Genomic DNA, 113898 nt, shown 5'->3' on the forward strand with positions numbered 1-113898 from the left:
ATAGTGTCTAGTGAATTTTTGTTTTTTCACTGTCTACTATATGGGGAGTATATCATTGATGAAGCTGAGAGATTTATGATATCATCACCTATTTTCGCTAAAAAATAATAGAAATAACTTGACGAGCGACTACTTTTTTTGATATGATTATAAGCGGTATTGTTTACCCCATTTGTAAGGCCCCGGAACCTTTCAAATAACTCGTGGAGAGGAACATCCACATCTTGTAAACAAAAACGAATTCGTATAGGAGAAATCATGAACAAAACAACATTCATGGCTAAGCCAGGTCAAGTTGAGCGCAAATGGTATGTCGTTGACGCAACTGATGTACCTCTTGGACGTCTTTCTGCAGTAGTTGCTAGCGTACTTCGCGGAAAAAACAAACCAACTTTCACACCTCATACTGATACAGGTGACTTTGTTATCGTTATCAATGCTGAAAAAGTTAAATTAACTGGTAAAAAAGCAACTGATAAGATTTACTACACTCACTCAATGTATCCAGGTGGATTGAAGCAAATCTCTGCTGGTGAGTTGCGTTCTAAAAACGCTGTTCGCTTGATTGAAAAATCAGTAAAAGGCATGCTTCCACACAACACTCTTGGACGTGCACAAGGTATGAAATTGAAAGTATTTGTCGGTGGTGAGCACACACATGCTGCGCAACAACCAGAAGTACTTGACATCAAGGGACTTATCTAAGAGAGAAAGGAGCATCTAGTAAATGGCACAAGCACAATACACAGGTACTGGTCGTCGTAAAAACGCTGTTGCACGCGTTCGTTTGGTACCAGGTACAGGAAAAATCACTGTAAACAAAAAAGATGTAGAAGAGTACATCCCACACGCTGATCTTCGTTTGGTTATTAACCAACCATTTGCAGTTACATCAACTGTTGGTTCATACGATGTATTTGTCAACGTTATCGGTGGTGGTTATGCAGGTCAATCAGGCGCTATCCGTCATGGTATCGCACGTGCGCTTCTTCAAGTTGACCCAGATTTCCGCGATTCACTCAAACGCGCTGGTCTCCTTACACGTGACGCACGTATGGTTGAACGTAAAAAACCAGGTCTTAAGAAAGCTCGTAAAGCTAGCCAGTTCTCAAAACGTTAATCAAAACCTTATTATACCAACGATTATGGCACCTTTTTGGTGTCAGTTGGTGTTAATTATGTTGATAAATCGTTTAAGAGACTTAAAGCATCAGCATCTTGCTGGTGCTTTTTTTCTGGCATCAGTTCAAGATAATAGTTTTGAGTAGTCAGGATTGAATTGTGTCCTAACCTACGAGAAATATAGTCCAGGCTAATATCTTTTGAAAAGAGGAAAGAAGCGTGAGTGTCACGCAAGCCGTGAAAGGTTGTTTTTCTCAAGCCTAATTTTTTCAAAAGTCGCTGGAGTTGGTTTGCTTGTCTAAATCCGTTCCAATCGAAAATATAATCATCTTTTTTATTGGCTAAAGAGATTAGAGCAGAGTAAACATCTTGGTTGATAGAAATATCTCGTTTAGAGTGTTTTGTTTTTAGTTGAGTATCATCACTAATAGGGCTAATTGACCTGCGTATATTGATACCATGCTCAAAAATATCTTCCTTCTTCAATCCAAGTAGTTCTCCACGCCGTGCACCAGTTTCTAGGGCAAGAAGAACAAGTATATTAAATTCATCATCTTTTTGGTGGTCAAGGCAATATGTTCGGAGTGTCTTAAACTCTGTTACAGATAAGGGAACATTTCGCTTGGGTTGTTCTTGTCCTCTCGCTTTTAAGAGTGAGCCAAAGTCATTTGTAATCAATCCTTTGGCATAGGCATATTTGAGTGAACCTCTGATTTTTAAGACAAGTTCTTTGGTTGTCTTTTTGGAGTGAGTTTCAGCGTATTTATCAAGCCTCTTTTGCATGACTAAATCATCTAAGTGTTTTAGGCACATTCCCTCAAACAGTTCATCTACGATTACAAGAGTTCGCTTATAATTGACAAAAGTCGCTTCACGAACCTCATTCTGTTTTACAGAGTTAACCCAGTTACGATAAAAGTCAGTAAATAGGGTAGAGCGTTTAGCAATATCTTTCCCTCGTCCTTTTTCTAGCTCCATTTCAAGAGCCCATAGTTCAGCATCTTGTTTGTTAGAGAAAGTCTTGGTTTCTCTTTTGTATTGTCCTTTCTTGTAGAGTGATACAGTTGCACGGAAAGAATTTCCACGTTTAGTAATTGTTGCCATTTTATCAGCCTTTCTATAAAAAATGATTGATAAAATAGACTAGTCACATATAGGATATATGAAAAATCGGATTTTATCAATCATTGATAGTTATACGCAGTGATTTTCAATGAATGTGATTAAATAGGTTTTCAGGTAACGTTCATGTTTACCAACCATAAAACACTGAAAATCTGGATGGTTTCTGATGTATTTATCAAATGACTTAGGGTCAATTCCGAGGAAATCAGATGCTTGTTGCCGTGTAAGTAGTAGGGGTGTATCATTCATAATCTTCTCCCTCCATCTCATGCGCTTCTTTTTGTTGTTGATGACGGTTTGGATTAAACCGTCGAGAATCCAGATATTTGGCGAAGAAATAGGTGCGTTTGATAATGAGTTCTAGTAGATTGGTGTTGTTTGCTCGTGCATACCAGACTAACTCTTCAAATTCGGTAAAGTCTTTTTCTTCGATAATATCAACGACTTCATGAATAAAATCTGAGGGATTCATATCCATCAAAAATTTTTCTAAATTAAAGCCACAACCGACTTCAATATCCTCAATATTGTAGGGGGTCTTATCTGGATTTTCTGCGTGTGTAAAGTAGTCAAATAAACCAGTAGGAGACATAACCACTTCCACACGCTCTGGACCGTTTAACTTATCGTTGACGATATTTGACACTTGAGAATAACTTTTCAGTGAATCAAAGAAGAAAGCACCGTGCTTGTGCGACTTTTTGAACTCTCCTGTTTGTTTATCAATGTCCTTATCATGCCAAGGACTAAGAATAAAAGGAATATGGAGTTCTTCTAAGATATTCAAGTAGTCCTCTGGTTTGCTTTCCTCATAGATGAGAAATGACCATTTGTTTGAACGTTGTTCTTTTGCCATAGGCATTTACCTCATTTCTTTTGCTTATATTACTGAGGAGAAATGATAGGGGAAATGCAAAGTTTTTTTGAAAAAATCTACTTTTTATGATTGTTGATTATTGACCTACTGGGGGTCGTAGTAACCCCAGTAGGTCATGATTGATATTCACATAAAAAGGGGGGCTGTGGCTTTTGCTTAACGCAAGCCACAGCCCCCACCGGATTAACGTTTTTGACCAGTGAACCATAATTGGTTACGAACTCTAACAGGAGAAGAGAAATAATAGTCTGCGTGTTGGCTGGCAATCTCTTCTTTCAGTAGTGCTTCCATGTCTTTCAGGATTTTTTGCCCTTGTTGATCTCTAGGAACTTTTAGAAAGATAGTGATACCATCTTTTCGTATATCCACAATACATTTACGAACAGCACGGTTAAATCCATTATGGATTGGGTTAATTGTGGTAACGGTTTGATGTTCAAGGTTACTTATTTTCTGTACTCGTTCACGCTGGAAGAGGAAGCATCTTAATAAAAAAGTGTGATAGGTGGATAGAAAATAATTCCACATACTATCTGTTTTCAATCGTTGTATCATCTCTATCCCAACTAATAGTGAGGCAAGGAGAAGTGAAACAATAGTGAATCCGTGACAAAAGGAAATAATGGTATCAATAATTGTATTAACTGTATCTAGCTTGACAAATGAGATGTTGCTTAATTGAATAGAAAGAATATGGAGCAGCCAACTAAAGATAGAATTGATAGGAGTAAGAAGAAATAAGTAGAATATGGAATTGAAACTTTTCATGAAGTGGGTTTTAGTGGTCATAATATGCCTCGCTTAGTGTAGTAGGTTGGATAGAGTAAGGGCAGAACTTGGTAGGGGTGTTCGTTATCTATAGCTTGAATGATGCCTGTTCCGTGTCCTGTTGGAATAACAATCCCCTCTGGCTCAAGGTCTGGAAATAAAAATTGAGTAGTTTTCTGATTGATATTTCCAACTTGTAATAATACGTTAATCTGCTCCCTCACTGATATGGGGATAGTATTATGGTCAAAACGCTGACTTACTAAAAATAGGTGGATTTTTGTAGCGCGTCCTAGTAGTGCAATTTGTGAGAGTAGGGAGAAAAAGGCTTCTTTGATGTTCTTATTGACTCCCTCTGATAGAGCAAGGACTTCATCAATGACAATAGTTAGATGAGTAAATTTATGATTGGGATTATTGTATAAGATAGCCTGTCTCTTTTGGATAAGGGTTGAACACTGGCTTAATTGTTCATTTACTTGAGATACAAAGTCAGATTTCGAACGATTTTCGACAGGGTGAATAACTGAAATGTGATTTTCTCTTGCCCAACGACTTGGGGTATCAAATTTAGGGTCAATGATTATCAAGTCGGACATGTGCTTTAGGACACTCAAAAAGTACGTTAAAGCATAGCTTTTCCCAGAACCTGAATTTCCAGCAATAGCAATATGATTTACCTTGTCTAGGTTGAGTTCAAAGTTTTTCATGATAGGAATTTTCCCTTGCGGTAAGCTGGCTGAAAACTTATCCAAATTCGGAATCACCAGTCGTTCTGGAATTCCTTTTTTCCAAGGAAAGAATAAGCCACGTTGAATGTGTAAATCATCCGTTTCTAATGGGACAAAATAGGTGGCATTTTGTTTTAGTAGCGTGTACTGTGGGTATAATGATGCGTTAGCAATCAGAAAGATTTTCTTGTACAAGTCATCATCAAGGATATAAGCACATGGCAGGCGAGGGACAAATATAAAGCCATCTTCTTGGATAATAATATTAAAGGAGTTCGTATAGCTGGTTTCTCCCTGCATTAAAGCTCCCAGAGCCATATTGAGGCTCTGGAGCAAATAAGGTTGCAGGATAGAGTGGTTCAGCACATCACGAGATTGTGAAGTCATTACCGAACCTCCTTGATATTATCTGCTTTGAAGTAAATATTATACTTCACTTCACAGGCTTGTAGGGTGTCAAATTGAATTATGGATTGAAAAGCTGGAAGCTCAATCTTATTTCCAAATTTTACTTGGAAAGGATCTTGTCCTTCCTGTACAAACCATGCTTTGTAAGCTACGATTTCTCCTGTTGGTTTCCCATCCTCAAATCGTTGTTGTGGTTCAAGTTCGGTACTAAGTGAGTAAATCGGTTGTTTTTGGCTAATGATTTTGTCAGCCAGAATAGTTGTGTAACCACCTTTAGTGGATTTCATTTTGAATGCCATAGGGCAGTTCCTCCTTGTTTATATAAAATAACGTGAAAGCGATAGGCTCGGTTTTGGTCATGAGCTGGACTTGGTTCTTGGTTTGTTTACCACCTCCTTATTACTAAGGAGAAATAGAACCCAAAACGCAAAGTTTTAAAAAATCCAGTGATAAAAACCACTGGATTTAGGTATTAGCGATAGTCTTCTAATGAAATAGCTAATTTTTTAAGAGCTTTTAGATAATGGGATTTGACGGTCACATCACTCATTTTTTTGTAATGTTCAGAGATATAGCGGGAGGTTTCTTTATAGCTACATCCTTGTTCAGCTACCATTTCAACGATTTCGCAGTCAATTATCGTCAAGGCTTCTTTAGCTTTTTGAATATCTTGTTTTAATTCTTTAGCTTCTAAAGCCTTTTCTGGATTTAAATCAGGACTTGCGATTACCTCGTGGCGTTCACGTCGCTTACCGTCTCTACGAGAGGTATTTTCTTCGAGACTTCTTTTGTGGTGGTATCGATCACGACGTTCAGCGTTGCTTTCTTCTTGTTGGAGAAGACGACTTACTTCTTTCCAATTTTGAGCATTTACAGCTTCTCTTATTTTGCGCTCACGGCGTTCTATTACTTTATTTCCCATAGTGGTTTTATTCCTTTCTTGTCCTCGGACAGAAAGAAACAAGATGAGCAGTAATTGAATGCCGAAGGGTGTAAAAAGGGCACACCAAATAAACGGCGAAACAATTCAATGCAAGAGACGACTGTTGTTGTCGTATCAACATATCTGTTTCAATCCGTCCATTTAGTGCGCACTATTTAGGACTGTTAAATATTAACCAAGTATTTTCTCTTGGTATATACATGGTATAGCAGTTGAAGTACATAAACCATGACTTGCCAAGTCAATTAAAAAATCCCGAAATATAGGGACTTTTAGCAGTTGGAGACAAAGAATCACTGAGATAGTCCTTAAAAAAGTGACCTCTCAAGTCATTTTTTTATAAAAAATTTTTGATTTTATAACCCCTTTTTTGAGAAAATGATTTCATGATATAATAGTGGGGTAAATACTTGACAAGGAGTTTTGTGATGGTACAATCAATCAATCAATCAATCAATCAATCAATCAATCAATCAATCAATCAAGAGGTAGTTTATACCTTTTTTCAGCAAGCAAAAAAGCACCTTCTTTTTGTAAAGGAGGTGCTTTCTAATGTCTAAAGATTTTATTGAACGCCCTCGCAAGAACGAGAAAGATGGAGCTATCACCTATGTACAGGAACTTCTGAAACAGGCTCGTGAAGATAGACGAAATGAGGATGTTGATAAGCTGGAAAATCTTATCCGCTTGCTCAATACTAGGAAATATGGTTTGGTCTGGGAGGAACATGCCGAATTGGTCGAGGAGGAAATGAAAACAAAGATTCCAGTCTTCATTGAGGACGAGACCAAGAAAATTGTGGGGAATCCTGAATCGGAGGACTATAATTTCTTGCTTGAAGGGGATAACCTGCATAGTTTGCACCTCTTGAAGAAGACACACGCAGGAAAAATTGATGTCATTTATATTGACCCACCTTATAATAGGGGGAAGACAGATTTTAAATATAATGATTTATTTGTAGATAAATTAGATTCATTTAGACATAGTAAATGGTTATCATTTATGTCTTCTCGGTTAAGATTGGCACATGATTTGCTAAAAAAAGATGGCTTGATTTTTGTTTCAATTGATGATTATGAATTTTCTCAACTTAAATTATTGATAGATTCTATTTTTGGTGAAGAAAATTTTGTAAATACTTTTGTTTGGAAGAGAAACTCTAGCGGTAAAACTGAAAAAGATAAATTTACAGTTAATACTGAGTATGTACTTCTTTATTCAAAAACTAGAGATTTTACGTTGAATCCTGCTTATAAACCATTATCTGAAGCAACAATGAAATCATACAATAAGGATGACAAAGATGGGAGAGGAAGATATGCAAGTGTTAGCTTACAAAAACCTAGAGACCCAGGTCCTGAGACTTCATACGATTACGTAGACAATTCTGGAAAAATTTGGAAGTGTCCTGCTAAAGGTTGGAGAATGACATATGATAAGGTTAAAGCCTTAGAAAATGATAATCGACTCATTACATCAGGTAAAACATTACGTGTGAAAGATTATTGGAGTGAACGTCCATCTGAGGGGAAAAGAATTGATACCTTATGGTCAGATTTGCCAGAAAATACTACAGGGAGTAAAGAGCTGGATAACGCATTAGGGGAGAAAGGTAAATTCGACAATCCTAAACCAACAAAACTGATTGAAAGATGTTTGCAAATTAGTAGAAAGGAAGCAGTTGTACTAGACTTCTTCGCTGGCTCTGGTACAACAGGTCACGCAGTTGCCCAGCTAAATAAAGAAGATGGAGGTAATCGCAAATATATCCTATGTACTAATAATGAAAACAACATTTGTGAAGAGGTGACCTACAAGCGTCTATCTAATATTCAAGAGAAGCTTCCTCATAATCTCAAATACTTCAAAACTGATTTCGTAGTTAAGGAAGAATTTCCTGATGTAACTCTTGAATATGAGTTACTCAACTATATAACTCCTCTTGTAGAGTTGGAATTTGGAGTTGATATTTCAAATCCCAAAGTGCAGGTTGTCTTGTCAGAAGACCAGCTGGATGAGATGGCTGAGTCAGATTTCGTTGAAAATTCCACCTTATTCTTCCATCCTGAAATTTTCTTTGATGCGAAACAAGAAGGTATTTTTCGTGAGAAAAATATTAAAAAACAGGAGATTCCACACTATTACTTTGGAAAGGATATCTGGTCATGATTGAATTAAAAAATTTCCAACAAAAATTGGTTGATAAACTCTTGAAATTCACTGCTCCTGAATATACTGTTGATGAAATGGTTATTAAGTCTCCAACGGGTTCAGGCAAAACCATTACTCTCCTTGATTGGGTCAATACCTATATTTCAAGTACGCATGATAATGTAGCTTTTATATGGTTTACCCCTGGTTCAGGAGAACTTGAAGAACAGAGTCAAGATAAAGCTAGGCACTTTTCATCTCTTAAGGCCCAATCATTGTCAGATGCTTTGCTTCAAGGATTTGATAAAGATACTGCTACATTTATCAATTACGAGTCAGTGGTAGGAAAGAATAAAAAGGCAATGCTTTCTGATAGTGAGCGTGATAATCTTGAAGACAAGATTGACAAAGCTGTTGAAGAAGGCCGTCATTTCATTCTAGTCATTGATGAAGCACACCGTAACGATACTAAAAAGGCAAGAGATATTATTACACGCTTCAATGCTGCAAAAACAGTTAAGGTTTCTGCTACCATTGAAGACCCCAACATGCCTGACAAGGTAGAGTTCTATGAGGTGACGGAAGAAGAAGTTATTGCATCAGGGCTGATTACCAAATCAGTAGTCGTTAATGAGGGTCTAGAAAATTATCTTGATGAAAGTCAGGATATTGGTGAGGAATTTGAACTACTCTTTCAAAGTGCAGAACAGAAACGTAAAGAGATTGTTCAGAGTTATGCTGATGGTGGTGTAACAGGTGTCAATCCATTGGTGTTGGTTCAGTTACCTGATAAGTCGGATTCAGAACCTGAGTTAGTCAGTCGGATTGAAACCTATATCCAAGAAAAGCTACATAAAACCTATGAGGATGGAACACTTGGTATTTGGTTGGCTGACCAAAAACGAAACTATCTCAATGTCCAAGAACTGGGCAATGAAGTGCAATACCTCATTATCAAACAGGCGATTGCTACTGGGTGGGATGCCCCACGAGCGAAGATTCTCATTAAAATTCGTGAAAACATGGGAGAAGCCTTTACCATCCAAACTATCGGACGTATTCGTCGTATGCCTGAACCATTCAAAGGTCACTATGATGTGGATGTGTTGGATAACGCCTATCTCTATACTTTTGATGTGGATTTCCTGAATGGTGCATTTGCTCAAAAAGGGATAGGAGCACCAACGCCCCTTTTACATCGTAAGGATGTGGCAAAAGATTTCAAGTTAATTAGTGAACGAGTGCTTGATTTGCATGAGGGACAAAGTGAGAAAGCCATCCGTGAAAATCTCTATCAGGGTCTGATTCGTGAATGGAATCTGACAGAGAATGTTGAATCTAATAAGCAAACGCTAGAAAATCAAGGGCTTAAATTTGGAAGTTCCATTATTAACACCTATAAGCAAGGTCGCTTTGATACATTAGAGCATTCCGACCGTCTTCAAGATAGAGAAAGGCTAGTAAAAGCAGATTATCGTGCCAACCGTCTTGATTTACTTCATGCCTATCATGAACTTGACCGAGTTACGCACTTGAAGGTAAGTCAGGTAGAAGCTCTTTTGAAACGCTTCTTTATGGATGATAAGCGACCAAATAATCAAAAACTTTTGAAATTAGAGGCTAGTGAATGGACAGCCTTTATCTTGAATAATTGGCAAGCTCTTAGAGAAGTATTTAGACGAGTTGATATTCAGCCAACCATAAGTATGGGACTTGTAGTACCTCAAGAGAATGATTTCTATATCCCAATGACAGAACGCTATTCCTATAATCCGAAGTTGGAACACATTGCTACTAAAACCAATATCTATGAAGGTTATACAAATAGCGTTCTTAAAGGAAGTGAGGCCGAGCGTCTATTTGAAGAGTACATGGAATCTCATGAAGATGCTGTTGAATTTATTTATAAGAATGGTGATAAAGGTAGTCAGTATTTTTCACTTGTCTATCACACGGCAAGTTCTTCCCATCATTTTTATCCGGACTACATTGTTAAGATGAAGAATGGTGATGTATATATTGTAGAAACTAAGGGTGGAGAGAGTGCCACAGGTGAAGATAAGAATATTGACGAGTATGCTCCATTGAAATATGAAGCTTTGAAAGCTTATCTAAAAAAATATAATTTTAAAGGGGCATTTGTCCGTGATATTTCGGGAACTCTTCGCTATTTGAATGAAGGGGAGTGGAAAGACGATATGGTCGATTATCACCCAATTGATGAGTTGTTTGGATTTTAGGAGGAAACTTGATTTCTTTTACCAAATATATTGAGAAAACATTCTACAATGAAATTTATAAAGCTAGTGAAGATTACTTTCTTGACCACCTTGAAGAACTAGGCATTACTTATGATTGTGATGATGAAGTTGAAGTGACGGATATAGACTTTAAGTATGTTTACGCTGGATACCGTGGAGATGATGAGGTTGATATAGACATTTTGACAGATGTGTATGCTGTCATAACTGAACGTACCAATCATTATGAAAATATAAACGACAAGAATCGTTGGCTTCGCGTATCAGCGATTGGGAAACCAGATGCAGGAATCAAAAATTTCAGGATAGTTAAGGTTGATGCTTATGAGAAAGGGACATCCAATATCTTTGAACAACCTCTTTCTGATAAGCTCGTTCCCAAAATCTGGAAAGATGACTTGGATAAGGTGGCAGAAGCATTCTTGAAGAAGTACGACCCAAATACTTTGTTGACACCTACAAGGGTTGAACCCGAATATATTGTTCAACAAATGGGGCTTCAGTTAAGGTATGATTCCATAACTGAAGACACTTCAATTTTGGGGCAGATTTATTTTCAGGATAATCTTGAGAAGGGACTGCCCGCAGGAACAGTGGTCATTGAAGAAAAGCTTCCTCAGATACGAAGTTTGGGCGTTGAGAGAAATACAATTTTGCATGAGTGTGTCCATTGGGAATTGCATCGCTATGCCTTAGAATTGGCACGAACTGAGGAGGAGAAACTGTCGGTTCTTTCTATAACCAATGTCATTAAAAATGAAAATGCTTCTGATATGATTGATTGGATGGAATGGCATGCTGAAGCGATTGCTCCTAGAATATTGATGCCAAAAGAGATGTTCATTCAGGAAGCAAGTAGTAGACAGAAACGGTTACTAGAGTTGAGTCAAACCCAAGATATTCTTGATATTCTTGAAAAATGGATTGATGAATTAGCCCAGTTTTTCGGAGTTTCACGTCTATCTGCTAAAGTTCGTTTGGTAGAATGTGGTTTTGAAGAGGCCAAAGGTGCATTTATTTATTTAGATGGTTCCTATGTTCCAACTCATACATGGAAACAAGGATATTTAGAGAATAATCAAACTTTTTCATTAAATATGATTCAGCTAGGGCTTCAATTATTATCTCAGCCAAGCTTGAAAGAGCAAGTTGAGAAAAGTGAATTACTCTATGTAGAATCTCACCTATGTATTAATGATGCCAAGTATCTTACATATGATTTTTCAGGGAGACCATTCCTAACGCCTTATGCACGGCATCACATGGATGAATGCTGTGTTGTATTTGAAATTTGTTCTAAAACCCAAATAGGTCGCTCTACTGCTCTTACTTTTTTGCTAAATAGGGATGCTGATTCTGATGTTCAATTCACGATTAGTTATCCAAATGAGAAGAATGAGTGGCTTAAACAAGTTGATGTACATATAGGTGATATTATCGAAATTATGTCTAAGCTCAATGGAATGAGTAGTTTTGCACCAGCTTTAGTGGAGGTGATGAAATGGCGTGATATTAAAAATCAGGAATTAGCAGAAGAAAGTTATCTTGGAGAAAAAGCCATTTCAAACCTTAGGAATGACAAGACTCAACCAAAACTTGAAAGTGTAATTGCTATTTGTGTTGCAATGAAGTTACCGCCAATAGTTGGAAAAAAATTAGTTGAGCTATCAGGAAATATGTTGAGAACGGGGAATGAGAGAGATACTCTCTATGAATTTATACTATGTGGAACAGCAAGTTTAGATGTAGATATGTGTAATCAACTATTAGATAACCATGGTTATAATATACTGGTAGCTAATAGATACGCTCAGTAATAACGAAAGGCAGGTGCATTATACTGATACTCAAAAATTAGATTTTTCTTTCCAACTTTTGAGATGTAGTTGATGTGAACACCTGCCTTTTGGATTCCATTGCTCAATTGAAATGGTATTGTTATTTCGATAGTTTAGAGTAATAAAATTTGATAAAGTGACTAGTCTATTTTATGGTGTTAATTGGTGTCAATTTTATCCAAATTTATGGATTTTAGTCCATTTTCAAGGAAGTTTAATTTTCGGAAACGTTGATATAAAGGGATTTAGAAGTATGGAGTAGCTATAGTTTTCAATAGAGGAATTCTCAAAACGTTAAGAAACGGCTATATATCAGCTTTTATCAGCACTTCATGGTTCACACCATGGGGTGTTTTTTTAGTGATTTTTAGCAAAATTCACAGCACTTTTCACACCAAATTCACACCATTATTTTTTAAGGTTACGATACACCAGTCATCAAAACGTTAAGAAACAGCTATATATCAACTTTTAGCACCACCTTATGGTATAGAGCATGGGATGTTTTTATGTGATTGGCGTTAAGTTAATCGCTTACATATTTTTAATGTTTGTGTTATAATATTATTATCAATATATTAGTTCTATGATAAAGGAGATTATGATGAAAAAGAAATGGTTGGGGCTGTCTGTCCTGATGGTATCGCTTTTAGCTTTTGTTGTAGCTTGTGGGACGACAAAAGAAAGTCAGTCTATCAAAACGACAGTCGAGACAGACTACTATCAAACGATCAATCATAAGTGGTTGGAAAAGACGACGATTCCTGATGATAGCCCTGTCTATAATGTCTTTGGAGAGATACAAGATGAGATTGACAAGCAACTGAAAACAGACATCAAAGATATGGCAGCTGGCAAGCGTGATGTGACCAGTGATGATCAAAAGGAGTTGCTTAAGCTCTACAAGCAAGCTATGAATTTTGACCAACGTGATAAAGATGGTGTCAAAGAAGCCAAAGCTTATGTGACTGATCTTGCTAAAATCAGCTCTTTTAAAGAGCTAGCGACAGTGACAAAGGATTGGATCTTAGCAGGCAATGATCTTCCATTTGGTTTTACTATTGGTAATAACCCTGATAACACCAACGAAAAACAACTTGAGCTAGCAACCCCTTCTACTATCTTACCTGATGTAAGTTATTACGAAGATGCTACACAAAAAGAGCAACTGCTAAATTTCTATAAGTCCAGTGTCATGGATGTCTTAGCTTTATATGGCTATAAGGAAAAAGAGGCTGAGTCTATGGTTGAAAAAGCAATCGCCTTTGATGCCCTCCTTGTGCCTTATCTGCCGAGCTCAGAAGATGTCAGTGATATTAAAAAGGTGATTAACCTCAGAACTAAAGAAGAAATCAACGCTTACGCTCCTGAATTTGCTTTGGGGGATGTTTTATCTGACTTGGTTGGACAAGACGTTGCAACAGCAAATGTGTCTTGGCCTAAATATTTTGAAGCCTTGTCTCAAATCCTTGATGACAAACATTTTGACGATTATAAGGCATGGTTGAGTGTCAACACACTCTACGCTCAAGCTCCTTATTTGACTGAGGAATTGCGCCAGGCGGCAGGTCAGTATGCCTTAGCGCTCAACGGTCAAAAAGAGTTACCTTCTAAAGAAGATGCAGCCTATGATTTGGCTACTAGTTTATTTAGTGAGACGATGAGTGTCTATTACGTTGATCATTACTTTAGTGACAATGCTAAGGCACAGGTTACGGATATGGTAGCTAGTATCGTTGATGCCTATAAAGGACGCCTAACTGACAATGACTGGTTGACTGATAACACCAAGCAAGAAGCTATTACAAAGTTAGACAAGTTGCAGTATCATATCGGTGGCCCAAGCCAGATTAGTGACTACACTGCTGCGATTACAGTTGATGAGACAAAGACTCTTTATGCTAATCTTTTGGATATCTCAGAGCAAGCCTTGAAACGCTCTTTTGACGACTATAAGAAACCTGTGGATAAGACACTTTGGGCAATGCCATCTTATCAGGTCAATGCTTATTATGATCCTGCTAGCAACTCCATTTATTTACCAGCGGCGATTTTACAAGCTCCTTTTTATGATGAAAAGCAGAGCTTAGCAGCTAATTATGGTGGTATAGGGGCTGTTATTGGGCATGAGATTAGCCATGCGTTTGATAGTAATGGTTCTGAGTTTGATGCTTCTGGTAATCGCAGAGATTGGTGGACAGATGAGGATAAAGAGCGCTTTGAAGAAAAGACCAAAGCTATGGTGACACTATTTGACGGCATTCAAATAGATGGTGGCAAGGTCAATGGTGCCTTGACTGTTACTGAAAATACGGCAGATGCTGGTGGGCTTTCTGTGGCAGCCCAAGTCCTACAAGCTAAAGATAAGGATACTGATTTTAAACCTTTCTTTGAGAGTTGGGCAACTATCTGGCGTCAAGTAGCAACTCCACAAGTAGCACAACAATTATTGGTAGTTGACGTGCATGCACCAAATGCCTTACGTGTCAATGTGCAAGTGAAAAATATGGATCTCTTCTATGAGACTTACGATATTAAAGAAAGCGATCCTATGTATCTGGCACCTGATAAGCGTGTTCGTATCTGGTAATGATAGCTCCTCTAGTGAGGAGCTTTTTATGATATACGATGTATGATGACACAAACTTGACAGCAGAAGGTAAGGTTAGCTGGCCATGTGTCAAGAACGTTGACAATATAGAGCAACAAGAAGCTGACAAAGCTAGAGTGAGGGTCTTTTTCTGATATTGGATAAGAAGCTTCGTGTCAATGTGGTTGTCAATGTTGTAAAGAAAACTTGACAGAGTGATAGCGTGTTTAGTGGTTGACAGATTTTTGACGTGTTGTTAGATTAAGGTGATTTTCTTTTGAGAAATGATGACAGTAAGTGTCGCTTTATTTGTCAAAATGTGATACAATAAGCACCAAACTAAATTTTTGGAGTGACGAGTGAGTATAGATGATTATAGGCCGACCTTTATGGTCGAAGCAGTATATGATTTACGCGCAGAAGATTTATTAAAACACGGTATTCATGCGGTCTTGGTTGATTTAGACAATACGTTAATCGCGTGGGATAATCCTGATGGAACAGCAGAGGTACGTGCTTGGCTTGATGAGATGACGACAGCAGATATAGCCGTTGTTGTTGTTTCAAACAATAAAAAAGTACGTGTGGAGCGAGCGGTAGCGCTCTTTGGCGTGGATTATGTCAGCCGTGCGATGAAGCCGTTCACACGAGGGATCCGTATGGCGATGGAGCGCTATAACTTTTCATCAGATGAGGTGGTCATGGTGGGTGACCAACTGATGACAGATATTCGAGCTAGTCATCGAGCGGGTATCCGTTCAGTCTTAGTCAAGCCCTTGGTGACTTCAGATGCTTGGAATACCAAGTTTAACCGTTGGCGTGAGCGCCGTGTCTGGAAAAAACTAGAGGCGAAGTATGGTCCTATGACCTATCAAAAGGGAATTTAATCATGGAAACAAAGCTACATTGTATCGGCTGTGGTGCCGAGATACAAACAACAGATAAAGAACAGGCAGGCTATACACCTCAAGGGGCTCTAGAAAAAGGTCTTGAGACAGGTGAGCTTTACTGTCAGCGTTGCTTTAGATTGCGCCATTATAATGACATTACGGATGTCTCTATAAGCGACGATGAGTTTTTAAAGCTTTTACATGAGGTTGGCGATAGCGATGCTTTAGTGATCAATGTCATTGATATTTTTGATTTTAATGGTTCTATCATTCCAGGGCTTAGTCGCTTTACCTCAGGCAATGACTTACTTTTGGTGGGAAATAAAAAAGATATCCTACCCAAATCGCTAAAGGAGAGCAAACTAACACAGTGGCTAACTGAGCGTGCACACGAAGAAGGTCTGCGTCCTTTAGATGTGGTCTTGACAAGTGCTCAAAATCATCAGGCCATTAAAGAGCTGATTGAGCTGATTGAGCGATTGCGAAAAGGGCGTGATGTCTATGTCGTTGGAGTGACTAATGTCGGCAAGTCAACTTTAATCAACGCCATTATTCGTGAGTTGACTGGCAATCAAGATGTGATTACCACATCACGCTTTCCAGGGACAACTCTTGATAAGATTGAAATCCCACTGGAGGATGGTCATTATATTTTTGATACACCAGGGATTATCCATAGGCATCAGATGGCTCACTATTTATCAGCCAAGGACCTAAAGTATGTCAGCCCTAAAAAAGAGATCAAGCCTAAAACTTATCAGCTAAATCCTGATCAGACCCTATTTTTAGGAGGTTTGGCGCGCTTTGACTTTGTCAAAGGGGCTAAGCAAGGTTTTACGGCTTATGTGGATAATAATCTAGCCATTCATCGGACCAAGTTAGAAGGGGCATCAAGCTTTTATGAGAAGCACAAAGGCGGTCTTTTGACACCTCCTAGTGCCAAGGCAGCAGATAGTCTTCCTCGTCTGGTCAGACACGACTTTACCATCAAAGACAAGATGGACGTGGTTTACTCTGGACTTGGGTGGATTCGTGTTAAGGGCAGTAAGGACTCCCCAGTAGTGCTTTCGGCCTGGGCGCCAGAAGGTGTGGGTGTCATGCTACGTAAGGCAATTATCTAATGAGATAACTTGGTTAGTTGACCAAGTTATTTTTATGTGATAGAGCGTTTTGCGATTGCTATTTGAATTTAGGTTTACTTATATGATATAATGAGGTTTAGTAGATTAAGCATAGAAAGAGGAGTTATGGCTTTAACATCAAAACAACGTGCCTTCTTGAAATCTGAAGCGCACAGCTTAAAACCTATTGTACAGATTGGAAAAAATGGTCTCAATGATCAGATTAAAACAAGTGTTCGTCATGCGCTTGATGCTCGTGAATTGATTAAAGTGCAACTGCTTCAAAACACGGATGAAGACATTCATGATGTTGCTGCGATTTTAGAGGAAGAAATCGGTTGTGATACGGTCCTAAAAATTGGTCGTATTCTCATTTTGTACAAGCAATCTGCACGCAAGGACAATCGTAAATTATCAGTCAAAGTCAAGGCTATCTAAGGGTAGTTTTTTGAGGAGGAAAGCATGGCAATAGACTTATTGACCCCTTTTACTAAGGTAGAGCTAGAAGAAGAGAAAGTGATCAGCAATCGTCGTCAAGTTGGGCTTTTGGGTGGTAATTTTAACCCTGTTCACAACGCTCATCTCGCTATTGCGGATCAGGTTCGCCAGCAACTAGGGCTTGATGAAGTACTTCTCATGCCAGAGTATCAACCACCTCATGTGGATAAGAAGACAACTATTGATGAAAAGCATCGTCTTAAGATGTTAGAATTGGCGATTGAAGGAATGGATAGCTTGGGTATTGAGACTATTGAGCTTGAGCGAAAAGGGATTAGCTATACTTATGATACGATGAAGCTTTTGTGTGAAAAGCATCCCGATGTGGATTATTATTTTATCATTGGAGCAGACATGGTGGATTATCTCCCTAAGTGGCATCGTATTGATGAGTTGATAAAGATGGTGCAGTTTGTCGGTGTGCAACGTCCTAAATACAAGGCTGGAACGTCTTATCCTGTGATTTGGGTAGATGTGCCTTTGATGGACATCTCATCTAGCTTGATTCGTAAGCAAATCAAGAAAAATCACAAGCCCAATTTTTTGTTGCCTAAGCCAGTGCTTGATTACATTGAGAAGGAAGGTCTTTACCGATGACTTATGAAGCTTATGTCGGACTATCTCGGCAAGACTTGTTGGCTAAGATAGCTGGCGTCATGTCAGATAAGCGTTTTAAGCATGTATTAGGTGTTGAAAAAGCTGCTATAGCTTTAGCCAAGCGCTATGGTTATGACGAGGTCAAGGCGGGTCTTGCGGGCTTGCTACATGATTATGCCAAGGAATTGTCAGATGAAGCTTTTTTGTCATTGATTGATAGATATGAGCTTGATGACGGGCTCAAATCGTGGGGCAACAATATCTGGCATGGTCTTGTTGGACGCTATTACATCGAAGAAGAGCTGGGGCTCACAGATACTGAGATATTAGATGCCATAGCTTGCCATACTGTAGGCTCTAGTCAGATGAGTGTACTAGATAAGATTGTCTATGTGGCTGACTATATTGAAGAAGGACGAGATTTTCCTGGTGTTGATGAGGCAAGACACTTGGCTGAGTGCTCGCTAAATCAAGCTGTGGCTTACGAGACCGCTAGGACAGTAGCTTATTTAGCAAGTCAAGCGCAGCCCATTTACCCCAAGACCTTAGAGACTTACAATCACTATATCGCCTATCTCAGAGAAGACGGGCAGAAAAAGAAGGATAAATGATGACAGAACAAGAATTATTAACAGGTGTAATCAAAGCCGCTGATGAAAAGCGTGCTGAGGATATTGTTATTTTGGATGTGGCTAGCTTGACTAGTGTGACGGATTATTTTGTGATTATGGCAGCGACCAACAGCCGTCAGCTAGAAGCTATCGCTGACAACATCAGAGAAAAAGTCAAGGAAATGGGCGAGGATAGCACTCATCATGAAGGCGACAGTAAGACAGGCTGGGTCCTTCTGGATTTGAATAGTGTAGTCGTTCATATCTTTTCACAAGATGAGCGCGAGCACTACAATCTTGAGAAATTGTGGCACGAAGCGCCTATGCTTGATGTCGAGACTTTTCTTGCCAAATAATTGACAAGTAGCCTTTTTTAAGGCTCTTTTTTACAGAAAGCGTGTAACAAATGACAAATTATGCTAGTTTTGCAGCAGTGTATGATGCGATTATGGATCATGCCCTTTATGATGAATGGACAGCTTTTAGCCTCAGGCATTTTCCAAAAGGAAAGAAGAGACTCTTAGAGTTGGCTTGTGGGACAGGGATTCAGTCAGTTCGCTTTGCTCAAGCAGGTTATGACGTGACTGGTTTAGATCTTAGTGCTGATATGTTAGCTATTGCTAAGGCGCGTGCCCAAAAAGCTGGGCAACCTATCTCTTTTGTCGAAGGAAATATGCTCCACTTAGCCGATATAGGTGAGTATGAGCTTGTGACGTGTTATTCTGATTCGTTGTGCTATATGGAAGATGAGGTAGCTGTTGGTGATGTCTTTAGTCAGGTGTATAGTGTCTTAAAAGAAGATGGTGTCTTTATTTTTGATGTGCATTCGACGTATCAGACTGACGAGGTCTTTCCTGGCTATGCTTACCATGAAAATGCCGAAGATTTTGCTATGGTGTGGGATAGTTATCAAGATGAAGCGCCTCATTCGGTTGTACATGAGTTGACTTTTTTCTTAAAGGAAGAAGACGGACGCTTTAGCCGTCATGATGAGATACATGAAGAGCGGACGTATGAGCTGTTGACCTATGATGTTTTACTAGAGCAGGCAGGCTTTAGGCATGTCGAAGTCTATGCAGACTTTACCGATGAAGCTCCTAAAGAGGACTCTAGGCGTTGGTTTTTTGTAGCTAAGAAATAAGATGATGAATCATGTGACAGGAATTGTAGCAGAGTTTAACCCTTTTCACAATGGCCATAAGTACCTTTTAGAGCAGGCTAGTGGACTAAAGGTGATTGCCATGTCGGGAAACTTTGTCCAAAGAGGAGAGCCAGCTTTTGTTGATAAGTGGACGAGGACGCAGATGGCTCTAACTTGTGGTGCTGATATTGTGGTGGAGCTTCCTTTTTTAGTGTCCGTTCAAGCGGCAGATTATTTTGCTAAAGGAGCCATTGATATTTTAGCCAAGCTAGGCGTGACGCAGTTGTGTTTTGGTAGCGAGGAGCTAAGAGATTATAATGCTTTGGGTGATGTGTATCAGTCTCAAAAAGCGGAGATGACAGCTTTTATCAAGGGCTTGCCAGATAGTCTATCCTATCCACAAAAGACACAGATGATGTGGCAACACTTTACAAATATTCCTTTTTCAGGGGAGACACCTAATCATATTTTGGCACTTGCTTATGCTAAGGTAGCTAGAGGATATGGCATTAGTCTCTCTCCTATCAAAAGGCAGGGGGCAGGTTTTCACTCGACTGAGAAAGACGTAGCTTATGCTTCGGCGACAAGCCTTAGGCATCATGCGGCTGATAAGGCTTTTCTGCGACGCTTTATGCCTAATGCGGAGCTTTTAGAGGAGGCTATTTTAGTTGATTGGTCCCTGTACTTTCCGCTTCTACGTTATCAGATTATGACGCATCAAGACTTGACAGAGATTTATCAAGTCAATAGCGAGTTGTCTAATAGGCTTAAGTTGGCGATAAAAAGTAGTCATACGGTTGAAGAATTGGTGGCTAAGACAGCGACAAAACGCTATACCAAAGCTCGCATTAGACGTATCTTGACTTATATCTTAGTCAATGCAACAGAAAGGCCACTTCCAAAAGCTATTCATGTCCTAGGCTTTTCAGCCAAAGGCCAGTCCCATCTCAAAACGCTAAGAGATAAGGTTGAGTTGGTGACCCGTATCGGAAAGACACCTTGGGATAGTCTCACCCAAAAAGCAGATAAGGTCTATCAGCTAGGAGATGAAGCGATAAGAGAACAAAATTATGGACAGATTGTTAGACGCTGTCCATAATGTAAAGCCCTTTTGTAGAGAAAGGGCTTTTTTCTAAGATTTTTATTATAAACAAAAAACAGTAAACGGTTGCAATTATTTGTGAATTATTGTACAATCATAAGTGAAGAAAATCACAAGATAAGTTTCTTCTCTACCACTGACAGATGACTAGGAGGACTATACATGGTCAAAAAAGCAGAAACGAAGGAATTAACCGTTGAAGAACAAGCCAATATCTATACAGATAGCTTGGTTGACAAAGCTTTAGAAGCGGAAGCTTTATTTGCGACGTATTCGCAAGAGCAAGTTGACAAAATCGTAGCCGCTATGGCTTTAGCAGGTTCAGAAGCTTCCTTGATGTTAGCACAAGAAGCGGTTGATGAAACAAAGCGTGGTGTTGTTGAAGATAAGGACACGAAGAACCGTTTTGCAACTGAAAATATCTACCATTCGATTAAAGATGAAAAGACAGTCGGTATTATCGGTGAGGATAAGATTACAGGGCAAATTCAAATTGCAGCGCCTTTAGGTGTTCTAGCTGGGATTGTACCTACAACTAATCCTACCTCAACGACGATGTTTAAGATTTTGGTGGCACTTAAGGCACGCAATGCTATCGTTTTTGCCTTTCACCCACAAGCGCATCATTGTTCGGCTCATGCTGCTCAAATCCTCTACGATGCAGCGCTCGCAGCGGGGGCTCCTAAGCATATTATTCAGTGGATTGAGACCCCTTCTATTGCCAATACATCGGCCCTTATCCAAAATAAAAAAATCGCCTCTATTCTTGCGACAGGTGGACCAGGTATGGTTAATGCAGCCTTGAAATCAGGTAATCCTTCTATGGGGGTAGGTGCTGGTAATGGTGCTGTTTATGTGGATCATACAGCCCACCTTGATCGTGCGGTAGAAGATCTCTTGATGTCTAAGCGATTTGACAATGGGATGATTTGTGCTACGGAAAATTCAGCCGTTGTTGAGGCGCCTATTTACAAAGAGTGGCTTCTTAAAATGCAAGAAAAAGGAGCTTATCTCGTTCCTAAAAAAGATTACAAGAAGATTGAGGATTTTGTCTTTAATGATCACAATGGTGTCAATGGCCCTGTTGCTGGTCGAAGTGCAGCTTGGATTTGTCAAGAGGCAGGTGTGAGCTTGCCAGAAGGTAAAGATGTCCTTTTATTTGAGCTTGACGCTAAGAATATCGGAGAAAAACTCTCCGCCGAAAAACTCTCACCGCTCTTATCTGTCTATAAGGCTAAAGACCGCAAAGACGGTATTGCTATTGTCTCTGCTCTTTTAGATTATCAAGGTGCTGGACACAATGCCGCTATCCAAATCGGTTCTCAAGCAGATCCTTTTGTAGCAGAATTTGGCGATCACATTAAAGCATCTCGTATCCTTGTCAACCAGCCTGACTCTATCGGTGGTATTGGTGATATTTATACAGATGCACTTAAAGCCAGTCTGACACTAGGTACAGGATCATGGGGGAAAAATTCATTGTCACATAATTTATCTACTGGTGACCTATTGAATATCAAAACGGTTGCAAAACGTCGTAATCGTCCTCAATGGGTACGTCTTCCAGAAAAAATTTACTACGAAAAAAATGCCATTTCTTATTTACAAGATGAGTGTGAGCCTATGAGCCGTGCGTTGATTGTAGCCGATCCAGGTATGGTCCAATTTGGCTTTGTAGATACAGTTCTTGCTCAGCTTGCTTTGCGTGAGGATAAGGTGACAACCGCTATTTATAGCACCGTTGAGCCAGATCCGACATTAGGTCAAACCATTGAGATTGCTAAACAAATGGCAAGCTTTAAGCCAGATACGATTATTGCCGTTGGTGGTGGTTCGGCTATGGATGCGGCTAAGGTAGCACGCTATATCTATGAGTACTCTCTTGACCAAGAAGAAGGTTATCTCAATAGCTATGAGGCAGTGAGTGAGCTCTTTACACGTCTGCAACAAAAATTTATCGACATCAGAAAACGGATTGTGACCTTTAAGCATCAGGTTGAGACACGACTTTTCTGTATTCCAACGACCTCTGGTACAGGCTCAGAAGTGACGCCTTATGCCGTCATTACAGATGACCATACGCATGTCAAATACCCTCTCACAGACTATGAATTGACACCGCAAGTAGCTATTGTTGACCCTGAGTTTGTTATGACAGTACCAAAACGCACTTGTGCCTTGTCAGGGCTTGATACGCTGTCTCATGCTTTAGAGTCTTATGTGTCTGTTGCTGCATCAGACTTTACTCGTCCATGGTCACTTGAGGCGATTAAGCTAGTGATGGAAAACTTAGAGACGTCTTATCATTACGACCCACAACACCCAACATTAGAAGGTGATTTGGCGCGTGAAAATATGCACTATGCGGCGACTCTTGCTGGTATGGCATTCTCTAATGCCTTCTTAGGAATCAATCATTCGCTAGCGCATAAGACAGGTGGTGAGTTTGGTTTGCCACATGGTTTAGCTATTGCTATTGCGATGCAACATGTTATCCGTTATAACGGTGTGTCTGGCAATGTGAAACGTAGTGTTTATCCACGCTATGAAGTCTATCGTGCTCAAAAAGACTATGCAGACATTGCGCGTGCTTTAGGGCTTAAAGGGCAGACAGATGAGGCTTTGGTAGAGGCACTTTGTGAACGTATTGATAACTTGATGAAGGCTATTGATGTGACACCTAGCTTATCTGCCAATGGTGTTAGCAAGGAAGCCTTTGACAAGTCAGTTGATGAGTTGGCGCTACTTGCTTATGATGACCAATGTACACCAGCTAACCCACGTCAGCCATATATTAAAGAGTTAAAACAACTGCTTATTGACATGTTTTAAGTAGCTATTAAAGGGAAAATGGGCGTCTAGCTCATTTTTCTTTTGAGGTTATGTTACGGTTTACAAGAGCTAGTCAGAAACAAGGAATGATGATACAATAGAATAAACGACTTACTTATGGAGGACAATATGTCAACGCATCATAGACATCAACAAAAATCTAAAAAAAACAAGCCCATTGTGATTATTTTAGGGTTAGTCCTTTTGGGGTGTCTGGTCTTTCAAGCTTATCTTTTAACTCATGCAGGGCAACTGAAAAAGTCAGTGTCAACTGCTAAGACAAGTGTAAAGACGAGCACATCCCAATCCTCTCAAGCAAAGGCAAAAGAGATGAGCTGGGAGAGAAAGTCTGATCCTGTACAGATTCCCATTTTGATGTATCATGCCATTCATGTCATGGATCCTTCAGAGGTAGCTAGTGCCAATTTAATTGTTGATCCAGCGGTTTTTGATAGTCACATCAAGCGTTTAAAAGATGAGGGGTATTATTTTTTGACGCCTGAGGAAGCTTATAAGGCTCTAGAGGAAAATAGCCTGCCCACAGGTGTGGATAAGGTCGTTTGGCTGACTTTTGATGATGGCAATGCGGATTTTTACACTCAAGCTTATCCTATTTTAAAAGAGTATGGTGTTAAAGCTACCAATAATATCATCACAGGATTTGTAGAAGAAGAAAGAGCAAGTAATGTAACTGTGGAGCAGATGCGTGAGATGAAGGAGCATGGGATGTCTTTTCAGTCGCATACTCAAAATCACCCCGATCTCTCAAGCAAAGATAGTCTCACCCAGGCCCAAGAAATGACAGAAAGTAAAGCTTACCTTGATGATGTATTGGCTCAAGAGACTATTGCCTTAGCGTATCCGTCTGGTCGCTACAATCAGCTTACCGAAGCAAATGCTAGCGATATCTATAAGCTAGCCGTTACGACTAATGAAGGTCTGGCCGAAAAGGCAGATGGTCTTTTAAGTCTTGATCGTGTCAGAGTATTGCCTGGTATGACTGCAGACGATTTATTACTAGCGATGGGAGATCATCAGTAGTTTTGTATAAAAGCATTAACAATTAGCCATAAAAGTGCTATAATAAGGGAGATTGTGCTGGCAAGCTATTTTGCCACTAGATTAGACGAAAAGGAGACCATTATGGGACGCAAATGGGCCAATATTGTTGCCAAAAAAACTGCCAAAGATGGCGCTAACTCAAAAATCTATGCCAAGTTTGGTGTTGAGATTTATGTTGCTGCAAAACAAGGAGAACCAGATCCTGAGTCAAATTCTGCCTTAAAATTTGTCTTGGAGCGCGCAAAGCAAGCGCAGGTACCAAAGCATGTAATTGATAAGGCTATCGACAAGGCTAAGGGAAATACAGACGAGACATTTGTTGAAGGTCGCTACGAAGGTTTTGGACCTAATGGTTCGATGATTATCGTTGATACATTGACCTCAAATGTCAACCGTACTGCAGCCAATGTCCGTACAGCTTACGGTAAAAATGGCGGTAACATGGGTGCTTCTGGTTCTGTTGCTTACTTGTTTGATAAAAAAGGTGTCATTGTCTTTAAAGGCGATGATGCAGATGCTGTTTTTGAGCAATTATTAGAAGCAGATGTTGATGTGGATGATGTCGAAGCAGAAGAAGGGACAATCACTGTTTATACAGCACCGACTGATCTTCACAAGGGGATTGAAGCACTACGCGCTAATGGTGTTGAAGAATTTCAAGTGACAGAGCTTGAGATGATTCCTCAATCAGAAGTAACGCTTGAAGGTGAGGACCTTGAGACATTTGAAAAATTGATTGATGCCCTTGAGGCAGATGATGATGTTCAAAAAGTCTATCACAATGTTGCTGATATGTAAGACATTTTTGACAGTCAAACCTGCTTAGGTTTGGCTTTTTTTGATACAATAACCAAAAAGGAGGTTGGGTATGAAAAAGTGTCTGGGGCTTGTACTTTTTATCTTGACGTTATTGGTGTCGCCGACTGTTTTGGCGGATGTCTCTTATACGATTCCTAATTATCAAGCAAATCTTGTGATTCATAAGGATAATACTGCGGATTTTACACAGGAGATAACCTATCAATTTGAGAGTGATTACAATGGGCAAATCATAACGCTAGGTAATCAGAAAATGCCTGATGGTTTTAGTATAGATGATTCTCCGCAGATTAGCGTAGCTACTAAGCGTCACAATCAAACCTTAACGCCTGAAATAACCTCTGAGATAAAAGATTTGGGAGATGGTTATTCGCTCAAGGTTTATAATGCAGGGCAAGAGGATGATCGTGTGACGGTGCGAGTGGTCTGGCATCTCAAGCAGTTGCTGAGCGTTTATGACGATGTCGCAGAGCTTAATTGGCTACCGATTAGTGATTGGGATGAGACGTTAGGACACGTGCGTTTTGTCGTTAGCACAGATGATGCGACGTCTGACAGCGCTCTTTGGGGGCACAGAGGTGGGCTTTATGCGCCTTTACAAGCTAGTAAAGATGACAACGCCTTAGTGCTTGAGGCAGATAATGTTGATGGCGCACTGGAATTACACGGTTATATCGACAGCAACTACTTTTTAGGGATAAGGAAGAAGACAAGTAAGCAAAAAGAGGCTATCTTAGAGACAGAGTCTAAGATTTTGAGGTATTATCAAAAGCAAGTGACTTTTTATGGCAGTAAGCTATCAGTGTGGCTTTTGGTGGGTATAGTGACGCTTAGTTTCGCTCTGTTCTTTTACCTTTATCGGCTCAATCGTTTCAGCCATTTTAATAAAAAGGCTAGACTTTATGAGCCACCTGAGGACTTGTCTCCGTTACTTCTTGCTGATAATCTTTATGGGGTGACACTGTCTGATATGTCTAAAAAGACAAGTCAAGTCACCTTTGATAATCTGGTGAGGGCGACACTTTTAGACTTAATCGATCGTCAAATCATCACCTATGATGGTGAGGCTAAGTGTCTGAGTATTGTCCATCTAGAAGCTGCGACTGGCTCTGATCGTGACGTGATTGACTTGATGTTTGGAGAGAGAAAGAGCTGCTTGTTAGAAGACTTATTTTCAGATTATCAGTATGATTTTGAAAAAGAGCTGAAGGTTCTTAAGAAGCGCTATAAAGGTGAAGCGCTAAGGCGTAGGGTGCGACAAAGTGCTAAAGGCAAACGTCAGTTGTTATCGACAAGGCAGGCAAATCTAGAGCGCTCTATTCAAAAGGAAATCAAGCAAGGGTTCTATCCGCCTGTTTACCATCCACTAAGCTTATCAGCGATACTTGTGATGAGTAGTAGTCTGCTAGGGATTTTTGCCATGAGCTGTGCTAGTGTCATCACCTGTGTCTATGTCTTTTCAAGTAGTGAGGAGTCTTATTTGCAGGCGATGTATCTGGGATTGACAAGTCTTGGAGCACTACTTAGTCTGGGGCTTTTCTGGTTAGTTAAGAAACGATACGATGAGGGGGTAGTGACAAAAGAGGGCAGAGAGCGTTTGTATCAATGGCGTAGTTTTAGCAATATGCTAAGAGACATAGGCAACTTTGAGCGTGCAGAGCTAGAGAGCATTGTCATCTGGAATAGGCTGTTGGTGTATGCGACTTTATTTGGTTATGGTGATGAGGTGGAAAAAGCCTTGAAAATAAGAGGAATAGACCTGCCTATGGCTTTATCCTTTGATGATTTTACTTATCTTTCTAGACACTTAGCGTATGGGACCAGACAGTTCTATGCAAGCTCTCAAGCAATCTCAACGGCGACTCATTTTACCTTGCCGAGTCACTCAGGAGGTCAAGGTGGCTTTTCTGGAGGTGGCGGAGGCGGAGGTGGTGGCGCTTTTTAGGAAAGTTTCCCCAGCTTTGATTGGCGCTAGGTGGACAATGTGGTATAATGGAGGCATTACGTATTAGGGAGACATTATGTTACTGCTTGAATTATTAAAAGCGATTTTATTTGGTATTGTCGAGGGCATTACCGAATGGCTACCTGTATCTAGTACAGGTCACCTCATTTTATTGCAAGAATTTGTGAATTTAAAACAGTCAGAGAGCTTCATGGAGATGTTTAATATCGTCATCCAGCTTGGGGCTATTATAGCTGTTATTATTATCTACTTTGAGCGCCTTAATCCCTTTCAGCCAGGAAAGAGTGCCAGAGATATCCGTCTGACGTGGCAGTTGTGGCTTAAGGTAGTGATTGCTTGTATTCCCTCTATTGTGATTGCTGTGCCACTTGATAATTGGTTTGAAGCGCATTTTAGCTCTATGCTGTCTATTGCTATTGCTTTGATTGTTTATGGGATTGCCTTTATTTGGATTGAAAAGCGAAACGCAACCATCGAGCCTCAAGTGACGAGTCTTAGCCGAATGTCTTATAAGACAGCTTTTTGGATTGGTTGCTTTCAGGTCTTGAGTATCGTACCTGGGACGAGTCGTTCAGGGGCGACTATTTTAGGAGCGATTATTGTCGGGACAAGTCGTTCGGTAGCGACGGATTTCACCTTTTTCTTAGCCATTCCGACTATGTTTGGCTACAGTGGGCTTAAGTTTGTCAAGTTTTTCCTTGATGGCAATACTCTAGGATTTAATCAAATCCTCATTTTGTTGGTCGCTAGCATTACCGCTTTTGTCGTCAGTCTTTACGCTGTACGTTTCTTGACAACTTACGTGAAAAAACATGATTTTACCGTCTTTGGTAAATACCGTATTGTTTTGGGGAGTATCATCATTATTTATAGTCTAGTCAAGCTGTTTATGCACTAATGAAAAACTAGGTAGAGACCTAGTTTTTTTAACTGTCAATTGCACAATAACAAGTTTTTCTGTATAATGATAAAAGGAGAAAAAGGACTGATATAGTACTTTTTTGTTAAATGATAACCCGTATGAGGAATTCTAGTATGGAAATGAAACAAATAAGTGAAACAACCTTGAAAATTTCAATCAGTATGGAAGATTTGTCTGATCGTGGGATGGAGCTCAAAGATTTTTTAATCCCTCAAGAAAAGACAGAAGAATTTTTCTATACGGTTATGGACGAGTTGGATTTGCCAGATAATTTTAAAAATAGTGGCATGTTGAGCTTTCGTGTCACCCCAAGAAAAGATCGTATCGATGTTTTTGTGACTAAGTCAGAGATTGACAAGGACCTTAATTTTGAAGATTTGGCGGAGTTTGGGGACATTTCTAAGATGTCACCAGATGATTTTTTCAAGACATTAGAAAAAACAATGAAAGCTAAAGGTGATACTGCAGCACATGAGAAGCTAGAGCAAATCGAGCAGATGATGGAGGCCGAGTTAGATGAGGCTAGTGCTCAAGCAGTTGATACGGATGGTGATATAGCCCTTAGTGATTATGTTCATTATGTCTTTTCCTTTGAGGACTTGGAGCAGGTTATTCGTTTTGTAAAGACCATTGACTTTGAGACAGAAGCCTCAGAACTTTATAAAGAGCCGGATGGCTATTATATGACGGTATTGTTGAGTTTAGAAAATCAACCAAGCCATTATGCCAATCTGATGTATGCACGCATGCTAGAGCATGCTAATCAGTCTCGAAAAACACGTGCTTATCTCCAAGAACACGCCTTAAAGCTGATGGTAGATGATGCAATTGGACACTTACAGTTAGTGAAGATGGGATAGCTTATGTCATTTAGTTTGCTTTGGGTTTTATTGGTTACCTTTTTCATCTCATTGTTTTTGACGCCGATTATCAGGCGTTTATCCTTTAAGGTGGGGGCAGTCGATCGTCCAAATGCGCGTCGAATCAATAAAGTTGTTATGCCAAGTGGTGGTGGGCTTGCCATTTTCATCACTTTTGTGATAGCAACGTTCTTTATCATGCCTCTTATCTCGGATAATTATGCCTATTCTAGGTGGCACGAGCCTTACCAACTCTACATTTTGCCAGTGGTTGTGGGGGCGCTAGTCATTGTTGTCACAGGCTATTTAGATGATATTTTTGAGCTGAAACCTCTACCGAAATTACTGGGAATTGTGGTCGCTGCAACCATTGTGTGGGCATTTACAGACTTTCGGTTTGACAGCTTTAAAATTCCGTTTGGAGGGCCGTTGTTAAACTTCAATCCCCTGTTGATTTATTTTTTGACGATTTTGTGGATTGTCGCTATCACAAATGCGATCAATCTGATTGATGGGTTAGATGGTTTGGTTAGTGGCGTATCCATTATCAGTCTGTTGACCATGGCTGTGGTATCTTATTTCTTTTTGCCGCAGGTTGATATTTTTCTGACCTTGACGATATTGGTCATGGTGTCAGCTATTGCAGGTTTTTTCCCTTATAATTATCACCCTGCTAAGATTTATCTTGGCGATACAGGTGCTCTGTTTATTGGTTTTATGATTGGTGTTTTATCGCTTCAAGGTTTGAAAAATTCAACAGCTGTCGCAGTTATCACCCCTGTCATCATATTGGGAGTGCCTATTTTGGATACCGTGGTTGCGATTATCCGACGGACTTTATCAGGTAAGAAATTTTATGAGCCAGACAAGCTTCATCTGCACCATCGCCTCTTGTCTATGGGATTTAGCCACAAGGGTGCTGTATGGATGGTCTATGCGATTGCGTTTATCTTTTCACTCATTGCGCTCTTACTCAATGTCTCTAGCCGTTGGGGTGGGGTTCTCCTAATGTTTGGTTTGCTCTTTACATTGGAGATTTTTATCGAAGGCCTAGGCATATGGGGTGAAAATCGGACGCCTTTATTTAATGGTTTTAAATGGTTGGGCAGCAAAGTCTACCGTAATCGTCATAAAAATGACTAATAGACACTAAAAGCTTAGAAGGTTTATTCTAAGCTTTTTATCATGTCAAGTAAAATGCCTTAAAATCAGTCAAGATAATAGAAAGCTGTTTTTTTTTCTGTTATAATAATCATTACAAACAATGGGCGTAGCCCCTTGTCTGCCAATAGTATTTTGAAAAAAGGAGCATATAGATGTCTGTACTTGAAATCAAAAATCTCCATGTCTCTATCGAAGACAAGGAAATCTTAAAAGGGCTTAATTTGACCCTCAAAACAGGTGAAATCGCAGCTATCATGGGACCTAATGGGACAGGTAAATCAACCCTTTCTGCCGCTATTATGGGCAATCCCAACTATGAAGTGACTGAAGGTGAGATTCTCTTTGATGGGGAGAATATCCTTGAATTAGAAGTAGATGAGCGTGCGCAGTTGGGACTATTTTTGGCTATGCAGTACCCATCAGAAATCCCAGGTATTACAAATGCTGAGTTTATCCGTGCAGCGATGAATGCTGGTAAAGAAGATGATGAAAAGATTTCTGTACTTGACTTTATCACTAAGTTGGATGAGAAAATGGCACTGCTTGGTATGAAAGAGGAAATGGCAGAGCGCTATCTCAACGAAGGCTTTTCTGGTGGTGAGAAAAAGCGTAATGAAATCTTGCAGTTACTCATGTTAGAGCCTAAGTTTGCCCTCTTAGATGAAATTGACTCAGGTCTTGATATCGACGCCCTAAAGGTTGTCTCAAAAGGGGTCAATGCCATGCGTGGTGAAGGTTTTGGTGCGATGATTATCACCCACTACCAACGCTTGTTAAACTACATCACACCAGATGTGGTTCATGTCATGATGGATGGGCGTGTTGTCTTATCAGGTGACGCCGAATTAGCAGCACGCTTAGAGCGTGAAGGGTATGCTAAAATCGCCGAAGAGTTAGGTCTTGAGTACAAAGAAGAAGTTTAGCGTGGTAAGGCTAGGAAGATCATTTCAGGGGCTTTCTTAGCACTTTACGGACTTTTTGAAATCTAAAGGAGGAAATAATGACAAAAGAAGCTATTGTAAACTTCTCTCAGGAAAAGGCAGAGCCTTCATGGCTATTAGAGCGTCGCCTAGCAGCTTATGACCTTATAGATACACTAGCTTATCCTGTGATTGAGCGTGTCAAATTTCATCGTTGGAATCTAGGTGATGGGACCATTGCTGAAAATGAAGCAGCTATCACTGTTCCTGATTTTACCGCGCTTTCAGATAATCCTAAGCTAGTTCAGATTGGCAGCCAAACCTTGCTTGAGCAGCTACCGCAAGATTTGATAGACAAAGGTGTCGTCTTTACAGACTTAGCAGGTGCTCTAGAAGTGATTCCAGATGTGGTTGAGGCGCATTTTGGGACAGCAACAGACTACAAGGAAGACAAATTATCAGCGTATCATACAGCTTATTTTAACAGTGCAGCTGTCCTTTATGTCCCTGATAATGTTGAGATTGATCAAGCGGTTGAAGGTGTTTTTTACCAAGATAGTACAAGTAAAGTCCCTTTTAATAAGCATATCTTGATTATCGCAGGGAAAAATAGTAAATTGAGTTATCTTGAGCGTTTACAAAGTCTAGGAGACGGTCAAGAAAAGACATCAGCCAATATCAGTGTCGAGGTGATTGCGCTTGACGGTGCTCAAGTCAAGTTTTCAGCGATTGATCGTTTGGGTGAGCATGTCACGACTTATATCAGCCGTCGTGGGCGTCATAGTCGTGATGCGGTTATTGATTGGGCGCTTGGTGTCATGAATGAAGGTAATGTCGTTGCCGATTTTGATTCGGATTTGATCGGACACGGTAGTCACGCTAACCTTAAAGTGATTGCCGTCTCTTCAGGCAGACAAGTCCAAGGCATTGATACACGTGTGACTAATTACGGTCACAATTCAGTAGGACATATCTTGCAACACGGCGTTATCCTAGAGCGTGGGACATTGACTTTTAATGGTATTGGTCACATCATCAAAGGAGCTAAAGGTGCTGATGCTCAGCAAGAAAGCCGTGTCTTGATGTTATCAGATAAGGCAAGAAGTGACGCCAATCCTATTTTATTGATTGATGAAAATGACGTCACAGCAGGTCACGCGGCCTCTATCGGACAGGTCGATCCAGATGATTTGTATTATTTGATGAGTCGAGGACTTGATCAAAAAACAGCAGAACAATTAGTGATTCGTGGCTTCCTTGGAGCTGTTATCGTTGAGATTCCGCTCAAGGATGTCCAAAAAGAAATGATAAGTGTCATTGATACAAAATTAGAAAAGAGATAATATGGTTGATTCATTAGCAAAACGAGTGGTTGATTTTCCTATTTTAGACCAGTTCGTTAATGATGAACCATTGGTCTATCTAGATAATGCTGCAACAACTCAAAAGCCTAAGCAAGTTGTACAAGTGCTTGAGGATTACTATCTTATTGACAATGCCAATGTTCACCGTGGGGTGCATACTTTGGCTGAGAGAGCTACGCGTCAGTACGAGGCAGCAAGAGAGAAGTTGAGACGCTTTTTAAATGCTAAGTCTAGTAAAGAGATTCTCTTTACACGAGGGACAACGACAGGACTTAACTGGGTGGCTTCCTTTGCTAAGGAAGTCTTGTCAGAGGGCGATGAAGTGTTGATTTCGATTATGGAGCACCACTCCAATATCGTTCCTTGGCAAGAAGCCTGTAAGGCAACTGGTGCAAAGCTGGTTTACGCATACCTGAAAGATGGCAAGCTTGACTTAGAAGATTTATATCATAAACTATCTTCTAAGACTAAGTTTGTGGCGCTAGCGCATGTCTCAAATGTCCTAGGTTGTGTGAATCCTATCAAAGAGATCGCTCAAAAAGCGCATGATTATGGTGCCTATATGGTGGTAGATGGAGCGCAGTCAGCTCCTCATATGCCCATTGATGTCCGTGATTTAGATTGTGATTTTTTTGCGCTGTCAGGCCATAAAATGCTGGGTCCCACTGGTATCGGGGTGCTTTATGGTAAGGAAGCGCTCCTAGAGCAGATGTCACCTGTTGAGTTTGGTGGGGAGATGATTGATTTTGTCTATGAAGACTCAGCGACTTGGACGGAGTTACCGTGGAAATTTGAAGCAGGGACTCCTAATATCGCAGGAGCTATTGCACTGGGCGCGGCCGTTGATTATCTAAGTGAGATAGGTATGGAAGCTATTTATAGCTACGAAAAGGAGTTGGTGGCTTATCTTATGCCTAAGTTGCAGGCGATTGAGGGATTGACCTTATATGGACCTTCTGAGGTAAGTGAGCACACAGGTGTCTTTGCTTTTAATCTAGCTGGTTTACACCCACATGATGTAGCCACGGCGCTTGATTATGAAGGGGTCGCGCTACGAGCAGGACATCACTGTGCCCAACCTCTAATCAATCATCTTGGGATTTCCTCAGCGGTGCGTGCAAGCCTTTATATCTACAATAGCAAAGCCGATTGTGATAAGTTGGTTGAGGCAATCGAAAAGACAAAGGAGTTTTTCAATGGCACTCTCTAAGTTAGATAGTTTGTATATGGCAGTCGTCTCAGACCATTCTAAAAACCCTCATCACTATGGCAGTCTTGAAGGTGTAGAGCAGCTGGTTTTAAATAACCCTACTTGCGGGGATGTTCTGAGTTTGTCTGTGCGATTTGAAGATGATAAGATTGCAGATATTGCATTTTCTGGAGAGGGCTGTAGCATCTCTACTGCTTCAGCCAGTATGATGACAGATGCTGTTTTGGGTAAGACAAGAAAAGAAGCAAAGGCGTTGTCAGCTGTGTTTTCAGCGATGGTACAAGGACAGACCACAGGAGACGAATCTCGTCTTGGTGAGGCGAGGTTGTTATCAGGTGTGGCAAAATTTCCACAAAGGATAAAATGTGCCACACTAGGCTGGCATGCGCTAGAAAAAGTCATTGAAAGAGAAGAACACAATTAGTGAAATAATCGAGAAAGGATGCTTATGTCTGAAGTAAATGAAAAAGTAGAACCAAAGCCTATTGATTTGGGTGAGTATAAGTTTGGTTTTCATGATGATGTTGAGCCTGTGTATTCGACAGGTAAGGGACTTAGCGAAGCGGTTGTTCGAGAATTGTCAGCTGCTAAGGGTGAGCCTGAGTGGATGCTTGATTTTCGTTTGAAATCTTTAGAAGTTTTCAACAAAATGCCGATGCAAGAATGGGGACCAGATCTTTCTGACATTGATTTTGATGATTTGATTTACTATCAAAAACCATCTGATAAGCCAGCGAGAACATGGGATGAAGTTCCTGAAAAAATCAAGGAAACCTTTGAGCGTATTGGTATTCCAGAAGCAGAGCGTGCGTATTTGGCAGGAGCATCTGCTCAGTATGAGTCAGAAGTTGTCTATCACAATATGAAAGAGGAGTTTGAAAAGTTAGGGATTATTTTTACCGATACAGACTCAGCTTTGAAAGACTATCCTGACTTGTTTAAGCAGTATTTTGCAAAATTAGTGCCTCCAACGGATAACAAACTAGCGGCGCTTAACTCAGCTGTCTGGTCTGGCGGTACCTTTATCTATGTGCCAAAAGGCGTTAAGGTTGATATTCCTTTACAGACTTACTTCCGTATCAACAATGAAAACACAGGTCAGTTTGAGAGGACTTTGATTATTGTTGATGAGGGTGCGAGTGTCCACTATGTTGAAGGGTGTACAGCTCCGACTTACTCAAGTAATAGCTTACATGCGGCTATCGTTGAGATTTTCTCTCTTGAGGGGGCGTACATGCGCTATACGACCATCCAAAACTGGTCTGACAATGTCTATAACTTGGTGACAAAACGTGCCACAGCCAAGAAAAATGCTACCGTTGAGTGGATTGATGGTAACTTAGGGGCTAAGACGACCATGAAGTATCCATCTGTCTTTTTAGATGGTGAGGGTGCGCGTGGTACTATGTTATCTATCGCCTTTGCCAATACTGGTCAACATCAAGATACAGGTGCCAAGATGATTCACAATGCGCCACACACAAGCTCTTCTATCGTCTCAAAATCAATTGCTAAAGGCGGTGGTAAGGTGGATTATCGTGGACAGGTGACTTTTGCGAAAAATTCCAAAAAATCAGTTAGCCACATTGAGTGTGATACCATTATCATGGATGACTTATCGGCTTCTGACACCATACCGTTCAATGAAATCCATAATTCACAAGTTGCGCTTGAGCATGAGGCTAAAGTATCTAAAATCTCAGAAGAACAACTGTATTATCTCATGAGCCGTGGCTTATCTGAGAGTGAGGCGACAGAGATGATTGTCATGGGATTTGTAGAGCCTTTCACCAAAGAACTACCTATGGAGTATGCGGTTGAGCTTAATCGCTTGATTGCTTACGAGATGGAAGGTTCAGTAGGTTAATAAATAGCAAGCAAAAAGCACTCGTATGAGTGCTTTTTTTAAAAGGTTATGTGAAGGCTTGGATCAATTTATGCCACCAAATCGTCAGAAAAAAGGCGGGCTCTACGGAATCTTTTGCTAAGAGTGTTATACTTGGTTCTTTTTCTAGATAACCACTACCCACCAAATCAGTGTCCTTATAGACCAACTTAGCCAGTGCTTGTCCTTTTTTGATAGGTGCGTAGGCTTCTTGGTCCTGTGTGATAGTGGTTGTGACCTTGTCATTGTTCTTTGGGACAACGACCTTGAAATCAGCGTCAGCCACAAGAGTGACAGAAGAGGATTTGCCATCTAGGACTTCAAGGCGGCTATCTTGATAGCTTTGCCCCTTTGTCACCAGCGTCTTCATGCTAAAGGTATGATAGACATAGTCTAAGAGAGCATTGGTGGCTGAAAAGCGTGCGCCGTCATTGCTATCAGCATTGTCGGCATCAAGAATGACCGTAATGACTCGCATATCCTCTTCAAGCGTGGTGGCGACAAAGCAAGCGCCAGCTAATTGGGTTGTACCAGTCTTGAGCCCATCAACACCAAGTCGAGCATAAGGCATAGTCTCAAGCATGAGATTTGAGTTGGTCATACTTGTCTCACCAAAGCTTGAGCTAGCTTTCTGTGTAATCTCTAGGACTTCTGGAAAGTCTGTGATGAGATGCCTTGCGACGATAGCAAGGTCCATAGCGCTCATGCGATTTTCATCATTTGTTTGACTATTAGGGTAGATATGCTCACCTAGCATATCATTGTTGAGACCTGAGGCATTGACCAGCTTAGCATCTGTAATACCCCATGACTCTAGCTGTTTGATCATCATATCGACAAATTTAGGCTCACTACCTGCGATTTTTTCTGCCAGGGCAATAGCTGCGCTATTAGCACTAGGGATGAGGCTTGCTTCGACGAGCTCTCTGACACTATATTGTCTAGCTGGCATGGGGACATTACTGACGTCTGGGTTAGTGGTCAGCTGATAGGCATAATCAGAGATGTCCACCTTACTATCCCAAGAAAGCGTCCCTTCTTTGATCGCTTGATAGACTAGATAGACAGTCAAGAGCTTACTGGTCGAAGCGACAGCAGCTGGGGTAGTCGCTTCTTTTTCATAGAGAATCTTTCCTGTACTAACCTCAACAGCGATAGCGTGCTTAGCAGGGACATCAAAACTATCAGCTCTAGCACTTAGCATACTAAAGCTTGCCCAAAGGATAGAGAGCACTATCAGTAGCTTCATATGTAATAAGTAGTAACATCTTTTCATCATGATGTTATTATATCATAGGAGGGATAAAGGGTAATGATTTGACTCCTGATAAGAGCGTCAAAAACTTTTGTAGCAAAGATTTTCACCTTTTCATGTGCGAATTTTCAGAATATATTGTCAAAAATACTTTTATTTTAGGAAACTTTAAGGTATAATAGAGGTATTGTTACAGTTGTACGCTTAACAGGAAATCATTAGGAAAAAGGGAGAGATGTTATGAGTCAAAAGTCTAAATGGCTTGCAACAGCAGGTGTTACCTTGTTAGCGGTATCTGCTTTAGCAGCATGTTCAAATCAAAAAACGTCATCATCAAATAATAAGGATACATTACCAACGTCTGTCACCAATGAAGGGACAGTCAAAGAAGACGCTACACTTAATGTAGCTGTCGTGGATGATTCGGGTGGTGTGGGTATTGTCATGCCTGAGCTTCCAGGTGCTTCTGTCGATAGTGACCTTGCCGAGTATGCCTATGAGTTTATGTTTACGAGTGATGAAAATCTTCAGATTTCAGATACAGGGCTTGCAACAGCTACTATTGATGAGGATAAAAAGACAGTGACGGTTAGTCTGACAGGCAAAGACTATAAGTGGTCAGACGGTCAACCTTTCACTATTGATGACTATATCTTTGCTATTGAAAAGATAGGAGATAAAGACTACACAGGTATTCGTTATAATGAAGGTTTCTCTAGCATTGTAGGTATGGCAGATTATCATGACGGTAAGACAGATACTATTTCAGGTATTGAAAAGAAAGATGACTATACAGTGGTCTTACAGTATGAGGATATCAATCCTTCAATGACTTATGTCAGCTACCTGCCTATGTATGCTGTTCCAAAGCATATCTTCCAAGACATTCCTGTCAAAGATTGGGAGCAAAGTGAGTACGCACGTGAGAAGTATGTCGGCATGGGACCTTATAAGATCAAAGAAATCGTCCCAGGTGAGTCTATCGTCTATGAGGCAAACCCATACTACTACCGTGGCGAAGCGAAAATCAAGCATGTCAAAAAAGACCTAGTATCAACAGATACGATCGCATCAGAAGTGAAAGCTGGTCATTATGATATCGTATCATCAATGCCAAGTGATCAGTACGATCAATTCCAAACATTTACAAATGTGGATATCTTAGCCAGCAAGTCAAATACCTTCCACTATATGGGCTTTAAGCTAGGAAAAGTAGAAAATGACAAGTTTGTTCGTTTGACAGATGCTAAGGTGGCTGATGTCAACTTACGTCAAGCCCTAGCCTATGCTCTTGATAATGAGCAATTAGGTCAGACCGTCTATAACGGCTTTTGGACTCCTGCCACAACACTAGAGATTAGCTTCTTTGGTGATTTGCATGATAAAAAGGCTAAGGGTTACCCATATGACCCAGAAAAAGCTAAGGAGTTACTAGAAGAAGCAGGCTACAAAGATAGTGACAATGATGGTTATGTAGAAACACCAAAAGGTGACAAACTGACCCTCACGCTTGCTGCACCACAGCGTGGAGATGCCTTTGAGTCTATGATTCAACAATACATCGAGTGGTGGAAGCAAATCGGTGTCAAAGTAGAACTCTTCAATGGACGTACCATGGAGAAGAATGCCTTCTATGAAGAAATCGAAAAAAATGATACCAAAGTTGATATGTTCTTAGGAGCTGTTGGGACAGGCTTTGATCCATCACCGATTGGCCTTTGGGGATCAAGTCCTACAAGCACGATCAATAAGACAGGCTTTGCTTCAGAAGAGCAAGATAAACTCTTTGCTAAGCTCGTGTCACCAGAAGCGATGGATGAAGATTATCGTATCAAGGCTTATGCTGAGTGGCAAGAATATGCTAACAAGCAGCTTTATGCAGCACCACTTTTTGAGATAAGCGAAGGTGTTGTTGTCAATAAACGTGTGAAATATTACGAAACCGCTATTGGTTCAGAAAAAGCACGTATTGAAAATCTTGAGCTAGTCGAAGATAAAGGTATTGCTGATAAATAATCATAAATGTAAGGCTAAGGAGGTGAAAAGGCTTATCAGACGCTGACGTTTGATAAGGACCTTCGCCTCTTTTGCTATTTACTGGGAGAGAGGATAAATGTATGACGGAGAGTAAGATCTTACTAGACATCAAGGATTTGCACGTAGGCTTTAGAATACGTGATAACTTCTATGATGCTGTAGATGGTGTTTCTCTAGCGATTAAGGAAAATGAGATTGTGGCGATTGTCGGAGAGTCTGGCTGTGGGAAGTCAACTCTAGCAACAGCTATCATGGGCTTACACAATCCCAACAACACACAATTACAAGGTGAGATAATCTATAACAATCAAAACTTACTAGACTTATCAGAGGAGGCTATCAACCAATTTCGAGGTAATGACATTGGTATGATTTTCCAAGACCCTCTAGCTTCTTTGAACCCTTTGATGAGTGTGGGAAGTCAGATTGATGAAGTACTATACTATCATACGGACATGTCTGCAAGCGAGCGTAGGGAGCGTGTCTTGGAGTTATTGGGGCAAGTCGGCATCCCAAATCCTAAGCGTATCTATGATCAATACCCTCATGAACTCTCAGGCGGTATGAGACAGCGTATAGGTATTGCTATTGCCTTGTCATGTAAGCCGTCTATCATCATTGCTGACGAGCCGACAACAGCGCTAGATGTGACCATTCAAGCACAGATTTTAGATTTACTCCAAGATATTCAGACAGAGACCAAGTCAGGTATTATCCTGATTACACATGACTTAGGGGTAGTGGCAGAGACGGCTGACCGTGTAGCAGTCATGTATGCTGGTGAAATCGTGGAAATCGCAGAGGTCGATGAGCTATTTAGCAATCCTAAGCATCCTTACACACGCTCACTTTTAAAATCAAATCCTCAAGCAGGACGTGAAGACGAAGAGCTCTATGTCATTCAAGGAGCAGTGCCTTCTATTGTCAATATCAAACGAGAGGGCTGTCGTTTTGCGCCTCGTATTCCATGGGTTGCGGCTAATCACCATGAGGACAATCCAAGATTACATGAAGTGTCGCAGGGACATTTTGTCCGCTGCTTGTGTTATCAATCTTTTAATTTTGAAAGTGAGAAATAAGCGATGGGATTTATTGAAGTTAAAGATTTAAAAGTTCATTATCCGATTCGTAGTGGTTTTTTCAATCGTGTGACAGACTATGTCTATGCTGTCGATGGTGTGGATCTTAGTATAGAGGCAGGCAAAACCTATGGTTTGGTTGGAGAATCTGGCTCTGGAAAATCAACTATCGGCAAAACCATTATCGGATTAGAAAAAGCAACCTCTGGTCAGATTTTTTATGAGGGAAATGATGTCACTAACCGCCAACGTAAAAATAGCGATCACTTTAGTCAAAACGTTCAGATGATTTTTCAGGATTCGCTCTCAAGTTTTAATCCTAAAAAGCGTATTTTAGATATTATCGCAGAGCCTATCCGTAATTTTGAGCGTCTATCAGCAGGTGAAGAAAGGCAAAAAGTGTTGTCTTTACTAGATACTATTGGACTGGGGGAGGAAGTCCTTCTCAAGTATCCTCACGAATTTTCAGGAGGACAACGTCAGCGTATCGGTATCGCACGAGCACTAGCTAGCAATCCACGCTTGATTATTGCTGATGAGCCTGTATCTGCCTTGGATTTATCCGTTCAAGCGCAAATTTTGAATTATATGAAGCGTGTTCAAGAGGAATTTAATATTAGCTATCTTTTTATCTCTCATGATTTAGGAGTGGTTCGTCATATGTGTGATGAGCTTTATATCATGTATCGTGGACGGTTTGTTGAGACAGGTCGCAAAATGGACATCTATGATGACCCGCGCCATATCTACACCAAGCGCTTGTTATCAGCTGTACCAAGCCTAGATCCTAAAGAGCGTCTTACCAATAAACAAAAACGACGTGAAACAGAAAAAGCCTTTAAAGAGCAGCAGTCAGCTTATTTTGATACATCAGGCAGAGTTTTTGACTTGCAGGAGATTACAGCTCACCATAAGGTTGCCTATGATGTGAAGGGAGGAGAGTAATATGTGGAAAACGATTTTAAGGCGTTTGCTACTCATGATTCCTCAGCTGATTATTTTGAGTATGATCGCCTTTTTCATCTCAAAGTTGATGCCTGGTGATGCCTATACAGCGCTTGAGCAAGATCCCAAGATAAGTAAGGAAGTCATCGAGCAATTGCGTGTGCAAGCAGGTTATTATGATCCTGTTTATATCCAATACTTTAAGTGGTTGGGAAATATCTTACAGGGTGATTTTGGGCAGAGTATTACCTTTAAGCAGCCTGTTATTGCAGTTATTGGTCAACGCTTGAATAATACGATTTGGTTGTCTCTGTTGACCTTGATTTTGACTTATGCTATTGCCCTACCGCTAGGGATGATTGCAGGGCGTTTTCAAAATAGCTGGGCAGATAAGCTCATTACCCTCTATAATTTCTTGACGTACTCAACACCAACCTTTGTCTTTGCTATTTTAATGCTTTGGTTGTTTGGTTATATTTTAGGATGGTTTCCAACACGTGGTACGATTGATGTTGGGGTCTCAGGCATTTCAGCCGTCTTTAGTAGGCTCCATCATATGATACTGCCAGCCATGACACTAGCGATTTTATCTACGACAGGAACGATTCAATATCTCAGAACAGGGATTATTGATGCGAAATCTCAAGATTATGTCCGTACAGCTAGAGCAAAAGGTGTGCCAGAGCGCGTGGTTTATAATCGCCATATTTTCAGAAACTCTCTTTTACCTATTGCCGCTTTTTTGGGCTATGAACTTACAGGTCTCATCGGTGGTTCTGTCTTTATTGAGAGTATTTTTACCTATCCAGGAATCGGTCAGCTCTTTTTGACGTCTCTATCACAACGTGATTATGCAGTCATTCTTGCCTTGTTATTGATGTTTGGTCTAGCGACGCTTTTAGGAACGCTTTTATCAGATATTATCATGAGTATTGTTGACCCTCGTATTAGGATTAAATAGAAAGGAGGTAGATCATCATGCAAACAAAAGAGATAAAAACAGCAAAGCCAACAGGTTTTGCCGTGATTAGCAGAGAATTTTTAAAAGACAAGCTTGCCTTGTTTTCACTTATTACCCTAACAGCGATTTTACTGATTGTTTTTGTTGGGTCGCTATTTTTAAATCAAGAGCAGGTGATGAGTGTCAATATCATCTCTAAAAATCTACCTCCTGGAGTTAATGGTCATCTGCTGGGGACTGATTCTTATGGTCGTGATATTTTAGGACAAGTCATTATCGGGGCACGCAATTCTATTTTGATTGGTTTTTCCATTACCATTATTTTGAGTGTGATTGGGATAAGCATTGGTCTGATTTCAGGTTATTATGGTGGTCGTATCGATGGAATTTTGATGCGTATCGTTGATTTTATCATGATTTTACCAGTTTTGATGTTGATTATTGTATTTGTGACCATCATTGATTCTTACACGGTTTATCATTTTATCTTTATTATGAGTGCCTTTTATTGGACAGGAATTGCTAGACTCTTTAGGACTCGAGTCTTGTCTGAGGCTAGTCTTGATTATGTCAGTGCTTCAAAGACACTAGGGACAAGTGATTTGGTTATTATGCTAAGAGAAATCTTGCCTAATATTAGCTCCCTAGTCATTGTCAATCTAACGCTGAATTTTGCGGGTAATATCGGTATTGAAACCTCCCTGACTTATCTTGGCTTTGGGCTTCCGTCAACCTCACCAAGTCTTGGGACACTTATTGCTTATGCACGTAACCAAGATGTCTTACAAAATAAGGCTTGGGTTTGGTTGCCTGCGGCTATTCTTATCCTTGTCATGATGCTTAGCATCAACTATATCGGACAAGCCTTCCAGCGTGTCGCTGATGCAAAGCAACGTCTGGGCTAATCAAAAAATCTCGAGTAAAACTTTTATTCGAGATTTTTTATGCTTTTTATTGATAATTAAAGGGCATATAGGGTAGTTAATGTGTAAATATTCAGATTTATTTTTATAAATGCTTTGATTTTAGAAATATTTAAGGTATAATAGTGGTGTTCGTTACAAAAAAGTCTTTGTGGCAGAAAATACACTTAAAAGGAGTACTTGCATGGTAAAAAGAAGTAAATGGTTTGCAGCTGCAGGTTTGACAGTCCTACTTGGGGCAGCCCTAGCAGCCTGTGGTAAAAGCTCAAGCAACAGCGAGAGTGCATCAAAAGAGATCAATTGGGCTGTTCCAACAGACATCATCACACTTGATATGTCTAAAGTGACAGACACTTATTCAAACATTGCGATCGGAAACTCAGGTGGTAACATCTACCGCTTGGACAAAGACGGCAAACTTGCCTTAGATCTTGCTAAAAGTGTTGATGTTTCTGAAGATGGCTTGACTTATACCGTAACACTTCGTGATAATCTGAAATGGTCAGATGGCAGCGACTTGACAGCAAAAGATTTTGTTTATTCATGGCAACGTATTGTGGCACCTGAGACAGCTTCAGAGTATGCTTATTTGGTCAGCGAAGCACATGTCCAAAATGCAGCTGAAATCAACTCAGGTCAAATCACAGATCTCAGCCAACTTGGTGTCAAGGCTGATGGTGACAATAAACTTGTCTTTACCTTGACAAGTCCATCACCACAATTCCAATACTATCTTGCCTTTTCTAACTTTATGCCACAAAAAGAAGAAGCGGTTAAAGAATACGGCAAAGACTACGGTACAGCTTCTAAATACCAAGTGTACTCAGGTCCTTACACAGTTACTGACTGGAATGGCTCAAACGGTAAATTTGTCCTTAAGAAAAATAAATACTACTGGGATGCTGACAACGTCAAGACAGAGACTGTCAATGTTCAAACCGTGAAAAAACCAGACACAGCTGTGCAAATGTACAAACGTGGTGAGCTAGATTCTGCTAATATCTCAAACACATCTGCTATTTTCAACGCTAACAAAAATAACAAAGATGTTGTGGATGTCTTTGAAGCGACAACTGCTTATCTAGCTTACAATATGTCAGGTTCTGTAAAAGGTTTGGATAATCTTAAAATTCGTCAAGCCCTTAACCTAGCAACAAACCGTCAAGCGGTTGTGAAAGCAGCTGTGGATACAGGTTCTACTGAAGCGACTGCTCTTGTACCATACAAATTGGAAACTCTTCCAGATGGTAAAGACTTGACAGATATTGTGGCTCCAGGTTACTCATATGATGAGTCAGAAGCTGCTAAGCTCTTTAAAGAAGGTCTTGCAGAAGCAGGTCTTGACAAGTTGACCCTTACAGTAACATCAGATGCAGACTCTCCATCTGCTAAAAACCTTGTAGATTACCTCAAGTCATCATGGGAATCAACCCTTCCAGGCTTGACTATTGAAGAAAAATTTGTCAACTTTAAACAACGTATTGAAGATTCTAAAAATCAAAACTTTGATATTGTTGTGACACTTTGGGGTGGTGACTATCCAGTAGGTTCTACCTTCTATGGACTCTTTAAATCAGACTCTGCTTACAACTACGGTAAATTCAATAACCAAGAGTTTGATGCTGCGTACGAAAAAGCTGTATCAACAGATGCCATGGATGCTAATGCTGCCGCAGAAGATTATAAAGCCGCTGAAAAAGTACTTTACGATCAAGCAGCTTACAATCCACTTTACTTCCGTACCACAAAGGCACTTCAAAATCCAAATCTTAAAGGTCTTGTGAGAAATACCACTGGTTTGTCAATCGACTTTACACATGCCTACAAAGACTAGGATAGTGATTAACATGATCAACATCTGCAAGAATTGGGAGACCAATTCTTGCTTTTGTTCATAAAGAACACTATCTAGGAGAGACGATTTAGCTGTTGATTCATGATGATTTTAAAAAGAATTTTGCTATTTTGATAGAAAATTGTTAATATAGTAGTGAGTTTTTTTAGAGATTGTTTTTTGGAAATAGCTATTTTGTGACAATAGTGATAAGAAGGAAATGGTACAATGGTTAAGTATATTTTAAAACGCCTTGCTATTTTATTAGTAACCTTATGGGTCGTGGTAACCTTCTCATTTTTCTTAATGCAGATTTTACCAGGGACTCCGTATAACAACCCCAAGCTAAGTGATGAGATGATTGCGCTTTTAAATAAGCAATACGGTCTTGATAAGCCCGTCTGGGAGCAATATCTCACTTATCTGTGGAATATCTTGCATGGTGATTTTGGCACCAGCTATCAGTCTGTCAATCAGCCTGTGGGACGCATGATTTCACAACGTCTGTGGATTTCTGTACAATTAGGTATTCAAGCTTTGATTATTGGGTTAATTGGCGGTGTGATTGTCGGTGGTATCTCAGCTAGTTATAAAAACGGCAAGATAGATGCTATTCTTAGTGTCTTATCAACTCTAGCTATATCTATCCCATCATTTATTTTGGGTCTATTTTTGCTTAATTACTTTGGTTTTAAATGGGATCTTCTTCCCTTATCTGGTTGGGGCAGTTTTTCACAATCGGTACTACCAACTCTAGCGCTGGGGCTGCCAACGCTTGCAACGGTATCTCGCTTTTTTAGAAGTGAAATGATTGAGACACTCAATTCAGACTACATTCAGCTAGCACGCTCCAAAGGGCTAAATGGACGACAAGTGGCTATTAAGCATGCTTATCGCAACTCCATGATTCCTGTTTTGACCTTGATTGGCCCTACAACGGCAGGTCTATTGACAGGATCAGCCTTGATAGAGCAAATTTTTTCAATTCCTGGGATTGGACAGCTCTTTGTGACGTCTATTCCTGCCAAAGATTATCCTGTTATCATGGGAACAACGATTGTATATGCAGCAATGCTTATGATTGCTATTTTGATTACAGATGTTATCACAAGTGTCGTTGACCCACGAGTGCGCTTGCAATAAGGAGAAGACATGGACACAACAAAATCGTTTAAACTTGTTGGGGTTGGCTCAGCAAGTGACCAAGAAAAAATTGACAAACCCGCCTTATCATTTTTACAAGATGCTTGGCGTAGGCTCAAGAAAAATAAATTAGCAGTTGTTTCGCTTTGGTTCTTAGTTTTCTTGATTATTTTCTCAATAGCTTCGACGCTTTTTGTATCGGATAAGTCAGCTAACACTCTTATTAACAATAAAGAAGTCGAAGTTTATCGCAATCTGCCGCCTAAGTTGAGTGGTAATCTGCCGTTTTGGAATGGTAGTATGACCTACTCAGGAGCGACAGAAAGCACCAATATCTATGCTGACCAAGGTGTGCCAGACAATCAAAGTTTCCTTTTTGGGACTGATGGCGTTGGACGTAGCCTTGGAAAGCGTCTGGTTGTTGGGATTCGGATTTCGCTGTTGGTTGCTATCTGTGCGACGATGATTGACTTATTGTTTGGGGTGACTTATGGATTGATTTCAGGTTATGTCGGAGGCAAGCTAGATACGTTGATGCAACGTATCATCGAGGTCATCTCATCTATTCCAAACCTTGTTATTGTGACGATGCTGGGTCTTTTATTGGGTAATGGGATTGTCTCTATTGTTATCTCTATTGCTTTTACAGGCTGGACAAGTATGGCAAGGCAGGTCCGTAATCTGACGTTGTCTTATCGCGAGCGTGATTTTGTCTTAGCCGCGCGTTCACTTGGTGAGAGTGGACCTAAAATTGCCTTTAAGCATATCTTGCCAAATATCTCAGGAATTATCATTGTGCAGATTATGATGACTATCCCAAGTGCTATCATGTATGAAGCGGTGTTATCTGCGATTAACTTAGGGGTAAAACCGCCAACAGCCTCACTGGGTTCTCTCATCGCTGATGCTCAGGAAAACTTGCAATACTATCCTTATCAGGTCGTCCTTCCTGCGCTTGCTCTTGTCATCATTTCGTTAGCCTTTATCCTTTTAGGAGATGGCTTGCGTGATGCGTTTGACCCTAAATCAAGTAACGACTAAGGAGAAGAAAATGTCTAAAGAAACACTACTAAGCGTTAAGAATCTCCACGTTGACTTTCATACTTATGCTGGGGAAGTTAAGGCTATTCGTGATATTAGCTTTACACTTAATAAAGGAGAGACCTTAGCGATTGTGGGTGAGTCTGGTTCAGGAAAATCAGTCACTACCAAAACCCTCATAGGTCTTAGCGCTCCTAATGCTGATATCAAAGGCGAGATTCTGTATAAAAATCGTGATTTAACAGGTCTCACAGAATCAGAGTGGACTAAGGTACGTGGTAATGACATTGCCATGATTTTCCAAGATCCGATGACCAGCCTTGATCCTACAATGAAAATTGGCATGCAAATCGCAGAGCCTATCTTGATTCATGAGAAAATATCTAAAAAAGAAGCGTTAGAGCGCGCTCTTAAACTCATGGAAGATGTCGGTATTCCAAATGCTAAAGAGCATATCAATGACTATCCGCATCAATGGTCAGGTGGGATGCGTCAGCGTGCAGTGATTGCCATTGCTCTAGCAGCTAATCCTGAGATTTTGATTGCTGATGAACCGACAACAGCTCTTGATGTGACGATTCAAGCGCAGATTTTACAGCTGATGAAACGTATCCAAAAAGAGCGTCAATCATCGATTATTTTTATCACACATGACTTGGGTGTCGTAGCGGGTATGGCTGATCGTGTGGCGGTTATGTATGCTGGTAAGATTGTAGAGTATGGTACGGTAGATGAGGTTTTCTATAACCCACAACACCCTTATACTTGGGGCTTGTTGAATTCGATGCCAACGACAGATACAGAGGCAGGCAGCCTTCAATCTATTCCAGGAACACCTCCGGATTTACTCCATCCACCAAAAGGAGACGCTTTTGCAGCGCGTAATGCCTTTGCCTTGGACATTGATTTAGAAGAAGAACCACCATTTTTCAAAGTTTCTGAGACGCATTATGCAGCGACATGGCTTTTAGATGAGCGGGCTCCTAAGGTTGATGTTCCTGACAAAATCAAAGCACGTTGGGCAAGATGGAAGCAAATGAAGGGAGCTAACTAATGGTTGATTATTCTAAAAAATTGGTAGAGTTGAAAAATGTCTCTCTGACCTTTAATAAAGGAAAATCAAATGAAGTGAAGGCTATCAATGATGTGAGTTTTGATATTTACGAAGGTGAGGTTTTTGGACTTGTTGGTGAGTCAGGATCTGGTAAAACCACCGTCGGACGTGCTATTTTGAAATTGTACGATATTGATAGTGGTGAGATTGATTTTCATGGTGAGACGGTCTCATCGCTTAAAGGTAAAGATCTCCATCGCTTTCGTAAGGACGCTCAGATGATTTTCCAAGACCCTCAAGCTAGTTTAAATGGGCGTATGAAAATACGAGATATCGTAGCTGAAGGATTGGATATTCACAAACTTGTCAAGACAAAAGAAGAGCGTACACAAAAGGTAGAAGAGCTACTTGATCTTGTCGGTCTTAATAAAGACCATATGACACGCTATCCTCACGAATTTTCAGGAGGACAACGCCAACGTATTGGGATTGCCAGGGCGCTTGCAGTAGAGCCTAAATTTATCATTGCAGACGAACCAATCTCAGCACTGGATGTTTCTATCCAAGCTCAAGTTGTTAATTTAATGCAACAACTACAAAGAGAGCAAGGTCTGACTTATCTCTTTATCGCTCATGATTTGTCAATGGTGAAATATATTTCAGATCGTATTGGTGTGATGCATTGGGGTAAATTGTTGGAGATTGGGACCTCAGACGCTGTCTATAATGACCCTATCCATCCCTACACTAAAAGTCTCTTATCAGCTATTCCAGAGCCAGATCCTGAAAAAGAGCGTGAGCGTGTCCATCAAGCGTATGACCCAAGCGCTGAGCAAGATGGTCAAGAGCGCGAGATGCGAGAAATCACACCTGGTCATTTTGTCTTATCGACAGAGGAAGAAGCCAACGCGTATCGAAAAGAGCACCAAGCATAAAACGGCAAGAGCCGTTTTTCTTTTGGAAAATTCTAGCAATAGCGTCTTTCTTCTATACCCAGAACGGCTTTTTTCTGCTATAATAGAGAATGTCTATACCGTGTGGCTAGAGTATCAAAAAGCCACAATGAGAGGAAGTTGATTTATGTCAAAATTATCAAAACGTGTGCTGTCTATGACAGAAAGTGTGACTCTGGCAGCCAGTGCTAAGGCTAAAGCCTTGAGGGCACAAGGACGTGATATTTTAAGTTTGACTCTTGGTGAGCCTGATTTTGTGACGCCTAAAAATATTCAGGAAGCAGCTATGGCTGCTATCACAGATGGTCGTGCTAGCTTTTACACTGTTGCTAGTGGTATTCCTGAGTTAAAAAAAGCTATCAGTGATTACATGAAACACTATTATGGCTATGAGGCAGCTACTAATCAAGTTGTTGTAGGAACAGGTGCTAAATTTATCCTCTATGCCTTTTTTATGAGTGTTTTAGATCCTTTAGATGAGGTGCTCATCCCAACCCCTTACTGGGTATCATATGCTGATCAGATTAAGATGGCAGAGGGAGTCCCTGTTTTTGTAGAAACAAGGCAAGAAAGAGACTTTAAAGTTAGTGTAGCTGACCTAGAAGCTGCACGAACAGCTAAAACAAAGGTCCTTTTGCTTAATAGCCCGTCCAATCCAACAGGCATGATTTACAGTAAAGAAGAGCTAGAAGCTATTGGTAACTGGGCAGTAGCCAATGATATTTTGATTTTAGCAGATGATATCTATGGGCGCTTGGTTTATAATGGAAATCAGTTTACACCGATTTCAAGCCTATCAGAAGCCATCAGAAAGCAGGTCATTGTCATTAATGGTGTCTCTAAAACTTATGCGATGACTGGCTGGCGTGTTGGCTTTGCGGTGGGAGATTCTGATATTATCTCAGGGATGAGTAAAATCATTAGCCAGACAACTTCAAATCTAAGTACCGTCTCTCAATACGCAGCGATTGAAGCTCTTAGCGGTCCTCAAGAGTCCATTGAGAAGATGCGCCAAGCTTTTGAAGAGCGTCTCAATACCATTTATCCTTTGTTGTGTGAGGTGCCTGGCTTTGATGTTAGAAAACCACAAGGGGCGTTTTACCTCTTTCCAAATGTTGAAAAAGCTATGGCGATGAAGGGATATGATGATGTCACAGCCTTCACAGACGCTATCTTAGAAGAAGTAGGTGTAGCGCTGGTGACAGGTGCTGGCTTTGGTGCGCCTTATAATGTTCGCTTGAGTTATGCCACAGATCTAGCGACTCTCAAAGAAGCTGTTGCACGTCTTAAAGCATTTATGGAAAGTTAGTCTTTCACAGATTATAAATAGAAAAGAGAAATTATGTCACAAAAGTATATCTCCATCATTGATGTTAAGGATTATGTTGGTCAAGAAGTTGCTATTGGCGCGTGGGTGGCCAATAAATCTGGTAAGGGAAAATTAGCCTTTTTACAATTGCGAGATGGCACAGCTTATTTTCAAGCGGTTGCCTTTAAGCCGAATTTCATTGAGAAATATGGTGAAGAAGAAGGGCAAGAGCGTTTTAATACTATTAAACACCTTAGTCAAGAAACATCTGTTATCGTTAAAGGGATCGTCAAAGAAGATGAGCGCTCTAAGTTTGGTTATGAGCTTGATGTGACGGATCTTGAGGTTGTCGGTGAGTCAAAAGATTACCCTATCACACCTAAAGAGCATGGTACAGACTTTTTGATGGACCATCGCCACTTGTGGCTTCGCTCACGTAAGCAAATGGCTATGATGCAGATTCGTAATGCTGTTATCTATGCGACATATGAGTTTTTTGATAAAAATGGCTTCATCAAGTTTGATAGCCCGATTTTGTCAGGTAATGCGGCTGAGGATTCGACAGAATTATTTGAGACAGATTACTTTGGGACACCAGCCTTTCTTAGTCAGTCAGGTCAGCTTTATCTTGAGGCAGGTGCTATGGCACTGGGGCGTGTCTTTGACTTTGGCCCAGTCTTTCGCGCTGAAAAATCTAAAACACGTCGTCACTTGACAGAGTTTTGGATGATGGATGCTGAGTATCCTTTTGTGACGCACGAAGAATCGCTGGATTTACAAGAAGCTTACGTCAAAGCCTTGATTCAAGGCGTGCTAGATCGTGTCCCTCATGCTCTTGAGATGCTAGAGCGCGACACAGATTTGCTCAAAAAATATATCGCAGAACCGTTTAAGCGTATTTCTTATGATGATGCCATCACTCTTTTACAAGAACACGAAGGTACAGAAGGAGCGGACTATGAGCATTTGGAGCACGGAGATGATTTTGGTGCACCGCATGAAACATGGATTTCAAATTACTTTGGTTTGCCGACCTTTATCGTGAATTACCCAGCAAGCTTTAAAGCTTTCTATATGAAACCTGTCCCCGGCAATCCAGACCGTGTCTTATGTGCCGATCTTCTGGCACCAGAGGGCTATGGTGAGATCATTGGTGGCTCTGTCCGTGAGGATGATTATGAGACCTTGGTGGCTAAGATGGATGCTCTTGAGATGGACAAGTCAGAGTATGAGTTTTATCTTGATTTGCGTAAGTACGGATCAGTCCCACACGCAGGTTTTGGACTAGGTTTAGAGCGTATGGTGACCTTTGTAGCGGGTACCAAGCATATTCGTGAAGCTATTGCCTTTCCTCGTATGCTTCATCGTATCAAACCATAAGACAAGAAAGAGGCTTGGCCTCTTTTTTGGTATGATGTGTGTAAAAGGTATTTTAGGAGTTGAAAAACAAGCGTGAAATTGGTATTATCAAAGCATGGTAAGATACAAAGCAGTTATTTCTTATGATGGACATCTTTTTTCAGGCTTTCAACGTCAAAAAAAAGCGCGTTCTGTCCAAGAAGAAATCGAAAAAACATTAGCTAAGTTAAATAGTGGTGTTCCAGTCAAGATACAAGGAGCAGGGCGTACAGATGCTGGTGTCCATGCTTATGGACAAGTTATTCATTTTGATTTGGAGACAGACAGAGAGCTTGAAAAGTTGCGATTCGCTTTAGATACCCAGACCCCAGAAGACATCGATGTGGTCAGTGTTGAGCGTGTGTCTGATGACTTTCATGCTAGGTATTGTAAACACTTGAAAACATACGAGTTTCTAGTGGATATAGGCCGTCCTAAAAATCCGATGTTACGTCATTATGCGACCCCTTTTCCTTATCATCTGGATATGGAGATAATGGCGAGTGCCATTAAAGATTTAGAAGGGACTCATGATTTTTCAGGATTCACTGCCTCAGGTACCAGTGTGGATAATAAGGTGAGGACTATCACAAATGCTAGCGTGACTTATGATGCTTCTAAGCACTTGGTGATTTTTCAGTTTACAGGTACGGGCTTTTTATACAAGCAAGTGAGAAATATGGTCGGCACTTTATTAAAAATAGGCAATCAACGAATGTCACAGAGTCAGATTCAGTTGATTTTAGAGCGTAAAGACCGTCATCTAGCAGGCCCTACGGCTGCTGCCCAAGGGCTATACCTCAAAGAAATCATTTATCAAGAGTAAAGGAGAGAAGAGATGGACTTAAAAGCCCTAGAAGAAGAAACAAGAGCGCTCGTTACAGATATTATCGATCGTAGTCGCATCAAGGCAGGTGACATATTTGTCTTAGGACTCTCCAGTAGTGAGGTTGTCGGTAGTCTGATTGGTCAAAATGCCAACCAAGAAGTCGGCGAAGTTATTGTCAGCGTCCTCCTAGAAGAGCTGGGTAAAAGAGATGTTTATCTAGCTGTGCAGGGGTGTGAACACCTTAATCGAGCTTTGGTGGTTGAACGTGAGCTAGCAGAGACAAAGGATTTGGAAATAGTCAATGTGGTGCCAAGTTTGAGCGCTGGAGGCAGTGCTCAAGTAGCTGCATTTAAATACATGGAAAATCCTGTCGAAATAGAAGAGATTGTAGCTAATGCAGGTATTGATATTGGTGATACCAGTATTGGTATGCATATCAAGCGTGTCCAAGTACCACTCGTGCCTAAAAAGAGAGAGCTTGGAGCAGCGCATGTCAGTGCCCTAACGAGCCGTCCAAAGTTAATCGGAGGCAGCCGTGCCCAGTATATAGAAGATCCTATTCGAAAATGTTAAAAAGCTGATACCATAGTATCAGCTTTTTAGTTTGTCGCTTGGATGGGCATTGGGGTCGGTAAATCAAGCTCAGCAGCTACAAGCGCTTCTTGATAAAGGGTGTAAAAGCTAGAGTAGATACTATTTTGCTGACCATTTTGGACAAAGAGGTCAACTCGAAAGACAAGTTGTCCACTATCTGTATAGGCTGGTCCGATGATTTGAGCAGGTAGAATGATAGCTGGAAAATCCTTGAGATGTTTATCGTTGGTTGCTTTGATGATATGGCTGACTTTTTCCAAGTTTGTAGAGGCATAGATAGGTATGTCAATGCGAGCACGCATATTACCTCGTGATTGGTTGCTGACCTGTGTAATATGGCGATTAGGGATAAAGTGAAGGGTGCCATCAAAATCACGGATTTGAGTGGTTCTGAGTCCTAGACTTGTAATGTTGCCTGAGATGGTGTTGATGACAACAGAGTCACCGACTTCATATTGATTTTCAAGGAGGATAAAAAAGCCATTGACGACATCAGATAAAAATCCTTGAGCTCCAAGACCAATAGCTAATCCTGCGATTCCTGCCCCTGCTAAGAGACTGGAGATAGGAACACCAAGGACATTTAAAATCGAATAGAGTAAAATAAAATATAGCGTGTAGTTGAGGCAGTTGTGAAGGAGCCGTGAAATCGTTTTTTGCCTAGCATCTGATTGATTGGTGAGAGATAGTGATTTAACGACCATCTTGGTAAAGAAAAACTCGGCAATACGCCTTGCGATGAGAAAGAGAATGATAACCAGAATAAGTGAGACCACTTTTGAAAAAATGGTGACACCGATTGTTTCAAGATGTAGTTGTTCTATATATTGTTCTAAAATACTCATAGACCTAGTGTAGTAAAAAAATGAAAAGAGAGCAAGTTTCAATTGAAAAAAGGCTAGAAAAAGCGTGAAAGCGGAAAAATCCCACAAAAAACTTTAAAAAGAGGTCAAAATATGATAAACTAAACTGTATCTAAATTATTTAAGGAGAAATGACGTCATGTCTACATCATTTGAAAATACAGCCACAAACCGTGGTGTCGTTACATTTACAATTAGTCAAGATAAGATTCAACCAGCACTCGACAATAGCTTTAATAAAATCAAAAAAGACTTGAGCGTACCAGGTTTTCGTAAAGGTCACATTACACGTGTGATCTTCAATCAAAAATTTGGTGAAGAAGCACTTTATGAAGATGCTTTAAACGCCTTGTTGCCTGCTGCTTATGAAGCAGCTGTTGCTGAATTGAGCCTTGATGTTGTTGCACAACCAAAATTTGATGTGACATCAATGGAAAAAGGTAAAGAGTGGACAATCACAGCAGAAGTTGTGACAAAACCTGAGGTTAAACTTGGTGACTACAAAGGCCTTGAAGTATCTGTTGACCTTAGCAAAGACGTATCTGATGAAGAAGTGGATGCTAAAGTTGAGCGTGAGCGTAACAACTTGGCTGAACTTGCTGTCAAAGAAGGTGCAGCAGAGCTTGGTGATACAGTTGTTATTGACTTTGTAGGTTCAGTTGATGGTGTTGAGTTTGATGGTGGTAAAGGTGATGACTTCTCACTTGAGCTTGGTTCAGGTCAATTTATCCCTGGTTTTGAAGACCAATTAGTTGGAGCTAAAGCGGGTGATACAGTTGATGTTCAAGTGACTTTCCCAGAAGACTACCAAGCAGCTGATCTTGCTGGTAAAGATGCTAAATTTGTGACAACTGTTCACGAAGTTAAGGCTAAAGAAATCCCAGCTCTTGATGATGAATTAGCTAAAGATATTGATGAAGAAGTGGAAACACTTGATGAGTTGAAAGCTAAGTATCGTAAAGAGCTTGAAGCAGCAAAAGAAGCAGCTTTTGATGATGCAGTTGAAGGTGCTGCGCTTGATTTGGCAGTTGAAAATGCGGAAATCGTTGAACTCCCAGAAGAAATGGTACAAGCCGAAGTTCAACGTACAATGAATGAATTCCTTGGTAACTTACAACGTCAAGGTATTTCACCAGACCTTTACTTCCAAATGACTGGTACAACTCAAGAAGACCTTCAAAAACAATATTCAGCTGATGCTGACAAACGTGTGAAAACAAATCTTGTTATTGAAGCAATTGCTAAAGCAGAAGGTTTTGATGCTTCTGATGAAGAAATCGAAAAAGAAATCAACGATTTGGCAACAGAGTACAGCATGGACGTTGAGCAAGTACGTAATCTCTTGACACCAGATCTTCTTAAGCATGACATTGCTATGAAGAAAGCAATTGAATTGGTGACAAGCTCAGCTAAAGTTAAATAAGCTAGTCTTTAAAGAGTAAGTTTGAGAGTTATCTCGGACTTACTTTTTTATATGTTTAGCTTGTTTTTTCTGGAATAATCTTTGACGAAATACTAAAAATAGCGTAAAATAGAAAGAGCGATACTTTGGCTGAGGCTTGGCTTACAGCTTATAGTGAAAATCAATAAGGAGAACTGCTTTGGAATTAGATGTATTTAAGGGACAAGAAAAGAGTGAATTGTCCATGATTGAAGTAGCTCGCGCTATTTTGGAACAACGTGGACGTGACAGCGAGATGTATTTTAGCGATCTTGTCAATGAGATTCAAGTTTATCTTGAGAAATCAGATGCGGCTATTCGTGAAGCGCTACCAGGATTTTATTCTGATTTAAACACTGATGGAAGTTTTATTCCACTTGGTGATAATCGCTGGGGTCTTCGTTCTTGGTATGCTATTGATGAGATTGATGAGGAAGTCATCACTCTTGAAGAAGAGGATGACAATGCACCAAAACGTAAACATAAGCGTGTCAATGCCTTTATGGATGGCGATGAGGATGCGATTGATTATAATGATGATGACCCAGAAGATGAGGGTTATCAAAGCAATGATGATGGCGATGCCTATGATGATGACAATCCAGACGATGAAAAATCAGAAGTAGAATCCTACGACTCTGAAATCAACGAAATTATCCCAGATGATGATTTAGATGAAGATGTTGACATCAACGAAGAAGATGATGACGATGATGAGGAAGAAGAGGACGACGAAGAATAACTTTCTGGCGTTTTTAATTGACAAAAGAGGCACGATAGTTTATAGTTAATATCGGGCACCTCATTTGAGGTCGTGCTCCCTAGGCTTGATTTAGGGGGCTATTTTTGTTTAGTAAACATTGTGGTTGTATAACAATCACTCATCGATGCCTTTGGTCTATAAGTAAAAAGAAATAAGGAGTCTTTTGATGACAAAGTATATTTTTGTAACAGGTGGTGTGGTTTCTTCTATTGGTAAAGGGATTGTGGCAGCAAGTCTGGGACGCTTGCTCAAAAATCGTGGGCTTAAAGTAACAATTCAAAAATTTGACCCTTATATCAATATTGACCCAGGGACAATGAGTCCTTATCAGCATGGAGAAGTTTATGTGACTGATGATGGGGCAGAGACTGACCTTGACCTTGGGCATTATGAGCGCTTTATCGATATCAATCTCAATAAATACTCTAATGTAACAACAGGTAAAATTTATAGCGAAGTACTCAAAAAAGAGCGTCGCGGTGAGTATTTAGGGGCAACCGTCCAAGTTATTCCACATATCACAGACGCCCTTAAAGAAAAAATCAAACGCGCAGCTACTACTACGGATTCAGATGTTATCATCACAGAAGTAGGTGGTACGGTTGGGGATATAGAAAGCCTACCTTTCTTAGAAGCGCTCCGTCAGATGAAGGCTGATGTTGGTTCTGACAATGTGATGTATATCCATACGACACTGCTTCCATACTTGAAGGCTGCTGGCGAGATGAAGACAAAGCCGACACAACACTCTGTCAAAGAGTTACGTGGTCTTGGGATTCAACCAAACATGTTAGTGATTCGTACAGAGCAGCCAGCAGGTCAATCTATTAAAAATAAATTGGCTCAGTTCTGTGACGTTGCTCCAGAAGCGGTTATCGAGTCTTTAGACGTTGATCACATCTATCAAATTCCGCTTAATATGCAGGCTCAAAACATGGACCAAATCGTCTGTGATCACCTTAAGATCGATGCTCCAAAAGCTGATATGACGGAATGGACAGCCATGGTTGATAAGGTCATGAACCTTGAGAAAAAAGTGAAGATTGCCTTGGTTGGTAAATACGTTGAACTTCCAGACGCTTACTTATCTGTTGTTGAAGCGTTGAAACATTCAGGTTATGTTAATGATTGTGCCATTGATCTTGAGTGGATCAATGCTAATGATGTCACAGCTGATAATGTTGATGAGCTGTTGTCAGGAGCAGATGGTATTATTGTTCCTGGTGGTTTTGGTCAACGTGGTACAGAAGGCAAGATTGAGGCTATTCGTTTTGCACGTGAAAATGATGTACCAATGCTTGGTGTGTGCTTAGGTATGCAGTTGACCTGTGTAGAGTTTGCACGTAATGTCCTCAACCTAAAAGGTGCCAATTCAGCCGAGCTAGATCCTAAGACAGATTATCCTGTTATTGACATTATGCGAGATCAGATTGATATTGAGGATATGGGAGGTACCCTTCGCCTAGGGCTTTACCCATGTAAGCTAAAAGTCGGCTCAAAAGCTGCTGCAGCTTATCATAATCAAGAAGTGGTACAACGTCGTCACCGTCATCGCTATGAATTTAATACGAAGTATCGTGAAGACTTTGAAAAAGCAGGTTTGGTATTCTCAGGTGTCTCTCCAGACAATCGCTTGATGGAGATCGTTGAGTTGCCAGACAAGAAATTCTTTGTGGCAGCACAGTATCATCCAGAGTTACAATCACGCCCAAATCATGCAGAAGAGCTTTACACAGCCTTTGTGACAGCAGCAGTGAAAAATGCAGGCTTATAAACATAGAGCAGGTTGCCAATTGGTGACTTGCTTTTTCTTTTGGCTTAGGTGTATTGCCAATCGCCTAAATTAGTGTATAATATAAGCTATGAGAAAAATACGAAAATGTCGCATAATAGCGCTAATAGCAGGTCTTATCTTTTTAGGGACAGTTCTAGCTAGTTTTTATTTTTTCCATGTCGCACAAGTACGTGGTGAAAAGTCCTTTGTCGGAGAAGGTGAAGTCAGCAAATCTAGCGCTCTTTACCCTTATCAAGAAGCTTTTAATCAGCTGACCTATGAAACGCAGACCATGGAAAACCAAGGTCTAAAGCAGGAAGCTTGGTATGTACCAGCCGAAAAACAGACAAATAAGACTGTCATTGTCGTACATGGTTTTACAAGTAGCAAGGCTTATATGAAAGCTTATGGTTACCTTTTTCATAAGTTAGGCTATAATGTCTTGATGCCAGATAATATCGCTCACGGCAATAGCAAGGGGCAATTGATAGGCTACGGTTGGAATGATAGGCTAAATGTTTTAAAATGGGCGGATATCTTGATTCGACAAAATCCTTCTGTTGAGATTACTTTATTTGGCGTCTCTATGGGAGGTGCTACAGTGATGATGGCAAGCGGTGAGGAGTTGCCAAGCCAAATCACGACCATTATTGAGGATTGTGGTTATACAAGTGTCTGGGATGAGCTAGCTTATCAAGCCAAGGAACTCTACAACCTACCAGCTTTTCCCTTGCTGTATGAAGTATCAGCGCTCTCTAAAATCCGAGCTGGCTTTAGCTATGGTGAAGCTAGTAGCGTCAAGCAGTTAGCCAAAAATAAATTACCTATTCTCTTTATTCATGGTGAAAAAGATGATTTTGTGCCGACTGAGATGGTTTATGACAATTATGCAGCAACCACTGCCCCCAAAGAACTCTATATTGCTAAAGGAGCAGGGCATGCTAAGTCGTTTGAGAGCGACCCTAAAACGTATGAAGACAAAATCGCACTTTTTTTGAAAAAATATGAAAAATAGTGTTGACAATAACATAATAACTTGATATAATTTATTATGTTGTTAAGCGGGAATGGCGGAATTGGCAGACGCGCAGGACTAAGGATCCTGTGATCGCTTTAGATCGTGAGGGTTCAAGTCCCTCTTTCCGCAGAGGAGCTGAGCTAGAGTCTCAGCTTTTTTTGTCTTTAAAATGATAAATTAAAAAAACTAGGGATTTCCCTAGTTTTTATGCTTTAAAAAAGGCATTGTATAGAGCGCGAACGGCTTTTTTCTCGTCTTCACTATCAATAACAAACATAACAGAAACTTCACTTGATCCTTGCGAGATCATGGTCAGGTTGATATTGTGTTCAGAAAGTGCCTTGGTGGCTGTGGCTGTCACACCGATATGGCTTTTCATATTTTCACCGACAATCATGATGATGGACAAGCCGTGCTGAATATCAACGTGATCAACTTCCAGCTTACGAGTGAGTTGAGAGATGATTTCTTGCTCTTTGATAGGTGTTAATTCACGCTCGCGTAAAACAATAGACATATCATCGATACCTGTTGGCATATGCTCAAAGCGAATATTGAGATCTTCTAAGATTTGAAGGACTTTTCGGCCAAATCCGACCTCTCGGTTCATCAGGTATTTGGACATATTGATGCTGACAAAATGGTCGTCACCAGCGATACCGACAACAGGAATATCTTTTCCTGTATGCTCAATGACAATCTTAGTTCCTGGGTGTTCAGGGTTATTGGTATTTTTGATGACAAGAGGCACTTTACCACGGTAAGCAGGAATCAAGGCTTCGTCGTGAAGGACGGAAAAGCCAGCATAAGCAAGTTCACGCATTTCTTTATAGGTCAGCTCAGGAATCGAGTGAGGTTTATCAACAACACCTGGATGAGCTGCAAAGATACCATTGACATCTGTAAAGTTTTCGTATAGATCAGCCTTTACCCCAGCTGCTACGATAGAGCCTGTAATGTCAGAGCCGCCACGTGAGAAGGTACAGATATCACCATCAACAGTGACTCCGAAAAAGCCTGGGATGACAAGGACATCATTGTAGTCACGTAGGTTTTCTAATCTGTCATAGCTACTTGGCAAGATACGGGCATTACCAGGTTCACTGCTGACGATGATACCTGCTTCTTTAGGATGAATGTACTGAGCTGGGACATCATTTTGTGTGAAAAAAGCAGCGATAAGCTTGGCGTTATTGTCTTCTCCTGCGGCTAAAAAGCTATCGTAGAGAAAGCGATTGTTGTCAATAGGGAGAGTCGCCAGATCCTTGATGGCTTTGCTAATTGTCTCTAAAATAGCAGGCCCCAAGCCCAATTCATTGATAATATCTTGATAGCGTTCAATAATCCAAGCTTGATTACTAGTAACGTCGTTACCGGCTTTGTAGTTTTGATAGTATTGGATGAGGGCATCGGTGACTTTGGTGTCTTCTGGTGTACGTTTACCAGGAGCTGAGACGACGATAAAACGACGCTCATAGTCCGATTTTATAATATCAAGTACTTTTCGGAGCTGATTTGCAGACGCAAGGGAGCTTCCCCCAAATTTTGTAACTTTCATAAGTCCTTCCTTTTTGTGTATTGCTTAAATTATAGCAAAATTCAGATAAGGTGTCAGCACTTTTCCTGGAAAATGAGGTATAATAGAGATATGATGACTAAAAAAGCAATTATTTTTGATATGGATGGTGTCTTATTTGACACGGAGAGTTTTTATTATCGCAGGCGTGAGATTTTTTTAAATGATAGAGGTATCTCCATCAAGCACTTGCCGCCAAGTTTTTTCATCGGTGGCAATATGAAGCAAGTTTGGCGTCATATTTTACGAGATGATTATGACAAGTGGGATGTGGAGCAACTTCAAAAAGATTATGTCGCTTATAAGGACAATCACCCCCTACCTTATAAGAGCTTGGTTTTTCCAGATACGAAAAAGGTCATTAAGACGCTTCATCAAAGAGGGATAACGCTCGGCTTAGCGTCTAGTTCGATCAAGTCTGATATTTTAAAAGCTCTTGATGTAATGGATTTGCGCTCCTACTTTTCAGTGATTTTATCTGGGGAAGAATTTAGAGAAAGCAAGCCAAATCCAGAGATTTACGAGCAAGCAGCAGCCTTGATTGGTTTTGATAAGTCTGATATGTTGGTTATTGAAGATAGTGAAAAAGGCATTAGGGCAGCTGTGGATGCGGGACTTGAAACATGGGCGGTGCGTGATACACGTTTTGGTATGAATCAAGAGCGAGCCCATCATTTTATTGAACAGTTGAGTGATTTATTGTAAAAACTTTCTGTAAGGAAAGTTTTTTTGTTTGTCTGATAAAATAACTTGGCGTATCAAATTAAAAAAAAGTAAAAATGTCTTGCTTTTATGACATCTCTTTGCTAAAATAGTTTCATTGTGAAATAGTTTGATATTCAAATGATATTGAAGAGGAATGCTTATGCTGTTTAATAATATTTTATATGAGGTGCAAGATGGAGTGGCTCATCTCACCTTGAACCGCCCAGAAGTCGCCAATGGTTTTAATGTAGCCATGTGTGAGGAGCTTTTACAGGCTTTGGAGCAGGCTGCTTGTGATGAGAGTGTTTTTTTGGTTATGTTAAGCGCTAAAGGCAGGGTCTTTTCAGTAGGTGGTGATTTGGTTGAGATGAAGCGAGCAGTTGATGCGGATGATATCGAGTCTCTAGTGGCTATTGCTGAGCTAGTTAATACCATCTCTTTTGCCATAAAAAAACTCGCAAAACCTGTGATCATGTTAGCTGACGGGGCTGTAGCAGGAGCCGCGGCCAATATCGCAGTGGCTTGTGATTTTGTAATTGCGTCAGAAAAGACTAAGTTTATCCAAGCATTTGTAGGTGTAGGCTTGGCTCCTGATGCAGGTGGTTTGTATCTTTTGTCACGAGCTATTGGGACAGTGCGTGCGACTCAATTAGCCATGACAGGTGAAGCGCTAAAAGCCCAAGAAGCTAAAGAGTATGGTATTGTCTATAAAGTATGCCCTTGTGAGGAGTTAGATAAAGTCTCACAGCAATTGATTAAAAAGTTGAAGCGTAGCTCTATCAATTCCTTTAAGGCCATCAAAGAGATGATTTGGCAGAGTTCTTTTGCGGATTGGCAGGCTTATGCAACAACTGAGCTCAGCTTACAAAAAGCGCTAGCTTTTACAGAAGATTTTAAAGAAGGCGTCCGTGCTTATAGCGACAAACGTCGACCTCAATTTCAAGGTAAGTAAGCCCTCTCTTGTAGAAAAAACTTGCAAAATCATGAGACTTTTGTTAAACTTTGAGAGTCAAAGTTTTATGTGAAGGAGTGAGGGAGCTTGGATTATAGTCAAATCAATGCTTATCTAGTCGATATTTTCAACAAGGTATTAGTGATTGAAGAGATGAGTCTCAGAACCAGTCGCTTTAGTGATTTATCGCTGAAAGAAATGCACACTATTGATATTATTGGCAAAGATAGGGATGTGACACCAAGTGATATTGCTCGTGCGCAGATGATTACTCTAGGTACCGTAACGGCCAGTCTCAACAAATTAGAGGCTAAGGGGTATATCGAGCGTAGGCGCTCAGAAGTGGACCGAAGGGTCGTTCATTTGAGCTTGACGCCTAAGGGTCGTCTAGTGGATCGTCTGCATAGCAAATTTCACAAACGTTTGGTTGAGCAAATTGTTGAAGATTTTGATGAAACAGATGTCAAGGCGCTAACCAAGGGGCTTAGTAATTTACATCAATTTTTAGAGGAGCTACTCTAATGGCATATGCAAAAATCAGTCAGGTGGCTCACTATACGCCATCACAAGTTATCTCAAATGACGCTCTGTCTCATATCATGGATACGAGCGATGAGTGGATATCAAGTCGAACAGGTATAAAAAATCGTCGGATTACACAAACGGAAACAACGGCAGATTTGGCTAGTCAAGTCGCTAAGGCCTTGCTTGAGAAAGCCTCTTTGTCAGCCAAAGAGCTTGATTTTATCATTGTAGCGACTATCACCCCAGATAGTATGATGCCCTCAACGGCTGCGAAGGTGCAGGCTAGCATTGGTGCGTCTGTTGCGTTTGCTTTTGATATGACAGCGGCTTGTAGTGGGTTTGTTTTTGCCTTGTCAACAGCTGAGAAGTTGATTGCTTCTGGAGCCTATCAAAAGGGTCTAGTCATTGGGGCAGAGACCTTATCTAAAGTCATTGATTGGTCAGATAGAAAAACAGCCGTCTTGTTTGGTGATGGGGCAGGAGGTGTGCTTGTAGAAGCTAGTGATACTCCCTATTTTATAGCAGAATCACTGGGTTCAGATGGTAGTCGTGGATCTAGCTTGACATCTGGAAAAGTAGGTCTTTCGTCTCCTTTTTCAGAAAAAGAGGCTCATGATCCTTATCTGTTCATGGATGGTCGTGCCATTTTTGACTTTGCCGTGCGAGATGTCTCAAAAAGTATTAAGGCGTTGATTGAGTCGTCTTCTGTGACAAAAGAGGAGCTAGATTATCTACTCTTACATCAAGCAAACCGTCGTATTTTAGATAAGATGGCTAAAAAAATAGAGGTTAGCCGTGAAAAATTTTTAGAGAATATGATGGATTATGGCAATACCAGTGCGGCTAGTATTCCGATTTTATTATCGGAATCGGTTGACCAAGGTAGCATACACTTAGACGGAACACAAACTATTTTACTGTCAGGATTTGGCGGAGGTTTGACATGGGGCAGTCTAATTGTTAAAATTTAGGTATAGTGTGCATAAGCACGTATATATAGTGAATTCTTAGAATTGACTATCACATATTTTTAATGTTTAAAGGAGCATATATCATGGCAGTATTTGAAAAAGTACAAAACATTATCGTTGAAGAACTTGGTAAAGACAAAGAAGAAGTAACGCTTGAGACAACTTTTGACAATCTTGATGCGGACTCTCTTGATGTTTTCCAAGTTATCTCTGAAATCGAAGATGAATTTGATATTCAAATCGAAACAGAAGAAGGACTTAACACCGTTGGTGACTTAGTTGCTTACGTTGAAGAAAAAACTAAAGACAAATAAGATAAGCAACAGACTAATGCCTAACCTTAGGTGCCTAGTGCTTGCAAAATTGATGCAAATGCCATGCAGGAGTGGGCAGTAAACCATAGAGGTGGATGTTCGCTCCTTATTAGTCCTTAAATAGTTTGATATTCAAATTATAATAGTGAAGGATATTAACAATCGCAGAGGTTTTGACGATTGGGTAAAAACCAAGAGTTGATAAGCGATTAAAGGTGGAATGGGACAGATTGTTTCATTTCCGCTTTAGTCGCTTAGCCAAATGAGGAAAGATAAAGAGATGAAGACACGTATTACAGAATTATTAGACATCAAGTATCCGATTTTTCAAGGTGGTATGGCTTGGGTTGCAGATGGTGATTTAGCAGCTGCCGTGTCAAAAGCTGGTGGTTTAGGGATCATCGGTGGTGGAAATGCTCCTAAAGAAGTTGTCAAGAACAATATTGATAAGATCAAAGCAGTGACAGACAGACCTTTTGGGGTTAATATCATGTTGTTATCGCCTTTTGTTGATGATATTGTTGACTTGGTCATCGAAGAAGGTGTCAAAGTGGTTACGACAGGTGCTGGCAATCCTGGAAAATATATGGAGCGTTTTCATGAGGCGGGTATCATCGTTATCCCTGTTGTACCTAGTGTTGCCTTGGCGCGTCGTATGGAAAAAATGGGTGCTGATGCGGTCATTGCTGAAGGGATGGAAGCAGGTGGCCATATCGGTAAATTAACAACCATGACCTTAGTACGTCAGGTGGTTGAGGCGATTTCCATTCCAGTCATTGCTGCAGGAGGTATTGGAGATGGTCACGGAGCGGCGGCGAGTTTTATGTTGGGAGCAGAAGCTATCCAAGTAGGAACGCGTTTTGCCGTTGCTAAGGAATCTAATGCTCATCCTAATTTCAAGGCAAAAATCTTGAAGGCAAAGGATATTGATACGGTTGTTTCAGCGCAAGTGGTAGGTCATCCTGTGCGTGCTATCAAAAATAAATTAGCTACCGCTTATGGTAGAGCTGAAAAAGATTTCTTGGCAGGTAAAAAAACCGCCGAAGAAATCGAAGCAATGGGGGCTGGTGCACTGCGTAATGCCGTTGTTGATGGCGATGTTGATTATGGATCAGTCATGGCAGGTCAAATCGCAGGGTTACTGGATAAAGAAGAGACGTGTGAGGACATCTTAAAAGACCTTTACTACGGGGCAAAAGAGGTGATTTTAGCACAAGCCAGCCGTTGGTCAGAAGACTAAACTCTTTTATGACAGAGCCTAGTCTTAGAGAGGGTCTTGATCTAAGGAGTTTGGAGATGGAGGAGTAAGATGACACAAACAGCATTTGTCTTTGCAGGTCAAGGTGCCCAGACGCTGGGTATGGCTTGTGATCTCTATGATGCGTATCCGATTGTAAAAGAGACATTTGAAGAGGCAAAAGAGGTTTTAGGGTATGATGTGAGGGCTATTATTGATCATGATGAGGAGAAGCTCCATCAGACTCGCTATACCCAACCTGCTATTTTGACGACCTCGGTGGCGATTTATCGCTTGCTCAAGAGTCTTGGTGTGAAGCCAGATATGGTTGCTGGTTTATCACTTGGGGAGTATTCTGCCCTAGTAGCAGCGGGTGCTCTGCCTTTTAAAGAAGCAGTGGCTTTAGTGGCTAAGCGTGCTTCTTTTATGGAGCAAGCAGCACCTTGTGGTAGTGGTAAAATGGTTGCTGTCTTAAATACGTCGCCTGAACTTATTCAAAAAGCTTGTGATGAGGCAAGTCACTTGGGTGTTGTTGCTATAGCCAACTATAATACCCCTCAGCAATTAGTAATCGGTGGACAGGTAGAGGCTGTTGATGAAGCGCGCAGACTACTGACACAAGCAGGCGTCAAGCGCATGATTCCTCTGAAAGTATCTGGTCCTTTTCATACGGCTTTATTACAACCGGCTAGCCAACAATTAGCTAAAGAACTGGAAAAGGTTGTCTTTGATGATTTTGAATGCCCTCTGGTAGGCAATACCGAGGCCAAGGTCATGCTAAAGGAGGAAGCTGCTGATTTATTGGCGCGTCAAGTCATGGAGCCTGTTCGTTTTTATGATTCGATTGCTTGCTTGAAAGATTTAGGGATGACAGAGGTCATCGAAATTGGACCAGGGAAAGTCTTGAGTGGCTTTATTAAAAAGATTGACAAAACGCTTCCAACTTATGCCGTCTATGATAAGGCAAGTGTTGAGACAGTGGTGACAAGATAGGAGACAGATTGTGGAACTTCACGGAAAAACAGTATTTGTAACAGGCTCAACCAGGGGCATTGGCTTAGCTATTGCGCATCAATTTGCCAAGTTGGGTGCCAATGTCATCTTGAACGGACGTAAGGCTGTTTCTGCTAGTCTGCTAGACACCTTTTCGCACTATAATGGTGGTATTTTAGCTGTTAGTGGTGATGTGTCTGACCAAGAAGATGCTAAACGTATGGTTGATGAGGCGACTAAAATCTTTGGTAGTATTGATGTTTTGGTCAATAATGCAGGGATTACCAATGATAAATTGGTCTTGAAGATGACAGAAAGAGACTTTGAGAGTGTCTTAAAAGTCAATCTGACAGGGGCATTTAATATGACTCAAGCGGTCTTAAAATCGATGAGTAAAAGAAGACAAGGCGCTATCATCAATATCTCTAGCGTTGTTGGTTTGGTTGGAAATATCGGGCAGGCTAATTATGCCGCCTCAAAAGCAGGCTTGATTGGGCTGACTAAGTCCGTAGCGCGTGAAGTGGCTGGGCGTGGTGTCCGTGTTAATGCGGTTGCCCCAGGGTTTATAGCCTCTGATATGACGGATGCTATCCCTGAGAGGATGAAAGAAGCTATGTTAGCTCAAATTCCTATGAAACGTGTCGGAGAGCCTGAGGAAGTAGCTCAAGTCGTTGCTTTTTTAGCCCAGCAAGAATACTTGACAGGACAAGTCATTGCCATTGATGGTGGCATGACTATGCAATAAAAAGAGGAAGATAAATGACTGAAAACAGAGTAGTAATCACAGGTTATGGTGTGACATCACCTATTGGAAATACTCCAGAAACTTTTTGGGACAGTTTAAAAACAGGTCGCATTGGGATTAAGCCAATTACTAAGTTTGATACAAGTGACTTTTCTGTTCATAATGCAGGTGAAATCCAAGATTTTCCATTTGACAAATATTTTGTGCGTAAGGATAAAAATCGAATGGATATGTACTCTCTTTATGCCATCTATGCGGCACTAGAGGCGATTGAGATGGCGCAGTTGGATGTCGATAGTCTAGATCATGATCGTCTGGGTGTTATCGTATCTAGCGGTATTGGTGGTTTGCAAGAGCTAGAAGATCAGATTATACGCCTTCAAGAGCGTGGTCCTAAGCGTGTACAGCCGATGTTTATTCCAAAAGCCCTCTCCAATATGGCTGCTGGTAATATTGCGATGCGTATCAAAGCCCAAGGTGTATGTAAATCAGTGACTACGGCATGTGCTTCTGCCAATGATGCTATTGGTGAAGCTTTTCGTGAGATTAAGTTTGGCTTACAAGATGTCATCGTTTGTGGTGGCTCAGAGAGCTCTATCACCCAAATCGGAATCGCTGGCTTTCAGAACTTAACAGCGCTATCGACCACAGAAGATCCTGAGCGTGCGTCTATTCCTTTTGATAAAGATCGCAATGGCTTTGTCATGGGTGAAGGCGCTGGTATCTTGGTTCTTGAGAGTCTTGAACATGCCAAAAAACGTGGAGCGACCATCTTGGCTGAGGTTGTGGGGTATGGTAATACCTGTGATGCTTATCATATGACAACACCAACACCTGACGGCTCTGGAGCGGCAAAGGCCATGCGTTTAGCTATGGCAGAAGCTGGTATTGATAAGAGTCAAGTGGGCTATGTCAATGCTCACGGCACCTCTACACAAGCCAACGAACGTGGTGAGAGTAAGGCTATTGTCACAGTTCTTGGTAAGGAAGTACCAGTGTCATCAACCAAATCATTTACAGGGCATCTCCTTGGGGCAGCAGGTGGTGTAGAAGCTATTGCAACGATTGAGGCCCTTAGACATCAGTATGTTCCAATGACTGCTGGTACTAAAGAACTATCAGATGATATTGAAGCAAATGTCATCTATGGTCAAGGGTGTGAAGCTAAGATTGACTATGCCTTGTCAAATACCTTTGGATTTGGTGGGCACAATGCCGTAACAGCCTTTAAACGTTGGGAGGATTAGTGTGAATATTTCAGACATTAAAGAACTGATGGCGCAGTTTGATGGCTCTAGTTTAAGGGAATTTTCTTATCGAAATACAAGTGATGAACTGCATTTTAGTAAGAATACGGTAGCTACGCCTTCTTTCTCAGATAAGGCGGTAGAAGCTATCAGAGATACTTCTGAGGTTGTTATTCCTTCAAAAGCTCCTTTAGACGCTCCAACAGTGATTGAAGAGACGGCTCTAGTGGAAAATGATGAGCTCTTAGCTGAAGGTGAGCTTGTTGATAGCCCTTTGGTGGGTGTCGCCTACTTATCCCCATCTCCTGAGAAGCCTCCGTTTGTTTCTGTGGGTGACAAGGTGACAAAAGGTCAGACTCTCCTTATCATTGAGGCGATGAAGGTGATGAATGAAGTTCCTGCGCCGCACGATGGTATTGTGACTGAGATTTTGGTGGAAAATGAAGAAGTCGTAGAATTTGGTAAAGGATTGGTACGTATCAAATGATTGATATAAGAGACATTCAAAAGGCACTACCTCACCGCTATCCTATGCTTTTGGTGGATCGTGTCTTAGAAGTATCTGAAGATGAAATTACAGCGATCAAAAATGTGACGATCAATGAGCTGTTTTTCAATGGTCATTTTCCAGACTATCCTGTGATGCCTGGGGTTTTGATTATGGAGGCTCTTGCGCAAACAGCAGGTGTCCTTGAGCTATCAAAAGAAGGGAATCAAGGTCAGCTAGTCTTTTATGCGGGCATGGATAAGGTGCGCTTTAAAAAACAAGTCGTCCCTGGTGATCAATTGGTGATGACAGTTAAGTTTGTCAAACGCCGTGGCACTATCGCTGTGGTTGAAGCAAAAGCTGAAGTAGATGGGCAATTAGCTGCGAGTGGAACACTGACCTTTGCACTAGGTAAGGCTTAGTGACACATTAGAAGAGGAGAATCGCATGTTTAAAAAACTATTGATTGCCAATCGTGGCGAGATTGCTGTGCGCATCATTCGTGCTGCGCGTGAATTGGGCATTTCTACCGTAGCGGTTTATTCAGAAGCAGACAAAGAGTCTTTGCATACGATTCTTGCCGATGAGGCGATTTGTATTGGTCCTAGTCGTTCGACAGATTCTTATCTCAATATGAATGCGGTTTTGTCAGCTGCAGTTGTCACTGGCGCTCAAGCCATCCACCCAGGGTTTGGCTTTCTGAGTGAAAACTCAAAATTTGCCACTATGTGTGAGGAGTTGCATATTAAATTTATCGGGCCATCGGCTGCTGTGATGGATAAGATGGGTGATAAAATCAATGCTAGAGCGCAGATGTTAAAGGCAGGTGTTCCTGTTATTCCTGGCTCAAAAGGGCAGGTGACAAGCGTTGATGAGGCTTTAGAGGTAGCTGATGCGATTGGCTATCCTATCATGCTAAAAGCGTCCGCAGGTGGTGGTGGTAAAGGCATTCGTAAAGTGAGACAAAGAGATGAGCTAGCCAAAGCTTTTGAGTCAGCCTCACAAGAAGCCAAAGCTGCTTTTGGCAATGGCGCCATGTACATTGAAAAAGTCATCTATCCAGCACGTCATATTGAAGTGCAGATTTTAGGGGATCGTTTTGGGCACATCATACACCTTGGTGAGAGGGATTGTTCTCTTCAACGCAATAACCAAAAAGTGCTAGAAGAAAGCCCGTCAATTGCTATTGGGGCAACCCTTCGCCATAAAATTGGTGCTGCAGCAGTCAGAGCGGCTCAGGCAGTTGGTTATGAAAACGCTGGGACGATTGAATTTCTCCTAGACGAAGCTAGTGGTGAGTTCTACTTTATGGAGATGAACACACGTGTGCAAGTAGAGCATCCTGTGACGGAATTTGTCACAGGTATTGACATCGTCAAAGAGCAAATTAAAATTGCCGCAGGACAAGCCCTTAGCTATCAGCAGGAGGACATTGTCTTGACAGGGCATGCGATTGAGTGCCGCATCAATGCTGAAAATCCTAAGTGTCATTTTGCACCAAGCCCAGGTAAGATTACCGATCTTTATCTGCCGTCTGGTGGTGTGGGTTTACGTGTGGACTCGGCTGTCTATCCAGGCTATACGATCCCACCTTACTATGATAGTATGATTGCTAAGATTATTGTCCATGGTAGCAATCGTTTTGATGCTCTTATGAAAATGCAGCGTGCTCTCTATGAGTTGGAGATAGAGGGGGTTGTGACTAACAGCGAGTTTCAGATGGATTTGATTTCAGATCCGCATGTGATTGCTGGAGACTATGACACTGCTTTTTTGATGGAAACGTTTTTACCTCAGTATGATAAGTCAAAAGATTAGGAGAGATGATGACCTTATTTAGTAAAAAAGACAAATATATTCGTATCAATCCTAATCGTTCTCTTTGGCAGCGACAAGATAGTGAGATGCCAGAGGTCCCTGATGAATTATTTGCTAAATGTCCCGCTTGTAAGCATATGATTTATCAAAGAGATTTGGGTGTGGCAAGCATCTGCCCACAGTGTCAGTATGCTTTTAGAATCAGTGCTAAAGATAGACTGAGCTTGACAGTGGATGAGGGCTCTTTTTCAGAGTTATTTACAGGGCTTGAGACGAGTGATCCTCTGCAATTTCCAGGGTATAAGGAAAAGCTGCTAAAAGCTAAAGAAGAGACAGGATTAGATGAGGCTGTCATGACAGGTCTTGCTAAAATCAAAGGGCAGTCGCTAGCCTTGGCGATTATGGATTCGCATTTTATTATGGCGAGCATGGGGATGATAGTTGGTGAAAAGCTAACACGACTTTTTGAATACGCTACAGAAAATAATCTGCCTGTTGTTGTCTTTTGTGCCTCAGGTGGCGCTAGGATGCAAGAAGGGATTATGAGCCTAATGCAGATGGCAAAGGTCTCAGCAGCTGTCAAAAGGCATTCTAATGCAGGGCTATTTTATCTCAGTGTCTTAACAGATCCGACAACTGGTGGTGTTACAGCTAGCTTTGCGATGGAGGGAGATATCATCTTAGCTGAGCCTCAGGCTTTGATTGGCTTTGCAGGACGTCGTGTGATTGAGACGACTGTGCGAGAAGACTTACCAGAAGGTTTTCAAAAGGCTGAGTTTTTATTGGCACATGGTTTTGTCGATAAGATCGTTGAGCGTATGGCGCTTAGAGATACCATCGCACAGTTGTTGGCATTTCATGGAGGTGACTTATGAGTGATGTCTCACGTGTCTTAAAGGAAGCTAGAGAACAAAATCGCATGACGACACTGGATTATGCGAAAGCCCTGTGTGAGGATTTTATTGAGCTACACGGTGATCGGCATTATGCAGACGATGGTGCTGTTGTAGGTGGTATTGGCAGCTTAGATGGGCGAGTGGTGAGTATTGTTGGTATTCAAAAAGGAAAAAACCTCCAAGATAATCTTCATCGTAATTTTGGGCAGCCCAATCCAGAAGGCTATCGTAAAGCTTTACGCTTGATGAAACAAGCGGAGAAATTTGCTAGACCTGTCATCACCTTTATCAATACAGCTGGAGCTTATCCAGGTGTAGGAGCAGAGGAGCGTGGACAGGGGGAGGCTATCGCTCGCAATCTTCTTGAGATGAGTGATTTGAAAGTGCCGATTATTGCGATTATTGTCGGTGAAGGTGGCTCAGGTGGTGCGCTGGCTTTAGCAGTGGCTAATCAGGTTTGGATGCTTGAAAATACCATGTATGCGATTCTTAGCCCAGAAGGTTTTGCATCGATCTTATGGAAAGACGGTAGTCGTGCCCCTGAGGCGGCTGAGTTGATGAAGTTGACGGCTGGCGAACTCCTCAAAATGGGTGTTGTCGATAAGGTCATCCCAGAGCATGGTTATTTTTCAAGTGAGATTGTGGATAAGCTCAGAGTAGAGCTTGTCAAAGAGCTAGATAGCCTTAGCCAATTATCAACTAAGGAGCTATTAGAAGCTCGTTATCAACGTTTTCGAAAATATTAAAAAAAACAGATGAGATGATCATCTGTTTTTTGAGTTAGGGTTTGATGATGTCAACACCACCCATGTAAGGGCGAAGGACTTCAGGAATAGTGACAGAACCGTCAGCATTTTGGTAGTTTTCAAGAATAGCAGCAACGGTACGTCCGACAGCAAGCCCTGAACCGTTTAGGGTGTGTAGGAGTTTGACTTTTCCATCTGCTTCATCACGATAGCGGATTTGGGCACGTCTTGCTTGGAAATCTTCGGTATTAGAGCAAGATGAGATTTCACGGTAAGTATTTTGAGCTGGGATCCATACCTCAAGGTCATAGGTTTTAGCAGCTGAAAAGCCCATATCTCCAGTACACAAGGTAATCACACGGTAAGGGAGGTTCAGCTTTTGGAGGATATTTTCGGCATTGGCAGTCATCTTTTCCAATTCAGCATAAGAATCTTCAGGTTTAGAAAATTTGACCATTTCAACCTTGTGGAATTGATGCAAGCGAATCAGACCACGTGTGTCACGTCCAGCAGAACCTGCCTCAGAGCGAAATGACGGGCTCATAGCTGTAAAGTATATAGGAAGCTCTTTACCATCGATAATATCGCCACGGTAGTAGTTGGTTAGAGGGACTTCAGCAGTTGGGATAAGGACAAAATCACTATCTGCCAACTCAAAGGTATCTTCTTTAAACTTTGGATATTGCCCTGTACCAAACATAGAGTCGTGATTGACCATATAAGGTGGGATGACTTCTGTATAGCCTTCTTTGGCATGCTCGTCTAGCATGAAGTTGTAGAGGGCACGCTCAAGTCTGGCACCGAGTCCCTTGTAGAAGAGAAAGCGTGATCCAGTCACTTTGGCACCACGTTCCCAGTCTAAAATATCAAGCTCTTCGCCTAAGTCCCAGTGGGCTTTTGGCTCAAAGTCAAAGTGAGGAATATTACCCCAACGGCGCACTTCAACATTATCGTCTTCATCAGCACCCACAGGGACGTCGTTTGCTGGAATATTTGGTAAGACAGTGATAATAGCAGTCACTTTTTCATCAATACTAGCAAGCTCAGTATCAATAGCTTTGATGTCAGCAGATAGTTTTTGCATAGCAGCAATTTGGCTACTAGCATCTTCTTTTTGACGTTTAGCTTGGGCGATGGCAGCAGAAGCAGTGTTACGCTCAGCTTTTTTAGTTTCTGAGATGACTAAGAGCTCACGACGTTTACTATCTAGCTCTCTTAGTTCATCTAGAGTTTCCGATGCGACACCACGAGTAGCAAGCTTGTCAGCAATAGTATCAAAATCCATACGGATACGTTTTAAATCTAACATAAGACTCCTCCAAAAAAGCACTCAAGTAAATCTGCTGGAGCGCTTGAGCGCGGTTCCATCCAGCTTCACTTGAGTGCACTTGATTGTTATGGTAACTATACTGATGATTTATCAGTCACGGTAGAATTTCGTGCCGTCTCTTATCTGCTCGCAGCAACCGCAGACTTTCTGAAAAGAAAACAAGCCTTACTTATCCGTTGTTCTCATTATACACGATTCTTTTTATCTTGTAAATGGTGAGCTTATAGGAATAGTCGCTCTAACTCTTTTGCGACACCGTCTTCTTCGTTGGTGTGACTTAATTGTTTATCAGCATAAGGTAGTAGAAGTGAGCTAGCATTTTTCATAGCATAGCCAGTCTGAGCTAGAGCCAGCATCTCAGTATCATTGTGTTCGTCTCCAAAAGCAATGAGTTGGTCTTGACTCATATTGAGTGTGGAGAGGAGATACTTGAGGGCAAAGGCTTTATTGACACCTTTTGGTGAACATTCGAGGATATTGAGAGGCCCGCCCCAAGAGTCCACTTCGATGTCGTGGTTAAAATGCTCTCGTAAGTTTTTTGCTAGCTGGTATTTATCTTGGTGGCGTGTTTGGATGAGGAGGGCATTTGGATCGCGTGTGATTTTGTGGCTCTCTAAGCGCATGCTATCAGTAATAGCCGATACCCCAAACAGCTTAGGATCGATACGTTCAGGATAATTAAGGGTAATATAGAAGTTTTTGCGGTATTCACTAGCGACAAAGTCAGCTTCTATGTCCTCCATGATGTCTAAAATCCCTAAAAGATAGTCTTTGTCTAAGGTGATAGATTGTTCTTTAGCCCATTTTTGCTCAGGAAGATGCGTAAGAGAGCCGTTAAAGCTGATCATAGGTGTTGTTAGATTCAGCTGTTTATAATACTCTAGCGCCATACGATAAGGGCGCCCTGTCGCAATGACGACCTGGTGTCCTTGAGATTTGATACGCTCAATAACATCAACAGTGTAGTCAGAAATCGTATTGTCAGAGCGTAGTAAAGTCCCATCTAAATCGAGTGCAATCATTTTTTTCATCATGTTAGGATTATAACATAAAATTGTCAAAACGCCTACTGCTGTCAGGTAGAGAAAAGTTAGCAGGTCTTTGGTTGAAATCCCCAGAGAGAATGGTTATAATGAAACATACTAATGAAAAAAGGAGACAGATATGAAGATAAAAGTTATTCTCATACATGCTTGTTTTTTACTAATCTCACTGGGGATTAAGTACTATCAGGTAGATGGACCTGATTTGATATGGAATATGTTTTTAGCGCTAGTTGCCTATGATTTTGCTCTACTATGTACGCTAGCTAAAACATTCAGCGTGACCTTGCTTTTAGCTTTGGCTTGGCTCTTTTTTTACCCCAATACTTTTTATATGCTGACTGATATTGTGCATATGAATTTTACAAGTACGGTTCTTTGGGATCAGTCGAGCTTGATTTTGTATTTTTTATTTGTCGCTAGCATTTTGTTTGGGGTCATGTCAGGAGTAGAGAGTGTTAATTTGCTCTTTAAGCGTTTTAGTATTGACTCTTATCCTCTAAAGCTTATCTTGATTGGGCTTTTATCTTTTGTGTCAAGCTTTGCCATTCATATTGGGCGCTATGCTAGGCTGAATAGCTGGGATATTATCATGAGACCTAAGGTGGTTGTCGTTGAACTTATCAATGTATGGAGCTGGGGGGCAGTTTATTTTGTTTTAGGGTTTACATTGTTACAAATAGTGACTTTACTCTTTGCTGTTAGTGAGAGCAAATCTTAGAACATAGGTCTTGAAAAAGGAACGATTCTTTGATAAGATAATCTTATTGTTCGTCATTTAAGTGTAGGGACATTTTGCTAGTGGTGAGATGTTAAGCCTTTTAATACTTAAAACTTAGATTATCAAAAGGAGTATCCTGATTTATCATGGAAAAGTTGTTTAAACTTAAAGAGCATGGCACAGATGTCAAAACAGAAGTTACAGCTGGTTTGACGACCTTTTTTGCAATGAGTTATATTCTCTTTGTCAATCCAGCCATGTTAGCCCAAACGGGCATGCCAGCCCAAGGGGTCTTTCTAGCAACGATTATCGGTGCGGTAGCTGGAACTTTGATGATGGCATTTTACGCCAACATCCCTTATGCTCAAGCGCCTGGTATGGGACTCAATGCCTTTTTTACTTATACAGTTTGTGGGTCCTTAGGCTATAGCTGGCAAGAAGCACTTGCTATGGTCTTCTTATGCGGTGTGATTTCGATTGTTATCACAGTTACTAAAGTTCGTAAGATGATTATTGAGTGTATTCCAGCGTTTATGAAGGCATCTATCTCAGCTGGTATTGGTGTGTTCTTGGCTTATGTAGGGATTAAAAATGCAGGCTTTTTACAGTTTACTATTGATCCAGGGACTTATAGTGTCTTAGGAAGCGGTGCAGATGCTGCAAAAGCATCTATTACTGCGAATGCTCAAGCGACACCAGGTTTGGTAGCTTTTACGAGTTCAGCTGTTATTGTAGCGATTGTCGGATTAGCGATCACGTCCTTTTTTGTCATTAAAAATATTAAAGGTGGCGTTATTATCTCCATTGCCTTGACGACTGTCATCGCTATTTTAGCAGGGGTCGTTAACCTATCAGAAATCAACTTTGCCTCAAATAATATCGCAGCAGCTTTCACGGATCTCAAAACGATCTTTGGGGTTGCCTTAGGTAGCGAAGGCTTAGGTTCACTCTTTAGTGATGTGTCACGTATTCCAAGTGTCTTGATGGCTATTTTGGCTTTCTCATTGACAGATATTTTTGATACGATTGGGACATTGATCGGTACAGGTCAAAAAGTAGGAATTGTCGCTGAGACAGGTGAAAACAATGAATCAAAAGGGCTTGACCGCGCGCTCTTTTCTGACCTTGTCGGCACAACTTTAGGTGCTATTGCAGGAACATCTAATGTAACGACTTACGTAGAGTCTGCAGCAGGTATTGGCGCTGGTGGGCGTACAGGCTTGACAGCCCTTGTAGTCGCTGTTTTATTTGCTATTTCAAGCTTTTTTAGCCCTTTACTTGCCATCGTACCAAATGCGGCGACAGCACCTATCCTTATCATTGTGGGGATTATGATGTTGGCTAATCTCAAAACGATTGAATGGGCTGACCTTAGTGTTGCCATTCCTGCTTTCTTTACATCAGTCTTTATGGGATTTGCTTATAGTATTACACACGGTATTGCTGTTGGTTTTCTCTTTTACACCTTAGCTGAGGTATTTAAAGGTAAAGCAAGAGATATTCATCCGTTGATTTGGGTGTTAGATATTCTCTTTATCCTCAATTTTGTTAGCTTGGCGCTTATCTAAAAGTGATGAGGCTTGGGTTTATCCCAAGCTTTTTGTGTTGGCAAGAAAGCTTGCTACAATTTTAACTTGGAAGGGGCTTTGATTTTTGATATAATAGGCTCATGTTATATAGTCATGATGAAGCAACATTGCGTGCTTATGGTCAAGAGTTGTCCTCTTATCTAAGAGCGGGTGACATTATCGTACTGACAGGAGATCTAGGTGCAGGTAAGACCACACTTACAAAAGGGATTGCCAAAGGTTTAGGTGTCACTCAGATGGTCAAAAGTCCGACTTATACGATTGCGCGTGAATATGAGGGACGTCTGCCACTTTACCATTTAGATGTTTATCGTATCGGAGATGACCCAGACTCGATTGATTTAGAGGACTTTCTCTATGGAGATGGTGTTACTATTATCGAGTGGGGCAATCTCTTGAGTCCAGATATTTTGGGAGATTATCTCGAGATTGTCATTGATAAGACGCCTGATGGAAGAAGTCTAAGTTTTATAGCGCATGGAAGGCGTGCTGAAGTACTTGCGGAGCAGATGACAGATGAGACAGACTAGAGAGCTTATCCTTAAAGAAGCAGATGAATGGGATGCTAAGCCTCTAGCCAAGCTATTAGCGTGTGTGACTCAAGAGACAGACTTTGTCGTTCAAGATAGCCTGGTATCATGGGATGAAGCTGATTTAGCTCCATATCTTGCCGATAGTAAGACGCAGATCAACTCCCTTTGTCTCCTAGCTTTACTAGAGGATGAGGCGATTGGTCTTATCACGATTGTAGGGGGAAAATCTCTCTCCCTTAGTCATATTGGTGATGTTTTTATCGCTGTCAAAAAGAACTATTGGGGACTTGGGATTGCACAAGCGTTATTAGAGATGGCGATTGATTGGGCAGAGCATAGTGGTGTGATTAGGCGCTTAGAGTTAAGTGTGCAAGCTAGAAATAGTGTTGCTATCCACATTTATAAAAAGTACGGCTTTGAGATAGAAGGTATTAAAAAGCGCGGTGCTAGAGAAGCTTGTGGGCATTTTTTAGATGTTTACATGATGGCTAAACTGATTGAAGGTAAATAAAGGAAAGAAGATGACTATCGGAAAGAAAATTGTAATCATGTTGGGACTGATATGTGCAACGACCCTAGTTGCCATAGGAGTGTATATGACATCAGCCTATTTTTTCTCAGCCAATGAATTTTCGAAGACATTTAAAAATTATAAAAATATAAGTGTTGATAATTCCTCCATTTCTGAGAATAAACCTATCTCAATCTTATTGATGGGAGTGGATACAGGGACCTATGGTCGTACCGATACTTGGGAGGGAAATAGCGATACGATGATTGTCGTAACAGTCAACCCTAAGACCAAGAAAACAACCATGACCAGCCTTGAGCGAGATATTTATACTGAGCTGACAGGCCCTTCTGACAATGATATGAATGGTGTTGCCGCCAAGCTCAATGCTGCTTATGCAGCAGGAGGAGCAGAGATGGCGCTAATGACGATCAATGCGCTCTTGAATATGAATATAGACTACTATATGCAGATGAATATGCAAGGTTTGGTGGATTTGGTCAATGCTGTTGGCGGTATCACGGTGACTAATCATTTTGATTTTCCGATTTCTATTGTGGAAAATGAGCCAGACTACACCGCTACAGTCGAGCCAGGTACGCATAAAATTAATGGCGACCAAGCCTTGGTGTTTGCACGCATGCGCTATGATGATCCTGAGGGAGACTATGGACGCCAAAAGCGTCAGCGTGAAGTCATCCAAAAAGTGATGCAAAAGATTCTTTCCCTAGATAGTGTCGCTTCTTATCGTAAGATTTTGTCTGCTGTTAGTTCCAATATGCAGACCAATATTGAGATCAACTCAAGTACTATTCCTAGTCTTTTAGGCTACGCTGATGCCCTAAAATCGATCAAGTCTTATCAGCTAGAAGGTGAAGGTCAAGATATTGACGGTGTTTCATATCAGTTGACGACTGATGATCATCTTCTTAGTGTGCAAAATCGGATCAAAAAAGCTTTGGGTCTAGAAACGTCTGATACCTTAAAGACATCAGCCATTACTTATGAGGCTTATTATGGTTTATCATCATCTTATGTGACTACAGATGACGGTACTTACACAAGCGATGTGTCAGGCTATGATACCTATAGCACAGCTCAAGATTATACGACTTATGCTACAAATACTTATCCAGCTGATACTTATAGTAATACTGGTCAGACAGACGTTTACAATAACGCAAATACAATTCCAGCCTATTAAAAAAATCTGAGCTTAGCTCAGATTTTTTTAGGATGATTGACCTTTAGTGGTCTCTTTGATATGCTCTAGTCGATTTTTAATTTCGGTGAGCTTGGGTGTGATTTCTTGTTGAAAGACACGCCATTTATAAGTGGATTCTGCGGTATAGTCTTTAATGCGTTGACCTTGCTCTTTGATGATGGCGATGTTGTCTTTGATGCGATCTACGGAGTTCTGACTACGATTGATTTCGTCTAAGCTAGACTGGTAGCCTGCTTTGATGCTATCACGATATTTGTAGCCTAAGTAGGCAGTTAGGCTAGCCACAGCCACTGTGGCTAAAAGCATTGATTGCCCTTTTTTCATGCGTCTATCTCCTTTGTAATATTATCTGCTAAGGCGGCTAATCGCTCAAAATTAGGCTCATGTGCTGTATAATGAATAGCTAATCCATCGTCTTGACCATAGCGAGGGACCAGATGGACATGAGCGTGAAAGACGGTTTGACCAGCAATTTCTTCATTGTTGGTGATGATATTCATCCCCTTGGCTTGTGTGGCACGCTGAAGTGCCTTAGCTAGCTTAGGAATAGGAGCAAAAAGGTGTGTTGCCGTGTCTTGATCCATCTCTAGGATATTTCGAACATGCTTTTTAGGAATGACAAGGCTGTGCCCTTTGGTCGCTTGTGAGATATCTAGGAAGGCTACGACATGCTCATCTTCGTAGATCTTTGAAGCAGGGATATCTCCTGAGATGATTTGACAAAAGATACAATCGGTCATAAAAGTCCCCTTTCTATCGCGCTTTTTGTTATAATAGCTACTATAAGTATAACACAGTTAGAGAGAAAGCGTATGTTAAAACTCGAAAATGTTGTCGGAGGTTATGTCAATATCCCCGTCTTAAAAAAAGTATCCTTTGATGTTAACGATGGTGAGCTTGTTGGGCTTATCGGGTTAAATGGCGCTGGTAAGTCAACGACGATTAAAGAAATCATCGGTTTATTGACGCCTTATGAGGGTCGTATCACCATTGATGGGATGACCCTTAGAGAGGCTAAAGCAGATTATTTAAAAGCGATTGGTTATATTCCTGAGACACCTAATCTTTATGAAGAGCTGACGCTTAGGGAACATTTGGAGACGGTAGCTATGGCTTATGACATTGATAAAGAGAAGGTCATGGCACGTGCCGCTAAGCTTTTGCGCCTCTTTAGATTAGAGGATAAGCTGGATTGGTTTCCAGTGCAATTTTCAAAAGGGATGAAACAAAAGGTCATGATTATCTGTGCTTTTGTTCTTGATCCGAGTCTTTTTATCGTAGATGAGCCTTTCCTTGGCTTAGATCCTCTTGCTATCGCAGATCTTATCGCGCTTTTAGAGGAAGAAAAAGCAAAAGGCAAGTCTATTTTGATGAGTACACATGTCCTAGATTCGGCAGAAAAAATGTGTGATCGTCTAGTCATTTTACATCATGGTGAAGTTCTTGCCCAAGGGAGCTTAGCAGAGCTTCGAGAGGCCTTTCACCAGCCAGAAGCTAGTCTGACTGATATTTACCAATTATTGACTAAAGAGGTGTAGTATGGAGCGATTACTTCAGGAGCGTCGCAGACGATTTAGAGCTCAGTGTGCCAAGTATATGCGCTACGTTTTAAATGACCACTTTGTCATTGTGCTTTTTTTCTTGCTAGGATTTTTGATGGTGCAGTATAGTCAGCTACTAGCTCACCTGCCTGACAATAGACTACCTATCTGGTTAGTGCTTATTGGTTTGATGATGGTTTTGGTTTATCTAGGACGAGTAGCGACTTATTTGGAAGTAGCTGATGCGCAGTTTTTGCTAGCTAAAGAGGAAGCGATTTTACGTGATATTGCTCAAGCTAAAAAGCGGGCCTTTATCTTGTGGACAAGTATTCAGACAGTGATTTTAGTGCTTTTGATGCCACTTTTGTTAAGATTAGGTCTTAGTGTTTTTGGAGGTCTTTTGCTAGTAGTGCTGCTAGCTGTCATCAAATGGTTTGTCCTCTCTAAAAAGACAGATACTTGGCAAGTTGACAAGAGACTTCAGTGGGAAGTGGTCATTGCTTATGAGCAAAGACGCAAGCAGTCGATTTTGAAGTTCTTTTCGTTGTTTACAACTGTAAAGGGTATCTCAAGTACAGTTAAACGTCGTGCTTATCTGGATAAGCTGTTGGTTTTAGCTAAAGATGGCAGATTGTGGTCGAATTTGTATCTGCGTGCTTTTTTACGCAGTGGTGATTATCTGTCTTTGTATATCAGATTGGGTGTTTTGAGTCTATTAGCTTTGCTTTTTATCAGGGAGCGTTGGTTAGCTGTTGGCGTTTCATTTTTACTCAATTATCTCTTGGTATTTCAGCTTTTAGCGCTTTATAAGCATTACGATTATCAGTATGTCACAGCCCTGTATCCGCTAGATAAGGAGCAAAAAGCTAATGATTTGAAGCATTTTTTACGCTTAATCATGTATGGTTTAGTGAGTCTTGAGTGTCTTTTGAGCTTTGCTTTTACGCCAATGCTAGTCTTGCTTGTAGCGACACTAGCTCTAGTCGAGATTTATCTGCCTTATAAAATAAAACAGATGATTGACTAAGCCTAGAAAAACAAGTAAAATGATAATACCATTTAAGAATGTCTGGAAAGGAGAAGCCTGTGGCTCATTTAGAACAAGAACTTATGCTGACCCCTCTTAGTGGCAAGAGTGGTAAGGCTTATATTGGACAATACCCCAATGGAGAGCGTATTTTTGTGAAATTAAACACGACTCCTATTTTACCAGCTCTAGCTAAGGAGCAAATTGCCCCGCAGCTTTTGTGGGCTAGACGAACAGCCAGTGGGGATATGATGAGTGCGCAAGAATGGCTAGAGGGGCGTGTCTTGACAAGAGAAGATATGACCAGCAAGCAAGTTATGCAGATTTTAGTGCGTCTTCACAAGTCACGTCCTTTGGTCAATCAGTTGTTACAGCTTGACTATAAGATTGAAAATCCCTATGATTTACTGGTGGATTGGGAGAAAAATGCAGCCCTTCAGATTCGTGAAAATACCTATTTGCAAGAGGTTGTTAGAGATTTGAGACGGACCCTTCCTGAATTTAATTCTGAGATTGCCACTATCGTTCACGGAGATATTAAAAATAGCAACTGGATGGTAACGACAAGTGGCTTGATTTATTTGGTTGATTGGGATTCGGTGCGCTTGACGGATCGTATGTATGATGTGGCTTATCTGCTCAGTCACTACATCCCTAGAAATCGTTGGCACGAATGGCTAAGTGCTTATGGTTATAAGGATAATGACAGAGTGCGCCGTAAGATTTATTGGTTTGGACAATTGTCCTACCTTAATCAGATTACGACTTGCTTTGACCAGCGTGATATGGAATATGTCAACCAAGAAATCTATGGTTTACGAAAATTTAGAGAGATGATGACAAAAAGACAATGAGAGTGAGACGACGAAAAGGCGCTGAGGATTTACTGGCTAAATACCCTCAGCTGGTAATTTCAAATCCAGAGAAAGCTAAGGGACTTTGGAGAGATATTTTTGGTAATGATAAGCCGATTCATATTGAGGTGGGTTCAGGAAAAGGGGCTTTCATCACAGGAATGGCAGCTCAAAATCCTGATGTTAACTATATCGGGATTGATATTCAAAGTTCTGTTTTGAGCTATGCGCTAGATAAGGTGATTGCAAGTGGTGTGGATAATGTCCGCCTGCTCTTAGTTGATGGTTCTAGCTTGAGCGATTATTTTGAAGAGGGTGAGATTGACCTGTTGTATCTGAACTTTAGCGATCCCTGGCCTAAAAAACGCCATGAAAAACGTCGCCTGACTTATAAGACATTCTTAGAGACTTATGAGACGATTCTACCTCCAAATGGGGAAATCCACTTTAAGACGGACAATCGTGGTTTGTTTGAATATAGTCTGGCTAGTATGTCTCAGTACGGCATGGTGCTTAATCGTGTGTGGCTTGATTTACATGCAGATGATATGGCTGATAATGTCATGACTGAGTATGAGGCGAAATTTTCAGCTAAGGGTCAACCTATTTATAGACTTGAAGCTTCGTTCAAAGTATGATATACTAATAAAAGTTTGCTCGAGCAAACTTTTATCTGGAGAGGTCGCATAGTGGCCGAGTGCGCACGCTTGGAAAGCGTGTAGTCCTTAACGGGGCTCGGGGGTTCGAATCCCCTCCTCTCCTTATATATCCTTGATTTTATAGGCTTTGTCAGTAGTTCACCCGTTTTTCACCCGTCAAAATTGAGATTTTGAAAAATTTCTTTGACTCGCTCGTCGTTTTTGTTTTTTAGCGTTTCAATTTGATGGGCGTAAACTTTTAGAGTGATGTTTAAATTTTCATGTCCTAAGAGTTTTGATACAGAGATTAAATCGACACCCTGAGCGATTAAATAAGAGGCATATGAGTGCCTTAGAGAGTGGTTAGTTAGATTTCTACCAGTAACTCTTTTGATGACCTTATTTGTCGCGTTATTGGACGCTCCAAAGCAGATACGGTTAAGCTTGTTGGGTTGATAGTGATTATCTAAGTAGTAGCGTACCAAGTCCATGGTCTTTTGAGAGACGGGGATTTGTCTGACGGATTGTTCATTCTTTGTTGCCCCGAATCTTTGTGAGATAGAGTAGTCAAAAGTTTTGTTGACACTGATGTAGTTGTTCTGGAAGTCAAAGTCATCTGGGGTCAGTCCTTCCGCTTCGGCGTAGCGCATACCTGTCACTGCTATCAAGTAAGTAGTGAAGTAGGATGCGTGCTTGATTTTATCTGATGATACCTTGATGTAGTTTAGGTATTCTGCTTCCTCTAGGAATTTCTCTGTTTCTGGTTTAGTAGGTTTTTGGGATTTGACAATAGCTCCTTCAGCAAAGTTATCACGGATGATGCCATCACGGATAGCCATTTTACAGGAACCTTTGATTTGATAGTGGAACTTGTCTAGCGTCTGTTGGGCAACCTTTGTTCCAAAGTCGTTGAGGATTTGCTGATAGAAAGTGTGTGTGATGTCTTTAAGTTTACGCTCACCAAAATAGTGCTCAATGTGTCTAAAGTTCTTGGTATAGGTCTGCCAAGTCTTGGGGGTGATGTGGGGCTTTTTGTAGATGTCTGCCCAGCGTTTGTTATACTCTAGGACAGTAATATCTAAGAGGTCAGCTGTTAGGGTGTTTAGGTCTAATTCTGCTTGTTGTGCAGCAGCTTTGGCTAGGCTCTTCGTTTTAAAGCCACGCTTAGATTTTTCTCTTTTTTTACCTTGGCTGTCACGGTAAGTTATCCGATATTCCCAGCCCGTTTCTAGTTTTCGATAAAATGCCATTGTCAATTTCCTCATTTCTTGGTAAAATGGGTATAGTAAAGACACCTATCTACTGTTGGTTGTTTTTGCTATATAAGATAAGTTCCCTACACTCAAGGTTTGGCGACAGAGAGTGTGGGGATTTTTTATCTGATTTTTTCTAACTCTGGTAAATCTATGCCCATGGAATATAATATATCTTCGAATTTGACTGAAGTGAAGTTTTCTTTATATTTTTCGAGTAATTTTATTAACTCTTTATAAAATCTAAGAAAGTATGTTTTATCTAAAAAAACTTTTAAGTATATAATCATAACGATCAATTTTTTGTTATCAATATTATCTAGATGATAGAAATCAGTTAGAGGTCTTAGTCTTATATTTTTCAACGAAATATTATAGAGTCTTTCATCATGGGCACAAACATTTCTTATAAGATTAGTTGCTTTTAGAGCAGCACTTAAATCCTCAGGGCTTAGATGAATATTCGTTCTAGGAGAAAGCTGTTTGTTATATTTATTGCTATAAAATTTCGCTATATCATTTTTTAAAGTTTGTGTAAGTATGTTATAGAAATGAGAGATGTTTCCTATAGTTAGAAAATTTACTAAAACCCATAAAGGAACTTCTCCATGCTCTTCTATATAGTGTTTTACAGAACCGTTTTGTCCAACTTTGTCATGTATAGTTTTAGTAAGTATCGAAATTTGATTAAGTACTTGTTTTGGATTATCATCTACAAAATTACTTAAATCTAAATAAGAATTTTTCCGAGGATATTTTTTTGCAAAGCTATGAGCAATGGTAGTTTTTATGGAGTTTTCAAAAATCAATAAATATTTCAAAAAGAGGATTCGTAATTCTCTATCAAATAAGAAAAGCTGTTTAAGTTCGTTAAAATGGGTACCTGTTAAAAATTCTTCAGGTACAATAGGTCTGTTATTCGCATCTCTTTTAAGAAATAAATCTTTGTAACCATTTATGACGTTGTAGTAATTTTCTTGTTCTAAAAAGCGTTTAGGCTTTCCGTCAGTAGGGACTGTCATTCCACGACTGCGTAAAATTGATAGTTGTTGATTAAATGTCTTATATTCTTTCATATCTTTATCCTCAAATAAAAGCAAAAAAATAGTCAGGGCGCCGTACGCTTCCTGACCTAATCCTATAAGGCTATGATACAATTATTATAGCTCAAAGTCAATAAAAACGTACTAAAAACAATTTATTTTCCAAGTAAATTCCGCAGTATCTAAAAACCTTGATATAACAGTGTTTTTTTATTTTTTAGAATTTCTTCTTGACTTTTTATATAGAATGTCTCCTCTCTGCTTTCTATTGTTTATATTTATACTTACAGTTCTTAACCCAATAGTTGTAATTACTTTGCAATCCGTTTGTTGTAGTACCGTCTGGCGCTTGTTGACGTAGCCAAGTTACAAAGTCCTCAGCGTTTGTGATAACGGATTGTGAGTTAAGTTCTGCTTCGTTACGCGATAAATTGTTTAGATTGGTTTCTCCAGCTTCGCCGTAAACCGTTACCTCATCGACAACGTTATGGTTATCATCTAGTTGTACAACACTGATTGTTTGTGCTAAATTTTGAGTTGGTGCAATGTAATAAAAACCACGACAATAGTTATATGTGTCTGCTGTTGAGCCTGTAATGCCTATTGTTATGAATAAGCTTTGGTAGTTTAGATCTTCGGTTGAATTAGATTCAGTATAAACAGCATTAGTATCACTACTGCTATCATTAGTTGATGTTGATGTGTTGCTACTAGAAGCACCAGTAGAAGTAGTGAATGTGTCTCCTTCGTAATGCGACGGTTGCAAGTATGAATAAGTTAGTGCACCTGCTGTTACTAGAGCTGATGTTGTCATTACAGTGATTGCGATTGTTTTCCATTTTTTCATTTTAAATAGACGTTATCCCCTAATTCAAGTTTAGCATTATTGTTTACTTCTACAGAGATAAAGCTACGTAAGGTTACATTCTTCCCTATGCAACAAGTTGAGGTTGGTGAAATTAAAAAATCGTAATATGAACCTCTCTTTATAACTTCATTTTCGAAAACCATATCTTATCCCTCCCTATAAATATCTACGACTTCGCCAATTGTTCTGAAATCATCTCCTTCAGCTTTTAGTATGCTTCAGTTATTGCACATATTTGTTTCCTAATTTTCCATTGGCATAAAGTTACCGACAATTTTGCCGATGATACGAGGTTCTTCATCGTAAGGGGCAAATTTGTCAGCGTACTTTTTATTAAGAGAAACGAGGCGTAAGCCGTCCTTTTCTTTATAGACTTTCTTGATGTAACTTTGTCCGTCCCAGTCCACGGCATAGATAGCTCCATCATAGTCAAATCCTGTGCCTTTGATGAGGGCAACAGAGCCATTGAGGTATTCTGGCTCCATAGAGTCACCGTAAACCCAACTAGCCAGATCGTGGTCTATCTCTTCGTCAAAGTAGACTGTATCATAGTTTCTATCCTCAAAGTAAGCTGTTCCGATACCAGCGGATAACTTTTCATAGACGTGATACTCAAAGAGTTCTTCCTCAACAGCATCATCATTATTCATCTCTTTCACAAGCTCCCTAGACGTGTCTACAAGCTTGTGACGGCGTTTATTGTCTAGTTGGATATAATTACTCGTCAACTCTTCTACAAGCTCGTCACGCTCAAAATGTGCGTTTTCTGGGACTTCTTTAGTAGACGTAGGTGGGAATAAATCATCAATAGAAATATTGAATGCTTCAGCTAGAGCAAACATAGTGTCTTTTTTAGGAGTACGAAATCCTTTTTCGTAATTACTAATAGCATTTTTTCCCAGACCAATTTTTTTCCCAAGTTCTAATTGTGTCCAACCTTTTTGTTTTCTATAATCCTTTATCTTTTCTCCGATAAAATGAGCAATTTCTTGCTTGTCCATTATAAGCTCCTTTCTAATTTAACCTTTTAATAGTATTATACACCAAAAAACCACGAAAAGAAAACTTTTTTTGTTTTTTCGATAAAAAAGTATTGACTAGACCACGAAACGTGTGCTATAATATACTCGTAAGGTTGAGAAAGGCAATCTTAGACAAGGAAACTAGTAGAAAGGAACTCATAATGAGAAAACGTTCAAGCAAACGAAAAAAGCTCAGTAGCGAGAAAAAGGTGACACTAATGATTGCTCTCATCAATCTAGTCATCGCACTACTAAGCCTTTTAGAAAAAATCTTAGAAAAGTTCTAAGGTTTACACGTTAGTTGAGGGGCGCAAGCCCCAAGGCTAACTATGTATTCTCATTATACCAAAAGGTGTCAAAAGATGGAAGATAAAACCTATCGCATTTTGTTTTGGTCTATTATTGCTCTTACTATTTTAGCTATTATTATTACAATTGCTATCTGGTAAAACCTTAAAAAGAGAGGGGGTGAGGCATGTGCAAGTCTATTTGTTACAGGCTAGAAAAGAGGCTGGTTTAACACAAGCTGAGCTAGCTAAAAAAATCGGTATTTCAGAGGTCGCTTATAGACAAAAAGAGCAGGGTAAGCGAAATTTTAAATCTGATGAAATGTTTCTTATCGCTGATATTTTTAAAAAAGATATTGGCGATTTATTTACAGACACTAGACCACGAAACGTGTTCTGAAAATCTTGAAAGGAAAACTATGACAAAACAAAAATACGGACGACCAAGCACAGGGCAAAAAGGAAACAACCGCCCTACCGTGGTTATCAGTCGAGAGAACTATGACGAGGTTGATAGCTTGTCGCTTGGTACAGGAATGAGCCGCAGTGCCATTGTTGATTATTTCATCAGTGAGGGCTTGAAAAAAGCACGTATTGAAGAAGTTATCATCAAGACTAAACGTCTTGTCCTTGAGGACTAGAAAGGACGTGGCAGAGATTTTAGCTTACAAAGAAACTAATAAAGCTATCACTCGGCACGTTGATGAAGATGATAGGACAAAACATCCTGTCACAGATAATCTTGGTAGAACTCAAGAAACTTATATCATCAACGAATCGGGGCTCTATTCCCTCATCTTATCCAGCAAACTACCACAAGCTAAAGAATTTAAACGTTGGGTCACAAGCGAGGTCTTACCCACTATCCGCAAGCACGGCATGTTTGCAACAGACGAACTACTGGACAACCCAGACTTTGCGATTGCAACTTTGCAACGGCTCAAGGAAGAGCGTGAGGCTAAAAGACAGCTTGAAGCTCAGATTGAGGCTGACCGTCCTAAGGTACTGTTCGCAGATGCTGTAAGTGCTAGTAAGTCATCTTGTCTGATTGTTGAACTGGCTAAAATTCTGAAACAGAATGGGATTGATATTGGTCAAAACAAATTCTTTCAGTGGTTACGCTCTAATGGTTACCTAATTAGTCGCCGTGGGGAGTCTTGGAACCAACCAACACAGAAAAGCATGCAGTTAGGTCTGTTTGAGCTGAAAAAGACAAATATCAACCATGCCGACGGTCACACCACAGTCAATACAACAACTAAGGTCACTGGCAAAGGGCAGCAATATTTTATCAATAAGTTTTTAGCAGAAGATATTGCGTAGAAAGGAGGACAAGTTTGGAGGAAGAAAAATGTTAGAAATTGTGACAGCCGTTAATATTGTGTGCGCAGTTATCAACTTAATATCGTTTTTTGTAAATAGGGAAAAATGATTTTGTTTTAGATAAAAAATGGATTCGTTTATTTGTTGTTACCTTAATTTTATAAGCTCCTCTATCCAAATAATAGGAGAAAGCTACACTAGAATTCGGGAAAAGGTCTGTCTCGTTCTCGAACGGTTCAGAATCCCAATAGCTACTAAGCTGTGAAAAAGGGACTTGGGTTAGGCTATATTCATCGTTGATATACTTTGGAGCAACTGAATTAGGGTCAAAACCGTTGTCAAATATCTCTTTACCGCTGGTATCGAAAAGTTGAATACTTTTGATAACAATTGAAACATTTGAAGTGTTAACCAACTCGAAACCATACTGATAATCTGCTTTGGGGTTAACTCTATCTTTGAAACAGTTGGAAATTTTAAGAGTTGCCTTATTCATTGCAATTGAATAAAGTAGCCCAACAACACCTGTAATAGCACCAACCCAAGCAGCAATAATATTGAGCATATCCATATTATCTAAAATCCATTTAATCATTTCTGTACCTCTTAGTTTTTACTTTATTATATCAAAGAAAGGAAATAACATGCACGAATTAATTAACGTAACCCTGAACGACACTCAGGAGCCAGTTGTCTCTGGGAGACAGTTGCATAAGGTGTTGGGGGTTAATTCAAACTATACGACATGGTTTGAAAGAATGACAGAGTACGGGTTTGCTGAAGGTCAAGACTTTCTTCCAAATTTGGAAAAAAGTACAGGCGGTCGTCGAGCGGTTGACCACATCATTAAGCTAGACATGGCAAAAGAGATTGCCATGATTCAGCGGACGGATAAGGGCAAGGAAGTCCGTCAGTATTTTATCCAAGTTGAAAAGGACTTTAATAGTCCTGAAAAAATCATGGCTAGAGCACTTCTGATAGCTGATAAGCAGAATAAGCAGTTGAAAGCTGAGAATGAGGCGTTGAGACTTGACCTGCAGAAGCAAGATGAAAAGACGCGTTATCTGGACCTTATCTTGGATAGCAAGGCTAGTCTCAGGGTGACGCAGATAGCGCAGGATTATGGCATGACGGCGTTAAAGTTTAATAAACTGCTGCATGAGTACGGTGTACAGCATAAGGTCAATCAGCAGTGGATATTGTACAGTAAGCATATGGGTAAGGGCTACACGGATAGTGCGACATTTGACTTCATAGACAGTAAGGGTCAGCCTAGGACGCATATCGTAACGATGTGGACGCAGAGAGGGCGCTTGTTTATCTATGAGTTGCTAAAGAAAAAAGGCGTGTTGCCTTTAGTTGAGAGGGAGGATTGGAGATGGAAGAAGTACGATTAACTATCCCACAGGTTATTATCGTCATCGTGCTACTTGTCCCAATTATCATCAAGATGATTAGGACACCGCAGATTATCGAGATTGAGATTCCAAAAGAGGAAGTCGCAATCGAGGAGCCAGTAAATGACGGTTGGACAGGCAATGGTGGTGCGCTCTTATATGGGCACAATCGTGACATGTATTGAGGAGGGGTAGTATGGTATCAAAATTTTCTATCAACGCTAGCATTAACGGTTTGGATGAATTTATAGTTTGCTCTAAAGAGGTCACAAAAAAAGCCGAAGAATTACAAAAAGCAATTCAACGACTTAATAAGACAAAATTAGAATTAGAAACCAAGTTTCTTAGCGAATAATTCTTCAACACCTGTTCCAAGCATTTCTTCCCATGAATTGAATTTTGTTTGTTCAGAAACAAAATTATCAAGGATAGTTTCGTCGGAGTTATCAAATTCTTCTGGGGTAGAAATATGCTCTGGGCTAGCTAATAGAAAATCATGAATATTTTCAAATGAAGTATTTTTGACCATAAATTGTTTCGTGAATACTTCATCGAATGAAAATTCTTGCGATTTTGAGGTTTTAGCTAAATTAGTAAGCTGTTTTTCTAGTTTGTCTAACCCTTTGAGATTAAGTGACATATCAATTGTCCCTTTCTAAAACTGATTTGACTAACAGAAAAAACGCAGTAGTTGGTAGCTAAGTTGGGTTTAACTGTTAATCATAATTAGATTATAGTCAAATTTTATAGAAAAATCTATATTTTGGACAGAAATCAGTCTTAAGATTTACAAAAAGGTACAAGGTATGGTAGGAGGGAATATGTGGGATAAAATTCAATTGTTACTTAATGAACGAGGTTGGTCAGTAGCTGAGCTTGCTAGGCGCTCAGGTATCAATTATACGATGCTAGCAGATCTGAAATCTGGCAAAAAACAAGATATGTTGTTAGGCAACTGGTGTAAAATTGCTGACGCACTAGACATTAGTTTGGATGAATTTAGATAACAAAAAGCCCCATGGAATGGCAGTTCCATCGAGGGCAATCGAAAAATAATCGAGGTAATTATATCATGGATGAGTATATGACGCAAATATTAGACCTGTTTCAAGCAGGAATTAGGGAACGACTGTTGCTAGAGCTTCAGCAGGTTATTGATGAGGGGCTTTTCTACCCTTTGGAGCTGAATAAAAGGCAATGCTCAAAAATGCTTGGGCTGGATCCAGAGACTTTCACGCAGCGGTTTCTCGTGCATAAGGATTTTCCACGGATACCAAATGCTCGTGAGAAGTATCCAAGAGATGCCGTTATCGACTGGTATCACAAGAATTGGCAAAGGACAGTAGCATAGAAAGTGCTATCGTAACAAAGAGAAAGCGAGGTCAAGAATGACGCAGTTGATATTTTAAAAACCCAGTTGGGCATTATACGGCAGTTAGTAATGAGTTTATCCACGACCCTGACCTCTATAACAAAGAGCGTGGCTTGTTGCTTTTGATTTTGAGTAATGCGCCAGAATGGCGAGTGTATCCTGAGGAGCTGGCAAAGCGGACGAAGGATAGTTTCTCATCTGTCAGAAGGCAATTAGATGGTCTAGAAAAAGCAGGATACATTAGAACATATCGGAAATTTTTAGGGCGTGGTAAAGGTTCTGAAACATATCGGTTTTGTGCGGATAGGAAAATCTCTGATGAGATGTTTGAGTATCTGATTAGCACTGTTTAGAAACGCTCAAAATAGAAGTTTCTATTTTAGAAAGTTCTATTTTAGAAAAGTCTATTTTGAACCACTAATAAATACTAACTAACAATAAATACTAACTTAATAATAAATACTAACTAACAACAAGCAACAGCAACATCAGGCTGGGGCTAAAAAGTGAGGCAGAAATGACTGAGAAAGAATTGGTCGCAAAATTTGACGCTTGCTTCGGTCGTAAACTGACACCGTTTGAACTCGAGGATTTGCAGAAGTGGATTCACGAGGACGGTATTTCGATTGAGGTGCTTCATGCAGCTTTAAGAGAGATGGTTGAGAGCAATGTCATCAAGTGGAAGTATTTCACCCAGATTTTGCGAAATTGGCAACGAGAAGGTATTGATAGCTTAGAGAAGGTTGAGCAGAGATTGCGAGCTCATGAGGACCAGAAGGCTCAAAGGCAAAACAAACAGCCAGCAACATCGAATGTCCCTTTATGGTCTGATCCAGATTATAAAGAAGAGGTGACGGCCGAACAGGAAGCAGAGTTCGACAAGCTCAAGGCTGACATGATGAAGCGACTGGATGAAATTGAAAAAAGGGATGACAGATGACACATATGAGTAGTAATAATCTAAACTTTGTAAATGATGCGGTTAGGGAGCTGTCACGGTTGACGCAGGAAAACAGAAAGATGCAAGTAGAGCTGATAGAAGCTTATGACAAGCTGGAAGAGGTCACCAAGGAGCGTGACTATTACCAGAGAATTTGCCATGAGCTGGTAGAAAGTGGTGAAGTGCCTATCTATACGGCGGAGGCTTTTAGCACTAGGTTCTACGTTGAAGTGTTTGGAGAGAAAGGAAGTGAAGTAGCGTGCAAGAGCTTATGATGTTGTACAGCGCTTTGCCAGTCGGTAAGGAAAACCGTATCCCTCGTAAAGAGATAACAGCTCGTACTGGTATTGATAAGAGAGATATTGAAAAATTAGTATTCTGTCTAATCCATGACTACGGTGTGCCTGTTGTCGCCATCAAATCAAATCCTAGCGGTTACTATATTCCACGTAATGCCGAGGAGTTGGCAGATGGTTTAGAGGCTTATAAAAAGCAAATCGTCACTAGCCAGCAACGTGTGAGAGACTTGGAGAATATCGAGCTTAGAGGTGATGGTGATTACAGCTTTGTCTTTAAGCGACAAGAAGGTGAATTAGTATGACATACGAGTAGGAATACTTCTAACACGTCACTGGTGAGATGTGAAGGGGTCTATTTTCACGTTTAACTAACGAGATGATGATTTATATTGATTTAGATTAAAAACGCATAGAGAGCGTTTGAGGAGGAAATAAGAATATGACGACTGAAGTAACAAAGGCAAAGAGAGACATTACTATTGACACTAGTGTATGGACATTTCAAGATATCAAACGCTATTTTGACCCTCAGAACTTGTTGACAGAAAAACAAGTAGGACAGGCTCTATCTCTTATCAAAGGACGTAACCTGAATCCTCTAGCCAATGAGGTTTACATTGTCGCATATAAGAAAAAGAATGGCGGAACCGAGTTTAGCTTGATTGTCTCAAAAGAGGCATTTCTTAAACGTGCTACCCAAAATCCAAACTATGAGGGGTTTGAGGCAGGCGTCGTTGTTTTGGATAAAGATGGCGTTCAGGTTGAGCGAAAAGGGGCATTTATGCTGCCTGACGATACATTAGTCGGTGGTTGGGCTAGAGTTTACCGTAAGAATTTTAAAGTGCCAGTAGAAGTTTTTGTCAGTCGTGCAGAATATGACAAGAAGCAGAGTACATGGAACACTATGCCAGCTACTATGATTCGAAAGACAGCTCTAGTAAATGCTCTTCGTGAGGCCTTTCCTGAAGACTTAAGCAATATGTACACGGAAGATGACGGCGGTGAGACTTTTGACCGTATTAAAGATGTTACGCCGCAAGAGTCCCAAGAGGAAGTCAGAGCACGTAAGATGGCGCAAATCGAACAGATGAAGCAAGAAAGAGCTGAGAAAGAGGCTAAGCAAAGAAATATTGACTATCCAGCGGATGATATTCCAGATTATGAAGACGAGCCAGTCCAAGGCGAGCTACTTGATGATGTTTTAGAGTATTAGGAGGTGTCACATGCAAGAATTACAAGTCAAAGTAACGCAGGCTCAGGTTGAAATCATTGACCGTGAGAAGTTTGAGCAGAACATCAATGAGGTTGTAGCCAAGTACGAAAATTACACAGTGACAGCTGGGACCATCAAGGGAGATAAGCAAGTATTAGCTGACCTACGTAAACTCAAGAAACAGATTTCTGATGAGCGTATCAAGATTAAGCGTGAGCTGTCACAGTCTGCTGATGAGTTTGATAAGTATGTCAAAGAGACGAGTGAGCCGATGGATAAACTCATTGATAAAATCGCAAAGGATGTCAAGGCGTTTGAAGAACATCAAAAGGCTGTACGTCTCGACACTGTCAAGAGCTATATTGCTAATAAAGCTTCTGAGTACATGCTTGACCCTAGACTTTTCGATGAGAAAGCTTTGGAATACATTAAGGCATCAGACTTTATGGCTGACGGTGTGACATTGAAGAAAGTGACGATGAAGTCGCTGGAGGATATGGTAACGTTTGAGTATCAGAACCAACAAGAGCATGAGAAAGCAAAATCAGCTATTTCAGGACAATGTGCTGAGTACGGAATGACTGATCAACCTTATATTCGCATGTTGAAAGATTTGACGTTAGTCGAGGTGCTCGAACAGATTAAGGCTGACTATGCTTTTGAAAAGCAAAAACAGGAAATGGAGAGGGCTAGGCAAGAAAGAGAGCAACAGTTAAAAGCTCAGCAAGCTAAAGAGCAAGAACAGGCTCGAAAAGCAACAGAGAGTCCAAAAGTTGACCCAGAGACTGGCGAAATTTTAGAAAGTAGGGAATTAATCGTAAATAATGACAGCGCCATTAGAGAAGCTAAAAATACTCAAAAACGATATACCCAAAAAATGACACTTGAGGTTTATTTTGAAGATACAGTGGAAAAAGAGCGTTTTAAAGTAGGCCTTAGTCAGATTGGTTTTGATTTTAAGAAAAATTATCAGGTCAGTGGTTATCGACGTATCGAACCTTTAACTCAAAAACAGTTAAACGAGGAATGCGGATGGTAGGCATATTCTGACAGAACCATACGTGCCGTGATCCACGTTAAAAGCGAACTAGGACTTATGCTTTAGTTTAACAGGCGAGTTTGAGAATTTCGGACATGCCCACCTTGCCAAAAACTCACATGATGGGTGGGCGTGTATTTTTTTAAGTGAGGACATTTGAGATGAAATTTGAGTTTATCTTGAGTAATACAAAAAAGCAAAAAGAGATGTTAAACGCTAACGACCGTCCCCATTGGACACAAAGGCAACGTATTACGTCCTATTTGCGCCATATCGCCAAGTTAAGCGGTCAGGAAGGTAAATGTATTCCATACACAAATAAACGCCCCTGCGGGCTTATAGTGACGATTTACAGCCCTACTAAGCGAAGGCTTGACCCCCCTAACTTGAATCCGACTATCAAAGCGCTAGTGGATGGCTTGACTGACGCAGGCGTTTGGGTAGATGACAACCACGAAGTCATCAAAGAGACTTTGTTCAGATACGGCGGTTTGAGCGATATTAAGGGCAAGTACAAAATTGTTCTTGAAACAGTTGAAGGCGGTATTTTGCAGAATCTAGACCAAAAGGAGCTATCTTATGAGTTCTAGAGGTCGTGTCTATGTTTTTGAGAGCGAAAACGAGCTTTTCCAAGGAACAACTAAAGAAGCTATGGCATTTTGGGGTCTAACATCGTCTAATTTGAATAACAGGATTCGTGCTGGACAAATCAAAAGACGAGAGCTTGCAAAGAGACCAGAGAAATCAAAAAAGGTTAAATGCAAATCTGAAATTGATGGCGTTTGGAAAACGAGCGACACGAAAACAAAGCGACAATTAAATACTTACTATTTAGCTTTAGCTGTCGCTTTAGAAAGTGAGGAAGATAATGAGTAAAACATGCTACAGAGTCACAGTACTCTTTGACTATATGGATGTCGTTGAAGACCATTTCTTCGACAATAAGGAAGAAGCGCTGAAAGCTAAAGAGCGTTTAGAAGATGAACTTAGAAGTAGTCTGTACAGCGTGAAGATTGAAGAGGTGGGAGATGAGACAACCGTATGAAGTACCGCTTTACATAGCAATAGGCTATATCCTGCTGCTTATCTATGTCATCGCAGGGTTAAGCGCTGATAAAGGAAAGCTAGCTGAGACGCAGAAGGTCAACGAGCAGACGATACAGAGTCTGACTGTCAAGCAGAATCAGGACAGGCGCTTGATTGACGAGCAACAGGCAGAGATTACACGATTACGTGCTGAGATTTTGGGGATTGGGGGATAACATGAAGAAATACGAACTTTTGAAAGATGATTATATTAAGTTATACGGTACAATTTTATACCGCATTAGAGCCTTGAAAGATTTTGCGGACGTCAAAAAAGGCGACTTGGGAGGATATATCGAAAGTGGGAGGAATTTGTCTCAATTCGATGAATCTTGGGTCTATGGCAATGCTAAGGTCTGGGGCAATGCTGAGGTCTATGGCGATGCTGAGGTCTGGGGCAATGCTGAGGTCTATGGCGATGCTGAGGTCTATGGCTATGCTGAGGTTTCCAGTAGTGACGACTACATTATATTCAAAAACAATTGGTCAAGTGGTCGCTTCTTCACTTACACTAAATCAAACAAGATGTGGAGAGTTGGTTGCTTTTACGGTACAGGTCGAGCGCTGATAGAGAAAGCTTATGCAGATAGCGAATTATCTGGCAAGTGCTATGAAGCTTATGTGAAGTTAGTAGAGCAGTTAGAAGAGATTCAGGAGGATAAGTGATGGCAAAAGAATTAAAGTATAAAAATGGTGAAGACTTGATTATTAAAGCAAAAGTAATTCACGATAGTCCAGATAATTCTCTTGATTATAGATTGGTCATAGGAGGTATTTATGGCAGTCATTTTTCAGAAGAAGTACTCGATAATTTAGTTATAGAAACACCTCAAAAGCCAATAATCCCTAAGTTTGTAATGGATTGGTATGAGACAAGGTATAGTGGTAATGATACTGTGGAAGAAATTCTTGATTATTTTGTAGTTATTCCTTTATGTGACAGTCCAGTAGCTAAATGGCTATATGATTTCAATCGTGACAAATCGGTACGTAGTAAACGACAACACGCCCTTGCTACTCTCATTACATATGGTCCAGAAGCTGTTGATGTTGAGAAAGAGAAGAAGTATTTTATTAAATTCAAAAACACTGGACAAGTATTGTTTAAAACTAAAGATGGATTTGAGTTTCGAAATTACCATCCCGATTACACAGATGTGGAAAATGTGTTTACAAGAGAAATCTTAGAACAATATGGTTTTAAGGACGTGTTTGATAATCCGATGTTTGAAGTTGAGGAGGTAGAGTGATGAATCGTATTGAAGTATTTGAAGAGAAAAGAGCCTTTAGTTTAGAGCTAGCAGTTGGTAATTTCGTGTTTGATAAAGCTGTTGAGAATATATATTTTTCAACTTCGGTTGTAGGTAAGGAGATTATCTATTCAGCCATGGTCTGGTATAAGGCGTAAAAAAAAGCCACGGTACCCCGTAGCTGTGTTAAATTGAAAACTTAATTACATTATAACACAGTTGGAGGGGATATTGTGGGGAAATTGACTAATTCACAGTTGAAGGCACTAGATGAGCTCTTATTTGATTATGCGAGTCTGGATCATAAGATAGCTGTTCGTAAGTTAGAACTCAGTGATAGTCCTAATGATGACATCAATGTGGGTGGTGGTCGAGCTAATCGTGTCTCAAATCCCACTGAGAGCCTCGTGTTGCGTTGGGATAGCGATAGACGACTAAATAGTCTATATGCGCAAAAAAATGCGATAGAGAGCACGCTGGAGGTCTTAGACGACGACCTGACACATATCTTCTGGCTTCGTTGGTCGAGAGGGTCTGTCAATACGTGGGATGCTATTGCCTACAAAATGCATGTATCAGCCAAGACAATCTATCGTAAACGTAGGCGTATTTTAGAAATTTTTGCAGAGTTTTATGGATTTTGACAAAAATATCGCTATTTTTGTCACCCTAAAAGAGCTATTATAGTATCATGGAATTTAAAGGCAAGGCATATCAGTCTTGTCTTTTTTATATGGGAGGTGGTGGAAAATTGAGCAAATTAACGCTTAGGCAAAAGAAGTTCGCAGATGAGTACATCATCTCAGGAAATGCCTATAAATCAGCTGTTTCAGCGGGATATAGCCAAAAATATGCTAAGACTGATTCACATAAATTACTAGAAAATACGAGAATAAAATCCTATATAGACGAGCGACTGGCAAAGTTGGATTCTGAAAAGATTGCAGACCAGAAAGAAGTTCTATCTTACCTGACATCGGTCATGCGAGGCGAGCAGACTGAACAGACTCTGCGAGGTGAAGGTGAAGGCTTGCAATCTCTGATTGATATTGACGTAGGGGCTAAAGACCGAATCAAAGCTGCTGAGCTTCTTGGTAAGCGTCATAGACTTTGGACAGATAAGCAAGAGCTTGATGTGACAGCGACGGTTGTTTTTGAAGGTGATGAAGATGTCCCAGATTAGAGTGAATTTACCTAAAACGATTGGTAAAGGCTATGGTGCTTTTTGGCGTTCTAAGAATTTTTATCGTGTTGTCAAAGGGTCTCGTGGTTCTAAGAAATCAAAGACAACAGCTCTTAATTTTATTGTCAGGATGTTAAAGTATCCTTGGGCAAATCTGTTAGTCATTCGTCGTTACTCTAACACTAATAAGCAGTCCACATATACGGATTTTAAATGGGCGGCTAATCAGTTAAAAGTAGCTCATCTGTTTAAGTTCAATGAGTCTTTACCTGAAATCACTGTTAAAGCGACGGGTCAGAAGATACTGTTTCGGGGTTTGGATGATGAACTGAAAATCACATCTATTACCGTTGATGTCGGTATTCTTTGCTGGGCGTGGTTCGAAGAAGCTTATCAGATTGAGACAGAGGATAAATTTAGTACGGTCGTTGAATCAATTCGTGGATCGCTGAACGTTACGGATTTCTTTAAGCAAATAACAATTACATTTAACCCTTGGAATGAGAGGCACTGGCTAAAACGTGTCTTTTTTGATGAGGAAACGAGACGAGCTGATACCTTAGCTCTAACAACGACCTATCGTTGTAATGAGTGGTTAGATGAGGTCGATATTAAACGCTATGAGGATTTATATACCACAAATCCCAGACGTGCAAGAATCGTTTGCGACGGTGAGTGGGGGGTTGCTGAGGGTCTTGTCTTTGAGAATTACCAAGTGTGTGAGTTTGACATTAAGCAAACTATAAAGCGCATCGGTGAAACAACGGCAGGGCTAGACTTTGGTTTTACGCATGACCCAACCACTTTTCCTAGACTAGCCGTAGATTTAGAACAAAAAGAGCTTTGGATATACGCTGAGCATTACGAACATGCAATGACGACAGATGATATCTTTAAGATGATTCAAGAGGCAGATATGTTGAACGCCATGATAACCGCTGACAGCGCAGAACAGCGATTGATATCAGAATTGAGCGCTAGAGGCGTGAGAAGGATTGTTCCCTCAATCAAAGGGAAAGGGTCCATCATGGCGGGTATTGATTTTATGAAGCAGTTTACTATCTACATTCACCCGACATGCTTAAAGACTATTGAGGAATTTGACACCTACCTGTTTAAGCAGGACAAGGAAGGCAACTGGTTGAATGAACCGATAGATAAAAATAATCACATTATAGATGCCATACGCTATAGCTTAGAGCGTTATCATATCCAAAAGATGAAACAGGATGTCAGTCAGACCATTAGTCAGGTTAATAGACTTATGAGGAGGTAGTATGTCACAGACAACACATCAAGCGGATGATTTATTGGCCGAAGGTCAATATGTCCCTAGATCGTATCAGTTTGAAAGGGATATGGATACAAACGACCATGAAAAACGTGAAGACTTCTTACAATTTTCAGAAGCGTCTAACACGCATTTCATGTGCGAGTCAGCGAGTGATTTAGTAGATAACGATGAAGGAAAGGTGCTTCTTCAAAAAATGATTGACAGCTTTAGAGAAGAGCAGGTCAAACGATTATCTATCTTAGAAGATTATTCCAATGGCAATAACTATACAATTTTGAACGGTCGTAAGCGTTTAGAGAAAGAGAAAGCTGATTATCGTATCAGACACGACTTAGGCGGACAGGCTAGTCGTTTCTTTACAGGCTATACTGTAGGTCAACCGATATCTATCGGGGCTAAGGATACCGAAATAGCCCTAGAGCCTATTGAAGATTTCAATCTCTATAATGATATTGAAGCTCTTAATCGCGAGTTGGTCTATGATGCTTCAAGATACGGTAGGGCTTTTGAGTTACACTATTATGATGAGTTCAAGCAACCTGCGGTATCATTGATTGATGCCAAGGAAATCTTTACCGTTCGCAGTGCTGATGTCAATAAGCAGATTATAGCGGCAGTTCATTGCCCTATCTACAATGACCAGATGTATGTGACGGTCTATACGGATAGTCATATTATTAGCTATAAGCCTATGAAGGCTCAAGGTGGAGAGTTGATTGAGGATGACCGTAAGCCTAATCAGTTTGGTATGGTACCTGTGGTTGAATGGCAGAATAATCGTGACCGTCAAGGAGATTGGGAGAAAGGTATTCCTCTAATAGATGCTTACGATGCGGCAGAGAGTGATACAGCCAATTACATGAGCGATTTGAACGATGCTATGTTGGTTATTAAAGGCGATGTCAATTCTACAGGAATGAACGCTTCTGACTTGTTGAAGATGAAGCAGGCTAATATGATTGTCCTAGAGTCAGGTATCAGTAACACAGGACAGCAAACCTCTGTAGATGTAGGTTACATCTATAAGCAGTATGATGTTGGAGGTGTTGAAGCTTATAAGACTCGTATTATTAAGGATTTCTTCCGAATTGTAGGATTGCCTAATCTTCAAGATGATAATACTTTCTCTGCCAGCTCCGGTATTGCCATTCGTTATAAACTAGTCGATTTACAACAAGTCACTGCTGTCAAGCGTGGCTTTTTTATTAAGGCGCTTAAAAGACGCTATCAACTGCTTCAATCTCTGACTAACTCTTTGAAGCTAGGTAAGGCAGTAGATGCTAACCTCTTGACTTTTACTTTTCATGAAAACTTGCCGACAGATGTTTGGGCGGAGATTAAGTCAGCTATTGATTCAGGCTTAGAAATATCTCAAGAAACGCTGATGGAGGCTTCTAGTTTCACGGATACACGTACGGAACAAAAACGTCTGATGAAAGAAAAAGGTGCAAGTGATGCCGAAATTGAACAAACGCTAGGTGAGGAAAGCCATGGATAATCAGCGCTATAATGCCGAGCGTAAAGCGCAGTCGGAGCTCATGAAGCGAGATATAGAGCGAGACAAGATTCTCACAGAGATGTATAGAACTTCTTATCAACGTATGCAGGAACAGATTGACCGCTTTTATATGAACTACGCTAAACAGAACGGTTTGACAAGGCAAGAAGTCGTTAAACGTGTCTCAGAGATGGATGTGACTCAGTTCAATCAGAAAGCAGCACAGGCAGTTAAGGATAAAGATTTTAGCCATGCGACGAATGAGTGGTTAAAAGTCTATAACCTTAAGATGAAAGTTAGTCGCTTGGAGCTTTTAAAGGCAGAGCTTTTTCTAGAAATTCAAAATCTGACTGCGAGTGCTAACGAACTCTTTAATAGCGCCAGACAAAGCGAGCTGGAGCGTGAATATCGCAGGCAAGCAGGTATCTTGGGTGATAGTGCCACCAGAGCGTCGGGACGATTACAGAGCATTTTAGACGCTGATTTTTACGGTCAAACTTTTTCTAGTCGTGTTTGGGGACGAAATGGGCTACAAGCTAACCTTCAGAGAGAACTTTTTAGCTCCCTTAATCGTATCTACACGGATATGATGGGCTATAAACAGGAGCGTAATCGCCTAGCCAAGAAGTTTGAGACCAGTAAAGCGAATGCCCAGCGCTTACTAAAGACGGAAATCAGTCGTATTGTCACTCAGACAGACCTTAAGATGTTAAAGGGCAATGCGTTTACTCACGTTATCTATGTCGCAGAAGCGGGAGCTTGTAAAATCTGTCAGCCCTTAGACAAAAAGTCCATTCTTATTGAGGAAGCAGAGATGGGGGTTAATCTCCCCCCGAGACATCCTAATTGTCGTTGTAGTTTCTATGGGCATATCAAGATGGACTACAAGTCAGGCGGAAGTACGCTTGATAATTACGATTATTGGAAGTCGAAAGAAAAAACGGAAGAGGAATACAATACTGGGAATTTTAAGGCAGACTTGGGTTACATTAGACAAAGTACTTATGTCGAAAAATTCAAAAACAATGCCTTGACTGCCTCAATAGCTGAACAACTTGCGTCTGTTTCAAGAAAAATCATTCAGCATAGAGCTGGAACACCCTTTGAAGATTATTATTTGCTTGATGCAAATACTGGGAAGGTTGTAGCAGTTTCCAATAAGGCAAGGAAGACAAAAGGGGTTGTTTACAATGACCAAGTAAAGAAGGCTTTCAAAGAAAGTTCTGAAAAAGGGCTTGTTTCAATTCATAATCACCCTTCAGGGTACCCGCCATCACTGAGTGATTTAGCTTCTTTGCAACAGAGAAGTAAGAACAATTCTATCAAATATGGTCTGACAGCAGGGCATGATGGTAGTATTTATTGGTACACTAGGCCTAATAAGCGTATTTCAAAAACAGTAATTTCGGAATACGCCAACCAAATTGATAAATTTAAGAAAATGGGTTATAATGAAGTTGTAGCACAGGAGAAAACGCTTGAACTGTTTTCTGAAGTGTTTGACTTTGATTTTGGAAGGGTTGATTGATATGGTTGATAAATATGATTATGATTGGCCAGAAGCCGAAGATGACAATTTGGATGAATTGTTAAAAGAAGCCCGAGAACGAAATAAAAATAAAACCGTTGCGGAGTTGGATGCCGAATGGGATGAATTTATCAAGAACATAAAACTTGAAACGATTTAATAGAGCGCTTAGATTTTTGTCTAGGTGCTTTTCTTATGCCCAAACCGTGCTAAAGGCATTAAACTTTGCATGAGGTCGTGGGGGTTGCACGTTAAAGCGTAAAGAAAGGAGCCTATTATGGCAAAAGATAATAACAAACCTATTGATAACCCAACTGAAGAAGAATCTAATCAGCATGAGGCTGAAAAGACAGTCAGTGTGGCGGAGATGCAACGTCGTCTCAAGGCAGCCGAAGATAAGCATCAGACAGAGTTGACAGAACTTAGAGAAAGCCTTGACCAACAAATCAAAGAGGCGGTATCAAAGGCAACAATGAGTGATGAAGAACTGGAAGCCTTGAAAGAGAAGGAACGTCAAGACGCTATCCAAGCAATTGAACAAGAGAATGCAGAGCTGAAGGCGCAGATTGCCAAACGTCAAATGCAAGATGTGGCCATCAAGGAGCTTGAGAGTCAAGGCATTCCAGTCAATGAGTCAACGCTTGCTTTTGTCGTTAAAGATGACGAAGACTCTACAAAGACAGCAGTAGCTAACATGGCTAATATCCTCAATGCTCAAAAACGTGAGGAGGCAGTATCTAATCCTCCTAAGTCTAGCGGCGGAGTCGGAGGACAATCTTCTCATGAGGGCGATAAGTTTGCCAAAGCTAAAATTACACAGTTTTAAACATGAAAGGAAATGATTATGAAACAAGCCTTTAATCCTGATACAGTTACCTTGTCAGATTCGCTAGGCAAGGAAATCACATCAGCTCAGATTACAGACCTATTTACAGATTCACTCGTTAAAAGCTCTAAAGTCATTCAATTAGGGCGTAAGGTGGATATGGACGGTAAGATGGTGCGCAAGGGCGTAGAACTTGGAGAATTGACAGACGCTTATTTTGTAGGTGAAGGTCAAAAAATCGGTACTGCTAAGGTACAAGCAAAGAGCTACGTCCTAGAATCTCGTAAAATTGCTGTTATCTTACCTGTCACACAAGAAGCACTTAATTATACCTGGACAAACTATTTTGAGACTATCAAAGATAAGGTTGTTGATCTCTTTAACAAGAAGATTGATGGTGCGGCTTTTTTAGGGTTGCATGGAAACCCTTTTGGTGCTAACGTGTTGGCTTCTGCTAAAGCCGCAAACAACATTGTCTCTGGAGGTATTACCTTAGAAAATCTCTACACTGTAGAAGAAACACCTTACAAAGACCCAAACGCTTTTGTTGGACACCGCACGATTAACCGCACACTGCGCTCTATCTATGACAGCGTGAATGGTGGTGAGCATGTCTTTACTAAACCTGCTAACCCAAACGCTGTAGGTGAGCTAGACGGTTTGCCTTACACACAGTTGCGCCTACAAGACGGTCAAATCTATCCTGCAGGAACTTTGCTAACAGGGAACTTTGAGGGACTAGTCTATGGTATTCCAAATGGAACTAATTTGCGTCTAAAGATTGCTGATCAAGCGACACTATCTAAGGTTCAAAATGATGGGGCACTTGATTCTGGCGACGTTCATTTGTTTGAACAAGACATGCAAGCACTACGTGCCATCTTTGAAATCGCAGTGGCTATTCCAAATGATGAAGCTTTCGCTGCCATTCAACCTGTAAGTGTTTGAGAGGTATAAATTATGGTTTATAAAACAACAAAAGCTATTCGAGACTCCCAGGACAACGACTATTGCTACTACGCTGGTGCTATCTATCCACGAAAAGGGCTAGAGGTTTCTGATGAGAGGCTAGAGGAGTTGGTAAGAAAAGGAGCTATTGTTAAGCTAGAAGAAGAAACAATAGCTCTCATTCAGGAAGAGGCGACTCCCGAAGAATTGGAAGAGCCGACAGTACCTCTTGTGCAAGAAGAAGCCGAAGAACCGACCGTCAAGGAAATTAAGCAAGCTCTTGAGGAACGAGGTATTGACTATAAAGCTCGTGCTAATAAAGCAGAGTTATTGGAACTGTTAGAGCAAACAGGAGACGATAATGGATGACATAAGGCTAGCTAAAATCAAACGTCGCTTAGGTATAGCCTCTGAGGATACCGCTGAGGACGCCTTACTACAAGACTTAGTAGAAGATGCCGAAAGCTATTTTAAAGGCTTGACTGCTAGTGTTGAGATTGATAGTAAGTATGATTTTATGATTGAGAATGTCGTCTATAAGCTCTACGGTCGCAAAGGTTCAGAAGGTGTCACCAGCGAGACGGTAGATGGCTATTCGGTCACTTATCAGGAATGGGATAATCTCTTCAAACCTTACATGGCTATCCTCAACAAGGATTTTGGGTTGGACGGCTCACAACGGCAGAAAGGGAGGGTGACGTTTCTATGAAGACACCTCATCGTATTACTCTTGTTCGTGGTGAGATGGCACCGAAATACAATCCTAAAACGGATAGCTATGATTCAATCTCAGGGACAGAAACCGTTGTGCCTTGCCTGGTGAATTTTATTTCCCAGGCAAGAGTATTTGAAGAGTACGGCAACCGGACTGATAGAATCATGATTTGTCGATTTCAACAAGAGCAGGCACCATTTGATAAAGCTGTCTATTTAGGTGATACCTTTGAACCCCTTGACAAGATAGATGCGCCTATTAAAGGAGCGGTGCGCTTAAAGAAAGTAGGTAACTAATGGCTAAACTGTTTTCGGTAGATTGGCACGGAACGGAGCGTCTAACCATGACTATCAAAGGCTCTGGTGAAAGGGTTAGGCAACTCAGCTCTGTTGTCATCAAGAATAACACTGAGAAGGTCAAGGCAAAAGCTAAGGAGCTTGTAGGATACGATACAGGTTTTGAGCACGATCACATCAAAAGTTCTTATCCTAATCAGCTGGAAGGTCATGTCACCGATGAAGCGGCATACGGTGGTTATCAGGAATATGGAACTCGTTTTCAGGCAGGGCATCCGCATATGAGGCCTGCGCTTTGGGATGTTGAGAAAGACTTCCAAAAAGAAATGACAGACATTATGAAGGGGGTGTTTAAATGACTCCCAGTCATGCTATTTTTCGACAGGTATTCAACGAATGCTTAGCCATTCATGAGGATACTTATGATTTTCTACCTGATGCTAGTGCCCACTACCCTTTCTTCTTCGTTGGAGAAGGGCAGTTTACGGAAAGTGAGAACCTTGAGCTTTACGGTGAATGTGTTCAGACAGTGCATCTTTATGGTCTTAGACAAAATAGGTCAGGCTTAGATGAACTGACTGCACAACTTTTAGATAGATTGAAGGATTTAAGAGAAACTTTTGATTATCAGGTTAGTTTTAAGACAGCCAATCCAAGAGATATGATAGATAATACGGATGTTCAGCCTTTAATTCATAGGGTGTTGGACGTTCGTTTTTCTTATGTGAAAAAATGAAAGGATACTTTATGGTAACAACAATTGATGGCAAGGATCTCCTTGCTTTTTTCCGACTACTTAAAAATCGTACGACTGAAGACGCAGCGCGTATTCGTTTTATGACTGAAATTACAATCAGCATGGAAAAGGAAACAGATTCAACTCCTACGGTTGACGGAAATGTCACGTCAGTGGCTGATGGCGAAAATACGATGGAGCTAAAGTCTATTGCCTATCGTGAAGATGACCCTAATACCATTAACCTCTGGGAAGAGATGCACCAGTGGTATCTGGATAATGAGACTGTCGAGTTTTGGGCAGTGGATATTAAATCGGGTGTTTTAAATAAAGAAACGCAAAAAGAGGAATTTCAAGTCCACTACTTCCAGGGGCATTTTACGGAGTTTGAATTATCTTCTTCGGCAGAGGGTAAAGTAGAGCTATCTTACTCATTTGCGATTGATGGTAAAGGTGTATGGCGTCATAAGGATGTCCTAACGGATGCCCAGATGCAGTCTGTTAAAGCGGCGTCTTATGCTTATCACACCCTAGCCCAAGAAACAACTGTTTAGGAGAGAGCGACTAAGCCGCTCTCATTTTTTGATGTAAAGGAGAAAGTAACATGCAATTAACTATCAATAACAAAAACTACCCACTTCGTTTCGGCCTTGGCTTCTTGAAAGAGATGAATAAGCGTCATTCGGCAGAGTTTGAGGGTGTTAAGACCGGATATGGTGCTATGGCACTCTTCAATGCCGGTCATCTGCTTAATGACCCGCTTGCTTTTGTGGATTTAATTCGTTCTGCGACAGTCGAGTGCCCTCAAAAGCCAAGCAATGAGGAGCTTGAGAGCTACATTGAAGAGTTGATTCTCTCAGAACGCTATGATGCTGTTTTAGGAGAGGTCGTCGCGGAAGTAAAAAAATCACCGCTCCTCATCAAAGCCATGGGGATGACAGCAGAAGTGACAACAGCCGTAAACGAGACAGCTATGCCTCCAGCTACGATGATGCCATAGCATTCTTAATTGCAAGACATGGACTAACCTACCAAGAAGCTTTTAACACAACACTTGAAGAATATCAGATATATGTTAAGGCTTTTAATATCTATTGTGCTGATCAACTCTTTTTCTCTGCAGTAAACGCTTGGGACCAGCAAAGGGTGCAGGAAACAACTGGCTCTAATCGCAATCCAAAACCTAAGTACAGTCAATTTGATTCTTTCTTTAACTATGAAGAAGAATTGAATACAGCGCTTGGAAGGCATAACCAGTATAGAGCTGATAAACACGACTTAGCGGATGTGAATAGGCTGATGAATGATTATCTTAATCGAGAAAGAGAGGTAAATGATGTCTTTTGATGTAACGGCAGTCTTGAGAGCTAATATCTCTCAATTCTCAAGCGCTATGAAAGAAGCAGGCTCTTTATTTGAGACCTTTAAAGACAAAAGTAATAGCTCTCTTGATAAGGTTATGTCCGGAATTAGTACTGCGGGTAAAGCTGTAACAGGAATTGGTCTTGCGACAACCGCTATGGGCGTGGGTGCTGTCAAGGGCTTTGGCGATTTCCAGATGTCTCTCAATAAAGCTGCGGTTGTGGCTGGTGGTACTGCTAAAGACATCAACAGTTTAGCCGATGTCGCTAACAAGATGGGGGCAGAACTGCCTATCTCAGCCAGAGATGCGGCAGATGCCATGGTTGCCATGGCTCAGAACGGTGCTAGTATTTCCCAATTAAAAGAGCAGTTTCCAGCTATTGCACAAGCCTCAACTGCTGCAGGTGCTGATTTAGTTACCACAGCAGGAGTGGTTCAGCAAGCTATGAATGTCTGGGGAGATAGCTTAGGAACACCGCAACAAGCAGCAGCTATGTTGACTAAGAATGCTAATATCTCGAATGCGACGATTGAGAGTATGCAGCAGGCGCTTTCAAATGTGGCTAGCTCATCAAAATTGATGGGAGTTGACATGAAGACAGCATCAACCGCCATTGGTCTGTTGACGAATACAGGTATGAGTGCGGCACAAGCGTCTCAAGATTTGAATCACGCCATGCTAAAAATGGCTTCGCCTTCTAAAGGTGCAACCAAAGCGATGGATAAACTTGGTTTATCTTATACTGACGCTGCAGGAAACATGAAACCTTTAAAGCAGATATTGTCTGAGGTTAACGAGAAAACCAAAGAGATGTCTCAGTCTGAAAAGACAGCAACCCTAAAGAAACTTTTTGACACCTCAGGTATGCAAGCTATAAGTCCTCTGATGGATGCGATTGCCAACTCTACAGATGATGCCACTAAGTCGTGGGACGCTGCAGAACAAGAGCTAAGTGCTGTAGGAGATAGTGCTCAAGCTGCAAGCAAATATCTGTCTGATTCTGCTAATGAAATGCAAAAAAACTTAGGTTCAAAGATTGAGCAAGTCGGCGGTAACTGGGAAGCGCTAACCAATAAGGCCTTAGCAGCAGAAGGTGGAGTGACCTCTAGTTTTCTAGACATGACGAATAGCGCTCTTGAGTGGGCTACAAATAGTGATAATTCTGTTGCTAGGATGGCAAGGAGTTTTATTGGATTATCGCCCGTCGTCGGACCTGCTTTGACAGCAGTCGGCGGTGCTATGATGAACGTTCAGCGTATAGCTGGCGGTTTAGGCGGTGCTTTTAATGGTCTAAAAGCTGTTTTAAGCAATCCTTTTGGATTAGCCCTTGTAGCGATAACTGCTTTAGTAGCAGGACTGGTATATGCCTATAAGCATTCAGAAACGTTTAGGAACATTGTCAACAGCTCCGTTAGCGCTGTGGTGAATAAGTTTAACGAGTTAAAAGCAAAGGTACAGCCTGTCTTAGACAATATTAAAAAATCTTTAGGCAAGTTGAATATAGGAGCCTTTTTACCGCTTATTGCAGGTATAGGTCTTACAATTGCGGCTTTTATGAAGCTAAAAGATGTTAAAATCTCTAATCCTTTCAGCAAGTTTAAATTCAGCATGCCGAAGATTCCTAATCCCTTTTCAGGATTAGCGAATATGGCTAAGTCGGCAGGAAGTGCTGTCAAAAATGTCTTCTCTGGTATGGGGAAAGGAATTGCGTCAATTTTTAAAGGGATAGGCTCGGCCGTTTCAAAAGCTTTTACAGGAATCTCAAGAGCCATTTCACTTTTGAATCCTAGTGGGGTTATAGCTTTTGCGATAGCTTTAGCAGCGGTCACAACTGCTCTTTTAGTTTTAAGTTCAGCGCAAGGTATAGTTTTACCTTTCTTACAAGGCTTGGCTGATGTTTTAGTGAGCCTTGTAGGTGGTGTTTTACAAGCTTTTGCACAAGCTCTTGTGACCGTTGCACCAGTTTTGACAACTATAGCCAGCGCTTTAGCTTTATTATCGCCACTGATTGTGGCAGTAGGTGAAGCTTTTGGTGCATCCGCACCTTTTGTGAGTGCTCTGGGTGAAGTCGTTGTTGCTGTAGTAGCGGTCATTGTTGGCGCTATTCCTGCTATTATTGGAGCAGTTGCGGGCTTAGTGGGCGCTATTGCTACTGGGGTGGCACAAATCATCACAGCTATCACACCGATTATTCAGATTTTGTCTGATACGTTTGTACAGGTTGTGACCGTTGTATCTAATGCTATCGTGCAGATTATCGAGGCTATAGCGCCATTTGTACCTGCTATAACGTCAGCTTTTACGACGATTGTAACGGTCGTAGCTGATGCTATTGTGCAGATTGTTCAAGCACTAGCACCTTTCATTCCAGCTATCACTGAGATGGTGCAGGCAGTAGCTCCTGTCCTGACAGGAATTGTGGATGCCTTTAACAATCTGATTAGTCAAATCAGTCCGATTATTGATAGCATTACCAACCTCTTTAAGACTCTAGGCGACCAGATTAGAAATATTCTAGATAGTGCTAAGGGTGTTATTGAAAGTTTTGGAGGCGCGGTTCGTAGTATCTTAGATGGCGTTGCTGGTATCTTTGAGTCTATGGGTAATGCGGCTAAGAATGCCGGTCAAGGAGTGAAACTCATGGCACAGGGTATTAAAATTCTTGTGGATTTGAAGCTCGGTGACTTGGTTGGTACGCTAGCTGCAGTCGCTACTGGTCTTGGTGCTATTGCTAGCTCTGGGATTGCCTCTGCGGGTCCAGGTCTTCAAGCAGCAGGGATTGGCATGCAGTTGATCGCGACATCTGCTCAGATGGCAAGTGTGGCGCTTCAAATGTTCCCTACAGCTCTAACTATGCTCACTGCTAGCCTAGGAACACTACCTATGCAGTTGACTATGGTTAGTCTGGCTATGACAAGCTTTGCGACAGGTATCACGAGCTCATTGACAAGTCTTATGATGACGAGTGCTATCATCACTCAGTTCACAGCGACTTTGATGACTATCGGAACGGCTACACTTAGGGCAAGTGCTGGACTGGCTAGCTTTAGCTCGCAAGCGTCTAGTGCTAATGGGGCGATGTCCGCTTTGGGGGCAAGCTCTGCGTCAGCTAATAGCCAGATTATGTCGCTTGGTGCTGGTATTCAAAGTGCTATGGCTGGAGCGAGTGGGGCTATTTTATCCGCTGGAGCGCAGATGACAAGTGCGGTTGTGTCTGCAAGTAGTCAGATGGTCTCTAGCATGCAGTCTGGTATGAACCAAGTTAGAAGCGCAGTCTTAACAGGAATGACCGCAAGTGTGCAAGCGGTTCGTAGTGGTGGTAGCCAGATGACATCAGCGCTTCGCTCTGCCACGACAAGAATGGTTACGACTGCCCAGTCTGGCATGAATCAGATTGTCAGTACCATTCGTAACGGTATGAGCAATGTGGTTAATGCTATTCGTAGTGGTGGTAGTCAGATGAGTTCTGCTATGACCAGCGCTGTGAATCAAGCTGTGAATGCGGCACGAAGTGGTCGAGGAGCTATGCAAAGTGCTGGAGCTTTCCTAGCGCAAGGGTTAGCTGTTGGTATGCGTTCAGTACTTGGTGAAGTGACTGCGGCAGCTAATGAGCTAGTCGCTCAGGCCGAACGTGCCGCTAAAGCCAAAGCTAAAATCCATTCGCCATCGCGTCTTTTCCGTGACGAAGTGGGGCACTGGATAGGTGCGGGTATCGCTGTAGGTATTAAGGGTACCGGTGGATTGGTTGAAAACAGTCTGAACTACCTTCAATCGGCTGTGGATAGCTTTACAATTGATACCTCTCATTTGGTTAGTGGTATTAATGCAGGTATGCAGATTGATGCGTTGCAAGGAGAGCTAGTTAAGTCAATGACAGTTGACTATAGTATATCCTCGGTCAAACATCAATTAGATACAAATTCTCAAGTAACGCAATTTAATAGCTTTATTGATAAAGTGACGGACAAATTCGATAGCCTAGAATCAGCTATTCGTGACGGGCAAGTCATTGTGGCAGACACCGGCGCTTGGATAGGTGCTACGGCTGGAAGAATGGATAGAGAATTAGGAAACAGAGCACAACGGAAAGGAAGGCTAAGTTTTGATACCTATTAAGGAATACATTACTTTTGGAGATTTTAATTCCAAAGAAATGGGGCTTTATCTCATGAGTCGAGAGGCCCCTACGCCTGACGAACAGACGATTGTAGAGTCTATTCCTGGTATGCAAGGGGTGCTTGATTTCTCAGGGATTTATGGAGAGCGTATCTTTGATAATCGAGAGATTACCTATCAGTTTAAACTCATTAACAAGCCTTATGATAAGCGGAAATACTATGAGACGGCTATTAAGCAAGCCCTTATGCCTTATGGGAATCAGATGTTGTTTGATAGCTTCAATGGTCGATATTATTGGCACGGGAAGTGCAAGTCCGTCAAGGTCGAACACGACGCTAGAAAGCGAAACTTCATAGCGACTCTGGTCTTTGACTGTTATCCATTCATGTACGCTCAAAATGATTACTACGACGATGTCTGGGATACCTTCTCGTTTGACCAAGACGTGACAGCCTTTACCAAATTCAGCGTTCAGGGAAGTAGGGATATTGTTTTGTTCAATGCAGGCTCTACCTCACTCTCTCCAGAAATCGAAGCGACTGCCTCATTTGTGGTTACCGACGAGGATGGTAAGGACTATCGTTTTAATCAAGGGACATCAACAGATTTTACCTTACAACTTAAGAAAGGCATTAACCGTTTCAAGCTCAAAGGAACAGGTACTATTGCCTTTCATTTTAGAGTGGAGGTGATGGGATGAAAGCAGGGTACCGTGTCCTTTATTGGGATGATATTTCAGACCCTAACGCTAAGGTGCTTAATGAGCCGACCTATTCTAAAGCTAATAAGCTTGTGACTGGTAAGATTTCTAAGAAGAAAAACACAGCCGACGAGTTTGTCTTTACTATTGCCCACAATAATCCCTACTATCAGAAATTGGTTGTCATCAAGGGTTTAGTTAAGGTTATCAATCTCTTTGATGACTCAGTTGTCTTTTATGGGCGTATCATTGATATTGCTGGATCAATGTCGAGTGAAGGTCGTTTCAGTCAAGAAGTGACTTGCGAGAGTAGTCTAGCTTATCTTCACGACATGACCCTGGCTTGGGAGAAACGCCCTAATCGAGGCCCTGAGGAGTACTTTAGATACATTATCAAGTTTCATAACGATAGGGTAGAAGCTCACAAGCGCTTTAAAGTAGGAAGAGTGACAGTCAAGAACCGCACGGACTTACCTTACCTCTACATTACGTTTGAGTCAACTTGGGAATGTATCAAGAACCGACTCATTGATAAGTTCGGTGGTTATATCGTGATGCGGACAGAGCCTGATGGCAATTACATCGATTATCTGGAAGAAGTGGGTGAGCACAAACAAACACCTATACAGTTAGGGCGTAACATTAAATCCGCTAATAAGACCGTGTCTTTAGCGGATATGATGACTCAGATTGTGCCTATCGGAGCTGATGACGAGAGCTATAACGCCGATGAGACAGGAACGACTAGCGACATTATTCGTCCTCAAGTTCATATTGGGACCGTCAACGGTGGTAAGATGCGCTTAGAGGATGCTGAGCTGATGAAGAAGTTTGGCATTATCCGTAAAATCGTCGTCTGGTCTGAAATTAACGACCCACGGATATTAAAGGCTCGTGGTGAGCAGTATCTCAGAGACCAGAAAGTGGCTATGGCTAACTGGAAAGTGTCTGTGGTTGAGCGTTCACTTATTGACCCCAGGTATGAGAAGTTCGAACTCTATAACTATCATCCTATCCTAAACGCTCCTCTATCAGGTATTGAAGAGTTACAGATTATTGGGATTGATATTGATATCACCCA

The 113898-nt window shown here is 40.9% G+C and carries 128 protein-coding genes, 2 tRNA genes and 1 pseudogene (1 of these 131 only partly in view); 111 read left to right on the forward strand and 20 right to left on the reverse strand.

The genetic code is table 11. The annotated features are described in order from the left end of the window. Positions 1-258: 258 nt before the first annotated feature. Both rplM and rpsI read left to right on the forward strand, forming a co-directional pair. Positions 259-705: a 50S ribosomal protein L13 gene (gene rplM, locus ACLN19_RS01215; protein ID WP_413382285.1), complete on the forward strand. Its 447-nt coding sequence runs from the start codon at positions 259-261 to the stop codon at positions 703-705. A gap of 22 nt (positions 706-727) precedes the next feature. After that, the gene (gene rpsI / locus ACLN19_RS01220) at positions 728-1120 is read left to right on the forward strand and encodes a 30S ribosomal protein S9 (protein ID WP_259139318.1); all 393 of its coding nucleotides are present in this window, start codon (positions 728-730) and stop codon (positions 1118-1120) included. Between the two features lie 56 nt (positions 1121-1176). Here rpsI and ACLN19_RS01225 read toward each other — a convergent pair whose 3' ends face one another. The 7 genes from ACLN19_RS01225 to ACLN19_RS01255 all read right to left on the reverse strand — a co-directional run bounded on the left by ACLN19_RS01225 (position 1177) and on the right by ACLN19_RS01255 (position 5953). After that, on the reverse strand, positions 1177-2226 hold the full coding sequence (locus tag ACLN19_RS01225) for a site-specific integrase (RefSeq protein ID WP_413382289.1): 1050 nt from the start codon (positions 2224-2226) through the stop codon (positions 1177-1179). 90 nt (positions 2227-2316) lie between these two features. Then, positions 2317-2496, reverse strand: coding sequence for a MerR family transcriptional regulator (locus tag ACLN19_RS01230; protein WP_303976460.1), 180 nt, complete (start codon positions 2494-2496; stop codon positions 2317-2319). Beyond that, positions 2489-3103: a replication protein gene (locus ACLN19_RS01235; protein ID WP_303976463.1), complete on the reverse strand. Its 615-nt coding sequence runs from the start codon at positions 3101-3103 to the stop codon at positions 2489-2491. The genes ACLN19_RS01230 and ACLN19_RS01235 overlap by 8 nt, the downstream gene beginning before the upstream one ends. Before the next feature lie 204 nt (positions 3104-3307). After that, positions 3308-3913: a hypothetical protein gene (locus ACLN19_RS01240; protein ID WP_413382293.1), complete on the reverse strand. Its 606-nt coding sequence runs from the start codon at positions 3911-3913 to the stop codon at positions 3308-3310. Continuing rightward, a complete protein-coding gene (locus ACLN19_RS01245; RefSeq protein ID WP_413382296.1) occupies positions 3910-5010 on the reverse strand; it encodes a P-loop NTPase family protein in 1101 nt (366 codons plus the stop codon). Before ACLN19_RS01245 ends, ACLN19_RS01240 begins: the two co-directional genes overlap by 4 nt. After that, positions 5010-5330, reverse strand: a complete 321-nt coding sequence (locus tag ACLN19_RS01250) for a hypothetical protein (protein WP_413382299.1) — start codon at positions 5328-5330, stop codon at positions 5010-5012. The genes ACLN19_RS01245 and ACLN19_RS01250 overlap by 1 nt, the downstream gene beginning before the upstream one ends. Positions 5331-5503: 173 nt before the next feature. Further along, positions 5504-5953, reverse strand: coding sequence for an RNA polymerase sigma factor (locus ACLN19_RS01255; protein ID WP_413382301.1), 450 nt, complete (start codon positions 5951-5953; stop codon positions 5504-5506). A gap of 449 nt (positions 5954-6402) precedes the next feature. Here ACLN19_RS01255 and ACLN19_RS01260 point away from each other — a divergent pair, with 449 nt between their 5' ends. The 25 genes from ACLN19_RS01260 (at position 6403) to sufB (ending at position 35763) form a co-directional block, all read left to right on the forward strand. Continuing rightward, the gene (locus ACLN19_RS01260; RefSeq protein WP_413382303.1) at positions 6403-6534 is read left to right on the forward strand and encodes a hypothetical protein; all 132 of its coding nucleotides are present in this window, start codon (positions 6403-6405) and stop codon (positions 6532-6534) included. Then, positions 6527-8146 (forward strand): site-specific DNA-methyltransferase, encoded by a 1620-nt coding sequence (locus tag ACLN19_RS01265; RefSeq protein ID WP_413382306.1) that lies wholly within the window; start codon positions 6527-6529, stop codon positions 8144-8146. The genes ACLN19_RS01260 and ACLN19_RS01265 overlap by 8 nt, the downstream gene beginning before the upstream one ends. Further along, a complete protein-coding gene (locus ACLN19_RS01270) occupies positions 8143-10368 on the forward strand; it encodes a DEAD/DEAH box helicase (RefSeq protein ID WP_413382309.1) in 2226 nt (741 codons plus the stop codon). The genes ACLN19_RS01265 and ACLN19_RS01270 overlap by 4 nt, the downstream gene beginning before the upstream one ends. 8 nt (positions 10369-10376) lie before the next feature. Next, a complete protein-coding gene (locus ACLN19_RS01275; RefSeq protein ID WP_413382312.1) occupies positions 10377-12206 on the forward strand; it encodes an ImmA/IrrE family metallo-endopeptidase in 1830 nt (609 codons plus the stop codon). A 625-nt stretch (positions 12207-12831) separates the two neighbouring features. Beyond that, on the forward strand, positions 12832-14817 hold the full coding sequence (locus ACLN19_RS01280) for a M13 family metallopeptidase (RefSeq protein WP_413382315.1): 1986 nt from the start codon (positions 12832-12834) through the stop codon (positions 14815-14817). A 359-nt stretch (positions 14818-15176) separates the two neighbouring features. Beyond that, on the forward strand, positions 15177-15704 hold the full coding sequence (locus ACLN19_RS01285; RefSeq protein WP_413382318.1) for a YqeG family HAD IIIA-type phosphatase: 528 nt from the start codon (positions 15177-15179) through the stop codon (positions 15702-15704). 2 nt (positions 15705-15706) lie between these two features. Continuing rightward, positions 15707-16828 (forward strand): ribosome biogenesis GTPase YqeH, encoded by a 1122-nt coding sequence (gene yqeH, locus ACLN19_RS01290; protein WP_413382321.1) that lies wholly within the window; start codon positions 15707-15709, stop codon positions 16826-16828. A gap of 126 nt (positions 16829-16954) precedes the next feature. Continuing rightward, positions 16955-17266, forward strand: coding sequence for a ribosome assembly RNA-binding protein YhbY (gene yhbY, locus ACLN19_RS01295; RefSeq protein WP_413382324.1), 312 nt, complete (start codon positions 16955-16957; stop codon positions 17264-17266). Between the two features lie 24 nt (positions 17267-17290). Continuing rightward, a complete protein-coding gene (locus tag ACLN19_RS01300) occupies positions 17291-17923 on the forward strand; it encodes a nicotinate-nucleotide adenylyltransferase (RefSeq protein ID WP_413382327.1) in 633 nt (210 codons plus the stop codon). Then, the gene (gene yqeK / locus ACLN19_RS01305) at positions 17920-18534 is read left to right on the forward strand and encodes a bis(5'-nucleosyl)-tetraphosphatase (symmetrical) YqeK (RefSeq protein ID WP_413382330.1); all 615 of its coding nucleotides are present in this window, start codon (positions 17920-17922) and stop codon (positions 18532-18534) included. The genes ACLN19_RS01300 and yqeK overlap by 4 nt, the downstream gene beginning before the upstream one ends. Beyond that, the gene (gene rsfS / locus ACLN19_RS01310; RefSeq protein WP_413382843.1) at positions 18534-18890 is read left to right on the forward strand and encodes a ribosome silencing factor; all 357 of its coding nucleotides are present in this window, start codon (positions 18534-18536) and stop codon (positions 18888-18890) included. The genes yqeK and rsfS overlap by 1 nt, the downstream gene beginning before the upstream one ends. Positions 18891-18940: 50 nt before the next feature. Then, on the forward strand, positions 18941-19675 hold the full coding sequence (locus ACLN19_RS01315; RefSeq protein ID WP_413382333.1) for a class I SAM-dependent DNA methyltransferase: 735 nt from the start codon (positions 18941-18943) through the stop codon (positions 19673-19675). Position 19676: 1 nt separating this feature from the next. After that, on the forward strand, positions 19677-20774 hold the full coding sequence (locus ACLN19_RS01320) for a nucleotidyltransferase (protein WP_413382336.1): 1098 nt from the start codon (positions 19677-19679) through the stop codon (positions 20772-20774). A 165-nt stretch (positions 20775-20939) separates the two neighbouring features. Then, the gene (adhE, locus tag ACLN19_RS01325) at positions 20940-23609 is read left to right on the forward strand and encodes a bifunctional acetaldehyde-CoA/alcohol dehydrogenase (RefSeq protein ID WP_413382339.1); all 2670 of its coding nucleotides are present in this window, start codon (positions 20940-20942) and stop codon (positions 23607-23609) included. Between the two features lie 129 nt (positions 23610-23738). Further along, a complete protein-coding gene (locus ACLN19_RS01330) occupies positions 23739-24650 on the forward strand; it encodes a polysaccharide deacetylase family protein (RefSeq protein ID WP_413382342.1) in 912 nt (303 codons plus the stop codon). Positions 24651-24752: 102 nt separating this feature from the next. After that, a complete protein-coding gene (locus ACLN19_RS01335; RefSeq protein ID WP_413382345.1) occupies positions 24753-25469 on the forward strand; it encodes a YebC/PmpR family DNA-binding transcriptional regulator in 717 nt (238 codons plus the stop codon). Between the two features lie 70 nt (positions 25470-25539). Then, a complete protein-coding gene (locus tag ACLN19_RS01340) occupies positions 25540-27435 on the forward strand; it encodes a DUF2207 family protein (protein ID WP_413382348.1) in 1896 nt (631 codons plus the stop codon). Between the two features lie 76 nt (positions 27436-27511). Continuing rightward, a complete protein-coding gene (locus ACLN19_RS01345; protein ID WP_413382351.1) occupies positions 27512-28354 on the forward strand; it encodes an undecaprenyl-diphosphate phosphatase in 843 nt (280 codons plus the stop codon). Between the two features lie 137 nt (positions 28355-28491). Beyond that, positions 28492-29238 carry an adaptor protein MecA gene (mecA, locus tag ACLN19_RS01350; RefSeq protein ID WP_413382354.1) on the forward strand — a complete coding sequence of 249 codons (747 nt, stop codon included), beginning with the start codon at positions 28492-28494 and terminating at the stop codon, positions 29236-29238. Positions 29239-29241: 3 nt separating this feature from the next. Beyond that, a complete protein-coding gene (locus tag ACLN19_RS01355; protein WP_413382357.1) occupies positions 29242-30381 on the forward strand; it encodes a glycosyltransferase family 4 protein in 1140 nt (379 codons plus the stop codon). 173 nt (positions 30382-30554) lie between these two features. Beyond that, positions 30555-31325: a Fe-S cluster assembly ATPase SufC gene (sufC, locus tag ACLN19_RS01360; protein WP_413382360.1), complete on the forward strand. Its 771-nt coding sequence runs from the start codon at positions 30555-30557 to the stop codon at positions 31323-31325. Between the two features lie 77 nt (positions 31326-31402). Continuing rightward, positions 31403-32665 (forward strand): Fe-S cluster assembly protein SufD, encoded by a 1263-nt coding sequence (gene sufD / locus ACLN19_RS01365; protein ID WP_413382363.1) that lies wholly within the window; start codon positions 31403-31405, stop codon positions 32663-32665. Between the two features lies 1 nt (position 32666). Continuing rightward, positions 32667-33896 (forward strand): cysteine desulfurase, encoded by a 1230-nt coding sequence (locus tag ACLN19_RS01370; protein ID WP_413382366.1) that lies wholly within the window; start codon positions 32667-32669, stop codon positions 33894-33896. Beyond that, on the forward strand, positions 33883-34320 hold the full coding sequence (gene sufU / locus ACLN19_RS01375) for a Fe-S cluster assembly sulfur transfer protein SufU (protein ID WP_413382369.1): 438 nt from the start codon (positions 33883-33885) through the stop codon (positions 34318-34320). The genes ACLN19_RS01370 and sufU overlap by 14 nt, the downstream gene beginning before the upstream one ends. 24 nt (positions 34321-34344) lie before the next feature. Continuing rightward, positions 34345-35763, forward strand: coding sequence for a Fe-S cluster assembly protein SufB (gene sufB / locus ACLN19_RS01380; RefSeq protein WP_413382372.1), 1419 nt, complete (start codon positions 34345-34347; stop codon positions 35761-35763). A gap of 46 nt (positions 35764-35809) precedes the next feature. On the opposite strand, the gene pbp3 is transcribed toward sufB, so the two are convergent. Beyond that, positions 35810-37030, reverse strand: a complete 1221-nt coding sequence (gene pbp3, locus ACLN19_RS01385) for a D-alanyl-D-alanine carboxypeptidase PBP3 (protein WP_413382845.1) — start codon at positions 37028-37030, stop codon at positions 35810-35812. Positions 37031-37276: 246 nt separating this feature from the next. Between pbp3 and ACLN19_RS01390 the strand changes: the two genes are divergently transcribed. The 14 genes from ACLN19_RS01390 to ACLN19_RS01455 all read left to right on the forward strand — a co-directional run bounded on the left by ACLN19_RS01390 (position 37277) and on the right by ACLN19_RS01455 (position 53115). After that, complete coding sequence (locus ACLN19_RS01390; RefSeq protein ID WP_413382375.1) at positions 37277-39052, forward strand: ABC transporter substrate-binding protein; 1776 nt, start codon at positions 37277-37279, stop codon at positions 39050-39052. 101 nt (positions 39053-39153) lie between these two features. Then, positions 39154-40152, forward strand: a complete 999-nt coding sequence (locus ACLN19_RS01395) for an ABC transporter ATP-binding protein (RefSeq protein ID WP_413382377.1) — start codon at positions 39154-39156, stop codon at positions 40150-40152. A 3-nt stretch (positions 40153-40155) separates the two neighbouring features. Further along, a complete protein-coding gene (locus ACLN19_RS01400; RefSeq protein ID WP_413382380.1) occupies positions 40156-41097 on the forward strand; it encodes an ATP-binding cassette domain-containing protein in 942 nt (313 codons plus the stop codon). A 1-nt stretch (position 41098) separates the two neighbouring features. Further along, positions 41099-42058 carry an oligopeptide ABC transporter permease gene (gene opp4B, locus ACLN19_RS01405; RefSeq protein ID WP_413382383.1) on the forward strand — a complete coding sequence of 320 codons (960 nt, stop codon included), beginning with the start codon at positions 41099-41101 and terminating at the stop codon, positions 42056-42058. A 17-nt stretch (positions 42059-42075) separates the two neighbouring features. After that, positions 42076-42963: an ABC transporter permease gene (locus tag ACLN19_RS01410; protein ID WP_413382386.1), complete on the forward strand. Its 888-nt coding sequence runs from the start codon at positions 42076-42078 to the stop codon at positions 42961-42963. Positions 42964-43165: 202 nt separating this feature from the next. Continuing rightward, positions 43166-44815, forward strand: a complete 1650-nt coding sequence (locus ACLN19_RS01415) for a peptide ABC transporter substrate-binding protein (protein ID WP_413382389.1) — start codon at positions 43166-43168, stop codon at positions 44813-44815. A 228-nt stretch (positions 44816-45043) separates the two neighbouring features. Next, the gene (locus ACLN19_RS01420; RefSeq protein ID WP_413382392.1) at positions 45044-45958 is read left to right on the forward strand and encodes an ABC transporter permease; all 915 of its coding nucleotides are present in this window, start codon (positions 45044-45046) and stop codon (positions 45956-45958) included. Between the two features lie 9 nt (positions 45959-45967). Beyond that, complete coding sequence (locus ACLN19_RS01425; RefSeq protein WP_413382395.1) at positions 45968-46999, forward strand: ABC transporter permease; 1032 nt, start codon at positions 45968-45970, stop codon at positions 46997-46999. Positions 47000-47009: 10 nt separating this feature from the next. After that, complete coding sequence (locus ACLN19_RS01430) at positions 47010-48053, forward strand: ABC transporter ATP-binding protein (protein ID WP_413382398.1); 1044 nt, start codon at positions 47010-47012, stop codon at positions 48051-48053. Further along, positions 48053-48988, forward strand: a complete 936-nt coding sequence (locus ACLN19_RS01435) for an ABC transporter ATP-binding protein (protein ID WP_413382401.1) — start codon at positions 48053-48055, stop codon at positions 48986-48988. The genes ACLN19_RS01430 and ACLN19_RS01435 overlap by 1 nt, the downstream gene beginning before the upstream one ends. Positions 48989-49133: 145 nt before the next feature. Beyond that, on the forward strand, positions 49134-50315 hold the full coding sequence (locus tag ACLN19_RS01440; protein WP_413382404.1) for a pyridoxal phosphate-dependent aminotransferase: 1182 nt from the start codon (positions 49134-49136) through the stop codon (positions 50313-50315). Between the two features lie 33 nt (positions 50316-50348). Further along, positions 50349-51695 carry an asparagine--tRNA ligase gene (gene asnS, locus ACLN19_RS01445; RefSeq protein ID WP_413382406.1) on the forward strand — a complete coding sequence of 449 codons (1347 nt, stop codon included), beginning with the start codon at positions 50349-50351 and terminating at the stop codon, positions 51693-51695. Positions 51696-51789: 94 nt separating this feature from the next. After that, on the forward strand, positions 51790-52539 hold the full coding sequence (truA, locus tag ACLN19_RS01450; protein ID WP_413382409.1) for a tRNA pseudouridine(38-40) synthase TruA: 750 nt from the start codon (positions 51790-51792) through the stop codon (positions 52537-52539). Positions 52540-52551: 12 nt separating this feature from the next. Next, entirely contained in the window at positions 52552-53115 is a 564-nt protein-coding gene (locus tag ACLN19_RS01455; RefSeq protein ID WP_413382412.1) for a TIGR01440 family protein, read from the forward strand. A 26-nt stretch (positions 53116-53141) separates the two neighbouring features. Here ACLN19_RS01455 and ACLN19_RS01460 read toward each other — a convergent pair whose 3' ends face one another. Beyond that, entirely contained in the window at positions 53142-53981 is an 840-nt protein-coding gene (locus tag ACLN19_RS01460; protein ID WP_413382415.1) for a mechanosensitive ion channel family protein, read from the reverse strand. Positions 53982-54138: 157 nt separating this feature from the next. On the opposite strand from ACLN19_RS01460, the gene tig reads away from it, so the two are divergent. The 5 genes from tig (at position 54139) to ACLN19_RS01485 (ending at position 59124) form a co-directional block, all read left to right on the forward strand. Next, positions 54139-55422 carry a trigger factor gene (gene tig, locus ACLN19_RS01465; protein WP_413382419.1) on the forward strand — a complete coding sequence of 428 codons (1284 nt, stop codon included), beginning with the start codon at positions 54139-54141 and terminating at the stop codon, positions 55420-55422. Between the two features lie 178 nt (positions 55423-55600). Continuing rightward, complete coding sequence (gene rpoE / locus ACLN19_RS01470; protein WP_413382422.1) at positions 55601-56182, forward strand: DNA-directed RNA polymerase subunit delta; 582 nt, start codon at positions 55601-55603, stop codon at positions 56180-56182. 187 nt (positions 56183-56369) lie between these two features. After that, the gene (gene pyrG / locus ACLN19_RS01475) at positions 56370-57977 is read left to right on the forward strand and encodes a CTP synthase (RefSeq protein WP_413382425.1); all 1608 of its coding nucleotides are present in this window, start codon (positions 56370-56372) and stop codon (positions 57975-57977) included. A gap of 88 nt (positions 57978-58065) precedes the next feature. Further along, entirely contained in the window at positions 58066-58992 is a 927-nt protein-coding gene (locus ACLN19_RS01480) for an alpha/beta hydrolase (protein WP_413382428.1), read from the forward strand. Between the two features lie 46 nt (positions 58993-59038). Next, a tRNA-Leu gene (locus ACLN19_RS01485) sits at positions 59039-59124 on the forward strand. Between the two features lie 76 nt (positions 59125-59200). Here ACLN19_RS01485 and ACLN19_RS01490 read toward each other — a convergent pair. Next, positions 59201-60553 carry an aspartate kinase gene (locus tag ACLN19_RS01490; RefSeq protein WP_413382431.1) on the reverse strand — a complete coding sequence of 451 codons (1353 nt, stop codon included), beginning with the start codon at positions 60551-60553 and terminating at the stop codon, positions 59201-59203. Between the two features lie 93 nt (positions 60554-60646). Here ACLN19_RS01490 and ACLN19_RS01495 point away from each other — a divergent pair, with 93 nt between their 5' ends. The 14 genes from ACLN19_RS01495 (at position 60647) to ACLN19_RS01560 (ending at position 72207) form a co-directional block, all read left to right on the forward strand. Continuing rightward, positions 60647-61276 (forward strand): HAD family hydrolase, encoded by a 630-nt coding sequence (locus tag ACLN19_RS01495; protein WP_413382847.1) that lies wholly within the window; start codon positions 60647-60649, stop codon positions 61274-61276. 160 nt (positions 61277-61436) lie between these two features. Continuing rightward, complete coding sequence (gene fabM / locus ACLN19_RS01500; protein WP_413382433.1) at positions 61437-62228, forward strand: trans-2-decenoyl-ACP isomerase; 792 nt, start codon at positions 61437-61439, stop codon at positions 62226-62228. Between the two features lie 87 nt (positions 62229-62315). Next, the gene (fabT, locus tag ACLN19_RS01505; RefSeq protein ID WP_413382436.1) at positions 62316-62750 is read left to right on the forward strand and encodes a fatty acid biosynthesis transcriptional regulator FabT; all 435 of its coding nucleotides are present in this window, start codon (positions 62316-62318) and stop codon (positions 62748-62750) included. After that, entirely contained in the window at positions 62750-63724 is a 975-nt protein-coding gene (locus ACLN19_RS01510; RefSeq protein WP_413382439.1) for a beta-ketoacyl-ACP synthase III, read from the forward strand. Before fabT ends, ACLN19_RS01510 begins: the two co-directional genes overlap by 1 nt. An 83-nt stretch (positions 63725-63807) precedes the next feature. Further along, positions 63808-64038, forward strand: a complete 231-nt coding sequence (locus ACLN19_RS01515) for an acyl carrier protein (protein ID WP_413382442.1) — start codon at positions 63808-63810, stop codon at positions 64036-64038. Positions 64039-64318: 280 nt separating this feature from the next. Next, positions 64319-65278, forward strand: coding sequence for an enoyl-[acyl-carrier-protein] reductase FabK (gene fabK / locus ACLN19_RS01520; protein ID WP_413382445.1), 960 nt, complete (start codon positions 64319-64321; stop codon positions 65276-65278). Between the two features lie 69 nt (positions 65279-65347). Beyond that, a complete protein-coding gene (fabD, locus tag ACLN19_RS01525) occupies positions 65348-66268 on the forward strand; it encodes an ACP S-malonyltransferase (RefSeq protein ID WP_413382448.1) in 921 nt (306 codons plus the stop codon). Between the two features lie 10 nt (positions 66269-66278). Then, the gene (gene fabG / locus ACLN19_RS01530) at positions 66279-67013 is read left to right on the forward strand and encodes a 3-oxoacyl-[acyl-carrier-protein] reductase (RefSeq protein ID WP_413382451.1); all 735 of its coding nucleotides are present in this window, start codon (positions 66279-66281) and stop codon (positions 67011-67013) included. A 14-nt stretch (positions 67014-67027) separates the two neighbouring features. After that, on the forward strand, positions 67028-68260 hold the full coding sequence (gene fabF / locus ACLN19_RS01535; RefSeq protein ID WP_413382454.1) for a beta-ketoacyl-ACP synthase II: 1233 nt from the start codon (positions 67028-67030) through the stop codon (positions 68258-68260). 1 nt (position 68261) lies between these two features. Beyond that, entirely contained in the window at positions 68262-68747 is a 486-nt protein-coding gene (gene accB, locus ACLN19_RS01540; RefSeq protein ID WP_413382457.1) for an acetyl-CoA carboxylase biotin carboxyl carrier protein, read from the forward strand. Continuing rightward, the gene (fabZ, locus tag ACLN19_RS01545; protein WP_413382459.1) at positions 68744-69169 is read left to right on the forward strand and encodes a 3-hydroxyacyl-ACP dehydratase FabZ; all 426 of its coding nucleotides are present in this window, start codon (positions 68744-68746) and stop codon (positions 69167-69169) included. Before accB ends, fabZ begins: the two co-directional genes overlap by 4 nt. Positions 69170-69194: 25 nt before the next feature. Continuing rightward, a complete protein-coding gene (accC, locus tag ACLN19_RS01550) occupies positions 69195-70565 on the forward strand; it encodes an acetyl-CoA carboxylase biotin carboxylase subunit (RefSeq protein WP_413382462.1) in 1371 nt (456 codons plus the stop codon). A gap of 8 nt (positions 70566-70573) precedes the next feature. Then, complete coding sequence (gene accD / locus ACLN19_RS01555) at positions 70574-71440, forward strand: acetyl-CoA carboxylase, carboxyltransferase subunit beta (RefSeq protein ID WP_413382849.1); 867 nt, start codon at positions 70574-70576, stop codon at positions 71438-71440. Continuing rightward, positions 71437-72207, forward strand: a complete 771-nt coding sequence (locus ACLN19_RS01560; protein ID WP_413382465.1) for an acetyl-CoA carboxylase carboxyl transferase subunit alpha — start codon at positions 71437-71439, stop codon at positions 72205-72207. Before accD ends, ACLN19_RS01560 begins: the two co-directional genes overlap by 4 nt. A gap of 34 nt (positions 72208-72241) precedes the next feature. Here the strand turns inward: ACLN19_RS01560 and serS are convergent, their stop codons facing one another. Continuing rightward, on the reverse strand, positions 72242-73516 hold the full coding sequence (serS, locus tag ACLN19_RS01565) for a serine--tRNA ligase (protein WP_413382468.1): 1275 nt from the start codon (positions 73514-73516) through the stop codon (positions 72242-72244). Positions 73517-73758: 242 nt separating this feature from the next. Continuing rightward, positions 73759-74571 (reverse strand): HAD family hydrolase, encoded by an 813-nt coding sequence (locus ACLN19_RS01570; RefSeq protein WP_413382851.1) that lies wholly within the window; start codon positions 74569-74571, stop codon positions 73759-73761. Between the two features lie 130 nt (positions 74572-74701). Here ACLN19_RS01570 and ACLN19_RS01575 point away from each other — a divergent pair, with 130 nt between their 5' ends. The 5 genes from ACLN19_RS01575 (at position 74702) to lytR (ending at position 79138) form a co-directional block, all read left to right on the forward strand. Beyond that, on the forward strand, positions 74702-75301 hold the full coding sequence (locus ACLN19_RS01575; protein WP_413382471.1) for a DUF1361 domain-containing protein: 600 nt from the start codon (positions 74702-74704) through the stop codon (positions 75299-75301). Between the two features lie 146 nt (positions 75302-75447). Continuing rightward, a complete protein-coding gene (locus tag ACLN19_RS01580) occupies positions 75448-76869 on the forward strand; it encodes an NCS2 family permease (protein WP_413382475.1) in 1422 nt (473 codons plus the stop codon). Positions 76870-76970: 101 nt separating this feature from the next. Continuing rightward, positions 76971-77420, forward strand: coding sequence for a tRNA (adenosine(37)-N6)-threonylcarbamoyltransferase complex ATPase subunit type 1 TsaE (gene tsaE / locus ACLN19_RS01585; RefSeq protein ID WP_413382478.1), 450 nt, complete (start codon positions 76971-76973; stop codon positions 77418-77420). Next, complete coding sequence (locus ACLN19_RS01590; RefSeq protein WP_413382481.1) at positions 77407-77934, forward strand: GNAT family N-acetyltransferase; 528 nt, start codon at positions 77407-77409, stop codon at positions 77932-77934. Before tsaE ends, ACLN19_RS01590 begins: the two co-directional genes overlap by 14 nt. A 10-nt stretch (positions 77935-77944) precedes the next feature. Further along, the gene (gene lytR, locus ACLN19_RS01595) at positions 77945-79138 is read left to right on the forward strand and encodes a glycopolymer--peptidoglycan transferase LytR (RefSeq protein WP_413382484.1); all 1194 of its coding nucleotides are present in this window, start codon (positions 77945-77947) and stop codon (positions 79136-79138) included. Positions 79139-79165: 27 nt separating this feature from the next. Here lytR and ACLN19_RS01600 read toward each other — a convergent pair whose 3' ends face one another. Beyond that, a complete protein-coding gene (locus tag ACLN19_RS01600) occupies positions 79166-79483 on the reverse strand; it encodes a chemotaxis protein (RefSeq protein ID WP_413382487.1) in 318 nt (105 codons plus the stop codon). Next, complete coding sequence (locus ACLN19_RS01605; protein ID WP_413382490.1) at positions 79480-79899, reverse strand: HIT family protein; 420 nt, start codon at positions 79897-79899, stop codon at positions 79480-79482. Before ACLN19_RS01605 ends, ACLN19_RS01600 begins: the two co-directional genes overlap by 4 nt. 72 nt (positions 79900-79971) lie before the next feature. Between ACLN19_RS01605 and ACLN19_RS01610 the strand changes: the two genes are divergently transcribed. The 5 genes from ACLN19_RS01610 (at position 79972) to ACLN19_RS01630 (ending at position 83343) form a co-directional block, all read left to right on the forward strand. Continuing rightward, positions 79972-80697, forward strand: a complete 726-nt coding sequence (locus tag ACLN19_RS01610) for an ABC transporter ATP-binding protein (RefSeq protein ID WP_413382493.1) — start codon at positions 79972-79974, stop codon at positions 80695-80697. A gap of 1 nt (position 80698) precedes the next feature. Then, positions 80699-81727 (forward strand): ABC transporter permease, encoded by a 1029-nt coding sequence (locus tag ACLN19_RS01615; protein ID WP_413382496.1) that lies wholly within the window; start codon positions 80699-80701, stop codon positions 81725-81727. A gap of 59 nt (positions 81728-81786) precedes the next feature. Further along, complete coding sequence (gene ccrZ / locus ACLN19_RS01620) at positions 81787-82581, forward strand: cell cycle regulator CcrZ (RefSeq protein WP_413382500.1); 795 nt, start codon at positions 81787-81789, stop codon at positions 82579-82581. Further along, positions 82578-83219, forward strand: coding sequence for a tRNA (guanosine(46)-N7)-methyltransferase TrmB (gene trmB / locus ACLN19_RS01625; protein ID WP_413382503.1), 642 nt, complete (start codon positions 82578-82580; stop codon positions 83217-83219). The genes ccrZ and trmB overlap by 4 nt, the downstream gene beginning before the upstream one ends. A gap of 37 nt (positions 83220-83256) precedes the next feature. After that, positions 83257-83343, forward strand: a tRNA-Ser gene (locus ACLN19_RS01630). 46 nt (positions 83344-83389) lie between these two features. On the opposite strand, the gene ACLN19_RS01635 is transcribed toward ACLN19_RS01630, so the two are convergent. The 4 genes from ACLN19_RS01635 to ACLN19_RS01650 all read right to left on the reverse strand — a co-directional run bounded on the left by ACLN19_RS01635 (position 83390) and on the right by ACLN19_RS01650 (position 87384). Then, the gene (locus ACLN19_RS01635) at positions 83390-84469 is read right to left on the reverse strand and encodes a tyrosine-type recombinase/integrase (protein ID WP_413382506.1); all 1080 of its coding nucleotides are present in this window, start codon (positions 84467-84469) and stop codon (positions 83390-83392) included. A 125-nt stretch (positions 84470-84594) separates the two neighbouring features. Further along, a complete protein-coding gene (locus ACLN19_RS01640) occupies positions 84595-85548 on the reverse strand; it encodes an Abi family protein (RefSeq protein WP_413382509.1) in 954 nt (317 codons plus the stop codon). A gap of 232 nt (positions 85549-85780) precedes the next feature. Then, complete coding sequence (locus ACLN19_RS01645; protein WP_413382512.1) at positions 85781-86362, reverse strand: hypothetical protein; 582 nt, start codon at positions 86360-86362, stop codon at positions 85781-85783. Positions 86363-86625: 263 nt separating this feature from the next. Next, positions 86626-87384, reverse strand: a complete 759-nt coding sequence (locus tag ACLN19_RS01650; RefSeq protein ID WP_413382515.1) for a helix-turn-helix domain-containing protein — start codon at positions 87382-87384, stop codon at positions 86626-86628. Between the two features lie 182 nt (positions 87385-87566). Between ACLN19_RS01650 and ACLN19_RS01655 the strand changes: the two genes are divergently transcribed. The 4 genes and pseudogenes from ACLN19_RS01655 to ACLN19_RS01670 form a co-directional block, all read left to right on the forward strand. Further along, positions 87567-87692 (forward strand): hypothetical protein, encoded by a 126-nt coding sequence (locus ACLN19_RS01655; RefSeq protein WP_369908913.1) that lies wholly within the window; start codon positions 87567-87569, stop codon positions 87690-87692. 190 nt (positions 87693-87882) lie between these two features. Further along, positions 87883-88092, forward strand: coding sequence for a helix-turn-helix transcriptional regulator (locus ACLN19_RS01660; RefSeq protein ID WP_277293922.1), 210 nt, complete (start codon positions 87883-87885; stop codon positions 88090-88092). A gap of 19 nt (positions 88093-88111) precedes the next feature. Continuing rightward, complete coding sequence (locus ACLN19_RS01665) at positions 88112-88333, forward strand: antitoxin (protein WP_413382520.1); 222 nt, start codon at positions 88112-88114, stop codon at positions 88331-88333. A 1-nt stretch (position 88334) separates the two neighbouring features. After that, a pseudogene (locus ACLN19_RS01670) lies at positions 88335-89015 on the forward strand (phage antirepressor KilAC domain-containing protein); the annotation flags it as partial. A 76-nt stretch (positions 89016-89091) separates the two neighbouring features. Here ACLN19_RS01670 and ACLN19_RS01675 read toward each other — a convergent pair. Continuing rightward, positions 89092-89610: a hypothetical protein gene (locus ACLN19_RS01675; RefSeq protein ID WP_413382523.1), complete on the reverse strand. Its 519-nt coding sequence runs from the start codon at positions 89608-89610 to the stop codon at positions 89092-89094. Positions 89611-89659: 49 nt separating this feature from the next. On the opposite strand from ACLN19_RS01675, the gene ACLN19_RS01680 reads away from it, so the two are divergent. The 3 genes from ACLN19_RS01680 to ACLN19_RS01690 are packed head-to-tail and all read left to right on the forward strand — an operon-like array spanning position 89660 to position 90767. Next, entirely contained in the window at positions 89660-90412 is a 753-nt protein-coding gene (locus ACLN19_RS01680; RefSeq protein WP_413382526.1) for a phage antirepressor KilAC domain-containing protein, read from the forward strand. Beyond that, complete coding sequence (locus ACLN19_RS01685; RefSeq protein ID WP_413382530.1) at positions 90394-90597, forward strand: hypothetical protein; 204 nt, start codon at positions 90394-90396, stop codon at positions 90595-90597. The genes ACLN19_RS01680 and ACLN19_RS01685 overlap by 19 nt, the downstream gene beginning before the upstream one ends. 11 nt (positions 90598-90608) lie before the next feature. Beyond that, positions 90609-90767: a hypothetical protein gene (locus tag ACLN19_RS01690; protein ID WP_413382533.1), complete on the forward strand. Its 159-nt coding sequence runs from the start codon at positions 90609-90611 to the stop codon at positions 90765-90767. Here ACLN19_RS01690 and ACLN19_RS01695 read toward each other — a convergent pair. Continuing rightward, complete coding sequence (locus ACLN19_RS01695) at positions 90741-91052, reverse strand: hypothetical protein (RefSeq protein ID WP_413382536.1); 312 nt, start codon at positions 91050-91052, stop codon at positions 90741-90743. The two genes, ACLN19_RS01690 and ACLN19_RS01695, sit on opposite strands and share 27 nt — an antisense overlap. Positions 91053-91233: 181 nt before the next feature. On the opposite strand from ACLN19_RS01695, the gene ACLN19_RS01700 reads away from it, so the two are divergent. The 34 genes from ACLN19_RS01700 to ACLN19_RS01865 form a co-directional block, all read left to right on the forward strand. Next, positions 91234-91419, forward strand: a complete 186-nt coding sequence (locus ACLN19_RS01700) for a helix-turn-helix domain-containing protein (RefSeq protein ID WP_413382540.1) — start codon at positions 91234-91236, stop codon at positions 91417-91419. A 65-nt stretch (positions 91420-91484) separates the two neighbouring features. Then, positions 91485-91763: a DNA-binding protein gene (locus ACLN19_RS01705; RefSeq protein ID WP_413382543.1), complete on the forward strand. Its 279-nt coding sequence runs from the start codon at positions 91485-91487 to the stop codon at positions 91761-91763. Positions 91764-91897: 134 nt separating this feature from the next. Next, complete coding sequence (locus ACLN19_RS01710; RefSeq protein ID WP_413382546.1) at positions 91898-92137, forward strand: transcriptional regulator; 240 nt, start codon at positions 91898-91900, stop codon at positions 92135-92137. A gap of 179 nt (positions 92138-92316) precedes the next feature. Further along, positions 92317-92724, forward strand: coding sequence for a DnaD domain-containing protein (locus ACLN19_RS01715; protein ID WP_413382548.1), 408 nt, complete (start codon positions 92317-92319; stop codon positions 92722-92724). Next, on the forward strand, positions 92721-92999 hold the full coding sequence (locus ACLN19_RS01720; RefSeq protein ID WP_413382551.1) for a hypothetical protein: 279 nt from the start codon (positions 92721-92723) through the stop codon (positions 92997-92999). Before ACLN19_RS01715 ends, ACLN19_RS01720 begins: the two co-directional genes overlap by 4 nt. After that, positions 92984-93325 carry a hypothetical protein gene (locus tag ACLN19_RS01725; protein ID WP_413382554.1) on the forward strand — a complete coding sequence of 114 codons (342 nt, stop codon included), beginning with the start codon at positions 92984-92986 and terminating at the stop codon, positions 93323-93325. Before ACLN19_RS01720 ends, ACLN19_RS01725 begins: the two co-directional genes overlap by 16 nt. 137 nt (positions 93326-93462) lie before the next feature. Continuing rightward, positions 93463-94236: a phage recombination protein Bet gene (gene bet, locus ACLN19_RS01730; protein ID WP_413382557.1), complete on the forward strand. Its 774-nt coding sequence runs from the start codon at positions 93463-93465 to the stop codon at positions 94234-94236. Positions 94237-94246: 10 nt separating this feature from the next. Next, positions 94247-95275, forward strand: coding sequence for a DUF1351 domain-containing protein (locus ACLN19_RS01735; protein ID WP_413382560.1), 1029 nt, complete (start codon positions 94247-94249; stop codon positions 95273-95275). A 161-nt stretch (positions 95276-95436) separates the two neighbouring features. Further along, positions 95437-95865: a RusA family crossover junction endodeoxyribonuclease gene (locus ACLN19_RS01740; protein WP_413382563.1), complete on the forward strand. Its 429-nt coding sequence runs from the start codon at positions 95437-95439 to the stop codon at positions 95863-95865. Beyond that, the gene (locus ACLN19_RS01745; protein ID WP_413382566.1) at positions 95855-96151 is read left to right on the forward strand and encodes a hypothetical protein; all 297 of its coding nucleotides are present in this window, start codon (positions 95855-95857) and stop codon (positions 96149-96151) included. The genes ACLN19_RS01740 and ACLN19_RS01745 overlap by 11 nt, the downstream gene beginning before the upstream one ends. Then, positions 96144-96320 carry a DUF7204 family protein gene (locus tag ACLN19_RS01750; RefSeq protein ID WP_413382569.1) on the forward strand — a complete coding sequence of 59 codons (177 nt, stop codon included), beginning with the start codon at positions 96144-96146 and terminating at the stop codon, positions 96318-96320. Before ACLN19_RS01745 ends, ACLN19_RS01750 begins: the two co-directional genes overlap by 8 nt. After that, entirely contained in the window at positions 96304-96537 is a 234-nt protein-coding gene (locus ACLN19_RS01755) for a hypothetical protein (protein ID WP_413382572.1), read from the forward strand. The genes ACLN19_RS01750 and ACLN19_RS01755 overlap by 17 nt, the downstream gene beginning before the upstream one ends. Position 96538: 1 nt before the next feature. Next, positions 96539-97027 (forward strand): hypothetical protein, encoded by a 489-nt coding sequence (locus ACLN19_RS01760; protein WP_413382575.1) that lies wholly within the window; start codon positions 96539-96541, stop codon positions 97025-97027. Next, on the forward strand, positions 97027-97611 hold the full coding sequence (locus tag ACLN19_RS01765; protein ID WP_413382578.1) for a DUF1642 domain-containing protein: 585 nt from the start codon (positions 97027-97029) through the stop codon (positions 97609-97611). Before ACLN19_RS01760 ends, ACLN19_RS01765 begins: the two co-directional genes overlap by 1 nt. Continuing rightward, complete coding sequence (locus ACLN19_RS01770; RefSeq protein ID WP_413382581.1) at positions 97611-97769, forward strand: hypothetical protein; 159 nt, start codon at positions 97611-97613, stop codon at positions 97767-97769. The genes ACLN19_RS01765 and ACLN19_RS01770 overlap by 1 nt, the downstream gene beginning before the upstream one ends. 75 nt (positions 97770-97844) lie before the next feature. Continuing rightward, complete coding sequence (locus ACLN19_RS01775) at positions 97845-98255, forward strand: DUF722 domain-containing protein (protein ID WP_413382584.1); 411 nt, start codon at positions 97845-97847, stop codon at positions 98253-98255. A 47-nt stretch (positions 98256-98302) separates the two neighbouring features. Further along, positions 98303-98794 (forward strand): terminase small subunit, encoded by a 492-nt coding sequence (locus tag ACLN19_RS01780; RefSeq protein WP_413382587.1) that lies wholly within the window; start codon positions 98303-98305, stop codon positions 98792-98794. Next, the gene (locus ACLN19_RS01785; protein ID WP_413382590.1) at positions 98781-100070 is read left to right on the forward strand and encodes a PBSX family phage terminase large subunit; all 1290 of its coding nucleotides are present in this window, start codon (positions 98781-98783) and stop codon (positions 100068-100070) included. Before ACLN19_RS01780 ends, ACLN19_RS01785 begins: the two co-directional genes overlap by 14 nt. Before the next feature lies 1 nt (position 100071). Beyond that, positions 100072-101586 (forward strand): phage portal protein, encoded by a 1515-nt coding sequence (locus ACLN19_RS01790; protein ID WP_413382593.1) that lies wholly within the window; start codon positions 100072-100074, stop codon positions 101584-101586. After that, on the forward strand, positions 101579-103114 hold the full coding sequence (locus tag ACLN19_RS01795) for a minor capsid protein (RefSeq protein ID WP_413382595.1): 1536 nt from the start codon (positions 101579-101581) through the stop codon (positions 103112-103114). The genes ACLN19_RS01790 and ACLN19_RS01795 overlap by 8 nt, the downstream gene beginning before the upstream one ends. 1 nt (position 103115) lies before the next feature. Further along, positions 103116-103274, forward strand: a complete 159-nt coding sequence (locus ACLN19_RS01800) for a hypothetical protein (RefSeq protein ID WP_413382599.1) — start codon at positions 103116-103118, stop codon at positions 103272-103274. A gap of 117 nt (positions 103275-103391) precedes the next feature. After that, positions 103392-103940: a capsid assembly scaffolding protein Gp46 family protein gene (locus ACLN19_RS01805; protein ID WP_413382602.1), complete on the forward strand. Its 549-nt coding sequence runs from the start codon at positions 103392-103394 to the stop codon at positions 103938-103940. Positions 103941-103958: 18 nt separating this feature from the next. Further along, a complete protein-coding gene (locus ACLN19_RS01810) occupies positions 103959-104888 on the forward strand; it encodes a phage major capsid protein (protein WP_413382605.1) in 930 nt (309 codons plus the stop codon). A gap of 12 nt (positions 104889-104900) precedes the next feature. Continuing rightward, a complete protein-coding gene (locus ACLN19_RS01815) occupies positions 104901-105257 on the forward strand; it encodes a hypothetical protein (protein WP_413382608.1) in 357 nt (118 codons plus the stop codon). Beyond that, positions 105250-105597 (forward strand): phage head-tail connector protein, encoded by a 348-nt coding sequence (locus ACLN19_RS01820; protein ID WP_413382611.1) that lies wholly within the window; start codon positions 105250-105252, stop codon positions 105595-105597. Before ACLN19_RS01815 ends, ACLN19_RS01820 begins: the two co-directional genes overlap by 8 nt. Then, positions 105594-105899, forward strand: a complete 306-nt coding sequence (locus tag ACLN19_RS01825; protein WP_413382615.1) for a hypothetical protein — start codon at positions 105594-105596, stop codon at positions 105897-105899. The genes ACLN19_RS01820 and ACLN19_RS01825 overlap by 4 nt, the downstream gene beginning before the upstream one ends. After that, on the forward strand, positions 105899-106258 hold the full coding sequence (locus ACLN19_RS01830; protein ID WP_413382618.1) for an HK97-gp10 family putative phage morphogenesis protein: 360 nt from the start codon (positions 105899-105901) through the stop codon (positions 106256-106258). The genes ACLN19_RS01825 and ACLN19_RS01830 overlap by 1 nt, the downstream gene beginning before the upstream one ends. Then, positions 106255-106635 (forward strand): hypothetical protein, encoded by a 381-nt coding sequence (locus ACLN19_RS01835; RefSeq protein WP_413382620.1) that lies wholly within the window; start codon positions 106255-106257, stop codon positions 106633-106635. The genes ACLN19_RS01830 and ACLN19_RS01835 overlap by 4 nt, the downstream gene beginning before the upstream one ends. A gap of 11 nt (positions 106636-106646) precedes the next feature. After that, positions 106647-107189 carry a phage major tail protein, TP901-1 family gene (locus tag ACLN19_RS01840; protein ID WP_413382623.1) on the forward strand — a complete coding sequence of 181 codons (543 nt, stop codon included), beginning with the start codon at positions 106647-106649 and terminating at the stop codon, positions 107187-107189. A gap of 50 nt (positions 107190-107239) precedes the next feature. Then, on the forward strand, positions 107240-107635 hold the full coding sequence (locus ACLN19_RS01845) for a tail assembly chaperone (protein WP_413382626.1): 396 nt from the start codon (positions 107240-107242) through the stop codon (positions 107633-107635). Positions 107636-107781: 146 nt separating this feature from the next. Further along, positions 107782-107982, forward strand: coding sequence for a hypothetical protein (locus ACLN19_RS01850; RefSeq protein ID WP_413382629.1), 201 nt, complete (start codon positions 107782-107784; stop codon positions 107980-107982). Beyond that, entirely contained in the window at positions 107969-112114 is a 4146-nt protein-coding gene (locus ACLN19_RS01855; protein ID WP_413382632.1) for a phage tail tape measure protein, read from the forward strand. Before ACLN19_RS01850 ends, ACLN19_RS01855 begins: the two co-directional genes overlap by 14 nt. Next, positions 112101-112817: a hypothetical protein gene (locus ACLN19_RS01860; protein WP_413382635.1), complete on the forward strand. Its 717-nt coding sequence runs from the start codon at positions 112101-112103 to the stop codon at positions 112815-112817. Before ACLN19_RS01855 ends, ACLN19_RS01860 begins: the two co-directional genes overlap by 14 nt. Then, positions 112814-113898, forward strand: the 5' portion of a protein-coding gene (locus ACLN19_RS01865; RefSeq protein ID WP_413382638.1) for a phage tail protein. It continues 334 nt past the right edge of the window; only the first 1085 of its 1419 coding nucleotides appear in the window; the start codon lies at positions 112814-112816; its stop codon lies beyond the right edge, outside the window. The genes ACLN19_RS01860 and ACLN19_RS01865 overlap by 4 nt, the downstream gene beginning before the upstream one ends.

This window comes from Streptococcus lishijunsis, from assembly GCF_047290665.1.
Classification (GTDB): Bacteria; Bacillota; Bacilli; order Lactobacillales; family Streptococcaceae; genus Streptococcus.

Bases quoted from the DNA above. Each gene is read 5' to 3' on its own strand.
- ACLN19_RS01415 (WP_413382389.1), top strand. From the start codon at position 43,166: ATGGTAAAAAGAAGTAAATGGTTTGCAGCTGCAGGTTTGACAGTCCTA.
- yhbY (WP_413382324.1), top strand. From the start codon at position 16,955: ATGGCTTTAACATCAAAACAACGTGCCTTCTTGAAATCTGAAGCGCAC.
- ACLN19_RS01515 (WP_413382442.1), top strand. From the start codon at position 63,808: ATGGCAGTATTTGAAAAAGTACAAAACATTATCGTTGAAGAACTTGGT.
- ACLN19_RS01245 (WP_413382296.1), bottom strand. From the start codon at position 5,010: ATGACTTCACAATCTCGTGATGTGCTGAACCACTCTATCCTGCAACCT.
- ACLN19_RS01780 (WP_413382587.1), top strand. From the start codon at position 98,303: ATGGAATTTAAAGGCAAGGCATATCAGTCTTGTCTTTTTTATATGGGA.
- ACLN19_RS01390 (WP_413382375.1), top strand. From the start codon at position 37,277: ATGAGTCAAAAGTCTAAATGGCTTGCAACAGCAGGTGTTACCTTGTTA.
- ACLN19_RS01830 (WP_413382618.1), top strand. From the start codon at position 105,899: ATGGCTAAACTGTTTTCGGTAGATTGGCACGGAACGGAGCGTCTAACC.
- ACLN19_RS01605 (WP_413382490.1), bottom strand. From the start codon at position 79,899: ATGACCGATTGTATCTTTTGTCAAATCATCTCAGGAGATATCCCTGCT.
- ACLN19_RS01235 (WP_303976463.1), bottom strand. From the start codon at position 3,103: ATGGCAAAAGAACAACGTTCAAACAAATGGTCATTTCTCATCTATGAG.
- ACLN19_RS01610 (WP_413382493.1), top strand. From the start codon at position 79,972: ATGTTAAAACTCGAAAATGTTGTCGGAGGTTATGTCAATATCCCCGTC.
- ACLN19_RS01575 (WP_413382471.1), top strand. From the start codon at position 74,702: ATGAAGATAAAAGTTATTCTCATACATGCTTGTTTTTTACTAATCTCA.
- ACLN19_RS01615 (WP_413382496.1), top strand. From the start codon at position 80,699: ATGGAGCGATTACTTCAGGAGCGTCGCAGACGATTTAGAGCTCAGTGT.
- ACLN19_RS01560 (WP_413382465.1), top strand. From the start codon at position 71,437: ATGAGTGATGTCTCACGTGTCTTAAAGGAAGCTAGAGAACAAAATCGC.
- fabD (WP_413382448.1), top strand. From the start codon at position 65,348: ATGACACAAACAGCATTTGTCTTTGCAGGTCAAGGTGCCCAGACGCTG.
- ACLN19_RS01395 (WP_413382377.1), top strand. From the start codon at position 39,154: ATGACGGAGAGTAAGATCTTACTAGACATCAAGGATTTGCACGTAGGC.
- ACLN19_RS01740 (WP_413382563.1), top strand. From the start codon at position 95,437: ATGAAATTTGAGTTTATCTTGAGTAATACAAAAAAGCAAAAAGAGATG.
- fabK (WP_413382445.1), top strand. From the start codon at position 64,319: ATGAAGACACGTATTACAGAATTATTAGACATCAAGTATCCGATTTTT.
- ACLN19_RS01720 (WP_413382551.1), top strand. From the start codon at position 92,721: ATGACACATATGAGTAGTAATAATCTAAACTTTGTAAATGATGCGGTT.
- ACLN19_RS01745 (WP_413382566.1), top strand. From the start codon at position 95,855: ATGAGTTCTAGAGGTCGTGTCTATGTTTTTGAGAGCGAAAACGAGCTT.
- rsfS (WP_413382843.1), top strand. From the start codon at position 18,534: ATGACAGAACAAGAATTATTAACAGGTGTAATCAAAGCCGCTGATGAA.
- ACLN19_RS01420 (WP_413382392.1), top strand. From the start codon at position 45,044: ATGGTTAAGTATATTTTAAAACGCCTTGCTATTTTATTAGTAACCTTA.
- ACLN19_RS01435 (WP_413382401.1), top strand. From the start codon at position 48,053: ATGGTTGATTATTCTAAAAAATTGGTAGAGTTGAAAAATGTCTCTCTG.
- ACLN19_RS01490 (WP_413382431.1), bottom strand. From the start codon at position 60,553: ATGAAAGTTACAAAATTTGGGGGAAGCTCCCTTGCGTCTGCAAATCAG.
- ACLN19_RS01570 (WP_413382851.1), bottom strand. From the start codon at position 74,571: ATGATGAAAAAAATGATTGCACTCGATTTAGATGGGACTTTACTACGC.
- ACLN19_RS01650 (WP_413382515.1), bottom strand. From the start codon at position 87,384: ATGGACAAGCAAGAAATTGCTCATTTTATCGGAGAAAAGATAAAGGAT.
- sufB (WP_413382372.1), top strand. From the start codon at position 34,345: ATGTCTGAAGTAAATGAAAAAGTAGAACCAAAGCCTATTGATTTGGGT.
- ACLN19_RS01340 (WP_413382348.1), top strand. From the start codon at position 25,540: ATGAAAAAGTGTCTGGGGCTTGTACTTTTTATCTTGACGTTATTGGTG.
- ACLN19_RS01600 (WP_413382487.1), bottom strand. From the start codon at position 79,483: ATGAAAAAAGGGCAATCAATGCTTTTAGCCACAGTGGCTGTGGCTAGC.
- ACLN19_RS01810 (WP_413382605.1), top strand. From the start codon at position 103,959: ATGAAACAAGCCTTTAATCCTGATACAGTTACCTTGTCAGATTCGCTA.
- ACLN19_RS01680 (WP_413382526.1), top strand. From the start codon at position 89,660: ATGCACGAATTAATTAACGTAACCCTGAACGACACTCAGGAGCCAGTT.
- rplM (WP_413382285.1), top strand. From the start codon at position 259: ATGAACAAAACAACATTCATGGCTAAGCCAGGTCAAGTTGAGCGCAAA.
- sufU (WP_413382369.1), top strand. From the start codon at position 33,883: ATGGCACTCTCTAAGTTAGATAGTTTGTATATGGCAGTCGTCTCAGAC.
- ACLN19_RS01440 (WP_413382404.1), top strand. From the start codon at position 49,134: ATGTCAAAATTATCAAAACGTGTGCTGTCTATGACAGAAAGTGTGACT.
- ACLN19_RS01330 (WP_413382342.1), top strand. From the start codon at position 23,739: ATGTCAACGCATCATAGACATCAACAAAAATCTAAAAAAAACAAGCCC.
- ACLN19_RS01315 (WP_413382333.1), top strand. From the start codon at position 18,941: ATGACAAATTATGCTAGTTTTGCAGCAGTGTATGATGCGATTATGGAT.
- ACLN19_RS01790 (WP_413382593.1), top strand. From the start codon at position 100,072: ATGTCACAGACAACACATCAAGCGGATGATTTATTGGCCGAAGGTCAA.
- ACLN19_RS01820 (WP_413382611.1), top strand. From the start codon at position 105,250: ATGGATGACATAAGGCTAGCTAAAATCAAACGTCGCTTAGGTATAGCC.
- ACLN19_RS01840 (WP_413382623.1), top strand. From the start codon at position 106,647: ATGGTAACAACAATTGATGGCAAGGATCTCCTTGCTTTTTTCCGACTA.
- tsaE (WP_413382478.1), top strand. From the start codon at position 76,971: ATGTTATATAGTCATGATGAAGCAACATTGCGTGCTTATGGTCAAGAG.
- asnS (WP_413382406.1), top strand. From the start codon at position 50,349: ATGTCACAAAAGTATATCTCCATCATTGATGTTAAGGATTATGTTGGT.
- fabF (WP_413382454.1), top strand. From the start codon at position 67,028: ATGACTGAAAACAGAGTAGTAATCACAGGTTATGGTGTGACATCACCT.
- ACLN19_RS01400 (WP_413382380.1), top strand. From the start codon at position 40,156: ATGGGATTTATTGAAGTTAAAGATTTAAAAGTTCATTATCCGATTCGT.
- ACLN19_RS01590 (WP_413382481.1), top strand. From the start codon at position 77,407: ATGAGACAGACTAGAGAGCTTATCCTTAAAGAAGCAGATGAATGGGAT.
- ACLN19_RS01320 (WP_413382336.1), top strand. From the start codon at position 19,677: ATGATGAATCATGTGACAGGAATTGTAGCAGAGTTTAACCCTTTTCAC.
- ACLN19_RS01240 (WP_413382293.1), bottom strand. From the start codon at position 3,913: ATGACCACTAAAACCCACTTCATGAAAAGTTTCAATTCCATATTCTAC.
- tig (WP_413382419.1), top strand. From the start codon at position 54,139: ATGTCTACATCATTTGAAAATACAGCCACAAACCGTGGTGTCGTTACA.
- ACLN19_RS01640 (WP_413382509.1), bottom strand. From the start codon at position 85,548: ATGAAAGAATATAAGACATTTAATCAACAACTATCAATTTTACGCAGT.
- ACLN19_RS01690 (WP_413382533.1), top strand. From the start codon at position 90,609: ATGGTATCAAAATTTTCTATCAACGCTAGCATTAACGGTTTGGATGAA.
- ACLN19_RS01755 (WP_413382572.1), top strand. From the start codon at position 96,304: ATGAGACAACCGTATGAAGTACCGCTTTACATAGCAATAGGCTATATC.
- ACLN19_RS01260 (WP_413382303.1), top strand. From the start codon at position 6,403: ATGGTACAATCAATCAATCAATCAATCAATCAATCAATCAATCAATCA.
- serS (WP_413382468.1), bottom strand. From the start codon at position 73,516: ATGTTAGATTTAAAACGTATCCGTATGGATTTTGATACTATTGCTGAC.
- rpsI (WP_259139318.1), top strand. From the start codon at position 728: ATGGCACAAGCACAATACACAGGTACTGGTCGTCGTAAAAACGCTGTT.
- fabZ (WP_413382459.1), top strand. From the start codon at position 68,744: ATGATTGATATAAGAGACATTCAAAAGGCACTACCTCACCGCTATCCT.
- bet (WP_413382557.1), top strand. From the start codon at position 93,463: ATGACGACTGAAGTAACAAAGGCAAAGAGAGACATTACTATTGACACT.
- ACLN19_RS01370 (WP_413382366.1), top strand. From the start codon at position 32,667: ATGGTTGATTCATTAGCAAAACGAGTGGTTGATTTTCCTATTTTAGAC.
- ACLN19_RS01785 (WP_413382590.1), top strand. From the start codon at position 98,781: ATGTCCCAGATTAGAGTGAATTTACCTAAAACGATTGGTAAAGGCTAT.
- ACLN19_RS01250 (WP_413382299.1), bottom strand. From the start codon at position 5,330: ATGGCATTCAAAATGAAATCCACTAAAGGTGGTTACACAACTATTCTG.
- sufC (WP_413382360.1), top strand. From the start codon at position 30,555: ATGTCTGTACTTGAAATCAAAAATCTCCATGTCTCTATCGAAGACAAG.
- opp4B (WP_413382383.1), top strand. From the start codon at position 41,099: ATGTGGAAAACGATTTTAAGGCGTTTGCTACTCATGATTCCTCAGCTG.
- ACLN19_RS01430 (WP_413382398.1), top strand. From the start codon at position 47,010: ATGTCTAAAGAAACACTACTAAGCGTTAAGAATCTCCACGTTGACTTT.
- fabM (WP_413382433.1), top strand. From the start codon at position 61,437: ATGCTGTTTAATAATATTTTATATGAGGTGCAAGATGGAGTGGCTCAT.
- ACLN19_RS01410 (WP_413382386.1), top strand. From the start codon at position 42,076: ATGCAAACAAAAGAGATAAAAACAGCAAAGCCAACAGGTTTTGCCGTG.
- ACLN19_RS01455 (WP_413382412.1), top strand. From the start codon at position 52,552: ATGGACTTAAAAGCCCTAGAAGAAGAAACAAGAGCGCTCGTTACAGAT.
- pbp3 (WP_413382845.1), bottom strand. From the start codon at position 37,030: ATGAAGCTACTGATAGTGCTCTCTATCCTTTGGGCAAGCTTTAGTATG.
- ACLN19_RS01815 (WP_413382608.1), top strand. From the start codon at position 104,901: ATGGTTTATAAAACAACAAAAGCTATTCGAGACTCCCAGGACAACGAC.
- adhE (WP_413382339.1), top strand. From the start codon at position 20,940: ATGGTCAAAAAAGCAGAAACGAAGGAATTAACCGTTGAAGAACAAGCC.
- ACLN19_RS01345 (WP_413382351.1), top strand. From the start codon at position 27,512: ATGTTACTGCTTGAATTATTAAAAGCGATTTTATTTGGTATTGTCGAG.
- ACLN19_RS01825 (WP_413382615.1), top strand. From the start codon at position 105,594: ATGAAGACACCTCATCGTATTACTCTTGTTCGTGGTGAGATGGCACCG.
- ACLN19_RS01845 (WP_413382626.1), top strand. From the start codon at position 107,240: ATGCAATTAACTATCAATAACAAAAACTACCCACTTCGTTTCGGCCTT.
- ACLN19_RS01425 (WP_413382395.1), top strand. From the start codon at position 45,968: ATGGACACAACAAAATCGTTTAAACTTGTTGGGGTTGGCTCAGCAAGT.
- ACLN19_RS01480 (WP_413382428.1), top strand. From the start codon at position 58,066: ATGAGAAAAATACGAAAATGTCGCATAATAGCGCTAATAGCAGGTCTT.
- ACLN19_RS01800 (WP_413382599.1), top strand. From the start codon at position 103,116: ATGGTTGATAAATATGATTATGATTGGCCAGAAGCCGAAGATGACAAT.
- ACLN19_RS01335 (WP_413382345.1), top strand. From the start codon at position 24,753: ATGGGACGCAAATGGGCCAATATTGTTGCCAAAAAAACTGCCAAAGAT.
- ACLN19_RS01645 (WP_413382512.1), bottom strand. From the start codon at position 86,362: ATGAAAAAATGGAAAACAATCGCAATCACTGTAATGACAACATCAGCT.
- trmB (WP_413382503.1), top strand. From the start codon at position 82,578: ATGAGAGTGAGACGACGAAAAGGCGCTGAGGATTTACTGGCTAAATAC.
- ACLN19_RS01230 (WP_303976460.1), bottom strand. From the start codon at position 2,496: ATGAATGATACACCCCTACTACTTACACGGCAACAAGCATCTGATTTC.
- ACLN19_RS01795 (WP_413382595.1), top strand. From the start codon at position 101,579: ATGGATAATCAGCGCTATAATGCCGAGCGTAAAGCGCAGTCGGAGCTC.
- ACLN19_RS01510 (WP_413382439.1), top strand. From the start codon at position 62,750: ATGGCATATGCAAAAATCAGTCAGGTGGCTCACTATACGCCATCACAA.
- ACLN19_RS01300 (WP_413382327.1), top strand. From the start codon at position 17,291: ATGGCAATAGACTTATTGACCCCTTTTACTAAGGTAGAGCTAGAAGAA.
- pyrG (WP_413382425.1), top strand. From the start codon at position 56,370: ATGACAAAGTATATTTTTGTAACAGGTGGTGTGGTTTCTTCTATTGGT.
- ACLN19_RS01805 (WP_413382602.1), top strand. From the start codon at position 103,392: ATGGCAAAAGATAATAACAAACCTATTGATAACCCAACTGAAGAAGAA.
- ACLN19_RS01685 (WP_413382530.1), top strand. From the start codon at position 90,394: ATGGAAGAAGTACGATTAACTATCCCACAGGTTATTATCGTCATCGTG.
- ACLN19_RS01225 (WP_413382289.1), bottom strand. From the start codon at position 2,226: ATGGCAACAATTACTAAACGTGGAAATTCTTTCCGTGCAACTGTATCA.
- ACLN19_RS01700 (WP_413382540.1), top strand. From the start codon at position 91,234: ATGTGGGATAAAATTCAATTGTTACTTAATGAACGAGGTTGGTCAGTA.
- ACLN19_RS01735 (WP_413382560.1), top strand. From the start codon at position 94,247: ATGCAAGAATTACAAGTCAAAGTAACGCAGGCTCAGGTTGAAATCATT.
- ACLN19_RS01855 (WP_413382632.1), top strand. From the start codon at position 107,969: ATGATGTCTTTTGATGTAACGGCAGTCTTGAGAGCTAATATCTCTCAA.
- yqeH (WP_413382321.1), top strand. From the start codon at position 15,707: ATGGAAACAAAGCTACATTGTATCGGCTGTGGTGCCGAGATACAAACA.
- ACLN19_RS01270 (WP_413382309.1), top strand. From the start codon at position 8,143: ATGATTGAATTAAAAAATTTCCAACAAAAATTGGTTGATAAACTCTTG.
- ACLN19_RS01705 (WP_413382543.1), top strand. From the start codon at position 91,485: ATGGATGAGTATATGACGCAAATATTAGACCTGTTTCAAGCAGGAATT.
- accD (WP_413382849.1), top strand. From the start codon at position 70,574: ATGACCTTATTTAGTAAAAAAGACAAATATATTCGTATCAATCCTAAT.
- mecA (WP_413382354.1), top strand. From the start codon at position 28,492: ATGGAAATGAAACAAATAAGTGAAACAACCTTGAAAATTTCAATCAGT.
- ACLN19_RS01765 (WP_413382578.1), top strand. From the start codon at position 97,027: ATGGCAAAAGAATTAAAGTATAAAAATGGTGAAGACTTGATTATTAAA.
- ACLN19_RS01770 (WP_413382581.1), top strand. From the start codon at position 97,611: ATGAATCGTATTGAAGTATTTGAAGAGAAAAGAGCCTTTAGTTTAGAG.
- ACLN19_RS01460 (WP_413382415.1), bottom strand. From the start codon at position 53,981: ATGAGTATTTTAGAACAATATATAGAACAACTACATCTTGAAACAATC.
- ACLN19_RS01655 (WP_369908913.1), top strand. From the start codon at position 87,567: ATGAGAAAACGTTCAAGCAAACGAAAAAAGCTCAGTAGCGAGAAAAAG.
- ACLN19_RS01635 (WP_413382506.1), bottom strand. From the start codon at position 84,469: ATGGCATTTTATCGAAAACTAGAAACGGGCTGGGAATATCGGATAACT.
- sufD (WP_413382363.1), top strand. From the start codon at position 31,403: ATGACAAAAGAAGCTATTGTAAACTTCTCTCAGGAAAAGGCAGAGCCT.
- ACLN19_RS01580 (WP_413382475.1), top strand. From the start codon at position 75,448: ATGGAAAAGTTGTTTAAACTTAAAGAGCATGGCACAGATGTCAAAACA.
- lytR (WP_413382484.1), top strand. From the start codon at position 77,945: ATGACTATCGGAAAGAAAATTGTAATCATGTTGGGACTGATATGTGCA.
- ACLN19_RS01495 (WP_413382847.1), top strand. From the start codon at position 60,647: ATGACTAAAAAAGCAATTATTTTTGATATGGATGGTGTCTTATTTGAC.
- ACLN19_RS01675 (WP_413382523.1), bottom strand. From the start codon at position 89,610: ATGATTAAATGGATTTTAGATAATATGGATATGCTCAATATTATTGCT.
- ACLN19_RS01665 (WP_413382520.1), top strand. From the start codon at position 88,112: ATGACAAAACAAAAATACGGACGACCAAGCACAGGGCAAAAAGGAAAC.
- ACLN19_RS01355 (WP_413382357.1), top strand. From the start codon at position 29,242: ATGTCATTTAGTTTGCTTTGGGTTTTATTGGTTACCTTTTTCATCTCA.
- ACLN19_RS01760 (WP_413382575.1), top strand. From the start codon at position 96,539: ATGAAGAAATACGAACTTTTGAAAGATGATTATATTAAGTTATACGGT.
- truA (WP_413382409.1), top strand. From the start codon at position 51,790: ATGGTAAGATACAAAGCAGTTATTTCTTATGATGGACATCTTTTTTCA.
- ACLN19_RS01255 (WP_413382301.1), bottom strand. From the start codon at position 5,953: ATGGGAAATAAAGTAATAGAACGCCGTGAGCGCAAAATAAGAGAAGCT.
- ACLN19_RS01750 (WP_413382569.1), top strand. From the start codon at position 96,144: ATGAGTAAAACATGCTACAGAGTCACAGTACTCTTTGACTATATGGAT.
- accC (WP_413382462.1), top strand. From the start codon at position 69,195: ATGTTTAAAAAACTATTGATTGCCAATCGTGGCGAGATTGCTGTGCGC.
- ACLN19_RS01265 (WP_413382306.1), top strand. From the start codon at position 6,527: ATGTCTAAAGATTTTATTGAACGCCCTCGCAAGAACGAGAAAGATGGA.
- ACLN19_RS01835 (WP_413382620.1), top strand. From the start codon at position 106,255: ATGACTCCCAGTCATGCTATTTTTCGACAGGTATTCAACGAATGCTTA.
- ACLN19_RS01280 (WP_413382315.1), top strand. From the start codon at position 12,832: ATGAAAAAGAAATGGTTGGGGCTGTCTGTCCTGATGGTATCGCTTTTA.
- yqeK (WP_413382330.1), top strand. From the start codon at position 17,920: ATGACTTATGAAGCTTATGTCGGACTATCTCGGCAAGACTTGTTGGCT.
- ACLN19_RS01695 (WP_413382536.1), bottom strand. From the start codon at position 91,052: ATGTCACTTAATCTCAAAGGGTTAGACAAACTAGAAAAACAGCTTACT.